This is a genomic window from Estrella lausannensis (assembly GCF_900000175.1).
GTDB lineage: Bacteria > Chlamydiota > Chlamydiia > Chlamydiales > Criblamydiaceae > Estrella > Estrella lausannensis.
Genome location: NZ_CWGJ01000025.1, coordinates 295,082 through 410,424 on the forward strand (window position 1 = coordinate 295,082; position 115,343 = coordinate 410,424).

A 115,343-nucleotide genomic window follows, 5' to 3' on the forward strand; every position below is an offset into this window, starting at 1 on the left:
GCTTGATCTCGTTTAAAAAGTCGTGATCAAAGCGCGGGGAGGAGAAAAAGGCTGCGAGGCCTGTCGCATCGCTGACGGCCGCGGCTGCTTGGGGAAGATAGGAGGCGATCTCTTTGGATGCAAAGGAGGTAAGCGGCGCGCTCTTTTCCTTGAAATCTTCAGGGAGCTCGCTTGAGTCGAGATGGTGTTCGATATAGATTCGGAACGCTTTTTCAGTGGGGAAGCGTCCGCCCGAGGTGTGCTGCTGATGGAGGAGGCCTTCCGATTCTAAGTCTGTAAAATAGTTACGGATCGTAGCCGAGCTCAAGCTTTTGAACCCTGTTTCTTTAAGCGTGTTGGACCCGACGGGTTTTCCCGTTTTGATGTAGTGCTCGATGAGTCCCATCAGGATCGAGCGCTGCCTCTTTTCTTTAAGGGAGAGCTTAGGCTCCCGGCCTATCTTTTTCACTTTGGTCCTTCCTCGCAAACGAAAATATTGAAAGTTAGCAGACGGGCATGCTGAGCGATAAAATAATACCTGATATATTCTTATAATAGCGGAAATGGAGAGTTGGCGTCAAGTGAATTTAGCAGTCTATTTATTGGATTGCTAAATCGCCAACCCTCTTTTATAAAGGCTCTTTTAAGAGCAGGGGCAGGATGTAAACAATCGAAGGCGACCAGTTCAGTCCCTTGTTGTATACGACATTCGACCCGATATGGGCTGCGATGATCGCTTTTTTATGACTGTCCGGGATTTGCCGGACTAGCGCTTCTTGGTGAGAATTCCTAAGCGTGGGAAGGCAATAGCCTAGAAAACATTGCATTAGTGGATCGTCGAGATTGCGAGGCAGTTCGATCTTATCCAGGTAGTCCAGCAGGTCATAGGCAAAGCCGTTGATTTTTTTTGAAATTTCATAAGAGAGGGCGGTCATGGGGATCCCGCTCTCCTGATGCTCTTTTAAGAGCAGGTCGGCCTCTTTGGCGGCCAGCAGCTTGAGTCTTGAGAGAATCTCTTGTACCAGCTTGTCTTTTTCCTGCATAAAAAGCTCATCTCCTAAGGTCAGACCGGAGAGGACTTCAAAGGAAGAGCAAATCACGCCCGTTTTGTTGGCGGAGCTGTCTTTGAAGATGAGGCAGCCGGCTTTTTCAAGGGTGGACCGGGCGCTTTCGGAAATGTAGAGGTTAGCACCTTCGACAATCGCTTTGGCTGTGGGTTTTCCCTTTTCGTCAAAAAAATCATCGATGTTGCTTTCGTTCAATGTGCGCGGTCTTCCTCCTGCCGGGATGAAGATATCGGCTTTCGTTACGTGAATGTGGGTCTTGAGGATGTGGTTCATTTCGCTGCCGGAGAGCCACTCCTCTTCCAGTCCGTCGGCAGTCATCGTCCAGCGCAGCGTCTTGTGGATATAGGAAGCCTCGCTTTTTCGCGCGCTTTTATCGAGCAGAAACCCTCCCGGTCTGAGCTTTTCAGGCGGATAGTAACGGAGGGGTCTTGCCTGGGTGAAGAGGGTGTGCATAATGCCAAGATCGAGACCTTGTGGGTCGTAGATAGCTCCCGATACGTCGATCAGGGCAACCAGCTTGGCTGTCTCAGGGTAGAGCTGGTAGAGATTCTTTATCTGGTTGCCTGCGACATCGCCATCAGGCCCTCCGGAAATTTTTATGGTAAAAAGGTCCCTTGAGGGGTTGATGCCGAGGAAACCCAGCGCTTTTTCCATGTAGACATTCACACCGAGCGACGTGACGCCATATTCTTTATGATTGATGCCCACCCTTGGTTTCCCAGAGATGAATGTGGAACCGGGCTTATAGCCTTGCAGCTTGCTGAAGTTGGCAATCCATTGGATCATGCTGTTGTGCATGTTTTCATCCGGTCCCAGATAGATGTACTCCGGCTTTTTCCAGTAGTCGACGACATACTTGGCCCTCAGCCTGCCATCGGGGTCGCAATTGACGATGGTGACTAAGCTCTCTATGTATGACCTCTGGGCTTGGTAGAGGTTCTCTTCCCTTTGCTCTTTTAAGAACAGGTCGATCCGGTGCTGAATTTGCTCTTCGGTAAATCCCGCGTCCTTGAGCTCCATTTTGAGGACTTGCGCTTCGGACTCAAGTCTTGGTGAGGGCATCAGGAGCAAAATACCCTTGGCGCCCCCTTCAGGAATGTCTTTGTTTTTGAAATGCTGCGTGTAGGCTAAGTTATAGCACTCTGAGAAGACGTGGTTTCTCTCCTGTCTTGCCTCCTCTGGCTGTCTTGGCGTGACAGTGCGCAGGCCTCCCCTTGAAAGGTCTTTGAAGCGGATATGATAGCCGAAGCAGTCCATCCCCTTGATATAGAATATTGCATAGGGAAGTTCGGGAAACCGTTTCCTTCTGTCGTATGGCAACTCTTCGATGAATTTCGGGTCGAGGCGGAAGCTGAAAGCGGTAAAATTGAGTCTGTAAAAATTGGTTTTCAAGGTGTGGTGAATAAAGCTCAAACCCTGTTTTAAAACGATCCGCCTGCGCGTGTCGTTGGCTTCCCGTCCGGTATCCAAGCTCTCGATATCTGCCAGGAGTTTCTCCCGTGTGTTCTCATAAGCCTGAAGATCGAGGTGGTGCGGGTCGAACTTGAGCTTAAAGGCGTGGCAGAGGGTTGATGTTAATTCCGGATGCCTTAGAAAGGACTCTTCGATGTTTTCAGGGGTGTAGAGATTGGGGTCGAGATGAACCAGGTTCTGATGGACAAAGTCAAAGATGGCCCGGAGCAAGTTGCCGTAGGCTCCACCGATGAGGCCGGTTGCCACCAGCTTTTCATCGACCTTATCGAAGCTCTCGAAGTATTTCATGGTGACAAGTTCCCTTAGGAAGTCGGGAATGTCTGCTACATCCCAGGCAGCCTTGCCGTTGATGCCGTGGAGGCCGATCGCCATGATCAGGATATTCTGCCTGCTGTAGGGATCGATGTCTGTCGCCACAACCCTTTTCATGACCAGCTTGTGCCTTTCGACGCAGCGGGCGATTTGATAGAGGAAGTTGTGCTTGGGGCAATTTCTCCAGGCCAAAACGATTTGCATGGAAGGAGCGCCTGTTGTCTCCCAGTCATCGTTATAGCGCACTTCATACTGGCAATTGTCCCGTGTTTTTGCACGGAAGAACATATCGAGGGAGAGAATCAGACGGTTGAAGCTGAGCGACCTTAAAAAGCGGGAATTCATGCTGGAGAACAGGGAATCGAACTCCGTGTCGGAAAGCTCGGGGTTGCGCTCCTTGCAGAAAGCTTTTAGCTTGGCTTTCTGGTCTTCGGGATAAGTTAAGGGAGTCTCTTCAACAGCTTCGGTAAAATGGAGCGTCGCGATACGGATGCTTGATGCCGTGTTCGGAAAGTGGTCTCTCGAGATGAAGGCTTGGTAGTTTTTGATGCCATAGTAGGCGTAGTTTTTTAATATGCGCACATCGGCATCGGGACTGTCGAGCAAAATGACAATGGCAGCGCGCTTTAAATGAATCGCGGAGAAAAAATCCTGAAGATGGATTCCCATTAAGTTATGCACGATCAACATGATGTTATCATGACTGACCTCCTCGAAAAACAGGGGGGGCATAGCCCTTTCAAGCCACTGGTAGTACTCCTCGAAGCGAGCGCCTTCCCTTTTGATCGTTTCGTGCAGTTTCTCTTTGATGGCCAGCTGATTAGTGTCTGGAGGCATTGCATTCTCCTTTAAGGATCGTCCACAGGAATTCCAAATATTTCTATAGCCTCTTTAACGTTAATGGAACAAGAGATAAGAGGAGGAGGGGGCAATATTTGGAAAAACGGGAGTTTTGGCCGGAGGCGGAGTGATGGCGCTAGTAACTCACCTCAAGAGTCTGAGGCCGTTAAGGCCGACGAGGACAGTTCCTCCCTCGTGGATGATGACGGCCAGCCAAAGGGGGAGAACCCCGAGCAGCGCAAGCAGCGAGGCGATCAGCAGCGCTCCCGCAGCAAGAACGAGATTTTGCCTGACAATGGCCCGGGTCGCCCTGGATTTGCCGACCAGCCAGTCGATCATTTCTATGTTGTCGTTGAGAAGGATAACATCGGATGCCTGTGTCGCGGCGTTCGATCCGATCTGGCCGAGGCCGATACCGACGTCCGCCCTTGCAAGAGATGGGGCGTCGTTGATGCCATCCCCCACCATCGCCAGGGAGAATCTTTTACTCAAATCACTGACGATGTTCAATTTGTCTTGAGGCTTGAGATTGGCGAAAAAATCGTCCAGGCCGATCTCTTTAGCGACTCTTTTGGCGCTTTGGAGGTGGTCGCCGGTGATCATGACCAGTTTGAGCCGGTATATTTCCCTTAGCGAACGGATCGTTTCTTTCACACCCGTGCGGATCTGATCTTGAAATGACAGCAGGAAGGGCTTGTTGCCGACTAAAAGTGCAGCGACCATATTCCCCTCTTCCAAGATCTTTAAAAATTGGTTTTCTAAAAGTTCGCCCTCATCCGGGGGGAGGAGCTGCTTGATGAAATCGAGGTTTCCGATATGGATTTTTTCTTCCTTCTCCAAGGTTGCCAAGCCCTCAAGGCCAAAACCTGGAACCGCCCTGAAGTCATGGATTTCCGTGCCATGCATTCCGACGCTTTTGGCATACTCTACAAGCGATTTGGCTATCGGGTGGATGGTGTTTTTTTCCAACGAGTAGGCAATTCGCAGTGCGTCCGGCTCTAGAATTTTATCCTCTTCGTGGAGGGCGTTAATTCCTTTGAAGACAAGTTTACCGGTCGTCAGCGTCCCTGTTTTGTCAAAGGCAACCGCACGGCAGTGGGCCAGGGCGTCGAGCGTGAGGCCGCCTTTTAGAAGGATGCCCTTTCTTGCGCAGGAGGAGATAGCGCTTAAGTAGGCGATGGGGATGGCTAAGATGAGTGCGCAGGGGGAAGCGGCGATCAGGAAGGTAACGGCCCTGTAGAGCGATCCCTCCTCACCGAGGTAGGCGATGTCGTAAACGAGCGGCAGTGCAAATGCCAGTAAGAAGGATAGGGCGATGATGCCCATCGCATAGGAGTTGCTCACTTTATCAAAAAAGCGCTGAAGAACCGGTTTTGCCTCCTGAGCTTCAGTGACCAGTTTGATGATGCGGCTGACAGTGGAATCCATTTCGGTTTTGGTCACTTCTACAACGAGCGATCCTTCATCGTTTTGCGCTCCTGCCGGGATCTCGTCTCCTGGTTTGATCGGAACGGGGATGCTCTCGCCCGTGATATGAGAGAGATTTGCCGAGGAAAATCCCTTTACCACTCTCCCGTCCAAGGGAACGACCTGGCCCGACTGGATGAGGATTGAGGCGCCGACAGAGATGTCTTTAACCGAACGCTCCTGATGGGTTCCATCGGAAAGGATGACCAAAGCTTTGGTTGGTACAAGTTTTCCAAGGGCGCTTAAAGTGGACTTTGCCTTACTCTGAACAGCCTCTTCAATCGATGAGGAAAGGGCGAATAAAACCAGCAGCATTCCACCTTCCATTCCGCTACCGACATAGAAGGAGGAAAACGCCGCCAGGGTCATCAGAACGTCAATATTGATGTCGGCTTTGGCGATATCCTCGATAGATTCGATGAGCGCGGGTATGCCCACCAAAAAGTAGACGATGACCAGAGCGAGCTGGCTTAACGGGATCCACTCTTCAAAGTAGGAGAGAAAAAAGGAGATGCAGAGCATGAAGAGCGCCAGCAGGGATGCTTTGAGGGGAAGGTTGACTCCCCAGTTGCGAGATTCGGGCGTCAGGAATGGGCTTTTCGACTCTTCAAGCCCGAGCTCGAAAAACTCCTCAAAGATGACGGGTTGTCTGAGGTGTCTTTGGGATGATTGCTCTTGGGTGAAAGTGGAGGTCATGGTTCTACCCGGTCGCTGGAATTAATAAGATGGCCAGAAAATAGGCGGTAGCGACGGATACTAGGGCAAGTCCGAGATTCCAGACCACAGCCTGTACAGCGTTGTTTTTCTCGTAGCGGGCAGCGAAGAGGCTGCTGAGAGCTACAACAGTAAAGCAGGCAGCATAAACCCCAGAAGGGAAGGAGATAAACAGCCCTATTCCCATGGCGAGACCGGCGATGAGCGCACCGCCAAAGGCTCCCAGAGCCTGTTTTAACGGATGCTGCTGAGTTTCCAGGGAAAGTCCGAGCTCTTCTTCGACCATTACCTTGAGCAGTCTGTCGCCGTCGGCCATTAAGACGTCGACAACGTCATCGAGCAGCTTTCCTTGAAACCCTTTTGCTGCGTAAAGAGCCTTCAGTTCTTCGCGCTCCTGGGCGCGGTGGTGATCGATTTCCCATTTCTCCTGGGCGATTACGCGATGCAGCCGCTCCAGCCTCGACCAGCCGAGCCATGCGCTCCGGCATGTTTTCCAAACCAGGGTCGCGATGAAAAATAGGAGCAGGAAATAGAATGTTTCCCAGGAGTTCATTCGATGATGGTTTAAAATGATGGCCACAAAACAGAGATAGAGCGAGGTCTCTTTGGCGCTGTCTGTCGCAGCGGAAAGATGGCCGGGAATTTCGCTGCCATGCACTTCCTGTGCCTCCAAGATGCCCGATGCCTGCTTTTCAACGACATGGGCTATCGCTTCTTTCTCATTAAAATGCGTCGATCCCATAATTAACCCGATTGGTCTCTTTGGTTATATACGGCAAGTGTCTCAAAGCCAAAACCCCAAATTTTGGAACACTTTCCGTATAAGGTTTATTTCGGCACAGCTTGCAATCTTGATACCGAAAGTGCCAAAACCCTCGATTTTGAGATACTTTCGGTATACTGCTTCTTTTTTACATAAGAGGGGGCGGCAGTCTCTATGAGCCAAAATCTCAAATTTTTTGAGGCACCTTCGGTGATCACAGGCTCTCAGTGAATTTGAATTTCGACCGCTCTTCGGTAAAAAAATATCCTTTTTAATTAAGTGTTATAAGGATGAGAACGAAACTGAGCTGGTGGGTATTGATAAACCCTTAATTTTTAGTTCATCATAGATCTTACACAGATTAATTCAAATGCGCTAGTGCTCTTTCTCCTGAAAACCGACGCAAAATTTGAGTGTGTCTCGATGTAAAATTAAATTTAATTATGTTATAATAAAAGCATGGGGTTGCTTGTTGCTTTTGATGGATTGCAACCCGCAGATAGGTATTTTAAGTCTTTATCTTAAACCGTTAAATGAACCGTCATCGGTTCTTGCAAAAGTGCCTCGGTATCCGTTTTATACAGCCTCCGCTGGTGGGGCCACACTTAAAGATCCAGAGAGGCAGCTGCGTCAGAAATAAGACTTTTGCAGGGAAAGAGATCCAATCGGTTCGAAGGAAAAAGCTATGCCAGTAAGCAGTACACCGGGTGAAGGAAGCGCCGGCCTGAATATTTTCCAGCTGGGCCATCTCGAAGGGAGCGCTGAAGGATCGGAGTATAACTGGAACGCCCGACTAGATTCGCTCAGCAAAAGTGAGCAGGAAAAGCTGATCTTGAATTTGCTCGCGGACAATCCGATGCTCATCTTCGGCCAGAGCAATCTTTTTTCCGCGAACTTCGCCAATTTGGCGACCCCTGAGGCGTTCGCTGCCGCCCTCATGGCTATCGAATCGCGGCGCAATGAAATTATATCCGGTATGCTCGATGCCTGGGTCGATTCGGTGGCCGAGCAGAAAAAGCTCTCCGAACAGGCTTATAAAAAGCAGGAAATTACCGAGCAGCAAACCGAATCGGATCAGAGAAAGCGGGATGTCATCAACGACTACATCGTCTGGGCAGATAGCCAGCCGAGCGATGCCCGGCCCAATGTGGCGGATGCGGCCGTCTTCTCGGACTACCTCCGCTTTTTAACCCAGCAGCAACGTTACGAAGCCGTCACGAGCACGCTCAATGAGCTGGTCGATAACTATTTCGAGAAAGTGACTCCTCCTGCGGTTGAAGACTCCGATATTGCGAGAGGCGCTCTCTCCGCTTTCATACTAAATGCCATGGTCATCGCTCCAGCATCACAAAATGTCGTGCTGCAGCCGATCAATATGAGAGAGCTCTCGACACAGATCGCTGTCAATCCGGTCAGCGATCAGGTGAATTTTGAAGCCGGTCAGTTCCCGCAGCGCCTGGCAGAGCAGGTTTTACCCGCCATCAACTTTTTTGTTCTGGACATGGTCAAGGATGTGACGATAACCCTTTACCTCAAGCAGCAGGAGACAGGAAAGAATCCGGTCGATAAGGACTTTGCCAACTCTTTTGCCGACAGGGTGCTCTCCGAGGTGTCGAGGCCCGATGTGATCAAAGAGAAGCTCATACGGCAGATCCCCGGTTTTGAGAACGCCACTGCTGAGCAGCTTGCCGATGCGGTGACCTACGCGCAGCTCTTCAGTTTGGCATCCGCTCTCGGCGTATTCGTCAAGGCAGAGGGAGGAGCAAACCTGCAGGAAAATGAGCTGAAAGAGATGTTGCTAGAGGGAAAAGGAATTCCTGAGGGCGATAAGAGGGCTGACATCGTGGCGATGATGAACGCCATCATCTTTGGCAGCGACACCATCCCGGGAATACCTGTAGAGAAAAGAGAACAGTTTGTCGAAGCCCTTTTGAGATATGTTTCCAGTATGCCCGATCCCGATCAACTGACGGACTTCATGACGGCTCTGAACGCCGCTTCCGCAGAAGTTTCTATGGGAGAAAGGGCTGTCCACACACGAAGGGACTAGTAGCCCATTACACTTAAAGGTGCATACCGAAAGTGTCTTGAAATTTTTGCTTTCCCGCTTTAAGAGAATCCAAATTCCGAGATGCTTTCGGTGTGGCTTAAGTATTGCAGATCCTGAGCGTTATTGCCGGATATAAAAGGGTTGCATCGGTGGGCGTTGGCGGGGCGCTTTGCCGTGATATCACCAGAGAGAGGTTCTTTTCTCTCGTCATAAGGGCCGGTGCCAGGTGGTCTTTCCATTTTGCATGGTCGCAAAAAATTCCTTTAAGCGAGATGCAGTGGATGTTGTTGGCTTGAAAAAGCTGGCCTAGGCTCTCTTTAGTCAGCAGCCTGCAAAAATCGAGTGCCAAAGTACTCAATTGGGAGCATGACTGGGCGATCAGATCCACCTCCGAATCGCCGATTTTGTTGCAGTTTGTCAGGTAGAGCTCTTTCAGTTCGGGGAGGCTGGCAGGTATCTTCTGGATCGAATCGCCCGAGAGCTCGCTTTGCCAGGATAAATCCAGCTTTTCAAGATGAGGGTTGCTCAGGATAATGGTTCTTAAAGTGGCATCAGAGAGCTTTCCTCTTCCTGGATTGGCCACTGACAAGAAACGGAGTTTTGTTAAGTTGTCTCCCAAAGCCTGCAGGCCTGTATCCGTAAGACGGGTGCACGATTTCAGGTTCAGTACTTCAATATTGGGGCAGGAGGCAACGATCGCTGCCAAAGTGGCATCGTTGATTTTAGCCAGCTCAAGGTCTAGTTCCCTGATACTGTGTCCGGAGAGTTCCACGATTTTAAGGAGCATCTCATCGCTGAGTACCTTGGCTTTTTTCAGTTTTAACCGGAAGGTAGTGCCTACATTGGCTGTGGCTCCTCTTTCTTGGAGCTTTGTGAAGAAGGGTTCGATCGAGGATGGCGGGGGAGGCGATGTCCAGCCCACGGTCAGTTGGGAAAAGGCGGGGGAGGTATCTTCATCAAGGAGAGTCTCAGGGTTTTCTTCTCCCGCAGGGATAGTGAATGCGAGGCTGAGAATGCTCGGGAAGAGCTCTCTTAGATACTGCATGGACTCAGCGTTAAGGGCGCCAACTTGCGTCAGATCCAACCCATGGATTAAAACAGAGAGAAAGGGGTGGTTGGCCAGCAGATCCTCAATTTTATTTCTGACCTCGTCATCAAAACATTTCAAAACGAGTGTGAGACCGTGGCTTTCTCTTTCCAGTTGGTAGAGAGTGCTTCGCTTGTTGATGGCTTCGATGCAGAGATCGATCAGTTGGGGATCGAAAGCATAGGCGGTTGCCTTATCTAAAAGAGCCAGAAGGTTCTCTTCACTAAGGCTCTTGATGGATCTTTCTTTTCTTCGTATTAGAAGGGCAAGATGCTCGAATGTTTTTTCCGATATCTCTCCTAGAGTAATTTCCTGCTGTTGGGATTCTTGAAATGGGCCGGATAACAACGTGTTAAAAAAACCGCTGACGGCAATTAAGGTGCTGCTGGTAAACGAGGATTTCTTTCCGCCCGGGCTTTTCAAAGCCACAAAAAAGTGCGCTGCTTCTTCTGACGACAGGTACTTTTTGGCAAAACAGGAGATTTTTTCAATGGAATCGGCATAGTCGGGTTTTTTGGCAAGCGGCCCCACCTTGCTGATGATTTGCCGGATTTTTGACAAATGCCGGTCTCTGAAAACCTCCGCAGTGTCCCCGACCTGGCACACTGTGGCCGCCGCTTGTAGCGCTAATTCGGAGGGCAACGTGGCAAACTGATTCTCCAGGCGTTTCAAAAGCTCCGGAGCATATTTTGCTATGGTGACATCGCAAAGAGCCTTGATGCGTATAATCGACGCACGCATTGTTTTGGATGTTTGAGTGTTTTCACTAAGCTGCCTGGTTCTGATCAGTTCGGCTATATTCTCCAAATTTTGGAGAGAGGCGCTCAACTGCCGGGTATCTAATACCTCGGGCGGCGATGCGGATTTGATGTTTTTCAAGACGACTGCAGCAAGCTCTTCCGGAGTATTTTCAAGGGGGGAATGGGCGTTTTCATCGCATTGTTTGTACAAAGCTTGCAAGCGTATTAAATCAAGAGAGTAAGAAGGGATCATAATACTATTTTTTTTGTTATTAAAAATTAAATTGTATTATTAACTTTTGTAAAAGTCAATTGTAAAATTATTTAGTTTGCTGTTTTTTTTGTCGTTTAAAGCGGATAATCTTGAAAGATTGTTTTGTTATAACGAATGCCTATCAAAAATTGGGGTTTTGGTTCTTTTGAGACTGCAAACGGATTTGGCTTCTGTCGATTTTGAACTTCTTGTCAAAGATACACTGAGAAGGCTTTGGCTTCTTTGGTGTCTTATATATAAATTATTTCAAAATGTAGTTTTGGGCGGAGAGGGCAGGCTCGTTTTCATTTTTTATGAAAAGTAGCGGCTCACGAGGTTTACCAAGTGCGCGTGGTCTATCAGCGAGCCAACTTCCCTCGCGCCGTGCATGGAAAGCTGGGGGCATCCCAGGTCGATCAGCTCGAATCCGGATGCGGCGGCCTGAACAGGCCCGATCGTCGAACCGCACGGAATGTCATTGCGGGAGACAAATTCCTGAAACGGAATGCCGGAGGTGAGGCACATCCGCTTGATGTGGGCGGCTAAATTACCCGATGTCGCATAGCGCATCTTGGCGTTGTACTTAATCACCACGCCGCCACCCAGCCTGACGCCATGGCGCATGTCATGCTTCTCCGGGAAATTCGGGTGAGTGGCGTGTGCTTCGTCGATGGAAAGGCCGAAGGTGGAGTGGCGCAGCCTTGAGACCCAGTCGGAGCTGAGAGACAGTGAGAGCCTGATGCGCTCTAAAATTTCCACAAACAGCGTCGAACCAGCCCCTTCCGCAGTTTCGGATCCGATCTCTTCATGGTTCCAGAAAATGGCCATGCCAAGCGATTCGCTCTCAGGAACACCCTTCGTAAATCCTGTCAACAGGCTGAAGGCGCTGCCTAAGTTATCGATGCGCGCCGAGGCGAAGAGATCGTGGTCAAATCCGATAAGCCGAGCCCTCTCCAACGGGTAGATCACAAGGTCGTGGGATAAGATAGGCGGCAAGGAGAAAATTTTGGAAATGCTCTCGAGCAAGTTAAACTGATCACCGAGAGAAGCCGATGCCAGCAGATAGAGGTGGTTTTCCGGGTTTAGCCCAAATCCCTTCTCATTACACTCACGGTCCAAATGGATCGCAAGATGCGGGATGATGAGAGGATAGTCGCTAAGATCAATCAGTTTAGATGTAATGATTCCATCTTGATCATAATAGACCTTGCCCGCCACGCCAAACTCGCGGTTTAAAAAAGAAGAAAGCACAGGAGATCCGTAGATTTCGGCTGCGATCAGGGCGTTCGATCCTTTGGAAAAGGAGGGTTTGGGTTTCAGCTTCAGAGTTGGGCTATCGACGTGGCAGGCGGCGAAAAGCAGTCGGGCGGGTTCTTTTTCCGGCAGCTTAAAGGCGATGACTGTCCCCCCCTTTTCGACGAAGTAACGGCCTCCATACGAGACGGTGAAAGAGTCGGCAAGGTTGAGGGGAATGTAGTTCTCAGCCGTAAGCGCTTTCTTGATTTTATCCGCAACATGCCAGGGGCTTTTTCCTTCATCCAAAAACCTGAAGAGAGCGTCTTTCATGGGAATGCCTTCCTTTAAGAGTCTGTTCCGATTGTAGCTTTTCTCTCAAGAGGGGTCAATCAATTCGAGGCTTGGGCGCCAACCTGCAATCTTTCACTCTTGGGGAGCTCTCTCCTGGATAAAACCAAATTTGGCGACACTTTCGGGGTAAAACGCTTGCGCTTTGGAGATTGCATCTTCAAAATCGGAACTCTCTCCATCCACTTGCAGCATAACGGGGTTTTTTGCCCTTAGGCATTTTGCATAGGATCTGTCGTAGTAATCGAGAAGAAGTAAAACGGCTTCCCTCCATCGATCTTTCATTGCCAGCTCGATAATGGTGCGCGTCTTAAGCCCTCCCAGTTTTTTTTGAATTCTGAGAACGGCCTCTTCAAACTGCTCAGTCGAGATGGGGCTGTAGGCGGCCAGCAGCCTGTCAATTCGCTCTTCTATGTCCCTTTCCAGGGCAAAGAGAGGTGATTTTTGCATCTGGTCATAGAGCGTATCGGGAATTTTGAGCGGTCCGATCATACGGCTCTCGTCCTCGATCCAGATGGGTTTCTCCCTGTCGAAAAGGAATAGGTTTTCGGCAAGGTAATTCTCAAATTGCTCCTGGGTTGGCGATATTCCCATGCGGATATGGCCGAATACGCTACCGCGGTGTGAAGCGATCTCCTCGAGGTCAAGCACCTGCTCGCCCCTCTGCTTGAGCGCCTGCAGGAAATCGGTTTTGCCCGAACCTGTTTTTCCTCCGACGACAATCAGCCGAAAAGGCGTTTCTAAGAGGTTTCTACAAAATCTTCGATAGGCTTTATACCCGCCCTTGAGGGTGAACACTTCGATTCCCAATCTGGCGACGAGGTCGGCAACGCTGCCGCTGCGCATTCCGCCTCGGAAGCAGTAGAGCTTGAGCCCTCCGCCCTTGGTAAGAGCTTCCAGCTCCTGGATCATTCCGCTCAGCTTAGGTCCCACAAATGATAGTCCCAGGTGGAACGCCGCCCTCATCCCTGCCTGCTTGTAGAGGGTTCCGACAGCACTTCGTTCCGCGTCGGAAAACAGGGGAATGTTATGGGCCCCTCTGATGTGACCGGAGAGAAACTCTAGCGGGCTTCTGACATCGGCAAGAGGGGCTTTGACTTTAAGAAAAGAAGCCGGATCGAGCGGGATCACGCATCCGATCCTTGAACCGGTCTGATCACTTCGAGTCCGCCCAGATAGCTTCTCAAAACTTCAGGCACCGTTACGCTTCCATCGCTGTTTTGGTTGTTTTCAAGCAAAGCGACCATCAGGCGGCTTGTCGCAAGCCCCGAACCATTTAGGGTGTGTACGAACTCGGGCTTATCCTTCCCTCGTCTGAATCGGATATTGGATCTTCTGGCCTGGTAGTCGGTGCAGTTTGAGATCGAGGAGACTTCATAGTAGCGGTCTTGTCCCGGCAGCCACACCTCCACGTCGATTGTTTTGGCCGAAGCAAACGACATGTCCCCGGTGACCAAGAGAGTATTGCGGTAATGGAGCTTAAGACCCTGCAATATCTCTTCGGCGCTTTGTACCATCGATTCAAAAAGAGCCGGGCTGTCTTCCGGTTTTGAAAAGCAGAACATTTCCACTTTGTTGAATTGGTGAGTCCTGATCAGGCCTCTCTCCTGCTTTCCAGCGGCTCCTGCCTCTCTTCTGAAGCAAGGAGTGTAGGCGGCGTAGCGCAAGGGGAGCTCTTCTTCTTTGAGAATCTCATCTTGATGCAGTCCGTTCAGAGCCACTTCTGCCGTCGGAATAAGCCACAGAGGGTAGTCCTCGTCGTCGAGTTTGAATTGCTGCTGCTCGAATTTGGGAAGCTGTCCCGAACCGTACAGTGTCTCCCTTCTGACCAACAGGGGCGGCATCCACTGGGTGAAGCCGTTTTTGATGTGAATGGAGAGCATGTAGTTGATCAAAGCCCATTCAAGCTGCGCACCGATGCCTCGGTAGGCAGGCCAGCCCGCTCCCGATGCCTTGGCAGCTCTTTCAAAATCAAACAGTTTCAGCTTCTCGTTCAGTTCTAGGTGGTTTTTGAAAGGAAATTCAAATTCTCGTTTTTTGCCATATTCTTTGATGACGACATTTTCTTTGGGGTCTTGGGATATTTTGATGTCATCCATTGGAATGTTGGGAAGGCGCTCGATTTCGCTGATGAAGGCAGCTTCCAAGCTTTTGAGCTCCTCATCTTTAGTGCGGATCTGGTCGCCGATCGCTGAGACTTCATCCATCAGCGCTTTTGTGTCTTCCCCTTTGCGCTTCATCTCGCCGATTTTGGAGGAAAAGTCGTTCCGTTTGGTCTTTAACGCATCGGTCTCAGTCTTAAGATCGCGCACTTTAGCATCGAGGGAGAGAAGAGATGCCAGACTGATGGAGGGTTCTTTGGTTTGCAATTTTTTTTCGATTGTCCCTGCGTTGGCTCTGATTTCTTTTACATCTAGCATATGCTTTCCCATGGGTATTTAAAGTCACGACTGCCTGGGAGGAGCCTCTCCTCCCTCTTCAATGAAGTCCGGTTCGGTTAGAAGAAAACCGCCCTGTTCTTCGTGGAAGAGTATAGGGATTCATATTCATGGGTTCAACTTAAATCAGAAAGAGGTTCTGGAGTCTGCTATTATTATAAATATCTTAATAAAAATTTTATGTGAGTATAAATATAATTTTGTTTTGGTTTGTTTGAGGTGTATAATTGGGAGTGTAAATTGATTGCTTTATTTATTTGTCGTTCTGGAAACCGATGCGGTTTGGGTGAAAAATAGAGCGTCTATTGAATGATCGTTACCCTGATGTGTACCCCTCTGCTTAGAGACTGTTGACGGATTTGGGTTTCGGCGATTTTAGGACTATTTGGACCTCTTTTCGGGAGCAATAGGCGAGAGCTGATATTGCCCCCCAAAAAGGATCGAAAAGTGTTTAAATAGAGCGTCAAACTCACCAGGAACCGAATCCGTTAACAGTCTCTTAGAGAGCTCGGGTCTGCCAAGGAGGGCACTATGGTTCATCAGTATGGGTCAACACCCCCGCAAAGGGTCACACCCCCGAAGGGGGGCGCGCCTGGCGCCAAATCCCTTTTTAACGCGGGCAAATGCTCCATCCAGCAGTTGAACGCCCTTCTCCAGGGGCTCTCTATTCGGGAGAAGAAACAAATGATCGACTCTCTTTCCGCCGAAGAGCTTGAACTTTTGCACGAGCACATCATGCCGGGAATTTCAGACCGGGAGATCACGCGGTTTGCCTTTGACAGGAAGGTTAAGCTGTTGAAGGATAAAGTTTTGGATAAAAATGAAGACGCTCCGCTTAAGCTTGTCGATAAAACGATCGTCCAGAAAGAGAGAGACAGGCTTGTCGAAAAGATCACTCAGCAGGCGCTGAAGACAGTCGCTGACTCCAGGGTTATCGAAGACAAAACGCATAGTGCCGAAAGTGGAAGTAAAGAAATTGCCTCGCAAAGGACGATCGGCAAGTTCGTGCTGTCTCTGCTTAAGAAAATCGGGCGCATGTTTGCCTCTTTAGTCTCTTCCGTCCACTCATTTTTTGACCGGCACGTCTTTTCATTAATGAGAGCAAAGCCTCCCTGGGCGGAGGCAACGGAAGGGATGATCCTTTCCCAAAATTTTCATGATGTGGACATCTCCGACCTATCGAAAATAGGCGAAGACAAATACAAGGAGTGGTCGCAAAAACCGGTGAAGATGATCCATCACCTCCTGGGGATGACGATCGCCGGCACAGTCGTTAAGCAAGAGCCGCCGCCTACAACCAAAGAGGAGGAAAAAGCGAGAAAAGATAACTCTTTCCATCATGGGGGGCAAGGGCTGGTCACGACCCATATCGAGATCGAAACCATCAAACATCTTTTGGAAGAAGGTAACTTAAACGACCAAGAGCTTAGCAAAGTGGAGAGGTATTTGAGGGCCACGGAGAGGAGCTTAGCTCTAAACCAGGCGATGCGCTCTATCCGCGATGTTGATGTCAAAGAAGGGGTGAATGCCCTCGTCATGAAGGAGAACATCGCCAGGATCTCCGATAAGCTCATGTATGAAATAAAAAATCTGCCGGAAGGCGAGCCGATTTTTATTGATATAGGCCATCTCGGCCACGCGATGCGCCTCTCGTTTGAGAAAAAAGACGGGCATATCTTCAGCACTCTCTATGATTCAAGCGGCGCCGCCGATGCCACGGAAGTGTATAACTCCACGTTCGGTATCTTAAAACTGGCCGCGCTCCAGCTGACTCAGGGACTTAGCAAAACAGGAATGCAGGTCAACTTGCCGGAGGGCGCCTTCTATGCCAGAGGGCCGGAGTATCTCCGCTCTCTGCTTCATGTCTCCTCCGAAATGGGGCGCGCTGAACAGAAGCACACCAATAAGCAGATGGCGGGAAAAGGCGGCCCGATGCTGAAGCTGAGGCAGAATATAAACAAATGGCAGAGGACTCTCAGCGTCTTTTCAAGCCTTGCTCCGGAGAGGTTGAATAAATTGGAGATGCTGCAAGAGAAGCAGGTGACGGGCAATTGCTATGCTAAAAGGCTTGCAACAAACCAGATGCATGAGATGGGTAAAGAGTTGCGGAAAAAGCTGGCTCCTCTCCTTCTGGAAAAAGAGTTTGATCTTCTTCTTAAAGTTGCCGTCGATGACAAAAGGATCACAAAAGAGCAAAGGGATCAGATCAAGGCGATGGATAGGCGCGTTATCGGTGAGAGGGAAATGAAGCAAGCGGCCGAGAGGCTGTCCAAGATTGGAGTAGAACCGAAAACATATCAGGATTGGCTCGATATCGGAACCGTCACGTACCACAAAATCGAGAAGGAGAGGGTAATTAAACTTGAGGGAGGAGAATTTGATCGACTCACCCTCCGAGAGATTCGAAAGAAAAATGTATCGACCGGCGACATGAAGGGAGCTTTGCTGATTAACCGATACAATATCTTCAGGCAGAAAAGTCAAAAAGTGGGAATCCATGTCAGGGGAAAGCTGGTAGAGGTCGATAAGAAAACCTACATCAAGATGCTGGAGGCCAATCCTGAGGCGCTGATCAGCAAAGAGGCGACCCGGATGCTGCAGTATCTCACCTATTCCCGCACAATCGGCAAAGAAACGAAGCAAGCGGTTTTGGATCTGCAGCGCAAGCAGATCGTATTAATGAAAGGGGATGCTTCAAAAACTTTAAACGAAAAAATCGGACTTTTGCACAAGCGAATCAAGCCACTTGAACAAGAAGATGTCCGCCTCCAAAAAATGGAAGAGAGCTTCAAGAATGAGATCAGCGAACTGAAGCTGTTGAAGCTGTCGGGGCGGGACAAGAAAAGAAATGAGGAGAGGATCGCAACGCTTGCCGATTACGTTTCATTGATGCATGCGCACAGGTCCAAGCTTTATAGTGCGAAATCGGCAATCGAAGAGCAGGGAAAAAATCTTGGGGATCTCAAAAAGACTCATGAGGAGCTGCAAAAGTGCAAACACTACAAAGAGGTGTCAAGGCTGTATTATTCCATCAAGGAAGGAGCCGATGCAGTTGAAAAGGCGCTGAGAGAGGTTGAAACACAGATCGATGCCGCACACGCTCTCTCCTCAAAGCAAATGGAGAATAAGATTCAGAGTCATATTAGCCGCTCCATACAATCAGAGATGAAAAAATGGGATGATTACCAACTGGTATTTGATCTCTCTAAAGCGGACATGCGTTCTGCCGAGCAGAAAAAGAGTCCTCCCCAACCCGGTTCTGTCACTGAAAAAATACAAACCGCCTCCTCCACCCTCGGTCACGACTTAATCCAAATGTTTGCCAAGGATGCCTTGAAGAAGGCAGAGACGGAAGCGGCTCATACGGTCTTCTCATCAAAAATAAAGGAGGAGAGGTTTTATCCCGGGATGTGGGACTTCCTTCAGCAGGTGAAGAATAATACCCGCGTTGAAGATCTTGCCCGCACTGTTGAAGGCGAAGTCGACAGCTATTTCAAAGAGGCTTATGTGAACACTCTCTTCGAGATATGGACTCAGCATGAACAGGTCGGGTTTTTTATTTCCATGCAGCAGAAGAGTGAGCCTGAGAGAATGATAGAAATCGAAAAGAGGTTCATCCGCTTCTTGGAAGAGAAAACCGGAAAGAAAGCGATCGAGTTCGAATCCGCCGGGTTTTCCCTCGAAGTTGATCCCGGTATGATTGACTCATATTATCCTGAAGATGAACAAATCGATCTGATGGCTAAGCAGCAGAAAGAGTCGGCTCAAAAGATCGGTGACTTTATGATGAGCAAGCTCAAGAAAAAGTCTGTGAAGCCCCCCGAAAAGGCGCCCGTTCCAGAAAAACCTCTCTCCCTGTCCGATATTCAGCATCCTCTCCCTGTCAAAACCGAGATCTTGACCTTTGCGGGGCCTCCTGGGGTGTTTGAGCCGGGGATGGAAAATGAAGGAGCCAATTTTCCGAATACCTTGTCCTTTGCCGAGAAAAATCCTCCGCCAAAACTGCCTCCTTCTGACTCACAAGAGCATGTGAAGGAGTACATCCAAAATAGCAGGAAATATATCACCCTCTTAAGGGAGACGGAGGGTCTCGAAAACAGGAATGAGAGGATCCGCTCCTTTGCCGAAAGCGTTATTCACTCCCTTCATGAAAATCAAGGTGCAGCCGCCGGGAGAGCCGATATCCTCTATTTCAGCCAGGTATTGACCGACGCCATGACAGACCCCGAGTCTCAATTTGATTTAGCCGTTCTTAAAATGGGTAACTTTGAGAGGAGAGCGCTTATCGTCTCCCTTCTTAAGGGTGTGGATATTCTCATGCGGGATGCGCGCAATCGGGGAGAGCCTCTTTTTGTCGCCAAAGACCTTCTTTCGATCGTCAGGCAATGGGAAAGAATCGCTTATCCCCTTCCCAAAGACTTGAGCCTCTCTCTCTCGGAATGGAAAGCGGGTACAGCCTATGCGGTGACAGGGGATCAGCTCTCAAACTATCTTTTGGAAGTGGGTGAGGCCATCAGACGCTCTCCGATTGGTCTTGAAGGGATTGCGGAGGGAAAGCCCGCCCTGCAGGATGCGATCGTTAAATGGGGTTTAGAGCAGCACATCGGAAAGGTGGAAGAGAGACGGATGGCAGATAAGCTGGATTTAAGGGCCGGCCGCGAACTGCTCACAGAAAACATGCTCGATTATTATGGGACGCAAAGTGAAGAATCTCCGTTTTCCAAGGGAAAGCTGGGATCGGTTGAAGGAAGAGAGTTGTTTGAGAGGGCGGCAAATGAGGCGTTCTCCCTCGGATCTATCGAGGACAGGAAGAGTATCATCGCGCTAATCGATTCACTGATAGAGAACGCTCCGGAGGAAGGTGAGACGGCTGGCATTTCAGTTCCGGTAAAAATATTTCTTTTAGAACTTAAACTGTCGCTGGGAGTCGCATCAACCGATGAGATCGTCCGTCTGGAGGGATATTCGGAGAAACTGACGGCAGAGAGCTCTCTGGATGGAACGGAGAGGCTCTTCGGATTTTGCCATCATATCTTTTTGACAACCAAAAAATTGGAGACGCTAAGCGCCAAAGACCCTTCTGACGGAATCCAAAAAAAGCGCCTCTTGGCTGAGATTGCTGTCGCCCACTTGGCTGCCCGTTTGATTTTGAACCAGGCAAACGAAGAGACGACAAAGAGCCTTTATGAAAATAAAGCTATCCGAAGGGAGATGAAACGGGCGCAAGAGTGCGTTGGAACACTCCATCTTGATCTTACCGATTTTGCGAGAAACATTGAAGAGGGCGAGGCTGGAGGCTACCTGCTTGAGGCTCTCAAAAATTACAAGACAGCGAAAAAACTCGATGGCGACCAGATCGAGCCAATGGAAGCCTCAGCAGTGAACGCCGAGGGTTTCATTTACTTGGGAGGAGGCGTTAGCTGGGATCTGTTGCATGGCGCACTTTTTAAAGGCGGTAATGTGATGCAGATGATGAGCGCCAAAATTAAGGAGGACCCCTATGTCCGCCATCTTAAGTTACAGGCGCTTCCCTTCAAAAGGGTAGGATCATCTTATGTCTACTCAGAAAATGGCGTGGGTAAAATCTTTCTTAAGGAGTCGAGTGACGGGAGTGTGGTCATTCAACGAAAGCTCTCCGTCTTCGATAGAGGCGAGCAGATTCTGCAGTATGTGCCACGGGAGAGTCTTGAGGGCTTGAGAGATGTGGTCGTCAACAGGCTCGGCATCAAGGAATTTTGGAGGGATGCAGAGGGCGGGATTTACGGATTTGATAAAGAGCATCAATCGATTTTCAAGATTGATCTCGAAAGTGGGCAATATGTCCTTAAAGATGCCCAGGATTTGACGGCTTGTTCCCTCGGATCATTGCCATCCACACCCTTGATGGACCAGCTCACAAAGTTTATTCCCCATGGGGAAATTCTGCCTTCGACTCAAGGAGACGGCTGTTTCATCCCCGCTTTGGGGATGTATGTAGAGGTCGATGCTGCCGGGGGTGAGTGGAAATTAACGGGAGAGGGCTGGGAACAGATGCGCCTTGTGCCTTCGGAGAAAGGACTTATTATCGAAAAGATCTTGAACGATGAGCAGTTAAAGAAGATTGATCAGTTGAAGGAGCAGGCAAACGGGTACAAGGAGCGGGTGGATGCGCTGCAAAAAAAAGAGCAACGTTCATTTCTGGATAACAATCAGATAGGGAAGTGGAACAGTAAGCATGCCCGGTTGATGAGAGAGGTGGATCATATTCGAGAGAGGCGTCTGATTTTGATCAACCAAGGAGAGGAGGCACCGATCACCTATCAACAATATGATCTGGACCACACCGACGCTGTAAGGCCTAAGTCAACTCTAGGTGCTCTTAGGATTTTGAATGAGGAGGCTATCACCTACAGCCAGATCCTTTCTTTTAAAGAGAGGCTTTTTTTAGACAGGCCTTTTACCGACGAAGAGGAAGCGGTTCTCAGTCAGCTGGCGGATAGACCGGTTGTTGGTAAGTCGGCAGAGGAGTGCCACATCGTGCTTCTTCTGAATTTTGCCCTAATCCAGCAGGGTGTGCTCAAGAGGGAGATGCACCTGCAGGGCAAGGGATTTCCAGTCGATGAGTCGGCGTTTTTGCTCGCCAAGAATAGGGTCGATAATGCCATTGCCCAACTTGCCTTCCTGGGAGTCAATGGAGCGGATAAGGAGCTGACCCTCCTGTGGAACTTCGTTTCATTGAAAACGGAATTTACCGGAAGGGAAAAGGTCGTGCAATTTTTTGAGAAAGAAGCGCTTGGACAGGTAACTTTGCAAAAAGAGATCAGTCTTGTCGAGGCTAAAAAAGAGCTGCCCATACGCGCTCTGCACTTCGATGGAAGGGTAGGTTATGAACTGAAGAGCTCAGGCCGGGTGACTTTGAGCAAAGAGCAGCAAAAATTGATGCGTTCCCTTGACCGGATCGCAGAGGACAATCCTGGCAAAGCCGCCTTCATCGAACAGCAGAAGAGAGGTTTTTACTTTGAAAATTACGGTCTTCTCTCGAGGGCGGAAATCATGAATCTTTTCAAGGTAGAAGAAGAAAAGAAAGGTTTCTGCCGACTGTCTTCGCAAGATGCCGATGCACTTTGGGAGTGGATGCAGTCGGAAAATAAGGATGAGGGGAAGAGGCCTTGGCTTGTCAAACAAGAGGGGTCTGATCTTTTGCGATTCAACGGCCTTGTGAGCCAATTTTTTTCTCAAAACCAGCTTAGAACATTCCTGGGGGAGCGGGGATATTCATCTCATGAAGCAGGCTTGATTGGCGATCGTCTGCAGCAGTACGCCAGGCAAGCGGCGCTAAATGGAGGGGAATACAGGCTTGATGGCGGCGAGGCAAGTGCCAAGGATCTAGCTGACAAGATCAGCGGGCGCATAAGGGATCTTAAGATGGAGAGGCTAAGCTACGAAAGCCGCATCGAATCCGTTTTGAATAACACCAAAGGAAAGATAGACCGCGCCGATCTGATGACAGCTTTCCTTTTGGACGACTACTCTGAGATTGAGGCAGCTTTGGATATTTCCGATAAAGTCAAGGTCCAGTCGACCCTCTATTCCCTGCGCAACTGCATTGCCAAAACCCTTTATTTAAAGACAGAGGAAGATGTTTTAAATGATTCCAAATCCGCGCTAGCTGCAGGAAATTTAAAGAGGGCTTTGACGCTGCTTCATACAAGAAGGGGCTACGACTTAGAGAAGCTGGAAAAGAGAAAAGGAGATGATCTTTTGCAAGGCGAGGCTTTAAGGCACCGCAAGCAGGAAATGAAGATCCAGAGAGCTTTTCTTCTTTTTGAGAGCCAATTCGGCCATCGGCTCAATTTTCAGCAGGTAAGCGTTTTTAACGGACTTCTTCTCGATGACCGGCTCGATCCCGATAAAATCGATGCAGTGCAGGCCAGGATGGGCTTTGGAAAATCGACGCTGATGCCCCTGATCGCTCTGATCCGCGCCGACGGCGATACATTGGTTAAGCTTGTCGTACCTAAATCCCAATGGGAAACAAACACCGGAGAGCTCTCTTCCTTTTTATCTCAGGCGCTTGCCAAAAGAGCGTATAAGGATGATTTCAAACGGTATCAGATACCGATGGAGACGACATCGAAGGAGGGGATCAATCCCAGGATGGAAACTCTTCTGGAGGCAGGAGCGGATTTGAAGCTGCGGATGGAAAAATATCGCTCCCTGATGCGGCATAAGCATATTGTGGTCCATGCTCCCCACGTCAGAAACAGCATGGAGGCTCAGCTGAAAATATTTTTGCATATGCTGTCAAAAGCAGACGATCCAGAAGAGATAAGCGCATTGACCGACTGCATCCGCACGATGAATGCAATTCGTGCCCTTCCTTCTTTTACAGCCTTTGATGAGCTTGATGCCACTCAAGACTCCGAGAGTACCGATGTCAACTTCACAACGGGGCAGAAACAGTCGATAACCCCTGATGCCGTTTCCGTGATAGAAATGGTTCTGCAGACCATATCCGAAGGAAAGGAGGGGGGGAAAGAGGCCTTGGCAAAAGAGTGTCTTATCAAACTCGGGATTGAGGATCAAGAGGGGAAGATAGCTCGATTCATCACAAGGAAAGATTATGATCGGCCTCCGGAGTTTCCTGACGCGGATCCCGAAAAGTCCAAAGCTCTCTACTTGATGAGAGGCATATTCAGTCAGGATAAAATGTGGGAGATGGCATCTTCCAAAACCCCCGGAACAGATTTTGGTGTCTACTTTGAGAAACGGGTGGATGGATCGATACGCTACGATATGGAATCGACAAATTTTAAAGCCGGCGAAACGAAGAAACCGCCTCTTTTAGTCGCTATGCCCTACAGTGCTGCCAACACCCCGAGGCCTCAGGGATCTCAGTTTGACAATCCGGAATCTAAAGTGATCGCGACTCTGCGTTACTACCTCGATTCGAAGACACAGCTGTTTTGCGATCCCCACCTGACGTTTGTAGTGCATCATATGAGGGAGGGCAATGCCGCCTCATTCTTTAAAGATGCCAAAGGACAGACCGATCCTCTTTATCATCAGATCAAAGCTGTCGCCGATATCGAAGATCCCTTAGTCAGGCAGGGCGCCGAGGAAGCGCTTTTTCAAGAGCTTTCAGGCAACCCCGGATCCTTCAAGGTTATATTGGCGCGGATGATCGCCGTCAAGCAGGTGCAGTTCGATGAAGGGAAGGCCAACAGCAACCGATTCGAGAAGGGCAGTTTCAACGAGCAATCGATAGGCTTTTCCGGAACAAGCGGAGATACTTCGACTGATTTCCGGAAGGTGCAGCGCGATCCGGCATCCGATGGCAACATGACGATTGGTCTTATGGGAAGGGGTGAAAACCAACAAGTGGATGTCGTTCTGGAACGGGAGGGAGATGCCGCCTCGTTCACGGACAGCATCCTTTCTGAATTCGCAGAAAAAATGGGACCCAAGACAAGGGCGCTGATCGATGTCGGAGGCCTTTGCAAGCTAGGCAACCGCGATGTAGCCCTGCTGCTCTTCGATAAAATTGTCATGGGTAACAATACGGTTCAAGGAATCGTGTTTTACGATGACAGCACCAACACCGCCAAGGTAGTCGAGAAGGATTCTTCCGGGCAGCCTCTGATCCGTGATTTTACCGATACAGACCGTAAGCTGTCTGACAGGGAAGGAAAGTATTTTACCTTTTACGACCAGGCGCACTCGCGAGGTGCGGACATTCCGCAGATGAATGGGGCTGAGGCTTTCATCACTTTCGATCGGGGCGTGACAAACAGCGATTTCAAGCAGGGCGCGATGAGGCTGCGTAAACTGATCGACCAGACGCTTAGCCAGTCATTTCGAGTCTTCGCTTCAGAGTTGGCCCTCAAGCAGGTACAAGAAGACATGAAACTGGAAGGAGAGCTTAAAACAGTCGACATTGCCGCCTGGCTTCTTAAGAAAGAGATTGAAAGCGAGATGGAAAAAGGTCCCATTGAAGCATTGCTTGAGGTGCAGTCTGCATTTAAAACGGCACAGCTCCAGGCTCAATCCGAGATTTTGAAAAGTCTGTCAGCAAAAGATCCACCTCCGGGCCCGAAAGAGATGGAGCGTTTCAGGGGCTTTGTGAATGAGTTGGATAATCTCTCCGGATTTATCGACAAGACGGAGACCGACCTCAAGGCTAAGTATGGAACAGTCCAAAAAGAGACTACGCGGAGCGCGTTTTTGCATGGGCTGCACACGCAAGCTGAGGAAAACGAGAAAAAGCTCAAAGAGCTGATCGGCAAAGCAGAAACTGACCTGGGAGTAAAGAGCTCCTATTCGCTGCCTGATCAATATCGCGGGGAAGTCAGCCGCATCCTGAAAGAGAGGGGCAAGAGGCTGCCGGATTCTTTTATCGTTGAAGGCAGGGCCGGTGCTTCCATCTCTTTGGCCCAAGTGCAGTCGCAGTCTCAATCCCAATCGCAGTCTCAATCGCAGTCGCAGTCTCAATCCCACTCCTTTTCGCAGGTGTCCGCCGAGATTTTCGAATCAGCCCCCCTGTCTAAAGTTGAAGACAAAGCCTATCGTAGTGCCACAGTCGCTTTTCTTGGCGGAGAAAACAACCCAAGAGCCGGAAGCTTTGGCGGCCTAAGTCACCTTCTTTCCTTGAACGATCCTGTCTTTTTTGGAGAAGCGTTTCGTGAGAAGTCCAAGGAAGGAAACCTCCTACCGGCCTGCAGGTATTTGATTGTTCGGCAAGAGAGTGGAGATGTGTTCCTCGTCGATGCCGAGGAAGCTTCTTTGTTTAAGAAGGAGCAGGGCAGTTGGCCGGGCTTTTCCCTGGTTGACTTGAGAAGGTGGGATCAAAAGGATTTTGTTCTTTCGGGCTCTTTGCCGGATGTCGAAGGTTTTAAATCGTTGCCTCATGTGAAGAAGCTGGCTCTTTTGTCGTTTACGAAGGGAGTTGAACAGTCAAAGACGATAGATGAAATCGCTGAGGCGCTTAAAGGAGTCGTTCACGACAGTGATCTTAGGCCAACCCTTGAGATTTCCGGCGACACCGGTCAAGCAGACGGTCTACTTCAATTCAACGAATGGGGTTTTGCATCGAAAGAGGCGAAGGAAGTATCCATCGACATCACAAAAAATGCGGGAGTCATCATCGAAATTGCCGGTAAGGGCGCCGTCATCAAAGACAATATTATCCCGCTGATTAAAAAGCAGCTGGACGAAAAGAGCGCCAACGTGCTCGAGGGTGCATCTTTCGAGATCAAGCAGGAACTGGCATCGCTAAAAGGTAGGAAGTCTTCGCTTGAAGCGAAGATCAAAACCCTGAATTTGGAAAAGAAGCTTAAAATGCAGGGGCCCAGGGGAGAGTTGAATCTGCTGAAAGAAGAGCAAAAGGGACTGTCCGAAAAGCTGAAAGACAACCTTCAGCCGCTTTATAAAAAGGAGATGGAAAGCATTCTCTTTAGCGGGCAAAACCCCAAAAAAGCATATGATGATACCCTAACCGGGGCACGAAAGGTTATCGACCATATCCCCCGCCTGCAAAGAGGAGAGTTCAAACAACTAGTCGACGCCTCCCTGCCTCAGGTCGCCAGCCTGTCGGATGTGATGACAAAAAAACTGGAAGCCTCGCAAGGAAAAGGGATCAGCTTTATCGTTAAAGACATCGATAAGCTATTGAAGGAGCGCCTTGGTGCGCACTCTTTAAGCCTGGCGGACATCAAAACGCTGGTCTTAAGCCATACTATTCAGGAAAAATCCACGATCACACATCGCTTCTTTCATGCGGAAGCGTTCATGCAATCACTCATAGAGGCATTACCTCTGCCCCAGCAACAGATGTTGCAAGCGCACACTATTGATCCAGATGTTTTACCCAACCGGTCTGCGGATGATATTCTTCGAGAAGTGCTGATAAGGGAGAATGGAGATGTCTTGAAGGCTAAGGCCGAAGTGCTGCTCAGGCTAGAGGGCAAGGTGCAAAGTCGCGGGAGCTTTGAAAAACAGATCCGAGAGATTCTGCAAGCTTCACACTCCAATCCCATGCTGATGCAAGAAGCCATTATTGCCTCCATTCAAGAAAAGGACAAAGAGGCTATTGAAGTCAATTATGGCAATGGCGACATCTCACAATTTCTCATGGAATATCTATCCAATAACTGGTCGAAAAAAGAGAAGAAAATAGTGGATGTTAACGCAACGGTGCGAGGGATTCTCGATTTCTTCGATCACGAGCGCCGCGAATTTCTGACATCATCTTTTGACGGATCTGCCTTTTCGACCTATGTGGAGTCCAGGTTGGCCATCATGCAGAGTGAAGAGAAAATCCGCGAGTTAAACTCTTTTTTTCACGACCTGGAAACAGGCAAATGGGGTGTAGAGGATTTAACCGATTTCCACTCCCTGCTGCCTTACCAGAATGAGATGCCATACTTTACACCCGAAAAAGCCGAAATGATGAACAAAGTCCGGAAAGAATATCAACGGGCTGAGTGGAACTTAATCCGCAATATCACCGAGGTGGAAGAAGTTACCCACTCAATGAACTCTAAGTGGCTGATCAAAGGATTTGAAGCGCTGGCAAAAAAACAAGGAGAGCTTGAGAGCAAAAAAAGGGTGCAGACCGAAAAAATCAAAGCGATTGCCGGTGAATACCAACTCAAGAGCCAGTCCACCCTGGAGGAGTTGAAAGAGGTCAGAAATCGTTACCATGAAACTCTTCTGCAGGAGTCTGCAGTTTTAAGCCTCGTCAAGCAAGAGCGAGCAATTCTTCAAGAGCTTGTCGATCAAACGATTCGGTTAAATCCTGAGCGGGCAAAGACTCTTCTGCAGTCGCACTTCAACCTCTCTGCCCTTCTGGAGCATCCCCTGAAGGAGAGCATCGGTATCAAGGCGACTTTCAAACCTCCCAGATTTTTAGATATTGCCGATCAAGTTAAACTGCACGAGAAGGACATCCATGGCTTGAGCGGCAAAGAACTAAAAAAACAAGAGGAGATGAACCTAGCGGAAATTACCGTCTTTTCCGAAGCCTCCCTTGTTAAGAAAAGAGCTCCTGTCTCCCCTGGAACACAGATTAGTTAAGTATCTGATATGTAGTTATATATAAAATTCCATCCCCAGCCCAGCATTTTTTCTTCACACCGCTCTCCGGGAATTTGGTATAGTGAATCCCTTTGGCGGGGGAGATCGTAGCGCCTGTACTAAACTCAAATCGTATGATTTTAGTGCGGGGCGGTCTCTTATACCGAAAGTATCTCAAAAGTTGGCTTTCGCAAAGCCAAAAAAACAACTTTTGAGACACTTTCGGTATACAGTTCCCACCCACCTTCTCATAGACTGATTAAGCGGAGAAATCTTTTGCGTCTCAAAAAGTTGAAAATTCACGGATTCAAGTCCTTTGCCGACAAAGTCACCCTGGAGTTTCATGAAGGCATCACCGGCATCGTCGGACCTAACGGTTGCGGCAAATCCAACATCGCCGATGCGTTCAGGTGGGTTCTTGGAGAAACTTCGGCGCGCAGCCTTCGCGGCAAAAAGATGGAAGACGTCATCTTTGCCGGGACGGTGACAAGAAAGCCCGTCAATTTAGCGGAAGCTACCATCACACTGACAGAGATCAACGGACTGTTGCCGACAGAGTATGATGAGCTGGAGATCACGAGACGTTGCCTTAGAAGCGGGGAAACAGAGTATCTGATCAACAGACAACCTGTCCGTATGCGCGATGTGATCAACCTTTTTTTGGATTCCGGTGTCGGCAAACACGCCTTCTCTATTTTCGAGCAGGGAAACATCGATGAAATTATTCAAAAATCCCCTAAAGAGAGACGAACTATCTTTGAAGAGGCCGCCGGCATCTTAAGGTTTTTTGAAAGGAAACGGGAAGCCGAGAAAAAACTTGAGCTTTCTGAAACAAACATCAGCCGCATCAAGGATATCCATCAAGAAATCCACAAGCAGATAGCCCTCTTAAAAGAGCAGGCCAAGGAAGCGGAGACCTTCCAGGGAAAAAAAGAGCAGCTCGAAGATTTGGAATGCCGGCTTCTTTTTGCCAAACAAAAAAACCTGCAGGAAGAAAAACAAAAGTTGAGTGCAGAGGAGACGATCAAGAAGCAGGGAATTGCTGAGATCGAGGCGTCGATTGTTCATTTTACCAAAGAAATTACCGAGCTCAAAGCTGGTCTTGAGGCCAAAGAGCGCGATTTTCAGGAGATGAATGAAAGGCTGTTCAATGCCCGAAGTGAAAAGGAAGCCAAGCTCCGCGAGAGAGAGTCCAACAGCGAGAGAATGAAAGAGTCGCTAACCCGATTGGCTGATTCCGACAAGCACCTGCAGGCGCTTGAAGAGATGCAGAAAAGGCAGAAGGAAGAGACGAAATCTCTCGAGGAGAAGATCAGGCAGGCAAAGGCAAAGGAAAAAGAGCTTAGAGAGAGTTTAGATAGGGAAAGGGCCTACCTTGCTGAGATAGAAGAAAAAGTGCTGGAAAACCAAAAAGCCGAATCGGAGCTCAAAGAGGAAAAGTTTCTCCTGATGCGCTCCGAGAGAGAGATCGAGGGAGAAATCAAAGAGTCCAGGGCGCGCTTTGAAGCGGTCAAGGAAAGAAGAGAGAAGACAGAACGGGAGTCTCTTCTAAGGAAAAGGGCAAAAGAGGATCTTCTCGCCAGGCAGGCTGAGCAGAAAAAAGTAGTCGATACCCTATCGGAAGAGGTCGAGAGCAAGAAAAGGATTCTTCAAAAAATCGATCAGGAGGAGAACGGGCTTAAAGAGCTTGCTTACTCTCTCGAAGAAGAGTTGGAAACTCTCAAACGTGACTACATTCATGCTGAGGCAAGGCTCAAAACTCTGATCAGGCTGAAAGAAGAGATGGAGGGGGCGCAGCCGGCCTTCAAGCGCCTCACGAAAGAGGCTTCCCTTGAGAAGAGTCCTCTTTACGGCCTCATCAAGCCTCTTTTTGAAGTGGTGAAAATCAAAGGAGAGAATAAACCTCTTTTGATGCAGGCCTTAAAGCCCTATTCGGAAACATTTGTTGTCAAAGACCACGAAGCGCTGAAGAAAGTCCTGCTCTTTGCCAAACAGGAGAAGCTGCAAGATTTATCGCTTTTCTTATTGGATTCGTTAGATCCGCAAGGTGGAGAGAGCCTGGAGGAGCGGATCAATAACCACTTCCTGAAGCCCGTCCGCCGGGAGACCGGTTGGAAAGAGGCCTCTAGTCAGATCAAAAGGGGAGGAGCCCTTCTTGTACTGACCGAAGAGGGAGGGGTGATCGACCATAATTTGGTTTACACCCTACGAGGAGAAAGTGAGAAAAATGCTTTTTTCCGCGAATCAGAGATCGAGGATCTTAAAAAAAGAAGTTCTTCGCTCGACCTCAAGAAACAGGAAGTTTTCGAGAAGGCGGAGATCGCCAGAGTAAGGAGAGGAGAGCTATCCCAAAGAAAAGCTGAGGCAGACAGGGATTTAAGGAAAACTGAGATGCGTCAGCTGGAGAGTAACTTCCTCCTGCAGAAGATCGGCTCAGACTTGGAAGCGATTCAGGAAGAAGAGGCGAAGCACTCCGAAGAGGAAAAGATCGCCAGGGAGGCGTTAAGTCGCTTCGAGAAAAGGCTCGAAGAGTTGCAAGAGAAGATGGCCGCTAAAGCCAGGGAGCTGCAGCAGCTAGAGAAGAAGAGTATGAACGCTTTGCAGCGCTATGAAGAAGAGAAGCTAGATTTTGAGAGAAAGAAAGCTGCTTTAGTGAAACTGCAGGCTGAGTTTGATGCAACGTCCATGGCGGTAGTCAGACAAGAGGGCGAGCTCAAAGTTCTCCAATCCAAAGCGGGCGACGCGGAAAAGGAAAGGGCGCGTCTTGAGATGGAGAAAAGCAATCTTGATGAGTGGCAGAAGAAATGCCGTCTTAAAAGTTCCACTTTTGAGGAGGCGTTGCACAGGGCTGATGAAGCTCTTTCTATCGCTTTGAGAGAGAGCAAGGCTTTGGAGAGCAGCATCAAGGACCAAAAACGCAAGATTACTGAATTCGAGGAGTCGTTAAGAAAAGGATATCAGGGACTCGAAGGGGTAAAAGAGCTTCTTTCCAAAGTGAAAATTAAAGAGGCCGAAGTCGATGCGAGCCTCAAGGCTAAGGCGGAAGAGTTCTTACAGAAATTCAAAAGGGCAATCGACTCAACCGACAAAGAAGTCAAACCGCTCGATATGCCTCACCAAGAGGCGGAGCGCAGAATCAGAAACCTGCGCAAGGAAATCGAAGAGGTTGAAGGGCGGATCAACATGACGTCGATTGAAGAGCTTAAAAAGCAGCAGGAGAGGCATGCCTATCTCCAAACCCAAGTCGATGACATGTTTGTCTCGAAAGAGGAAATATTAAAGATCATCGCTACCCTGGATAATGAAAGCCGTCAGCTATTTGAAGAGACGTTCACGAAGGTGCGCGCCAATTTCCAGCGGAATTTTAAGATACTCTTTGGAGAGGGTGGAGAGGCTGATCTTGAATTGATCGATTCCAAGGATATTTTGGAAGCGGGGATTGAGATTGTCGCGAAACCGCCCGGTAAAAAGATGCGCTCCATCAATTTGCTATCGGGTGGAGAGAAGTGCTTAACCAGCATGGCTCTTCTTTTCTCCATTTTTGAGATTAAACCAGCGCCGTTTTGCATTCTGGATGAAATCGACGCTCCTCTCGATGACACCAACGTCGAAAGGTTCCTCAATGTTGTGCGCACATTTGCTGACAGATGTCAGTTTATCATCATCACGCACAACAAAAGGACGATGGCCATTGCGGACAGGCTGTTTGGTGTGTCGATGGAAGAGAGAGGAGTTTCTAAACTCCTCTCTATGGAATTCAACCGGGAGGCTTCTCCAAAAACGGAGCTTGTCGAAGTATAGAAGGCAGGAAGCAGTTATTGAAGAACCCCGAGCAGCTCAGCCCTTAGGGACTCTACTCTCCTTCTGAGCTCCTCGTCCGGCATCTTTGAGGCTCCCAGCACCATTTTCTTAAGCACGAGCAGCTTACCCAGGAGCTCTTCGCTCTCTTGTTTTGTGAAGACAAGGTGCAGGTGGCGATGGGGGACACTCTGACCGGCGGGCCTGCCGATTTTTTCGAAAATGTAAGTGGTAGAAAACCCCTTTTCTCTGTAGTGGCTGATCAGCTTGGACATCATACCCGCTGATTCGAGATACTCTTCTTCGGAGATGTCAGAGAAGCTGTCGCGGTGCTGACGAGTCACTAAGATCAGATGAAGCTTCTCTTCTTCCGTGGCCAGCGGAGCGTAGTCCTGGAGTACGCTGATAGTCCTTCCCTCAAAAACGCATTGCCTCGCAAACGTGCTCTCTTTGCAAAATGCATCATCGTGGGAAGAGAGGCTATCTACCCTGTCGGAGAGGTCGGCGAGCGCTTCCGAAAAAAGATCGCGGACTCCTTCGTACTCGCGGGCGACCGCTTCTCTTTTTTCCATAGAATCTGCAAATGCTCCAAAGGTGATCCCAAACAGTACTTTCAGCTGCCTGAAAATGGAAAATGCGCTTTTCTCATAGGGAACCATCTCGAAGCAAAAGCTCTTCCCTGCCGCTTCTTTTCCGTAAATCAGGTAGTCCGTGATGCCTTTTTGCTTCCAGATGGAGGCAATTTTTTGCATCAAATCGAAGGCCTCCCGATGCATCGTGGGAGTCCATTCAGAAATGGTCAGCCTTTCAGTTATAGACTGAATCTGCAGGGATCCTGACGCTAGAGATTTTTCAGGAACCTCAACTAACAGTTCATTCCCTGCATGCAAGAGGATTTGATTGTTCAGGGGGTGTTCAAGGTTATAGGACGTCCAGGCGTGATTGTAATAAGCGGTGGCTTCGTAAAACATAAGGAACCCTAGGGAGTTGATTTGTGAATTGATGCCGAATGGGTCTCAAAATCTCCAATGTGAGACACTTTCGGTATATTTCGATATAATTTACATGTGTATTGGAAGTTGAATGATTTTTTTGAGGAACAATCTCTGAGAATTATACTTAGTTTATTAATTGACGACAAAAAAATTGAAGCATCTTAGAAAATAGCGGGGGAGGGTTCTCTTTCCGAAAACAAATTGGGAGGGATTTTCGGTATAGGATTGTAGTGGGGGCGCTACGGTAACTTGATGAGGGTGCCTGGCTTCAAGTAGCTTGATTGCAGCCCGTTCATCTCACGAATCTCTTTAGGGTCAACGCCGAATCTTTTACTGACCTTCCAGAGAGTATCTCCTTCCTGGACGATATAGGCCCTTTTCCCTTTCTTTTTGGGGGCGAGAGCTTCAGCTATTTTTTTCTGGGGCACCGGTTTTTTGGGCAGAGAAGTGATCGGTTTTTGAGGGGGAGGCGATTTGGCAGGTTTGGGGGCCGATACTTCTTTTTCAGGGCTTTTTTTCAAAGGCGTCTCTGTTTTTTCAGCGATCGGAACAACTTTCGGTTTTTTTTCTACGATCTCTTTGGGTGCATCTGTGAGAGGTGATGCCTCAGTCTCTTTTTTTTCGGTGAACACAGGTGCGAATCGTGCCAGCGCCGCTTTTCGCGTCAGGGGATCGGGTTCTTTCTCATCTGCAAGTTCATAGAGTTTTTTTGCGGAGATTTCCCAAACAGCATCCCCTCTTGGGCTTAACAGGAGTGCTAAAGCGTATTGCCTGGCATGAGGGGTCTCTTTGGTTAGATTGTTCAGCACCTTGACGGCTTGTCTGTCGTCAATTTTTTTGACCGCGTACTCAAAATCGGATTTAAGAAACAGGGAGGTGGCTGTCTCAGAACCAGAATCAACGTACGCCAAAAGAAATTCACGTCTTGCTTCCTTAGCCTCGTCGGCCTGCAGTGTGAGATCGAGAGTTTTGATGAGGTCAAACGGACCTTCAAGAATCAGTGAGAGCAGCTCATCGGAGGAGATGTGCAACCCCGATTTTGCTAAAGAGAGCTCCACTGTCTTGAAGTCTTTGGTGAACTGAAACGCGTAAGTTAAAGAGGGATCGTAATCGTCTTTAGTATTTAACAGTTTCAGATACATCCCAAAAGGGGAAATAGGCCATTTTTCGGAACGGATCAGGCTGTAGGCTGCTTCAAAATGTTCATCTTTGGCATCGGAATAGATAACAATTTCCCTTTTTTTTCCGGCGGGATCCGCGTAGGTGATCCTTCTTCTCTGCCTGGGTTTGCCCACCGAAGCGAAGGCACGCTCCGTATCAAGATGATGGATGGAAGTTAAGCTTCCCAACGCGAAGTCTCTCACGGAGAATCCGTTTTCAATCAGGGAGTTGTCCTTCAGGTCGGGTGCGATTTCCTGGATCGTTTTCTCGGAGAGCGAATAGAGGATATCGCTCCCTGTTTTTTCTGCAAGATACGGGCGATGAGGAGACGATCTCTTGGTTAGTTTCATCTCGCCGATAGGAGGAGCTGTCGTTTCCTTGACCCACAAGATAAAGCAAAAAATCAAAAAAATGTTCAGCAGTCCACTCAACAGGAGTGTCTTTCTGAGCCGTTTGATTTTCAGTAGAAGATCGTCTTTCAAAGTGTTCTTTATGGTGCTTCTTTAAGCACTGCGTCCTTTTTTGTGTTTTTTTCCTTTAACTTCCTTTCCAGCTCGTTCAGCTCTTCGGAGAGCGTTTTCGGGAATCTGTCGCCAAAGAGTTTGAAATAGTCGCGCAGATGCTCCAGATCTTTGATCCAGGCTTCTTTGTCGACTTTGAGCAGTTGGTCAAGCGCAGTCTTTGTGATATTCAACCCTTCGACATCAAGGGCATTTTTCTTCGGTAGGTAGCCAATCGGCGTTTTGAGCGCGGCGCCCTCTCCTGAGACGCGTTCGAGGATCCATTTGAGTACGCGGCTGTTCTCTCCGAATCCCGGCCACAGGTAGCTGCCGTCTTGTCCCCTTCTGAACCAATTCACAAAAAAGATTTTAGGGAGGAGTGAGGGCGAGCTTTTCTCGCCGATGTTCAGCCAATGCTGGAAATAGTCCCCCATGTTGTATCCGGCAAAGGGGAGCATTGCAAAGGGATCATGCCGCAGTTTACCGACAACGCCTTCTTGCGCAGCGGTCATCTCCGAGGAGACGGAGGCTCCCAGGAAAGTGCCGTGCTTCCAGTTCAATGCTTCGAGTACAAGAGGAACTGTGTCTCTTCTTCTTCCTCCGAAGATGATCGCTGAGATGGGGACGCCGGCTTTGTCTTCCCAGGCAGGATCGATGCTGGGACACTGGGAGGCCGGTGCGGTAAAGCGGGAGTTAGGGTGAGAAGAGCGTTCACCGGAATCGGGCGTCCAGTTGCGTCCCTGCCAGTCAATCAGGTGAGCCGGCGGGGTGTCGGTCATAGCTTCCCACCACACGTCCCCCTCATCGGTCAGGGCTACGTTGGTGAAGATGGTGTTTTGCCTGATGGTCGCCATGGCATTCGGGTTGGATTTGAGAGAAGTTCCCGGGGCCACTCCGAAAAATCCGGCTTCGGGATTGATAGCGTAAAGCCGACCGTCTTTGCCAAATTTCATCCAGGCGATATCGTCGCCAACGGTCTCCACTTTCCATCCGGGGATTGTGGGCGTCATCATGGCAAGGTTTGTTTTCCCGCAGGCGGAGGGGAATGCGGCAGCGATATATTTTTTTTCTCCCTGCGGATTGGTGATGCCTAAAATAAGCATATGCTCGGCGAGCCAGCCGCCGTCCCTGCCCATAACGGAAGCAATACGCAGGCTAAGGCATTTCTTCCCGAGCAAGGCGTTTCCGCCATAGCCGCTGCCATAAGACCAAATCTCTCTCGTTTCGGGGAAATGGACGATGTATTTATTTTCGGCATTGCACGGCCAGGGGATGTCCTTTTGACTCTTGGAAAGAGGCATACCGACAGAGTGGAGGCATGGAACAAAAAAGCCATCTCCCAAGATATCCAGCACCTTCTTGCCAATTCTTGTCATCACTCTCATGCTAACGGCAACGTAGGGGGAGTCGGTGATCTGGACGCCAATCTGGGCAATCGGTGAGCCGATTGGGCCCATGCTGAAAGGGATGACGTACATGGTTCTCCCTCTCATGCACCCTTTGAAGAGCGAATCGAGGATCTTTTTCATCTCTTCAGGTTCTTTCCAATTATTTGTAGGACCGGCATCAATCTTGTTTTTCGAGCAGATGAAAGTTCTGTCTTCCACACGGGCGACATCTCCCGGACTTGACCTGGCAAGATAGCTTCCGGGTCTCAGCTTTTCATTTAGCTTGATCAAGGTTCCGGCTTTGATGAGCTTTTCGATCAAACACTCATACTCTTCTTTTGAGCCATCCATAAACCAGACATTGTCCGGCTCGCAGAGCTCGCGCACCTTTCTGATCCAGTTGATCAGTGAACGGTTAGACGTCCAACTCTCCAGTGAGGGTTGTGCAGGAGTTGTTTTTTTCTTGCTCATCATAATTTACAATGCCTACTTTAAATAAGAGCGCGTCAGAATATACCGAAAGTGTCTCAAAATCCCAAATTTTGAGATACTTTCGGTATACATACTCAAAGTATCTCAATATTTGGGCTTTTGACAATTAGAGTGCCTCTTGATTGAAAGATCGCAATTCACTTGATATTTGGAAATATGGGGTGACTTGCAATCTTTCAATCTTTACGGGCAGTCTCAAAGCTCAAAAACCATATTCGAGACACCTACGGTATAGCTATCAAGCTTAAAAAAATTTCCTCTTTCTAAATTTATCGAGGTAATCTAAAGCTTTGCCGGTGCCAAGGCAGACAGCGAGAAGCGGGTTTGGAGCAACGATAACCGGTAAACCTGTCTCTTTGATCAGAGCCTTGTCGATCCCTTTGATGAGAGCGCCCCCGCCGCAGATGACCATCCCTCTTTCGACCAGGTCCGAGGCAAGTTCCGGTGGGCACTTTTCTAAAGTCAGTTTGATGCTTTCGATGATCTGCTGTATAGGCTCAGCCAAACATTCCCGAATTTCAACCGAGTTGATCCTTTTGGTGATGGGCAGTCCGGCCACTTGGTCGCGTCCCCTAACCTCCATCTCCAGCTCGTTGCTACCCAGGGGGTAGGCTGAACCGATCGTCATCTTGATCTCTTCGGCAGTCCTTGGACCGATCATGAGGTTGTAGGTACGTCGCATGTAGTTCATGATGCAGTCATCAAACTCATCCCCGGCTATCCTGAGCGATCTCGATTCGACGATGCCGCCAAGGGAAATAATGGCGATTTCCGTCGTTCCAATTTCCGTCGTTCCACCGCCGATGTCGATGATGAAGTTCGCGGCAGGCTCATGCACGGGCAGGTCGACACCGATCGCAGCGGCCATCGGCTCTTCGATCAAAATAACCTCTTGGGCTCCCGCGTGGAGGGCGCTGTCTTCGACGGCTCTCTTTTCCACGCCGGTAATTCCCGAGGGAACGGCGATCAGGATTTTTGGTCTGAACAAGCTTCTGGAAGGGGTTACCCGTTTGATCAGAGCCTTAAGCATCCCTTCAGCGATTTCAAAGTCGGCGATAACACCGTCTTTCATCGGGCGCACCGCATGGATTTTTTGCGGCGTTCTGCCGAGCATCGCCTTAGCTTTATGGCCGACGGCGAGAACTTCGTTTGTCGAGGAGTCGACGGCAACCACGGAAGGCTCTGCGAGTACGATTCCTTTTCCCCTGACAAAAACCAATGTGTTGGCGGTGCCGAGGTCGATGCCGATATCATTTGAAAATACGCCGCGGAATTTTGTCAGGCGGCCAAAGGCGGAATTGGCCATGTTGTTGATTTGGGCTCCGATGCTTTCTTGCCCTTGTTTACTCATGTATTCCTCACTCAAGTGGAGAGGGCGAATATGCGAATACACCCTCAATTGAAAATTGTTTAACAGCCTATTATACCGGATGCGCCTTAAAATTTGACATGGGGGCTTTGATAAAGCCTCGGAATCAAAAGATTGCAAGTCATCTCATATTTCTAATATTAGGTGACTTACAATCTTTTAATCTGGGTGGGCTTTTTCTTTGCCAAAAGCCAAATTTTGAGCTCTTTTCGGTATAACCTCTTTCGGAGGTTGTATCTGCCAGGCGGTCCGATGAAACGCGAGCAGCCTGGGTTTTAAGTCTGAAGCAGTTCTAAAACCTCTTCCCAAGTTAGTTTGGAAATCGCTTCCTCGTCGGTCGATACGATCTTTTTCACAAGACCTCTCTTCCTATTTTGCATTTCCAGAATTTTCTCTTCTATCGTATTTAAAGTGATGAGTTTGTAGGAGGACACGGAATTCTTTTGCCCTATCCTGTGTACCCTGTCTGTCGCTTGGTTTTCAACGGCCGGATTCCACCACATATCGTAGTGAACCACCGTGTCGGCGCCCACTAAGTTAAGTCCGACACCACCCGCTTTAAGGGAAACCAAGAAGATAGGAATCTTTTCGTCCTCATTGAATCGGTTGACGATGTCGAGCCTGTTTTTCGTGGAACCATCCAGGTATTCGAACGCAATGCCTTTCTTTTTCAGGTCGCGGCTGATGATATTGAGCATTCTGGTGTATTGGCTGAACACTACCGTCTTGTGGTTGCCCTCGATCAGGTTTTGCAGAAGGTCCTGGAGCAGGTCGTATTTGGCGGAGTCGCCCTCTTCGACTGCTTCCTTGGCGAAAATGGCCGGATGGCAGCAGATCTGCTTCAGTCTTGTCAAGGTAGCCAAAACATGGATCTGCACCTTATCGAATCCTTCTTTCTGAACCAGCTGCGACAGCTCTCTACGGGCCGATTCGGCGTACGACCGATACAGCTCTTTCTGGGCGTCGGTCAGATGGCAGTAGTATACAATCTCTGAAACGTCAGGCAGCTCAGAGAGAACATCTTTTTTCATGCGGCGCAAGATAAAGGGTGAGACCTTCTGCTTGAGCTTGTTGATATTCTTCTCCTTTTCCTCATGGGGCGTCCGGATATATTTTTCCACAAACCGGTCATAGGTGCTTAGAAGGCCGGGCATCAGGAAGTCGAACAAGCTCCAGAGTTCATCGAGCGAGTTTTCAATCGGTGTACCGGTTAAGATGAGCTTGTGCTTGGCCTGAACCTGTTTGACGCTCTTGGCATTTCTTGTTCCCCGGTTCTTGATGTGCTGCGCTTCATCAAGAAGAATGTAGGCGAATGGGGATTGCTGATAGTGGTCGATATCTTTTTGGAGCAGAGAATAGGAGGTGACAAGGATGTCGTAGCTGTCGCGCGCATCGATCAACTTCTTCCTCTGGTTGGGGATGCCGTCAACGATCAGCACCCGGAGGTTGGGATTGAATTTCTGAATCTCTTCCTTCCAGTTGTATACAAGAGAGGTCGGACAAACGATCAGGGACTGCGACTTTGGTTCATCGAGTTTTTGCTGGGTTAGGACAACGATGGCCTGCAGTGTTTTACCAAGACCCATATCATCTGCCAGGATGCCATTTAAATGCATATTACGCAGGCGCTCCAGCCAATTGGCCCCTTCAATTTGGTATGAGCGAAGCTCGGCTTTGATCTCTTTGGGCACTTCCCTGACCATAACTTCTTTTGTGCCGAGTATTTGCTCTTGTATTTCCTTCAGCTTATCGGTCATCGAAAAGGCTAGGGGCAAAGAAGAGAGATGTTCTTCTTTGATGTTCGCCAAATTCCAGAGGGGTCTTTCGCTGATGTGGGATTTCAGCTCCTCGATGCCAATTTCATCAAAAAGCTGAATCAGGGGAGTCAGCTTTTCCAGATCCAAGACGAGGATCTTATGGATCGCCTTTTGATCGGATGAGGGTTTACCTCTTTTTTTTGCCTCAGCTTTTCTTTTCGTCAGCTCAATGTAAGGCTTTTTAGAGGAGACGCATTCCCAGAGGGTACTGACGCTCACCCCTTCCAGATCCCCTTCGATCCCGACGTGAATCTCAAACATATCTACTTTGGACGACTCTTTCAGATGGAGGCTGAAAACAGTCTCGTCATAGATGAATTGATCCAGGAGGTTTTCAGGGCATACGAACTGGATGCGGCTTTGATTTCTTGGAATGACGTCCGTCATGAACTCGACGATCTTCTTTTCCATCTTGGCCGTGTAGGTCCCTTCGGCAGGATCAAAGATGAAGTCCTGAAAGAGGTCCTCGATAATTTTCTGCTCTTCCGTCAGGTTTCTGGCTAAGATGCCGTCCTTCATGATGAAGTGGTTCAAGTGGTTCGTAGACAACTTCGATGATGCCGAAGGGATTTTGTTGCCGCTGTAGATAAATTGCAAGGAGGCCTCAAGCTCGCCATTCAGGTAGCTTAAGTCGCACTCGGCAGACAGCGTTTCAACGTACGGTAGCGTGATCAGGTGATCGATTCTGTCTTTGTTACGCACTTCCGCAAAGCGCAAAATCTCCGGAAGCGAGTTTTCCACGAAGGTACCGAAGAGCGGTTCGGGAATGGTGATGGAGCGGAGTGCTTCCAAATCTTTAAGATGGCGCCTTTTGATTTCCGGCTCAAAGCGGTAGTAGTGATGTTCGTGGATCAATCCCGGTTTGGCGCACTCAAAGAGCATGATCTGCTCGAGAGTCGCCTTTTTGCCGCTCAGGTCGATCGTAGGATTGAGAAGCAGTTTAGGGGCGCCGGTGTCTAAAAATTCAATGTCGATGATGATCTGGGCTGGCGCCAGCGATAGCTTCAGAGGCTCTTCAAGGGTTTTGAAGAAGATATAGGGCACATCGGGCGACATTGGCTGCAGAGGATTGGTGAGCGAATTTTTTCTCTGCTGGAATTGGTCGTGCAAGTTGGATAGGATCTCTCCAAGGTGCTCCAGGGCTATTAGGCCGAACCGAGTTCCCTTTTCGGCTAAGATCTTTTCCGGCTGGATCACATAGCGCGAGAGAAGCTCGATCATGGCAAAGTTTGAAGGCTCAAACGATTGCGAGGTGAAGTAGAACCTTTTGCTGTTGATATAGATCGGTTCGTTGTAGTGGATCGCGTTGAAAAATTCCTTGATATTGGGGATGTTGAGCGGTTTCGACCTAAAGGGAAGCCTCAGGGCGATCTGGAGCTCTGCCTTGGGCATGCCTTCCGTCTGCATCTCCATCAGAATCAGCGCAAGTTCGGCCTTGTCTTCGACGAAGCCTTCTTCCTTAAGGAAAAAGGGCGAACGTCCCAGCACGTCAGCGGCGCCAATATACTCTTGCAAAAGTTCTTTTTGCTGCTGCAATCCCTTTCTTTGCGACTCTTTGACTTTGGCTTTCTTAATTGTTTCCTGGATATGAACTTTTTCTGCAGGCTCTTCGATTTTTTCTTCCAGATTCTCTTCGCTTCCAAATCGGACTAAGATGGCATCGAGGTTTTCTTCGAGAAAAAACAAGACAGCGGAAAGATGCTGGCAGTCGTAGGTGTAGGGGCAATCGCAGTTGGAGTCGATGATCGTAGAGCTCTGCCTGTCGATTTCGATTTCGCACTCGTAGGTGTTTTCAAAGGCGCCTTGCACTCTCGCAGCCAGCCTCAACGTTTGGCCGGACAAGCTGACAATTTTAACGTTGTCAACCAATTTTCCCTGATAACTTGCCTGTCCTTCTTTCACGACCGAAGGGGCGAAATCTTGCTTAAGTCTGCGAAAGTTAAGCATCATTCCTCTTATTTATATAATTACAAACCGCATTCGGCAGCTTAGAAACTCCTCACAAATCGTTCCATTGCAGTTCGTGGAAAATTCCCAAGGGATATTCATACCGAAAGTATCTCAAAATTAGGATTTAAGCTTGGAGAAATTTCTCGCGATTGAACGATCGTAGGCGAGCTTATATTGAGAATATTAGGCCGCTTATGATCTTTCAATCCCGAGGATTCCTTTTTTTTCAAAAACCCCATTTCGTACTCGTGTCAGTATCCATACTGCGTTAGCCGATCCGATGGACGGTATCCTTGCGCCGCGGGAATTGTTTCACTTTTCAATGAAAGATCCCGAAGTCGCGCTTTGGCTGTATTAAAAACCTTAGTGCTAAGTGAGTTAAAAGAGGCGGTATCGGCGAATACAGAGCTCTTTTCCAGATCGCATATCCCTAAGGAAGTCTTCAGTAGGCTATAAACAAATTTTTCCGGATACTCTGGTATAAGATATTTTTCGATACACTTCAATGCGTTTTGGCAACAGCTGTTTTACCTCTTGGGCACTCTCCTTCGAAATTGCCGTAAAGATAGCTTTGCTTGCTTAAAAAATTCCACCTTTTTTAAGAGGAGTGGCCGCATTTCGGTATAAATTGAAATCTTCTGAAAATTCGCTCTGTTTTAAGTCTATTGATCAACTGCGTGAATGCAAACTATATCGAAAATGTCTCAACAATTGACTTTTGGGCTTTGAGACACTTTCGGTATAGCCGAATTCGGCAGGCAAATTATGTGATTTAATTTTCTTAACGGCCCCTCAGCCAACTCCGCCCTTCCTCACGATCAGGCAGGTGACCGTCTTATCATTGCCGCCCATACTGATCATCATGCCGTAAGGGGTTTTCAAAGGAGCCTGATTGGCGGCTTTGCCCGTCAGCTGTTTTTCTAAGTCGACAAGCTGCCGCACCCCCGTCGCTCCCGTCGGATGGCCAAATCCTGATAATCCACCCGACATGTTCGTTGGAATCGTGCCGGTGATGAGATGTCTGCCCTCCTCAATCAGATCCGGCGCTTGCCCTTGTTTGGCAAAACCGGCCGCCTCAAAGGAGAGAAGAGCCGTAATCGTGAAACAGTCATGAATCTCCAAAACAGCGATCTCCCTCCTGTCAAGGCGTGCTTGGTCAAGCGCTTTATCGACGGCAATTTTCGTCGTATGGAGAAACGCCTCGTCTTCAGGAGGTATGGTGATGTCAGCCTCGGCCTCGCCGATTCCTACAATCTCCACTGCATCCTCTTGACGAATGCCCGCCCTATGGAGTCCTCGCTCTGAGAAAAGTCCTATGGATGCCGCGCCATCGGATACTTTTGAGCAGTCATAGAAATTGAGGCAGGGCACGAACCTGGATGGATTGGGCGGGGTCATTCCAAGTGCAAAGGGATCGCCGTCTTGATTGAAGGCTTCCTGGGCTTTGGGGTTTTTTCTTGCGCATAATATAGCGTGCTCATGCCATCTGGCCATGGCTTTTCTGGCCTTTTCCTCGCCCCATTTCTTGTAGTAGGCCCCCGCTTTGCCCGAGAAAATGCCCGGGAAGAAAAATGCGTGCCCTTTTTTTCTCTCTTTGCGGAAATAGGCGGCGCCAGAGAGGTAGTCGGCGCCGTAGAGTGATTTGACAGTGTTTTGCATCTCGAATCCGGAAACGAAGAGTGCGTCGCGGTCCAGGGCGAGCAGGCTTCTGATCGCAAGTCCGATAGCCCTGCCCCCCGTTCCACAGGCCCCTTCTACAGCAAAACAGGGTTTACCGGAGAGGCTAGGTACCATGAACGGCAGAAAGCCGGGGAGGTTTCCTTGCTTGAGGAAACGCTGGGCCATAAATGCGCCAATGACCCCTTCGTCAAACTCCGGGTTACCCATGCTCGCCATCGTCCCTTGAGCTGTCTCCAAGAGGTAGTCTTCAAAGGGCCTTCTCGGCTCTCCCGGACGGAATTCAGGTCTTCCCGATCCCATAAAGACGGTTGTAAAACCTGCTGCGGCATAGATTTTTTTTGAAAACGGGCTCATGGGCAGCATCCTTTGCATGTAATGGCTTCCATACTAGTTAGAAAACGGGCATCCGGTCCGTAAAGATGATAAAATCCTAGTTTCAAAACGAGGGAGACATCTTCGATAGACGAGGCCACCCCCTCCTGCACAAGGACTGCTGAAGCATCTCTCAGAAACCTCAAGTAGCGCAGCATGAGATGAGACCCCAGTGTACCTTGTTTAACCGTGGAGAGGATGAAATCTTCGATCAGGGCATCTCTACCGGCATCCTTGGAGAGGCTCTTCCATGTCAGTGCAGGAGTCGATTTCCCTCCGAGCAGGTTGGCAACCTCTGCTTTCATGCTTGCATCGAGAGGACGATAGACATTCTTTTCAAGATCGAGCACCGCTTCCGCCTCATGCCCCTTGTAACGGAAAAAACCCTCTTTTTGGCCGCTGTCGCCCATGTGGCCGCCAGTCCTTCTTTTCATGACCATGTCTTCCAAAAGAGAGGAGTGCATTGAAGGATCGTCAAGGAACCGGCGCATAGACAGGATGATATTCAATGCTACATCGACACCGACATAATCGATCAGCTGGAAAATACCCATGGGGCGCAGAAGCAAATCCTTTGTCACTGTATTGAGTACCAACAGGGCAAGGTGAATCGGCATCTGCCGCTTCAGCTCTTCTAAAATATTCAAAGTAAGTAAAATTTCCCTGATGAAGATCCCGTTGCCTATGAATCCGGCGATATCTCTCGAAACGACTGCTGTCTTGCCAAGTTCTTTGGCAATCTCTAGACAGCCGGTCAGCAATTTGTCCTCCGATCCCTCGGGCACCACCACTTCCAGAAGCTTTTGCACAATTGGTGGATTATAGAAATGGAATCCTGCGATCCTCCCTTCAACTGCCGCGCTCTTCTCTAAGAATCCAATCGGGATCGAAGAGGTGTTTGTGAGAATGGTTCCCTCTTTTGAGAGGGCACCGATCTTTGTTAACAGAGCGGTTTTCAGATCGATTTTTTCAAAAACAGCTTCAAATATCAGATCCGAGCCGGAAGATTCTTCGATGGCAGTTCCAAAATAGACCCGCTCCATCGCCTTTTCCATATGATGCTGGACAATTTCCGAATTCTCGATCAGCTCTTCCCTATCTTGGTACATTTCTCTTAGCAAGACGATGTTTCTTTCGGATTCTTTTTTCAGATGTTCCTTTAGATAATGCTTAAGACGGCTGAGAGAGGCCTCGCTCATATCGATCAGGTGAAGCGATCCTCTTTCTTCCCCCTGAAATGAGAGCTTTAAAAGCGTAAGCAGTGCAATGCCGGATCCCATTTTACCACCGGCACCGACGATGGAGATCTTTTTGCTAAGAGCCAAACTGTTCATAAATCCTTCTTTGGGGAGGCGGGGGACTCCCTGATATTTCAGTTAACATTCGATAGAATTCGTGGAAATCACATGAGTCAAAAAATTTTCTTTACACCACTTTCTTTTTAATCCTGAATGCTTAAAAACGGAAGCAGGAAGATATACCGAAACAAATTGAAGAATTTGTCTTTGGCTTCGTCGGGTTTACTTAAGAATTTTCGTTCTCACTCGCGCCTTGCCTCTCGGCAATGGTCGCTCGCTCTGGACAAAAATTCTTAAGGCCCTCCTGGCCAAATTTCCAATTCTTCAAGTTGTTTCGGTATAGACTGAAAGTGTCTCAAAATTTGGCATAGGGATTTCAAAGGGCCATGGGGTCTTTTGGCAGGGGGTTGGGGACGGCATCCCTATCCTCCTCAACGAGGGGGATTTGTTCATGAGTGCCGGTCTTAAGTTTAAGAAAGCAGTGAAGGAGAGCTCTCCTCTCTTGATCGTCGGGGCCGCATCGCCGCTGGTGGCGATGCTGATTGAGAGGAAGGGATTTCAGGCTCTTTATCTTTCCGGCGGCGGTTATGCCACTTTTTCATTTGGCTTGCCGGATCTTGGGATGACGACGCCGGTAGAGCTGGCTGAGGAGGCGCGCCGGATCGCTGACAGATCTTCTTTGCCGCTGCTAGTGGATATTGACACCGGTTTTGGCGGCCCGCTCATGATCGAACGGACTGTTCAGTTGATGGAGCAGGCCGGCGTGGCAGCGGTACATATTGAGGATCAGGTTTTTGAGAAAAGGTGCGGCCACAGGCAGGGTAAGGCGCTTGTTGCCAAAGGGCTGATGCAGGAGAGGATAGCGGCTGCAGTGCGAGGGAGAAAAGATCCCGATTTTGTCATCATGGCGAGAACGGATAGCCCTGGCATTGAGAAAGTTGGTGATGTGGTGAAGCGCGCTCAGGCTTACCGCGAGGCGGGAGCGGATATGCTCTTTTTGGAGGGGAGTGTTGACTCTGAACTTTTTAGGGTTGTCAAAGAGGAGTGCGGGCTGCCGCTCTTGGTGAACCTGACCGAATTCGGAAAGTGCAAGATTCTAACTGCGAGTGAGCTAAACGCGGTTGGAGCCGACATGGCTTTGTACCCCCTTACGCTCAATCGGGTGATGCTCGGGGCGTGTTCGGAAGCTCTCGATGAGTTGAGAGCGGGGCAGGGCGGACTTCTTGAAAAGATGCAGACAAGGGTAGAGCTTTATGATTTGATCGGTTATCACGATCTTGAGGCGCGTTCAAAATTCAAAGAGTAGGTAAGTGTATGGCCGAGGTTGCTGAGAAGAAAAAGAGCGGGGGTCTTGCCGGAGTCATTGCCGGCGACAGTTCCATTTGCCTGTGCGGCAGCGAGGAGGAGAGTCTCCTCTACCGGGGATACCCGATCGAGGATTTGGCCCGTTTCGCTTCTTTTGAGGAGACGGCATGGCTGATTCTGAGGGGGTCTTTGCCGACGGAGAAAGAGCTTTCCGATTATAGAGTTGTTTTGAAGGAGAAGAGAGATCTTCCTGTGAATCTGAAGGCAATTTTGGAGCAGATTCCGAAAGATGCCGGCATGATGGACGTGATGAGGACGTCAGTATCGGCGCTCGGCCATTTCGAGCCGGAGATCGAGGAAAAGGGGCGTTTTGATATAGCCGACAAGTTAGTCTCTTGCATCGGGGCTCCCTTGCTCTACTGGCATACGCTGCATACAAAGGGAAAGCGCCTGGATCTCGTGACCCAAGAAAAGAATCACTCCGGCCACCTTTTGCAGCTTATCCTGGGTCATGAGGCGTCCGAGGAGCATCAACGCTTTTTAGACATAGCCCTGATCCTTTATGCCGAGCATGAGTTCAACGCTTCCACATTTACCGTGAGAACCATTGCGAGTACTCTTTCTGATTTTTATTCCGCCATTTGCGGCGGCATCGGTGCCCTCAGCGGTCCTTTACATGGGGGAGCTAATGAAAAGGCAATCGAGCTGATCTTGAAGTTCCAAAGCCAGCAGGAGGCAGAGCAGGGCGTGCTTAGGATGCTCGAGCGTAAAGAGCTGATCATGGGCTTTGGCCACCGCGTCTATACGACGCGCGATCCACGATCTGACATCATCAAGGATATTGCGAGAAAGCTCGCCGAGGACGCCGGGGATCTTGAAACCTTTGAGATCGCCGAACGTATAGAAGAGGTGATGCGGCGGGAGAAGAAGCTTTTTCCTAACTTGGACTTCTACAGCGCCCTGGCATTCCGCTATCTCGGCATTCCGACAGCGATGTTCACACCGATTTTCGTGATGTCGAGGATCGTGGGATGGTCGGCGCATCTTCTGGAACAGAGGCAAAATAACAAATTAATCAGACCACTAAGCAACTACACAGGACCCAAGAGGGAAACATGGAAGCCCATCGGCAAGAGATCTTAGAGCGTAAAGAGCAGCTGACTGACTACGATGAACCGATCCGTAAAATCGTGAGGTACGTCGGCGAACCCTTGCATCCCGGGCATGAGGCGCTCGAGACTGCCTCCTTAAGTCTTTTGGATGCCTATGCCTGTCTTGCGGCGGCTCTTAAAGCTCCCGGGGTCAGCCGTATACTGGGAGGCGTCTTTGAGGGAGAGGATGCCGGGGGAAGTATTTCAATTCCCGGCACCCATTTGCGGGCAGGCCTCCTCTCCGGAGCTTTTCAGATCGGCTCTTTGATCCGATGGCTCGATTACAACGACACATTTCTTGCCAAGGAGTGGGGGCACCCTTCCGATAATCTGGGGGCGATTTTGGCAGTTGCCGACTATTTGTCCGGCAAGGGCCGGGAGCTGACTGTGGCCGACGTGCTGACTTGTCTGATCAAAGCCTATGAAGTGCAGGGAACGCTTGCCCTGGAGAACAGCTTTAACCGTTTTGGGTTTGATCATGTGATCTTGGTGAAGGTCGCATCAGCAGCGGTTGCCGCTTCGATGCTTGGGGGTGATGAACAGGCAATTGCAAGCGCGGTCTCTAACGCATTTGCCGATGCCGGTCCGCTGAGATGCTACCGCCACTTCCCGAATACAGGCTCAAGAAAATCATGGGCGGCAGGGGATGCCTCCAGCAGGGGGCTTTTACTCGCCGGCCTGGCAATCAAAGGGGAGATGGGCTATCCGAAAGTGCTCTCCACCCCCAGATGGGGCCTTGCCGACACGCTGTTTGACGGGGCACCCTTGTCCTTAAGCGGACACTTAGGTACCTATATCATTGAAAACATCCTGTTTAAAGTCTCCTTTCCGGCTGAATTTCACGCGCAGACAGCTGTCGAGTGCGCCATCCGCCTTCACAAAAAAATTAAGGATCGGCTCGAGGAAATCGACAGAATTGAAATCGAGACGCATGAGGCGGCGATCCGCATCATCGACAAGAAGGGGCCTTTGCATAACTACGCAGACAGAGATCACTGCCTGCAGTATATGGTGGCTGTCGCCCTTCTGAACGGGCGGCTCACAGCCGACGATTATGAAGACGAAATGGCAAAAAACCCATGGATCGATCGACTGCGAGGTTTGATGGAAGTGACGGAAAACGAGAGATTTTCTCGGGAGTATCATGAGAGGGACAAGCGGTCGATTGCCAATTCGGTGAAGGTAGTCTTTCGCTGCGGCACATCCATCAAGGAAGAGTTTGATTATCCGCTAGGCCACAGGAAGCGCCGTGAGGAGGCAAAACCGCGTCTCTTAAAAAAGGCGGAGGAGTGCTTTAAGGAAATTTATTCTGAGGATAAAATAGCACGGATTATGCAGCTTTTTCATCATAAAGAGCTCTTTTACAAGCTGTCCATCCGGGAATGGATGGAGCTATTTCACAAGGAAGGTGAGAGCCATGATCGGAGGAGTGCCAAGTCTTGAATACCTGTGTCGCTTAACGATAGCAAGGGAAGTGATCGAAACGAATAGGACAAGGCCGCTTATCATTAGCGGCGAGAAAGAACACATGGATATCTATGAAGTTGCCCTGCAGAGATTCTTTCCTCATAAGAGCTATATCAGGATTTCAGAGGGTACTATTGTGATCTGATCACATACCGAAAGTGTTTCAAAATTTTTTAGCTTTGAGACACTTTCGGTCTGATTTACATCAGCTTTGCCGGATTTTGGATCAGCGTGGCGAAGTAGTGGGAAACAGCTGCCGCCAAATTGCCGTCGATGACGCGGTGGTCGAAGCTCCATGAGATATTGAGTGCATCCCGGACAACGACCTGATCGCCTTTGACCATCGGTGCTTTCTGGATCCGGTTGATGGCAAGTATGGCCACTTCCGGGTAGTTGATGACGGGCGTTGCCCATCGTCCCGAACCTTCCAGGCCGCCAAAGTTGCTGACGGTGATCGTCGATCCCTTCATCTCTTCTGCCCGCAAATTTTTTTCCCGCGCTCTTGTCACTAAGCTGTCATAGGAGCGGATAATAGTTTCCAACGCCATATTCTGCACGTCGTGAAGCACAGGCACGATCAGTCCAAGGGGCGTTGAGATGGCAATGCCGATGTTGTGGTGTTTATGGATGTAGAGCACGCCCTGGTCCATGTCATACGTGCTGTTAGCTTTGGGAAAGTTTTGGAGAGCGAGCGAGACTGCTTTGATGATGAAGGGCATGAAGGTGATGCGGATATTTTCTTTTTCTGCCGCTTTCTTAAAACTCTCTTTCAGCTGAATCAATCGGGTGGCGTCGATTTGCTCGAAATAGGAAAAATGGGGGGCTACCCGCTTGGAGGTGGCCATTTTTTCTGCCATCAGTCGGGGGATGCCGACCACTTTTTCGACTGTATCGTCCTGAAAGGAAGGAAGAGGCTCTTTTTTCAAAGTTTGAGGAGAGCTTTTAAGCGTACGAGAGAGGTCTTCCATCGTGATCCGCCCCTCTTTCCCGGTGCCTTCAATCTCATCCAAGTCAATGTGGAGATCTTTTGCGATCTTGCGCACCTGAGGGATGGCCGGCTTTCCTGATTGTCTCGCCTTTTCTTGCTTCTCGATTGTTCGGGGAGGTTCCTTTGGAGATTTTTCTTTGGGGACTGAAGCCGTCTCTTCCTTTATAGCTTCTTTTGTCGCGATGGAGTAGAGGGGTTTTCCGACTTTGGCAATATCGCCCTCTTTACAGAATAGAGTGTCTAAAGAGCCCGCCACAGGTGAGGGTAGCTCGACTGTCGCTTTATCAGTCATGACGATGACCACCGGCTCGTCTTTGCCGACCGTGTCCCCTTTTTTTTTCAGCCATTGGACAACTTCCCCTTCGACAACGCCTTCACCGATGTCCGGCAGATTGAATGTGTAGATCGATTCCATGGCAAAAGACCTCTGTCAGGGTAAAAACTAGTAGTTGACTGTCTCGATTGCAGCGTTTTTCACTCGTTCGGCATCGGGAAGGTAATCGTGCTCGAGTGTATTGGGAAAGGGAGTATCCCAGCCGCAGCAGCGTTTGACGGGAGCGAGAAGGTGAAGAAAACACTTTTCCTGAACTTGTGCGGCAAGCTCAGCGCCAAAACCGCCCGTCAGGGGAGCTTCATGCGCGATCACGAGGCGTCCTGTCTTCGCGACGGATATGACAATGGAGTCCATATCGAGAGGATTCAACGTTCTCAAGTTGATGACTTCGATGTCGATGCCTTTTTCTTTGTGGAGGCTCTCTGCCGCTAGCATGTTCTGGTGGTGTTGAGCGCCCCATCCGATCAGTGTGAGGTCTTTTCCTTGCCGTGCAATTTCGGCTTGGCCGAAGGGGATCACATAGCGCTCCAGAGGAACTTCGCTTTTGACAGCGCGGTATATTCTCTTCGGCTCGAAAAATATGACCGGGTCGTTGGACTCGATGGCAGCGGTGAGAAGCCCTTTGGCATCATAGGGAGTTGAAGCGACGCAGACAACCAATCCCGGTGTGTGTAAAAACTGCGCTTCGGGAGATTGGGAGTGGTAGTGTCCTCCATGGATTCCTCCGCCGTAAGGAGTCCTGATGACGACCGGGCTAGAGTACTGGTTGGCTGTCCGATAGCGCATTTTAGCCATTTCGTTGACGATCTGGTCGTAGGCAGGAAAGATATAGTCGGCAAACTGGATCTCCGCGATCGGCTTCATCCCTTGCTGGGCCATGCCGATGGCAAAACCGACTATTCCCTGCTCAGAAAGGGGAGTGCTAAAGCAGCGCTCTTCGCCGAACATCTCCTGCATGCCTTCCGTCACTCTGAAGACGCCGCCAAAATAGCCGGCATCCTCTCCAAAGATAACGAGGCGCCCGTCGCGTTTGAACTCCTCTTTCAGAGTGTGATTGAGAGCTTGGATCATGTTCATCTCAGGCATCGGCTGACTCGCTTTTTTGATTCAGGCACTCTTGCAGCTGCTCTTTTAGGTGGCGCGGCATGGAAAAATAGACATGCTCAAAGAGGGATTCTATCGGCGGGGGAGGGGTTTTTTTTGCCTCCTCGATTCCTTCGTTGATCTCTTGTAAAATTCTCTGTTTGAGAGCCTCGTTTTTCTCTTCGTCAAAGAGCTCTCTTGCCTTTAAATAGAGGAACAGACGTTTGATCGGGCATTTTTCCTTGGCCTTTTTTACCTCTTCTTCACTGCGGTAGCGTGTGGGGTCGTCCGATGTGGAATGGGCGCCGAGACGATATGTCATCGCTTCGATTAGGACCGGACCTTTGCCGGCAAGGCACATCTCTTTGGCTTGTTTGACGGCATGGAAAACCGCGAAAAGATCGTTGCCATCGATCTTCATCGCTTCAATACCGTAGCCGATGCCTTTCGGAGCAATGCCATCGGATGCGAATTGTTCTTTTACAGGTGTTGAGATGGCATAACCGTTGTTGCGGCAAAAAAAGATCGCCGGCGCTTTGCGGACGGCGGCGAAGTTGAGGCCGGCATGGAAGTCTCCTTCGGATGTGGCTCCCTCGCCGAAGTAGCATATGGCGATATTTTTTTCTTTTTTCAGTTTCATCGCGTAGGCGGAGCCGGCCGCATGAGGGATCTTGGTGCCGATGGGGGAGGACACAGTGACGATATTGAGTTCTTTTGATCCAAAGTGATTGGGCATCTGCCTTCCCAAAATGGAATCTTTGGCATCGCCAAACATGTGATGAATGTAGTCTTTAATGGAGTAGCCGCGATAGAAAAGACAGCCAAGCTCGCGGTACTGGGGATACATCCAGTCGTCCACAGTCAAAGCCGCGGCGGAGCCGACGGCAGCGGCTTCCTCCCCGAAAGATGTCAGCGCGAACGAGATAAGACCCTGCCTTTGCAGGGTAACCATCCTTTCATCGACAAGACGGGTTTTGACCATCGTTTCATAGCAATGGATCAATGTATCCGCAGGTAAGGCTAGATCGCTGCTTGTCAGCGATCCGTCGGACTTCAGGTAGCCGATGACTGTTGGCGGCGGCATGGTTCCTCACTCTTCTTTACCCTTCCATTTATAGCGGCTGTGAGGATTTTGCTATACCGAAATGAATTTAAAATTTGACAGCTCGGCGGTTTCTGAGAGCTCTGGGTTCACAAGACAAAATTTCCACCGGTATAAAAGCATTTATGGGGGAGACATCGGGTCGCCTCCGGCATGGACAATATGCTCCCAGCGGATTTTATTTTTTCGGGAGAGGAATTCGACTAGGGGGTGGTAGTTGAGTGATGTGGAGTGGAAAGTTTCCGTGTCGACGAAGGCGATTTTGCCATCTTTGCACCAAGGGACATTCGTGATGCGGGCACAGTCCCTCAGACCATAGGTTTTGATCATCTTATGCAGGGCGATCAGAGTCGCCTCCGTTGTTTTTTTTCTCCACAGCTTCTGATTTTCTTCAAAGGGGACGAGGCGCATGTCTTCGGCGATCAGGATGAAGGATGGATAGGTCCTTCCCTCGATCACTTGAAGGCATGGAGTTTTGAAGAGCCATTTTCTAGGAACTTTAAACAGCTTCTCATAGCCGAATTGACGGATCCCTTCCTTGATGAGCTTGGCTCCTTCAACGCGCTGGATCCAGTAGCGCCAGTCAATGCCGGGGAAGACGTTGTATTGAAAGAATTTGAACACGTAGCCATGCATTCCGGGGTGTTTTGCGACCAGCACGTGAAGACCCATCTGATTTAAAAATGTGAATCCCAGCGACTGGATGTATTCGGGTGTGAGGGTGGCGCTTGAGTCATTGAAGAGCCTCTCGAGTGTGAACTTCATTACCGGGTCATCAAGGAGGTAGCCGGCAGTCTCCGTTTCGGGGAAAAGCTCTCCTTTAGGGTTCGATATTTCTTCCTCGGCAGGGCGGGAGATGGGCGTTTTCGCCAAATATTTCGGGCTCTTCTCCTCCGCCTGAAGGGAAAATGCTTTGAGGGTGAAGGGTAAGAGAATCATTAAGATAAACGCATTTAAGGACATAGGGCCTCTTTTAGGATTAGGGTATCAAAAACGGAATTGTAGCGGGGCAACCTGTCAAAATGCATCATAATTTGGCAAAGCTCTTTCGTCCAGGGGGGCACTTCATCTCAACGAAAGAGGCGCGATCAAGACTTGATTTTCAAGCCATTGGCGTATACCTTCCAAGTTGAGCCAATGCGGAAAGCAAACGGATCCGGGCTGACCGACCCAGCCTGAAGCAGTGTCAACCGGGATGGAGATGAAGCATGAAGTTCGTTGGATACAATCAGGTGCGGATGCACGACACCGACATGGCAGGCATTCTCTATTTTGCGCGGCAATTTCGCTTTGTCCATGACGCGATCGAAGACCTTTTCGCCGCCGAAGGGCTTCCTTTTGACCATCTCTTCCACAAAGAGTCCTTCGTTTCTGTCATCGTCCACTGTGAAGCGGATTATCTTGCTACTCTGAGGGTGGGTGATCGCCTCGAAACCCATCTTTGGGTCGAAAAGATCGGGAAGACCTCCTTTCACATCCACTACGAGATATTCAGGGATAAAACACTGATTGGCAGGGCAAAGACTGTCCACGTCACTTTAACGAGGGTTAGCAGGAAAAAAATGCCGATTCCCAAAAAGCTTTTGGCTATTTTAGAGCGCTATTTGCTGGATTGAAGGCATCACGGTCTCTTTCCATCAATTGCTGGCCCACGAAGGCTTTCTCTTCTCGACAAATGCCTGTATACCCTCGGCGGCATCCTTTGAGCGCCTTGCCTGTCGATGAACTTTGGCCGCCTCCGAAAAACACTCTTTGATCCGATAATTTTTAAGAAGCAGTTGCTTTGTTTCCGAGATCGCTTCAGGGGAGGCAGAGAGCGTGGTTGAAGCTAAGTGGATGGCTGCCTGCAAAAGATCTCCTTTCTTTACCAGAGCATAGGCAAGCTGAAGTTTTAACGATTCGTCGGCTGTCAGCTCATGGGAGAAAAGCAGCAATTTACTGATGATGCTGCCCGGCAGTTTCGCGGCTAATATTGCCGATACAAGGGCAGGAGAGAGCCCTCGTTTAACTTCAGGAAAGGCAAGAGAGCTTCCCTCTTCCATCAGCATAAAGTCGCAGGCGAGCGCGAGCCCCGCTCCTCCGGCATATGCCTTTCCCTGAATACAGGAAATGGTGACCTTGCCGCATGTCAGAAGCGCAAGGAACGCCTTTTCGATCAGATGTGAGGATTTATCGATCAGGCTCTCGTCGGCCGCTTCAGTCAGATCCATGCCGGTGCAGAAATCGTTTCCACTCGTCATCAGAAAGATTGTCCGCACGTCCGGGTCGCTGCCGACCGATTCCATCGCCTGAAGAAATGAGGTGAGCAGGGAAATGTTCAATGCGTTTTTCTTTAAAGGTCTGTTCAGCAAGATAGCGCAGGAGCTGTTTGCGGTAGGAACAATTTTCACCAAAGGCTCCTCCATCATGCCCCGTCCCCCCTGATAAGCACCTCTTCCGGAATCATCAGTTCCATATTGAGCAGGGCCTCCCCGAATGTTTTTCCCTGGGAGTCAACTCTCAGGCAAGCGGCTGCCCCCCCCTTCAGAACATCTTTCAACACGAAATTGATCCCCATCAAGTTGGGCAGGAGGTAGCGCAAAACGCTAGACGGCGTCAATTCAGAAAACAGGGAGGAGACCTTATCTTCGGTCAGCTCGAGAAGGAGAAATTCGTAGGCTTGCCTGTTGCTCGCGATCACGCCGATGTTGGCATGAGACCCCTTATCTCCCGAGCGGGCTGTTGCGATTAAACGGATTGGCGCCCTGATGTGGCTCATAGACCCTCGCTGCTAATGAAATAAATGGTAGTCTGCACCTTCTCTTTGCTAATCAGAGTAGGATAGTGCTGAAAAACGGGCCTGATCTTCGGTCGTCCCGAAGCATATCCCGCAACACCTTGCGGACCGGATGTGACTAAGGGGGCAATCTCCTTTGCAAAACATTGGAGAGCATCTTCCGATCCCCTGACAGCGATTCTTAACACAATTTCCGGCACGCTGAAGTCCTTCCTGCCGGGAGCCGCCTCGCCGCTTCCCAGGCATTCGATGACAGCATCGTCAAACTCAAACCCTTGCTCCCGCACCCTTTCGAGAAGCACTTGTCCGAGCTTTCTTCCCTTCCTGAAGGCTTGATCACCGAAGATGACCAGCATAGCCTCCGCCCTGAAACCGGCTTGATAGGTGGCGACTACTTTATAACTATCTGTCGGTTGGCGGCCTTTGGCACCTCTGACCTCTACGCAGTTTTTTGCCGTCTCTTCCGCTTCGATGCAAGTGAAGGAGACGGTAAGGTCCGGGCTGATATACAGATCGGGATCGCCGATTTCATAAAGCAGCTGCTCTTTGACGATCTCTACGGAGACCAATCCTCCCGTTCCTTCGGGTTTGGTAATGGAGAAAAGTCCATCCTCATGAATCACGGCGATGGGAAATCCCATATGGGTCGGATCTTCGATATCGAGCCATTTGGTCGATATTCCTCCCGTCACTTGCGTTCCGCATTCGATGAGGTGTCCGGCTACTGTGGCCTGCGCGATTTTGTCCAGATCGGTGTTGCTCCACTGAAAAGCATGAAGGCAGGGGCCGACAGTCAGACTGGGGTCGGCGACGCGTCCCGCTACAACGATATCGGCCCCTGCATCAAGGGCTTCTTTGATCGCGTCGCTGCCGATGTAGGCGTTGGCAGAAACAAGGCGCTCCCGGTAGGGAGCGATCGTCTCGTCCCTATCAAGAGAGGGAAACTCTTCGTCTGAAGCTGTTTGAAGAAGCTCAAGTACATCATCTCCGAGGATATAGGCTATATTCAACGGCCTTGCCGATGCCTCCTGCAGCGCCTCTCTCACAGCCTCGGCGCAGCCTTTAGGATCGAGCCCTCCGGCGTTGGCAACCACTTTGAAGTTCAGTCCCTGATTCCAGAACGGGACGAGTGATTGGATGATCGAGGGAAAATCTTTGGCGTAAGCAGGCCGCCCTTTTTTCTTTTCAAGGGCCATGATGGACATTGAAAGCTCGGCCAGGAAATCGAAAGTGATAAAATCGATGTCTTGTGCTCGCGTAAGCAGGTCTTTGGCAGCAGTTTGCCGATCCCCCAAAAATCCATGGGCATTGGCGATTTTGATTTTTTTCATCGAGATTGATAACTACATGTTAAGGGGTTCATACCTGGAAAACTCCTGTGTGGAATGTTTTAGCGACAGGAGGCGCCCTCTTGGCAAGCAGCAGGGCCTTCGAGAGTGTTTCGCGCGTCAGATGCGGGGAGATGATTTTATCGATCCATCCTCTGGCCGCTCCGTAACGGATGTCCATCTCTTCCGCGTAGCGCCTGATGATCTCCCGTTGCTTTTCTTCGGCCACCGCTTTATCGAGAGGTTTTCCTTCCCTTTCGGCGGCTTTCTGCTGGATTTCAAACAGGGTGTCTGCGGCCTGTTCGGCACCCATTACGGCGTATTTGGCATTCGGCCAGGCAAAGATGAAATGGGGATCGTACGCCTTTCCGCAGAGGGCATAGTTCCCGGCTCCAAAGGAGTTGCCAACGATGACGGTGATCTTGGGAACAATCGAGTTACTGATGGCATTGACGAGTTTTGCCCCGCTGCGGATGATTCCGGATTGCTCGGCTTCTTTGCCTACCATAAATCCGACGACATCCTGTAGGAAAACCATCGGGATTTTGGACTGGTTGCAGTCCATGACGAAGCGGGCCGCCTTATCGGCGCTCTCGGCATACACCACTCCTCCGATTTCTATCTCTCCCTTGCCTGTGACAGTGCTTTTTCGCTGGTTGGCCAAAATTCCGACAGATATTCCGTTGATTTTGGCAAAAGCTGTGACAAGCGTGGGGCCATAGTCTTTCTTAAACTCTTGCAGCGAGCCCCGGTCGATGATGCAGGAGAGTAGATCTCTTGTGTCATACATTTTGTTGCTGTCGCCGCTGACGATGTCGTAGATCGTGTAGGGGTAGTGTTCCACTTCGAAGGAGGCCTGCCCTTTCTGATATTTCAGATCCTCGGGCAAAATATCAATCAGGGAGCGGATGCGCATCAGGCAGGATCTGTCATCTTTTTCTAAAAAGTCGACAGTTCCGCTGATTTCAGAATGCATGCGTGCTCCCCCAAGCTCCTCGGGATCGACAAGCTGGCCGATCGCAGCTTTCACAAGGGCCGGGCCTGCCAGATAGAGCCCGGAGCCTTCAGTCATCAGAAGCTTATCGCAAAGAACCGGGAGATAGCCGCCGCCGGCGATGCAGTTGCCCATGATCGCAGCGATTTGGTAGATGCCGTTGGCAGACAGGATGGCGTTGTTTCTGAAAATGCGGCCGAAGTCGTCTTCGTCGGGAAAGATCTCCGCTTGCAGGGGAAGAAAGACTCCGGAGGAGTCGACCAGATAGACGATGGGGAGGCGGCACTCGAATGCGATGCGCTGCGCCCGGAGCATCTTTTTCACCGACTGGGGAAACATGGCGCCTGCTTTGACTGTCGCGTCGTTTGCAATCACCATGAATTCCCGTCCACAGATTGTGCCGATACCTGTGACGACTCCCGCTGCGGGCAGGTCGGGCGCTTCTTGATACATCTTGTACCCGGCCCAGATGTTCAGCTCAAAAAATGCATCGGGGTTATCCAGGAGAATATCGAGCCTCTCCCTCACGGTCATGCGTCCCAGCCGCGTTTGCCTCTCTTTACCCCTTTTGCCTCCGCCTTCTTTCAAGATAGCTTCTTGGATGGCAATCTCTTCTGCCAGTGCCAAAAGCGAGGGCGGCTGCACAAAGGACTCTTTCACTTTCGCTTTCATCATCTATTTTCCTGTCAGAGTTGCGGAGAGGTCATTCACTAAGCAGTCTTCGCCGTTATCGATGTTTTCCAGATTGAGGCGCATGGTGTCTATTGCCCATCTGAGGTAGAAGCGGGCCACTTTTTCCGGGTTTCTGTAGAGAGGATCCTGCACCCCGTCTTGGATTCTTGAAATAACTGCCATTGATGTGTAGAGGGCAATGGCGACATTGGTCAGTCGATTCAGCAGGAGTTGCTTCTCGATCACGCCTTCTTTGTATTTCATCAGAGATTTAATGCAAACCTTGGAGAAAAGGGGGATAAAGCGGGAGATCTCGGCGCACTCCTTTTCGATCAGGGCGATTTTATTGGGGATCGATGGCCTTTTGCTAAGCCCCATAAGGTTTTTAAGTGCATTTGCCAGGATAACACCGGAGGAAAACGGTGATGAGGTCAGACTGCTAAGAGCCTCTTTAAGCGGGGCACCGGCCTCCCGTAGGCCGACCGCGGAAATAAAGGCGCGCAGCACCTCGTTGGATCCTTCTCCGATCATATTGAGCCTGGCATCGCGCATCATCCTCTCAAATGGCTGATCGGTAAAAAAAGAACGTCCGCCAAAAATCTGCATCGTATCATAAAGAGTACTCCAGAGGGATTCGCTGGCAAAAACTTTCAGCATGGCCGACTCGAGCATCACATCCTCCTGACCTTGATCGATCAGTCCCGCTGTCATGTAGGTGGTGGCATCGAGGGCAAAGGTGAGAGCAGCCATCTCCGCCAGTTTTTTTTGCACCAGCGAGAACGAGGCCAAGGGACGTCTAAACTGGATCCTTTCGACGCTCCATGACAAGGCCCTTTCAAGGCAGTATTTGGAGGCGCCGAGGCACATCGCACCAAATGTTGTTCGCCCGAAATCAAGCGCCGTCAGGCACACTTTAAGACCTCCTCCGAGGGGTCCTAGAATGTTTTCCTCCGGGACTTCAAGGTCTGTCAATTCCAGGTTTGTCGTTCTTGTCCCTTTGATGCCCACCTTTTCAAGACCGGGATGCAAGATTTTAAACCCTTTCATATCGGGCGTGATGATGAAGGCGGTGACTTTATCCTCCTTGCCTTTTGGCCCCGTCACCTCCGTCTTTGCCATCAAGGTCAATACCGAGGCGATGCTGCCGTTGCTTGTCCACTGCTTCCTGCCACTGATGCGGTAGACTTTCCGCTCCGGGTCGAAGACAGCGCGTGTTTCAATCCCGGAAGCGTCGGATCCGGCATTGGGTTCTGTCAGGGAAAAGGCGGCGATCTGCTCTCCCTTGGCGAGCGGGGGAAGGTAGCGCTTTTTTTGGGCGTCATTGCCGAACAGAAGGATCCCTTTAAGGCCGATGCTCTGGTGGGCGTTAATCAAGATGGCGGTGCTGCCGCAGCGGGAAGCGACTTCCTCAATCGCTTTGCAGTAACTGTACTGGCTCATGCCGAGCCCGCCGTGTTCTTTGGGAACGGAGATTCCAAAGAGTCCGATCTCAGCCAGTTTCTTGATTGTCTCTGCAGGGATTATCGCCTCTTTGTCGATCTTGACCGGATCGAGGTGTTTATCGAGATGAGTTTTAAGGCTCGCGATATAGCGTTCGGAGTTCTTTTTTTCTTCGGGAGAGGGATCGGGAAAGGGAAAGTAGGCACGGCTGTCAAACACTCCTTTATAGAGAAGCTTTGCCGCGCTCGGCTTGTTCTCTTCCGAGAAGAATAGTTCTTCGGCCATTTTGATTTGATCTTTGTCCATGGGTCTCCCGAGGTTCTCTACAAGCAGTGGATTTTTTGAGGGCGTATTGCCTGCTCTTGCACGAAAGTATCAAAATTCAATTTTTGATACACCTTCGGTATTGAATCTTTTCCATTCGCGGTCTTTAGTGCACTGTTTGCTAAGTTTCAGCCCATCGGGTTTAAAACTTACCAGGCAGAGTGTTAGTTGTTATATACCGCTATACTGATTGATTAATTGATTTATGGTTTAGTGAATTTTAACAGATTCGCCTCCCGCTGATTGGGGGGAGCAATAGCGGCTCTCGCCCTGTTGCCGCCATCAAAGGATCGCATAGAGGTCAGATAATGCCTGGAACTGACGAAATTCGACGCCGGTGAAAGTCTTATTTAGGCATTCTCCTTTGTCGAAAGGAGTCGGGTGACTGATCGGTAGTCCAAGTCTCTTGATACTTTAGATTAACCCTCCAGGCGGTGGATATGCTGTTTATCGTCCGTTTTGAGAGCATCAATCCAGAGAAAATTAAGAATTGCTGCTCAGAAAGGTTGGAGAGCGGTTTTCTCTACTCCCTTCCGGATGCGTATCAGCAAGCTGTAGGCCACCGCGGATTGTTCAAAAGATGGGCTTGTGGAAAGCGCAAGTTTTGACACACTTTTGCTATAATTAAAAATAGTTTATCTTTGTTTATTCTTGATGTTTTTTGTTTTACCATGTAAATTTAATGTAAGATTGATTTTAAAGTTTTGGTTTATATGTATTTCCCGCCTTCAAGCTTTGCGTCTACTCACCGACTCTCGTCCACGCCAGAGGTTTTTGCAAGAGATGCGGCCAAAGAACCAGATCGACAAGAATGGGAAGATGCTCCGGACGAAGCTGCCGATGTGGCAGAAGTAGGAGGAGTGGTTAATGCGGGCGAGTATGCTGAAGTGTACAACCCATCGTCCCAAGCCGACTCTTTCCCTTCCGCGCTGGTTCAGCAATCTTCATTATTTACCTCAGTATCCCATGTAGCAAGACAAGGCATTGAAAATCAGTCTTTTCCGAAAATTGCGGACGATTCTTTAAGTCCGCGTGGCACTGAAACACGAGGCAGGAAATTTTCTGCAACCTCATCTTCAAAGTCGATCCTACCGGAAGGATCAAAACTCCGACCTCAAATCATTTCACCAATCACTTCTGCGAAAAGAGTGGAGGGCCCCTCTTCGGTAACTCCCGTGCACATCCCATCAGTCAAATTCTACGCACACGATTTAGATGGCGCTGTTGTAAAGACTTCGAATGATCCTGGAAGCGCTGTCCAGCCCCAGGGGGTGCCCCAGAAAAAGGATGTGACGTTCATCGGGCCAAACGGGCTTACCAGAGAAGTTTATGAAGCGTTCTTGGCCGCAGTTGCCAACTTTTCAGAGGATGATGTTGATCTCTACACTCAATGCACTTTTAAAGAATTGATGCAGGCAAGAAAAGAAAGCGGCCTGCCCTATTTTATCGCTGTGGTGTACGCCGATTCCTCGAAGGGAGGTTTACCTTCGATTGTGGATGGTATCAGCTTTTTACGGGACTATTTCCGCTGGGGTCGGGTCTGTCACCCGACGACAAGAAGACCGATTACCTCCTTCCTGATTTTTAAAAGCAGCCGTGGAAATCCATTCAAGTTGTTTTGCTCGGGTAACAACATCAGAGAATGCAGAGATCATTTTGCCAAATGGATTAATGCGTGCGATCCGGATTTAAAGCCCATTCTGAGGGGGCGCGAGCGATTTTACATGGCTTGCTACTACCAAGACTTGGCAGAGCGAGCTCTCAGAGATATAGATGCTCTTGCGAAGAGGCGACCGTTGACAAATCTAGAGATCTTTAAACAGATGGAGAAAAGAGAGCATTTTCTGGACAAGCATCAATACTGGCTTGAGAAGTCCGCGGACGACGAGTATTTAATCGCTTACGTTAATTTGGCCTACCATTATCTTACTTGCTTCGAAGATAATTCCGATGCCGTCAAGATGGCGCTCATGTATTTACGGAAAGCTGTCGCCAAAGTGGATTACATTTCCCCGAAAACCGAAAAGATACTGTTGGCTTGTTTAGAGGTTTTTCTTGATTACCCTGAACTTTGCTCCGAAGATATTGACCGGGTTAAGATTCTTTTAGATATTAATACAAGATCATCTGCTGCAGAGAGGACGGAGCAGCCCTCTTCTGGGTGTTTTTCAGACCATCAATAAAAGCCCTCCCCCCCTTCGATCAGGAGGGCTTATGAGAATCCATCTCTAGGACGAGACGGGAATCGCTTCCGCAAAAATGGCGGAGATGGCGCCCGGTTGTGAGCGACTCGAGAGCGCTGTCCTCAAGGACTCTTCCACTTGGTAGAGGCCGATCAGTTTTATCAGCATTTTTGACGATTTGTCTTTTTCCACACTCCAACTTCTGTGAAGCAGGGCGACTTTCTTTTGCGTTACGGCAAAGTAGGGCACTAACGCATTGATCACGTCGGCATGGGTGCAAGCTGATTTTGTTTGCACCAGGCTTTTCAAAGCGCTGGCCAGAGACTTTTTATATGTCAGATCCGAATCGGGTTCCCGCCACTCTGAGATGCCATCCAGATCAATGTTGATAAAGTCGGGCAGCAGCTCCGTTTCCGAAAATAGCCTCAGGTAGAAGCGCCTCACTGTCTCCAGCGACATATAAATGAATTCACTCGCTTCATCGTACTGCTCCGTATAGCTTTCGAACTCCTTGCGGAAATGCTCTTCTATTTCCTTGTGATCAACCTTTTCGGTGGCGATCTTTTTAAAGACGGAGTGGTTGAATAAAACCTGTTTTGACTTAGGAGCCTTGGTGAAACTTTCCCCTGTGTTTGTAATAAACTCCCGCTCTTTCTCTTCTTTCCAGGCAAAACATGAGGGGAATGGCAGTGTGTGTGCCCTTTCAAACTTTTTCACCTCATCTTGATCGTTGAATAAGGCCAAGAATAGATTAAGAGTCTGGGATGCTATTTCCTTGTCGTGATCCTTCAAAGGCTCTTTTTCCCATCCCATGATATCTCTTTCCCGATGAACCTGGGGAAAGATGGTGATCAATTTCTTAATTTCCTCAGTGCTTAGGGCAGTGGTCGGGGCAGCCGTTGACGAGGCGAGAGCGTTTCTTGCTCTCGGATTTTCATCCAATTCAAGAAAACTGTAATCTAAAATTTGCGACACAACATCGGCTACAACTGTTTTGGAGCCTGGCTTAATCTTCTCAGCGGCCTCTCCCATCAGGTGAATCGTGTTGACAAAAGCTGTGTAGTAATTCACCAGATTATAGAAGCGCGCCAGCGAGTGTTGCCTTTGCTCTTTCATGATGTTGCTGAGGATGACGATTTTTGAGCCTCCTCCTGCGTGCGCTAACGAAGAGGGCCTGCGTAGTGACTCTTTTATGATAAGCTGCGTCGAAGCCTCTTCGATGAGGAGATTTAAAGGGTCTTTGAGGCACTCTTCCCTGAGAGAGATTAAAGCCGCTTCGGCGATATCTTGACGTTTCTTTTTCAGATCCTCTATTTCGGTGATGATGATTGCGATTATGGAATTTAAAATTTTTATATCACCGGATCCGGATCTGCATTGATTTTTCAGGGCAGCGTAGACTCCTCCTGTTTTTAAAGGAACTGCCTGTGAGAGCATGTGCTTGAAGTACTTTCTAAGGGTCAATTCCTCGCAGGAGTCTTTGCCTAGTGTAAATTGCAGTTTTTTCTCATTCCAGCATTGATTAAAGACCTCGACGAGATCCGTTCGGTCATCCCAGGCTGCCTTGTTGATTTTGCCTTCGTACTTGGGCTCGTTATAACCTGCTTTCGTAAGAGCCAGGGAGTGATCCATTGCTCCTAAATCGACGAGTTGATCCAGTCTGGCGGGAAGTACAAGCGGCTGGCAGGCATCGACTGCCTTCTGATACGCACTTTTCAATAGAGGCACAGCGGTGTGTGTCGGTGGCAGGTAATGTTCGACCATGAGAAAGTGTTGGCCTCGCTTTGCTAAGCAGACAATCATATCCGTGAAGCTGAAGGGCATGCGTTTTATTGTCCACTCATCCAGTTCCTGCTGCAGCTTCTTTCTTTCCTCTCTCAGCGCTTTAACGGGGGGCTCCTCTTTAGCCTCTTTTGTCAGATCTTTGAATTTTCGGGGGCGGAACGTGTTTTTTTCTTTGCCAATCAGGGGCGAGAGTCCGTCGAAAAAGTAGTCAGAAGACTGGACAGCCTCGTCCTCATTGGAAACGCAAAATTCAACGGCGGGAAGGGTGGCGACCAACTCCTTCTCTTCCTTGATAATTTTAAGCAACGAGCCGTATTTGGAAGGGGAGCTCGGGGGAGATATCCTTCCTTTGTAAGGAACTATAGCGGAATCTAATCCTCTGCGGTGCAAGGGGGGGCTGGTGATGATGGGATCAGGGGATGTTGGCGGTGAATACATAGAATACCTATTAAAACAGAGGAATTTTTTAGTATTTTAGTTAATTGGTTAATAAAAGTAAATAATTTTTGTTTGATTTAAAAATCCCATATTGCAATTTAAAATATATTTAACGTGCTTCTCTGCGTGGAGATCGGTGATGCGTTCCGAGTTCTCGATGTTTTTCTCTGAAGGGGATAAATATGTCGAAAACATCTGAAAATCGCATCATTAGAAACACTTTTGCCAGAGCTTTTACAAGATTGTTCACCGATATGGATTTCGTCGCTTTGGGGGATTATTTTGACCCTGAAAACCACAGAAATCGAATCTGTTAACGGTCTCTAAGGGTTCGACAAAGGGCTGAATTTTGTTAAATCAGACAGAGTTTGTATCGGTAATAAAAAATTCAAACTCTTCCTTGGACAATTAACAAATCGTGGGTTATCTGCGGGGGGTATATACAGAAAGTGTCTCAAAATTTGGGTTTTGGCTTCGAGACACTTTCGGCATAGCCTCTAAGATAGGGGATAGAGAGGCAGAGGTTTTTCTCCCTCCTCTTTCAGTAGTGCATTTTCTTTGTCAAATAGTTCTTTACCGGCGAAGGCGACAAAAGGCGCCTCTTCAAGCTTGGGTGCGATGACATTTTTTAGGACATCAACTACCTCTTCCTTCGTTGCCTTGAGAAGCCTTTCCCTCCATTCCTGACGGAGGGTGGGTGTTCTTCCTTCTTTATGGAAACTGTAGGAGATATCGGCCCGGCTGCCAGGAGATACCGGGGAGTCTTGTGATTGAATAGCCTCCAGCTTGGCTTCAGTGAGGTCCTGTTTGGTGAAACCTCCCGCGGCCAGCTTGGCGACAGCGTCTTTGAAAGCTTTCTTTGTGGCCGCGATGTGGGGGTCGCGGAAAGAAAAGAAGACGAATTGGCCGGCCAGCGGGTAGCAGGTGGCCCCGCCTCCATAGGCTCCGCCCTCTTCACGAATCTTCTGATGGAGAAAGCGATTTTCGAGCAGGCTTGACGCCAAAGAGAACAGCGGGGATCGAGGATCGGCATAGGGCACTAAAGAGAGAGCCATAGCTGCGGAGGACACAGGGGCTGAAATCACACGGCCCTGGGAGGCGATTTTCTCTTTGCGAGGCGCCCTTTTGATCGGCTTAGGCTCTTTTGACGGCTTTGAGAAATTGGAAAAATCTTCGCTATGGAGGAGCTCAATCGTGCTTTCATCCCCTGAGATGATGAGCTCCGGACTTGCTTTTTTGAAGATCTCCTGCTGCAGGTAGAGCAGCCTTTCGACTAAGGAATCGATTGTCTGATCGAGATTCTGTGTCAGTGCTTTCATCTTTTGCCAATAGGTCAAGCCAAACCAGGCGTCGTTGATGCGTGCTGGCTCGCTAAGCCCTTTAGTAGAGAGACTGATTGCATAGCGCAGCGCACTTTGAGTGAGCCTTGAATCAAGCGATGTCCAGTGTTTCAATAGCACTTCTTTGATACGTTTCTTATTTGTGAAATCACACTCTTTGGCAAGACCCTTCATCAGGTGCATCATCTCTTGGGTATTTCTTTTCAGACACTTGCCTGAGAGTTGCAGAGAGGGGGTGAAGAGGTTTGGATCCCGGGCGTTTAATTGCAACGAGACCGACGCACCGATTCCACCGGTGCTTGCCTGCACTTCGTTTAAGAACTTCTCGTATGCCATGCTTTTTAAACCAATTTGCGGAAGAAGGAGGGCAAAAAGCCTGAGCAGGTAGAGATCTTCTTCAGGAAGCAGGGGCAGGGGGAAAATCAGGTCGGTGTAGGTAATGTGGTTTGTAAAGCAGGTGTGATAGTATCCCTTGAGGGGACCGAACTTCTCCTCTTTGAGTGGGTAATCCCTGATTTTGCCCGGCACGTCTTTTAGGGTTAGTTTAGGAAGTATGTTGATGTCTTGCTTCTCTTCCTCTTTCTGGGCCTTTTCTAGTTTCAAGGCCTCTTTTACGATCGCCTTTTTCTGGGAAGCCGAAAGCGCTTTCTCTATCTTTTGAATTCTCTGTTTCTCTTCCTTAAGCTCTTTTTTGGCAAGGGAGGGATCGGGTTCCATCAGCACTTTGACAAAGTGGCGATTGTCGAGCATCGTTTTTTTAAGCAGCTCTTCGAAGTAGCGCTTATTTTTCTTCAGCGTTTTTTTCAGCTTTTCGATCTGTGTGTGGATGAGAAGGCCCTCTTCGGGTTCGACCCCGTGCTGTTTTAAGAGGCCGCTTCTGAAAAAGAGAATGAGGCCATAGGGGTAGTGGTCGCCGGTGATTTCGCTACGGTGAAATTCGAACTGATGGATGGCGCTCTCGATCAGCTTTTTACTAAACCCTTTGGCAACAAGATCTTCTAGTGTCGAGAAGACTGTTTTCTCCAGGGTTTTAGCGTCCTTTGCCTCGATGCCGCTCAATGTGAGTACTAAGGGCGCTTCGGAGATTTCGCTGTCTAAGGACAGCGATGCCTGGGAAGCAAGGCCCGATTTCAAGATGGCCATTTTAAGTGGGGAGGCATCGGTGTCCATGAGCATGACCTGGAGAATGGAGAGGGCGAGGAGCTCTTGCTGGTCTTGGATGGGGGTGGTTAGCCAGCCGAGGGACATGTAAGCTTTTTTCTCTCCCATCTCCTCTTGCGAAAGAGGGTATTTGGATTTGACGGATTTCGGTTTGGTGAAGCGCTTCTCCAGGGGCAAAAGGGGAAGTTTGGAAGCCGGCTTTGCTTTGGAGAGCACCTTTTTGCGGATGAAGTCCAGATGGCCCTCTAGGGGCAAGTCACCATAGAAAAAGAAGAGGCAGCGGGCTGGGTCGTAGTGCTCTTTGTGAAAATTCACGAGCTCTTCGTAGGTTAAGTCAGGGATTACTTTGGGGTCGCCGCCGGAATTGATGCCATAGGTGATGGTTGGAAATAGCTGGGCGTTTATCTCTTCGCTTAAGCGCGAGCCGGCAGAGGAAAGAGCTCCTTTCATCTCATTGTAAACAATTCCTTTGATTTCAAGAGGCGTTTTGGGATCTTTTCCGGTTTGATATTCCAGGCGGTGTCCTTCTTGGAGGAAACTCTCTTTTTTGAGTGTCGGAAAAAAAACAGCGTCCAGATAGACATCCAGTAAATTATAAAAATCCTTTTTCACCAAGGTGGCGGCCGGATAGCAGGTAAAGTCAGAGCCGGTCAAGGCATTCATGAAGGTGTTTAAGCTCCTTCTCAGCATGGAGAAGAAGGGGTCTTTGACCGGATAGTTTTTAGAGCCGCAAAGCACCATGTGTTCTAAGATGTGCGCCACCCCGTTGGAGGTTTTGGGGATGGTTTTGAAGGAGAGGCAAAAAACGTTTTCGGGATCTTTTGCTTTCAGGTGGAGCACCTCGGCTCCTGTTTTCTCATCGCGAAGTTCTGTCAGATGCAGGTCAAGTTCGGGGATGGGAATGGATTTTGTGACTTCGAATCCTTTGATCAGAGTTTTTTTTGCCATGGGGACCGCTCCTTCCTTTTGGCTGCCTATTGTAGTGAAGAAGCGGGATTATTTAAACAGAGTCTTCGAATCGGGGGATGTGGAGGTAGTCCATACACTGAAAGCGTATGATTTATTTGCTGAATCGGGGGCTCAGGCCGGTCCTCATATCCCAAGGAATTCTACACGGAACGTCCTTCAAAAATTTGGCATGGGGGCTTTGAGAAAGCCTCGGGATTGAAAGCTTGCAAGTTACCTCATGTTTCTAATATTAGGTGACTTGTAATCTTTTAATCTTGGAGAGCTTTCTCTTTGCCAAACCTGAATTTTGAGATGCTTTCGCTATATTTCTACTAATAGACATCTTGCGCTCGATGAGCCACGCGAGCTTTCACGCTAAAAATCTATGGGCAAATATTAGTCTAAATTGATGTTTCGCTCGACGATGCCGACCTGGCGTCTTAAAAGCTCGTCTTCGGCGATCTTTTTTTCAATGGTCTTTCTGGCATGCAGCAGAGTGGAGTGGGTCTTTCCAAAGGCTGCACCGATCATCTGGAGGGAATCATTGATGAGTTTACAGGCAAGATACATGGCTACCTGTCTGGGGAGGGCGACCTCTTTTGTGCGGATAGCTCCTCTAAGATCGCTGATTTTAACTTCAAAAACCATCGCGACGGCTTTCAAGATCTGTTCGACCGAGACTTTCCTTTGCGGGTTGAGCTGGAACATCTCTTTCAAGGCGTGCTCTACCATCTCTTCCGTGATGGCAAGGTTCATCAGCCTGCTTTGCGCGCTCAAGCGGTTGATCGCTCCTTCGAGCTGTCGGACGTTGTTGTAGATGTGCTCGGCGATATAGAAGGCGATTTTGCTGGGGATGCAGAGACCTTTTTTTTCGGCCTTGGACTGCAAGATGGCGACGCGGGTTTCCAACTCGGGAACTCCCATATGGGCCACAAGACCCCACTCCATCCTGGCAACCATTCGCTCTGAGAGTTTTAGCTGTGCCGGCGGTTTATCGCTTGTGATGACAATCTGCTTTTTTTGGTTGATGAGCGCCTCGAAGGTGTTGCAAAACTCCTCTTCGAAGTTCAGCCTGTTTTGCAGAAACTGGATATCGTCGACCAAGAGAACATCGACGTCTTGGCGGTAGAAGCGTTTCATTTTGTCTACCGATTTATTGCGGAGGCTGTCTACCAGGTCATTGATGAATTGCTCAGTGGTGATGCATTGCACTTTCAGCTTTTTGGAGCCCTCTTTGATGTGGTGGCCGATGCTGTGGAGGATGTGCGTTTTACCAAGGCCGACGCCGCCGTGGATGAATAAAGGGTTGTAGGATTGTCCCGGGCGCATGGCAACGCCCATCGCCGCCGATTTGACAAATTGATTGGCAGCTCCTTCGATAAAACTCTCAAACCGGTATTGTGGATTTAAATCCACTTCAAAGGGTGATGGCGCTTTGACGGTGTAGGCTATGGGCGCGGGAGTCGGTGCTTTTTCTTCCGTTTTTACAGTCTTGGCGATGACAAAGCGGATTGCCGGTTCGCCGTTTTCCCTGACTGGCAGAAAGGAGATGAGTTCCTCTTTGTAGTTGGAGAGAAGGTACTCCTGGACAAAGATGTTGGGAACTTCAAGCTGCACTTCCTCTTCAGAGCCATCCACAAAGACGATAGGTGCAAGCCAGTTGCCGAAAGCAGCTGGTGTCGTTTTTTTCTTCACAAACTCGAGAAAATCGGTCCAAGCTTGTTTCGTGTCTAAAGCGAGCATCGTCATAAGTCCTTCAATCTTGTTACTAGGGTCTTGTGTCTTTAAATATTCGTATTGGCCGGCAATTTTCGTGCCGGGATGTGAAATCCATGGCCCTTCTAGCTGTCTTCCATTGGATGCAGGGCAGCCACATGAAACGGCATGTTTTTTAACGGGATTCAGGTCCTTAAAAAAGGAAAATCAAGAATTATAAACAATCTTTCCACAAACGATCCTGAAGCGTTTAACGTTGAGAAAATCTAATCGAGGTTCGATATACCCGCAAGACCTTTGCTCTCTTTTGTTCATGAATTGTCGATAACTCACTGATAATCAGAAGATGGGAAAGGGTCGAAGTCGCCCTTTCGCCCGGGAGTGGTTTGGTTTGAGTGTAATACGTTGTATCTAAATAATATATGCATTTACAGGGAGCCCTAATCTGCTATTGAAGAGGGGTTTGTGGCCTCCCCTCTTTGGTTCGGAAATTCATGGGAAATGTGGAAAGTGTTGATAAGAAAAATAAGGGAAAAATCGATGTTATGCACAACGGCCATCTGTCTCTTTTTTTTATATGGAAAGCGATTTAAAAATTTGTTTTTTGGCCTTCTTGAGGCCAAAAAACAAATTTTAATTCTTATGAAATGGGGATTGAGAGGGCGAAGCTTAAATGTAGCTTGAGGGAGAGAGATATTGCAAGTTACCGAGAGGATCGCTTGCCTGAACGATCTTGGCAAGGTGCGGGGCAATCCACTCTTTGGTAATGCTACATTGGATCAGCATCTTTTCCAAGTCAATATTCAGCCCGGGGTCGGCGGGCAGGACCGTGGTTTCGGAACTCTCGGTCGAGATGTCCTCTCGGATTTTTTTGACAATTTCCAAGCGGGCTCCGGCAACGGTTTTGTTGAACTCGGTCAGGAGGGCGAGTGTCGGGGGGGCCTCTTGAAGAAGCGACAAGGTTCCGTAGTAACCTAAGCAATCATCCAGATAGCGCTCCTTTTTGAGATCTGACGGCTGGGTTGTGCCAAATCCGGAGAGTAGGAGGTCCACAGAGCCGATATGGTGTCCGAGGAGAGGTGTCCAGTGTGTAGAGCTGACATAGGCGATGGTGCGGGTTAGGTTATTGTCTTGCAGCTCAAGTTTCAGCCCTAAATTGAGGGATTCGACGGGGCTGAAGGGGTTGAATGTCTGCGCGGTCAGGAAGTAACCGAGGGTGATGCCCTCTTGCAGCTCGATGCGCTCCACATCGGGTGTATCGAGGTAAAGTTCAAGACAGTGCAGGCTGCTTTTCTCTTGCCGGTACCTGGGCTTTAAGATTTGGATCATCTCTTGGTAGGTCGCGCGATTGAAGTAGTAGTGAATGACGTGAGGTTTGCCAAGCAAACGGTTAAGCTGGGAGGTTAAATCGTAAATATGGGCAATGTCCTGAAGCGCTTCCCGCTTTGAGTGGGTGACGATCACGTAGTTAATGTCTAGCAGGGAAAAGCTTCTGCTATGTAGCTCTGCAAGAAAGTGCCTGCCGGGGTTGATGGCGATCCCTTTCCCTTTGAAGCGTAGGAAAATGCCGTCGCTGATACTTTTTCTTGGATCGAGATGACCGGGAATCGGAAGGTCTTTGATGTCTTTGCTCCACGTGTTGAAGGCAAAGAGGCAGTTATCCTGGCATTTTTCCCTGGAGGAAACCTCTTCGAGATAATCTTCGAGCAGTTTCTGGTAGCGTCTGGAGTATTCTTCGAGTTTTAAGATCATGCCGGATTCTAAAGATCTGCCTGTCAGGCCGTCAGAGTATTTTGGGTGTTGCAGTTTAGAGCTGGTGGCGTGCTCTTCCAGCATGGCGGTGATTCTGGACAGTTCCAGCGATTCTGGCGGAGGCGGGCGGTGTTTTAGGGTCGATTCCGTCAGAAATTCTTTTAACATGTCCTTTGCGATCGGGGAGTCTAAACTTTTGAAAGTTAGCTCTCCATCTTCCAGAGTTCGATTTTTATGCTCTTTGTCCTTAGATGGAGCGCCTAGGGCAAACAGCTCTTCGGTCTCTTTTTCCGGTGCGGACATCAGTTCCTTGAGGTTTTGTTCGGCGAGGCTTCTGATATCGGAAAACAGAAGGGGGAGGCTTTCGAGATCTTTGCAGGAGCGGATTTTGTCGTGGAGATCTCGGACTTGCTGTGCTTTTTCTTCATCGAAATTTTTGAGCAACTCTTCCAGTATCTTGAGAGTGCAGGGATCTTCGGGATGGAGTTTGAGTGCTTTGTTTGCAAAGACGAGCGCCTTCGTCTTTTGTCCGAGCTCGCTTGAAAGCATCGCCGATGCCCTGTGGCAGAAAAAAGGAGCGTCGGTAATGTCTTTGACCTGGAGATAATATTTCAGGGCGCTTTTATAGTCGTTTGTATAGAAAGCCAAATCGCCTTGCAAAAGCAATTCGAAGAACGGATCCTGAGGCAGATCGAGTTGGTTTTGAATATACCCGACGACGAACTCGGGATTGCTGTTCAAACCAAGCTGCTGCGTTTTCTTTAAGTAGTCCGTGAAGATGGTTGCTGTCTCTTTCATCAATTCCTCGCCAAAACACTGGGTTGAAGGCCTGGCCATCATTAAATCAGCCGGTACAAAAAAATAAAAGACAATTCAAGGAGTCGATTAAGAGAGTGTCCACAGAATGAAATCGTATGATTTGTTTGTCCAATTTGGTTATAAGCTTTGAAAATTTTTAGTATGTTAGAGACTGTCAACGGATTCGGATTTCGTCGAATTTGGGGATTGTTTTGACCATCTTTCGATTCTTTTTGAAGGGCAATACGCGAGAGCTTTCTCTTTGCCAAAGACCAGATTTTGAGCTGCTTTCGAAGTAAAGTTGGGGGAGTCATCGAAAAGTTTCATGGGTTGACGCGCATTCTTTCTCGCACTGAAAATTTAGAAGATTTATTTATGTAGGGCTAGGCATAATGACGCCATTAGTAAAGATTAAACGAGTTTGACACTCCCTATCGAAAAAGTTATGAGCCAGTTAAAATACCCTTACGCAAAACAGTCCATCAATGATCTTGATGAGAAAGCTGTTTTGGAAGCCTTGAAAAGCCCGGCCCTAACTCGCGGCGATTTTGCCTCTTCCTTTGAACGGGAGGTAGCGGACTTTTGCGGGGCGCGCTTCGCTGTCTCTTTTAATAGTGGTTCGACAGCCCTTTCCGCGGCATTTTTTGCCGCAGAGGCAAGTCCGTACGATAGGGTGCTTACAACTCCCAACACATTCGTCGCTACCCTTTCAGGGGCATGTCAAAAAGGGGCAGCACCGGTTTTTATCGACATCGACCGCAAAAGCGGGAATATCGATGTGGAGAAGTTAAGCTACAACCTGCAAACTCTCTCCACGCGGGGCAAAAACATTATCGTGCCGGTTCACTTTGCGGGCATCCCGGTCGACATGCAACTGCTCGAATCTCACATCAAGGATTTGAATACCGTTGTGATTGAGGACGCGGCTCATGCCATTGGCTCTAAGTACAAGGACGGCACGCGGGTTGGATCTTGCGATTATAGCCACATTACCTGCTTCAGCTTTCATCCGGCGAAAACGATCACGACAGCCGAAGGAGGAATGTGCACTACCAACGATGAATCCCTCTATCAAAAACTTCTCTATTACCGCAATAATGGGATTGAAAGGGAGCCCGCCCTTTTCAAAGAGGAGGAGAGAGGGCCTTGGGTTTACGAAGTCAATTACCTCACCGGAAACTATTTCATGAATGAGCTGCAGGCAGCTCTGGGACGCAGCCAGTTTTCACGCATTGAGGGTTTCATCTCCAAGCGTAAGGAGCTCGTGAAAAGATACCGTGAGAATTTGTCCGGGGTGGAGCACCTGACCTTTTTCGAACCCGAAGAAGGGGTCGATGTGGCGTGGCACCTCTTCGTTTGCCAGATCGATTTTGCGGCTCTGCAAAAAGAGCGGGCGCAGGTGATGGAAGAGTTGCGGGAGTTGGGGATCGGAACGCAGGTTCACTATATTCCTCTTTACAGGCATCCCTTTTTCCGCAAAGGGGCCAGGGATATCAGGGAGTATTTCCCGGAAACGGAAATGTATTACCGTCAAGCACTTACACTTCCGCTTTATTATGATCTCACGGTGGGGGAAGTCGATGAGATTTCGAGCGCCTTGCTCAACGTGATCAGGTCGGGGAAGCCAACCTAAACCGGTGGGTCTTCAGCCCCTTCCGAAACTGCCTCTCGAATCCAGAATCCTAAGTTTTACGACACTATCGTAGATTCAAATTCAGCAAACAAAACATGTCAATTGAGTTTTAGTACGGGCTCTTAGAGCCAGTGCTAAAGCTGAAATCGTATGATTTGTTTGCTAAATCGACCTATAATCTCCGAAAAAAATTTCAGAATATAGGATTGATATGCTGAAAATTTTTTCGGAGATTATAGGTGGATTGAGCAGCAAAGCATACCAATTGAGTTTTAGTACAGGCTCTTAGATCTGGTAGGCCAAGATCAGCGCTTTAGCCGCGTTGGCGATCTGTAATTCTCTTTCATTCTTTAAAATATTGGCTAGTTTGAGACCCTCTTCTCTCCTTCCAAGCATGAAGAGCGCTTTGGTGAGATTAAGCAGGGTGGGGGCGTGATCGGCTTCTAGCTTGAGCGCTGTATCGAGTGCTTTGATCGCTTCAACAGCTTTACCCATCTGGAGGTAGATAGCTCCCAGAGTTTGAGGGTTGTAGGGATTGTCCGGTTCTAAAATGACTAGCGCTTCAAAGAGGGGGAGGGCGATGTCGTACTTACCTTGTCTGATGTAGGCGTAGCCGGCCATGCGGATATCATCCACCTGGTCCTCTCCCCAGCCTAATTTTGCCCGCCAGTCGATTTTTGCCATTCTTTATCCTTGGAGAAACTGACCCACTCTGCCGATGATGAATCCTAACCAAGAATTAAGCTTTTTAATTTCTTTTAAGCAAGCAAGAATCTTCTCTTTTTTACGGCTGTCCTCCGGAGAGTCCACTTCAGTCTCTCTGATTTCCTCTTCGAGGCTCTCTTGATCATCTAAGGTGCCAAGAGTTGGAGCGATGCGATAGAAGGCAAATGGGGAGCGCCTTAAATCCATGAATTTTTTGGGTGGGTAAAAATAGGCCCAAGGGGTGCCTAGAGGAATAATACCCAGCAGGAGGTCAAGTTCGGTGAGTTTGGGGTAGATGTCAAAGACTTGCGTCTGTGGTGGAATGCTGGCAGCTTGATCGAGCCTGAGCTGTTGATTGATCTGCTCGATCATCTTAGTACGCATCGCGTACATCTGGTAGATATTGAGGTCTAGATTGTCAATTGTTGCCATTGCAGCCTCAAACAAAATAAATGTGGTGAACCTTATAAAAGTATTTTAACAAACTTCCGGTTTTTTAAGCAAAGGTTAGCTGGCGAGGCTGTCGGCTACAGGGATTGGGGTTGATATAGTTTTGCACTGTGTTTTGACATCAATGTTTATAATTTATTAATATTGTGGTTAATCAATTTTATTTACGGTTTGAAAATTAAATTATTTATACGTTATCTTAGAACTAAGAGTTTGCTCCTGATCATCGGGAAGCCGTTCTCAAGGAGGTCCTTGTATGGATTATGTCTGCCTTGGAAACAACGTACTGAGCTATCAGACCGAACTGCCGGCGTCCGGAGGTCTTAAAGAGCAGAAATCCTTGGAGAAAAAGCTGCGGACTCAAAAAGACGAGATTCTGAAGCTGCTCGCGAGCAACATATCCGATCTCAGCGACATCGAATCGTTGAGTATCCGAAAATTCAAAGTCGGCAAAGCCTCCTATTACAAGATCCAGGTTGAGACAGTGGATCACGCGATCAGGGGTTATAATATCACCAAGGGGCGGGATCAGAAGCTGATCGATCATATCCTCGAGACCAGCGGAAATTCAGACACCTTGATTCTGACCCATGACCGCATCTCGGAACAGGTCAGGGCGTTAGTCAACTCCTTTGGCAAAGGGGAGAACAAAGACACACTCTATCTTTGGTCCTCCGGAGGGGGAGGCCATAAATCGGCCAAGGAAGCCCAGACAGAAAAGGAGATGGTCAAGCTCAGGAATCAGATTATCGGACATGCCTCAGAAGAAGTTAAGGCTGACTTTTCCAGTCGCTTCACCAACATTGGAGTCTTTACAGATTGGTGTAAGCAGATGGGGTATCTGCATGAGGCGGATGTCTTGACCGATTATGTCGGTTCTGTTGGAGTGGCCAGTGCCGAGTCGTGGGATAGGGCCCAGCAGGAGGGTAATGTCAAGAAACAGGAAAGTCTCGCTTCGCTGCAGTGGCTTTCTGACCGCGTGTTTGGTCCTGTTATCTTTATTCAGACGCTGAGAGATCTGATCAACCATCATCCGAGGAAGGTGGTGTCCACTCAGGCAATGGCAACGCCCTCTATCTTGTTTGCCCTCTGCATTTATAACGCTTTTTTCAAGCCTGCCATGGATCCAGAGGTGAAGCTTCATCTTTACATGACAGATATGCCGACGGGCCTGTCGGGACATTTTTTCAAATCGCTGAAAAGAATTTGGGAGATCGCCGGGAAAAAGCACCTTATCCTCCACGCGCCGAAACCAACCGACAAAGACACCTGGATAATCCGTTGCAATCTTCCGGACGATCAGGTTGTCGAGCTGAAGACGCGAGATTTTCCTGTGCGCGCCTCTTTCCTTAAGGCAGTGGAAAGCTATACACCTGAAGCGCCGGTCGGATTTAAGGTGACGGGCGAAGAGGAGTCCAAATTATTGAAAGAGGTTCTCAAGCACCAGAAGGCGACCGGAGAGCTGGTCGGTGCTGACGGGTTCAACTTCGAATATCAGGTGGATGACAAAGATAACGCCTACTTTTTGATGCTGGGCAGTCAGCCGACCAAGCAGGCAATTGTGGACTATGTGGATAAATTTCTTTTAGAGGCCAAGCAAAATCCGAAAGAGAGCTATAAGCTCTTCGCTTTTGCGGGGAAATTCATTCCCGGCAAGGAGTGTTTTTATAAAGAGCTTTGCGATTACATCAAGACCCAAAAAAATTGGCCCTCCAATTTACGCGTCATCCCGCTCTCCTTCCAAAATCCTGAGCATTTGGTCAACCTGGAGCTGAAATGCAACACCATTACCCGTTCCGGGGGGGGTACTGTTATGGAGCTATTAGTGTTGCATGAACTGGTAGAGGGGAAGAAAAGCAAATTGAAACCGAAGATGCGCTTTATCCACGCACAGAAGGTAAAGGGAAGGGATTTGGAATCTAGTATTCCTCTTTGGGAGCGCGGAAATTACCTGCACTTGAGAGGAGCTGTAGGCAGCAAACACTGCAAAGTGGTAGATCCCCATGAGATGTTCAGGGATTCGCGTATACAGAGGGCCAAGAGATCTTTTGAGAAAAAACAATTACAAAAAAAACAGGGAGCGGCGCGCCTTGCTGGGACACCGGCGGCGTGACCTCTCGTGATCTCCAGCTCTGAGAGTCTTTACTAAAACTGAAATCGCATGGCTTGCCTGCCGAATTGTCCTCTACGTCCTGAAAAACATTCGGAATAGTGGATTGATAGACCGAAAGTGTCTAAAAATTTGTCTTTAGCTCAGAGAAAGCTCTCAAGATTAAAAGCTTGCAAGTCATCTAGCATTAGGGGTGTGAGACAGTTGGTGGCCTTCCAGTCTTTTGCCGGGTTCATCAAAAGTGGTCAAACAGAGCGTTAGTTTTCAAAAAATCCCCAATTCTGAGATGTTTTCGGTCTATTCTGGCCTGTTTAAGGCGCGCATATTTTGATTATTCTTGAAATTTGCGGAAGGGGGAGAGTTGAAATGAACCGAAAAGTCGGTAGAAACTTTTTACCGGGATAGGTTCTTGGAAAATCGAGCTTAGGCTATTCTTGCTACAAACTAAAGAAATAGGTTTCGGGCACTGATAACGGATCGATCTCCTTTGCCGATGCCGATTTCTTAGATTTCCCCATTATCCACCATTACCAGGCAAGCCAAGGCTCATATTTTATGGATTATCCCCACATTTCTGTCCTGAAAGAGGAAGTTCTCGAATCTTTCAAACCCATGCAGATTCATCGATTCATTGACGGAACGTTAGGTGCTGGAGGCCATGCGGAGGCCATTCTTAAAAGCCATCCTGAAATTGAACAACTTGTAGGAATAGACCGGGATCAAAGCGCTTTGAAGATAGCATCTGCAAGACTTATGCCCTTCAGCGGGAAGACGCGGTTTCTGCATGCGCAGTTCTCCAACGCCTTGGGAGCGCTTCTGAAAGAAGGAGAGGGTGTCTACGATGGAATCTTGCTGGATCTCGGAGTATCCTCCATGCAACTTGACGAAGAGGAGAGGGGTTTTAGTTTCCGCGAGGAGGGTCCTCTTGATATGCGGATGGATAAATCCAATCCGCTGACAGCCGGTATCATCGTCAACACATATCCAGAAGAGGAATTGGGGTGGATATTCCGTGAATGGGGAGAGGAGAAGATGTGGAGAAAAGCAGCTCAGGCAATAGTAAAGGCCAGGTTGCAATCTCCTCTCAACACTACAAAGGAGCTTGCAGATCTTATGCAGGAATCTATCCGTTCGAGAAAGCCGCAAATCCACGCTGCCACTTTAGTTTTCCAGGCACTCAGGATTGCTGTCAATGACGAGCTGAAGGCAATTGATGAGGCGCTGCCTATCGCTTTAAAACTCTTGAAAAAGGGCGGAAGGCTTGCGGTGATCTCCTTCCATTCCCTGGAAGATCGGATCGTGAAGAGATTTTTCCAAAAGGAGAGCCTCGATAAAGAGAGCACATCCGGTATTGGCGGACTGTTTATCGACAGGGAGCCGTCATTGAAAACCCTGACAAGAAAACCTCTGGAGGCGACCGACAGGGAAGTGGCGGACAACCCACGCAGCAGGAGCGCCAAGCTGAGGGTGGCTGAAAAACTATGAACGAAAGTCTGTTCTCTAGTAAATTTCTCTTTGTCGCCAAGTGCTTTGTCTCTCTTGTCATCATCTCCTTTTTTGCCTACAAATACATCGATCGGCAGAACACGGTAACGGCCAAGCGAAGAGAGATCCCTGAACTCCAGAAGAAACTGAAGACCCTGGAGGAGGAGAACACAAGGCTGCAATATGAGATAGATAAATTGGAAAACCCCGTGAATCTGATGCGTTATTCCCGCATGAAACAGTTCCAGCATCTTCACTATCCGAGGGAGAGCGAAGTGATCACTCTGCAAGAAGGCGGAGGCCGCGGAAGGTGAGTAAGAAAAGTAAAGAGCCGGTAACGTTTTTGGAGCGAAGGCGCCTTGCGCTTCTCGCGATGGCTTTGGTCGGACTCTTTGCGCTTTTGCTCACGCAATTTTATCGTTTGCAGATCATTCAGGGTGACTATTGGGAGAAACGGGGGGAGCGCCAGCATTTTTTTATCGTCACCGAGCCCTTCTTGAGGGGGCGTTTTTTTTCCAATCCTACGGTCAAAAGAGGCCATCCTGAATCGCCTAAGGCCTTTGTTGCCGATATCCGGATGTTCCATCTGTTTGCCGATCCCCTTTCCATCGAGGAGAAAAATCACGTCAAAATAGTTGAGGCGTTAAATGAGATCCTCTCTTTAAATGGACCCGAGATGGAGAAATTGGCCGACCAGCTGCTTGCGAAAAGCAGAAGCCGCACTCTGGCGATGTGGCTTCCCAAGGAGAAAAAAGACGAGATCGAGAAGTGGTGGCGGCCGTTTGCGAAAAAAAACAAGATTCCCTCCAACGCTCTTTTCTTTGTGACCGACTATAAACGCTCCTATCCTTTCGGAAAAATGTTGGGTCAGGTTCTGCACACCATTCAGGAGAGAAAGGACGAAACGACCAAGCAGGCAGTCCCGACAGGGGGGCTTGAACTTTGTTTAAACTCTTACCTGAAGGGGTGTCAGGGCAAGAGAATTATGATGCGCTCACCCAGGCACTCCTTTGAGATGGGCGAAGTGGTTAAACCTCCGATCCACGGCGCCGATGTCTTTTTGACCATCAACCACTGCCTCCAGGCCATCTGTGAAGAGGAGATCGAAGCCGGGGTTAAGGCGTGCGGAGCTAAATATGGCTGGGCGGCGATGATGGAGCCGCGTACCGGAGAGGTGCTGGCTATCGCTCAATATCCTTTTTTCTATCCTGACGACTACTCCCGTTTTTTTAAGGATTCCTCGATCGCAGAGACTACCAAAGTGAAACCTCTCACGGATGCCCAAGAACCTGGTTCTGTGATGAAGCCGGTCACCTGCGCGATTGCCCTCATGGCCAATGAGGAGATGAAAAAAAGAGGGGAGCCGCCTCTTTTCACACCTGAGGAGATGATCGCGACTGCCAGTGGAGCCTTCCCCGGAAGAAGCAAGCCGATTAAAGATACCAAGTCCCATAAACTGATGAATATGGATATGGCTTTGCAAAAGTCCTCTAACATCTATATGGGAAGAATTATTCACCGGGTGATTCTTAAGCTCGGAGACCAGTGGTATAGAAAAGCTCTCGCTGATTCATTTGGCTTTGGCAGAAGGACTTTCCTGGAGCTTCCTGCCGAAAGTCCGGGAGTTTTGCCCACCCCCGGTAAAATGCACCCGAACGGCAAGCTTGAGTGGTCTGTACCCACGCCCTTTTCTTTGGCAATCGGACATAACTTGCAGGTCAACAGCTTTCAACTTCTGCGGGCGATCTCGGTCTTTGCCAATCGTGGATTCTTAGTCGAACCTACCTTGATCAGAAAAATTGTCAGGACAAATCCCGATGGAAGTGAAGAGTTGATCTTGGATAATACCGATCCTGAGAGGATATCGAAATTTAAACGTGTTATTTCCAAGGAGATAGCTGAAAGAGTGGTCCGCGGGATGAAATTTGTCACTAAGCCCGGAGGAGGCGGATTTCGCGGGGAAGTCTATGGGTACACCGAAGCCGGTAAGACCGGAACAGCCAACAAAATTGTAGGCGGACAGTATTCGAAGAAGAATTATATCTCCACTTTCATTGGGTTCACTCCCGTTGTCAAGCCTGCTTTTGTCTTATTGGTCACAATGGACGAGCCTGATATTACTTATAAACCGGGAGTGGGCCACACCTATTATTCGGGTATCTGCACAGCTCCGGTGTTCAGCAAAATAGCCACACGGGCGCTTGAGTATATGGGTGTGGAGCCAGATGACCCTTACGGCTATCCTCCGAAAGACCCAAGGTATGATGAGAAGAAAGCCGATTGGATAGGCGAAACCAAAAAGTTGCAAGAAATCAGCCAAAAGTGGAATAACTGATACAAAGAAACAATTTTAAAATTTGATTTCATAATCATCCGTCGTTAATTTTAATGATATACCGAAAAATATCTAAAAATTTCGGTATATTAGAGTGAATAGAGCCAATAGAGTGATATGAAGCTGAAAAAACTTCTCAAAGATATTAAAGGGATCGAGATCCGGGGCCCTAAAGAAATCGAGATTTCTGGCGTTTGCGCCAACTCCAAATATGTTGCGCCGGGCAACCTCTTCATCGCAAGGAGAGGCAAAGACCATGACGGCGGAGACTTTATTCCCGAAGCGATCGCCTCCGGTGCCAAAGCGGTACTGACCGATCTTTATGATCCTGCCTATAAAGAGATAGCGCAGATTGTGTGTCACGATGTGAAGAAGGTAGAGGCAGAGCTGGCAGCGGCGTATTATGAGCTACCCTCCGATAAGCTCTATATGGTCGGCATCACGGGCACTTCGGGGAAAACAACCGTTTCTTATCTAGTCAAACATCTCCTGGAGAAACTCGACGGCCCCGCGGGATTGATGGGAACTATCGAATATCAGATCGGGGAGATGCGCTATCCGGCGACGCACACAACGCCTGACGTGACACGAGTGCACAAGCTTCTAAAAGAGATGGTCGATCTCAAAATGCGCTCCTGTGTGATGGAAGTGACGTCGCACGCACTCGACCAAGGCCGCGTCGAGGGGGTTAATTTTGATACGGCGGTCTTCACTAACTTAAGCCCCGAGCACCTCGACTACCATCCCGACATGGAAGCTTATGCCAAGGCAAAAGAGCGGCTGTTTCATATGCTCTCTCAAAAGCAGTCTAAAGAAAAGGCGTCGTTCGGCAAGAGTGCCATCATCAATGCCGACAGTCCCTGGTCATCGCATATGCTAGAGCGTTACCGCGGGCAAGTGCTAACGTATGGAGTTGAAAACCATGCCGATGTGCGTGCAGCAGGAATCAATTATTTCCCCGGGAAGACAGAGTTCAAGGCTGTTTTCCGGGGAATTTCCTGCCCTGTCTTCCTTCCCTTCAGTGGTAAGTTCAACGTCTATAATTTCCTGGCGGCCCTCTCTGTAGGACTCTCAAGAGGGTTTTCCCTTGAAAGCAGCGTCAGGGTCTTGGAGAACCCTCCAAAAATTCCCGGCAGGCTGGAGTATATCGATAACAAGCTGGGTATCGTGTGCCTTGTCGACTACGCTCACAAGCCCGATGCCCTGGAAAACGTCCTTAAAACCTTAAGCGACATCAAGACGGGTAAGGTGATCACAGTCTTTGGCTGCGGCGGGGGGGGGGGGGGGCACAAGCGGCCGCTCATGGCCCGAGCTGCCGAGATGTATAGTGACAAAGTGGTCGTCACCACCGACAACCCGCGCTCTGAGGATCCATTGGCAATTATTGAAGCGATCAAAAGAGGATTTTCCGGCAAGAGGCCTGTTGCCGTCGAGCCTGACAGAAAAAAAGCCATCGCTCACGCGATTGAAGAAGCAAAAGAAGGGGATATTGTTTTGATAGCCGGCAAAGGACATGAAGCTTCTCAGATATTCCACAATAAAACAGTCCCTTTCGATGACCGCAAGGAAGCCAAAGAGTGCCTCGATCTCAAAGAGAGCGTGAGATGCCGTTAATCAACTGGGGAAGGCGCCTTCCCTTTCAACAGTGTTCTCATCGCCTTCTTTTCGTGGTGCTGATCCTTTTCTTAGCTTCATCGTGCGGGAAAACGCCCCAATACCGTTACTATGAGGAAGAACCCACCCCCCCTCACAAAAAGCAGATCGCCGCGGTCCCCCCGAAAAAGGAGATTGCGCTGGCCGCTCCCGCGCCGATTGCAGTCCTTCCCAAAAAAATTGAGGCGACAGGCCCTCTGATCGTGATTGACCCGGGACACGGGGGAAAAGATAACGGCACCCAGTCACTTAAAACGCCGAAATATTACGAGAAAAACCTGACGCTCTCCACCTCGATCGCTTTGAATGAGTATTTAAAGCTGCTCGGATTTAAAACGGTGATGACCCGGGACAAAGACGAGTTTATCGAGCTTAAAGACCGCGCCTCCTTTGCCAATGAAAAAAGCCCGCTTCTGTTTGTTAGCGTTCATTTTAACTCCGCACCGAGCAAGGCAGCCGAAGGGGTTGAGGTATACTATTACAAATCCGATACGGAAAAACTGAGAACCGATAAATCGAAGGTGCTCGCTTCTAAGGTTTTAGATGGGGTTCTTGCCTATACCAAGGCCAAGTCGCGCGGTGTCAAGCATGGCAACTACTTAGTGATCCGCGAGACGAATGTGCCCGCCATCATTGTGGAAGGGGGCTTTATGACTAATGACGATGAGATGCAGAAGATCCGGGACGGCTCCTACCTGAAGAAGTTGGCATGGGGCATCGCGCAAGGGATCAAGAAGTTTGCCGCCCAGTAAGAGAGTGTCTTTTAAGGAATTGTCCTCGGCGCGACTTGAACGCGCGACCTGTTGCTTAGGAGGCAACCGCTCTATCCACTGAGCTACGAGAACGTGAAGAGATGATTCTAAGACAGCGCAAGTTTCTTCTCAACACCTTTCATTGGATAGAGCGGGCGAGCGATCAGCTGAGTTTATCGATGTCGCTCTGCATCTTGGCGATCTCACTTTGAAGCGCGTCAATCTTGCTGTCTTGCTGTTTGATTTTCTGCTCGTAATCGGTGATTTTTTGGGAGGCGAACCTTTTTCCTTCCTCACTGCCTACGTCGTACAATTTTTTCTGGTTATTCCACTCCGCTTGCAGCACGGCTTTTTCTTTATTTAACTTAGTCATTTGGCCGGTTTTTGTTTTTACCTGTGCAGTTAGACTTTCCCGTTGATCCTTTCTATTACGAGCGGCGACAAAAGCTCCCATTTCGGGAGTAGAACTGAGTTTGTCGATATCGCTTTGCATCACCTTGATCTCATTTTGGAGCGCATTGATCTTGGAGTTTTGGTCGTTGATTTTTTGCTGGTAATCCGCCATTTTCTGAGAGGCGAACATTTTTCCGTCTTTACTGCCCGCATCGTACAATTTTTTCTGGTTATTCCACTCCGCTTGCAGCACAGCCTTTTCTTTATCTAACTTATCCAGTTGACCGGTTTTGGTTTTAACCTGCGCTTTCAAACTTTCCCATTTGTCTTCGCTCTTGCGTAATGCAACATCGGCCTCAAGCTGAGGACCTGAGCTGCCCAGGGGGACGAAGTGCTCCAGCACTGTTTGAGTAGCCGGATCATTGAACACATAATCTAAAGCTTTAAAGGTGAGCGCAAGGTCATCAGGCTCAAAATCGGTGAGATGAATCTCCCTCATCTCCCCCTCTTTCCAGCTTCCATCTTTAAATGCTGCTGTAAGTGATTTGAACTCAGGAGACTGAGTTACGTCGTGGTTGATTTTCCCTCCTGTTGTCAGATCTTTAAACAGATCTCTATCGATCATCTCTTTGGTGACATTACTGTTTTGCAGCCTCTTTAGAACCTCTTTCTTGAGATCACCCTGATTTTTGATGGTGGCGTTGGGGAGTTCATTTAAGATCTCGTCCAGTACACGAGCAGATTTACTTGCTCCGTTTTTGGCGATGGATCCAAAAATGCGAACCTTCGTGTCAGAGATTTCTAAAAATTTATTGTTAAATGCGTTTGCCATCTGTTCATAATTGACATGGTTTTCATTTGTTAGTTTATCCATAGTCACCGCAGAACTAATCTTGGATGCATCCGGAACGGGTGAGCCCTGCGCTTCATAGTGTTTTTTGACATGCTTTCTGACCGTCATCTCCCCCTCGGCTCTTTCCGAGTAGCCTTTTCCCTTGATTTGCTTGGCCGTATCAGTTCGGTCGCTGAAGTTTGTGGGCACGGAGAATGACTCGGCTTTGCCGGTATTGACGTTAACAACGCGGATTTCGGCCTCTTCTTTAAATTGAATGGAGGTTAAGGATTTCATCTGTTGGACCAAACCTGCATTATCTTGCGTGAATTTGCTTTTTGCGGCTTTTAACTCGCTGGAGTCTTCCTCTTTGATGGAGCACTCTTTCAGGGCTTCCCGGATCTGATTTCTTGAGCCCTTAGATCTAAGCTGCAGCTCTCTTTTTCCGATGTCTGCCTCGGTGTCTTGGATTGCATCCTTAAGATCTGACGCTTTTTTTGAACTCGGGTCAAGAGAGGATAGTTCCTCTTTCATCTCGTTGAGAGAAACCTTCATGTAGATCAGCGCACCAAGCTGACCTTTCAGGCCTCCGGCGCTGAGTTTTTGCTCAAAAGCATCTGCGACCCCTTTGACCATTTCGGCGTTGCCCGTGAGTGCTTTCATGGCCTTTAAGGTTGCCTCGTGCTCACTGCTGAAGCTTCTCTTGGCTGTCTTTTCAGGAAATGAGTCACCATTTTTGACAGTGGCCATGTCGATTATTGAGTGCATGGCGGCCTGGTGATCCTCTCCTTGCAGCTGTCCCTCAAGCTGAGCGATTTCCTGTCCGATTTGAGGCACATCTTTTTCTAGTTTCAAATACTCGGGATTGATCAGTACCTCGTTAAGCTGTCTTCTCAAATCCGACAATTTGGTGGGAGAGTCCTGCTTGGACATGCTATTTTTTATCTTAGATATCTGATCTTCAAACGCATCAAGTTTTTGCTTCATCTCGGAATGATTTGCTTTGAGTTCGCTAAGCTTACTTAATTGTTCACCAAGCCCGCCTTCAGCCATTTTCTCTTGAAAGGCGTTGTTTAACCGATTATTGGGAATTTCCAAGCTACGGTCATGTGCTTCTGCGGATGTCGCTTTGACCAGGGTGCTGTCGGTTTTTCCTAAATTTTTAACGAAGCTCGTGACGTTGGAAGCGTATTTCTGGATTTTGCTTGCCGTTCGCCCTGGGCGGTCTGGCGAGCTAGTATCGGCACGGACGACTACCTTTCCCCCCTTTAATGATGCGTGGCGCAGCATGTTGACCTGGTCTTGCCCGAGGGTACTGCCATGTTCCTTCATGAATTTTTGCACTTGCTTAGGGGTACTGGCTAAATGTCGATTGGTCGTAAATTCCAAAGAACCGGATTCCCGGTTGACTGAAACGTAAAGGCGCCCCTCGTGATTTGCCTGTTGCGTCGGTTGTCCTGCGGACGTTTCATGAAAGTTCTGTCCTTGAATCGGGCCTCCCTGCCCGGTAGGTACATGCATAAAAACCTCCCCTTTAGTAATCCTTTCTACTTCGTTTCTTAAATTATAACTTATAAATTAAATAAATGTATTTACAAAATCACAACGATTTTAAATAATTAATTTACAAAATATTTAAATATCTGTTCTTTTTGTGATATACCGAAACAACCTGAAGAATTGGTCTTTGGCTTCGTCGGGTTTACTTAAGAATTTTCGTTCTCACTCGCGCCTTGCCTCTCGGCAATGGTCGCTCGCTCCGGACAAAAATTCTTAAGGCCCTCCTGGCCAAATTTCCAATTCTTCAAGTTGTTTCGGTATAGGCGATCGCCTCTTACAAATTTTAAGGCACTGGTATATGGTAGATTTTGACATGGTTCGCGGGCGACGAACCTGGAGAAGTGCAACAGTATTTTGAATAAGGGGATTTGGGATGGAAAAAGCGGATATCGGATTGATCGGGTTGGCGGTGATGGGACAGAATCTGGTCTTGAATATGAACGATCACGGCTTTACGGTGGCTGTCTTTAACCGCACAGTCTCTAAAGTGGACGACTTTCTGCAAGGGCCGGCCAAAGGCACCCGCGTCATCGGCACCCATTCCATCGAAGAGTTTATTGCCACCTTAAAAAGACCGCGCCGGGTCATGTTGATGGTCAAAGCGGGGGATGCCGTCGATGAGTTTATTGAAGCGATCATTCCGCACTTAGAGCCGGGCGACATCATCATCGATGGCGGCAACAGCCTTTATACAGACACCTCAAGGCGTTGCGAGTATCTGAAAACGAAAAAGCTACTGTTTGTCGGCGCCGGCATATCGGGAGGAGAGGTGGGTGCCCGCCACGGACCATCCATCATGCCGGGAGGTCATAAGGAGGCGTGGCCGCACGTTAAACCGATCTTCACCGCGATCGCCGCTAAAGTCGAAAACAACGAAGCCTGTTGCGACTGGGTGGGAGATGCCGGCGCGGGCCACTACGTCAAGATGGTACACAACGGCATTGAATACGGTGACATGCAGCTCATCTCGGAAGCCTACAGCCTCTTGAAAGAGGGTCTTGGTGTCTCCAATGAGGAGCTCGCCTCCATCTTCACTAACTGGAATAAAGAGGAGTTGGAGAGTTACCTGATCGAAATTACGAGCCACATCTTCCAGGTCAAAGATCCTGAAGGGGGTTTTTTAGTCGATAAGGTACTTGATGTTGCCGGCCAGAAGGGGACAGGCAAGTGGACTGTCATCAATGCTCTCGATCTCGGGCAGCCGCTCACCTTGATCGGCGAGGCGGTGTTCGCGAGGTGCTTGTCTGCTCTCAAAGACGAGAGGGTGCAAGCGTCCAAAGCTTATCCGATGGAGAAAAAAAAGGTGTCCGGAGATTTTCGCTCGTTTGCCGAATCTGTCAAACATGCTCTTTATGCCTCGAAAATCATCAGCTACGCTCAAGGGTTTATGCTGATGCGTGAGGCATCCAAAGCTTACGGCTGGCAGATCAATTTTGGCGCCATCGCCTTGATGTGGCGTGGAGGCTGCATCATCCGAAGCCGCTTTTTAGGAAAGATCAAAGAGGCGTTTGATAAAGATGCCAAGCTGTCCAATATTTTGCTCGATCCCTATTTCCAGGGAGAGGTCAAAAAGGCGGAGGCAGGTTGGCGCAAGACGGTGTCCGAGGCGGCCCTTTCGGGTATTGCAGCTCCTTGTTTCAGTTCCGCGCTGGCATTCTTCGACGGATTTAAATGCCAAAGGCTGCCGGCCAACTTGCTGCAAGCGCAGCGGGACTACTTCGGGGCGCACACTTATGAAAGAATAGACAGAAAAAGAGGCGAGTTTTTCCACACCGACTGGGCAGGAACGGGCGGCAAGGCCAGTTCATCGACCTATAACGCGTGAGAAATTTTCGAAGGTAACTGAGGTTACTCTTTGGTTTCTAAGCTAATTTCGCTGTAGCCAAAGGGATTCAGCAGCATTTTTCCAATCGTGGTGGCCATGAACTTTTCCTTGAGACTCTCAAGCGGCGAGGCCGCTTGGGGTTTTCCTTGGAAAAGTTGCGCTGTGGCGATCACGGTGATCTTCTTTTCGCTCGGTTCCACGATTTTGGCGCACGAGGCGATAGCAGCCGGAAAAATAGACTGTAAAAAATGGGCGCTGCTTTTTTCTTGGAACTGTAAATTATCCACAAAAACTCATTTTATTTGGTTTTTATAAAGATATTTTACAAATCGAGTTAATAAAAGTCAATAATGTTCTGTGTTAATTAACATTACTATTTTTTAGGGCGCGAACCTCGTTCTCAATGGAATCGGTAAAAAGCCGGTATTGCTCGTGCTTTTTTTCCGCTTTAAAATCGTGCAGGTCAATCGGGGCGCCAAAGGAGATGGCTGTTTTACCAAAGAATCGGGGAAGCCAGCGAGTGGGCGGCCAGATGGCGAATGTGCCGTGGATGTAGGCGGGAACGACGGGAAGATCAAGCGACTTGGCGAGAAGGGCAACGCCCGGGCTGAAGGGTTCGATGTTGCCATCCAAAGTGCGCGTTCCTTCCGGAAAAATCACGACAGTCAGTCCCCCCTGATTCTGCGAGCAAAGGCGTTTGAACGCCTGGTGATCGACGCGTTTTGTCAGAGGAATGGCGTTTAGCGAGGTGATGAGCCAGTTGAAAAAGCGGCTGTGGAAAAGCGCATCTTTGGCCAGGAAATGGATCGGATAGGGTAGGGAGATGCCAACAAGCGGCGGATCGAGAAAGGAGGTGTGGTTGGCCGCAATAATGCATCCTTTTTTGCAGCCAAGGACATGTTCAATCCCTCTCACCTGGTGGTTGTAGGCGAGGCGGAAATAGAGTCGTAGGAGTTTGTGCAAGATCCGATAGAGCATGGGTAAAGCATCCAACCGAAGTTATGGGTCTGGCAAATCTTAAAAGACTGATCCTTAAAAGAAAAAGAAAAAGAAGGCCTAGGGGCCTTCTTTTTTGGTGACAGCTTGAAAATAATTCGCAGGCAGCTCCGGATTGCCCGGCCAACTTCTTTAAGTTGCCTCTTTCAGCCGCGTTCTGCGGGTATCTTTAAATTCCTGGATTTTTTGAATAATCTCTTCGACGGTCAGGTCAGAGGTGTCGATCACGAGGGCATCGGGTGCCTGCCGTAGAGGAGCGATTTCGCGGGTGGAGTCTTCTGTGTCCCGGCGGTTTAAATCCTCCAGCATTTTTTCCATCGTCATTTCTTTGAAATCTTCAGGGTATTTCGCCTTCAGTTCATCATAACGCCTCTTAGCACGGACTTCCGGCCTGCCGGTCAGGAAAATCTTCACCTCGGCGTCAGGGAAGACGACGGTGCCCATGTCCCGGCCTTCAAAGACGGCGTTGACTCCGATGGAAAACTCCCGCTGCAGTGCCATTAACTTCTCACGCACCTCTTTCATGGCGGAGATCTTTGAGACGGCGGAGGTCACTTTTTCTCCCCTGATGGCGTCTGTGATATTTTCGCCCTCGACATAGTAGTAGCGATCGCCTTGCCGTATCTTGATATCGAAATCAAACTTTTCAAGGTATGCCTTCACGGCTTCAACATCATCGGGATTGATGTTGTGCTTCAGGAGACCCCATGTCATGCTTCTGTACATAGCCCCGGTGTCGAAGTAGATAAAGCCGATAGCTCTGGCAAGCTTTTTGGCAATCGAGCTTTTTCCTGTGGCGATTGGGCCGTCAATCGTGATGATCATGCAAACACTCCATTAGATAAACCGTATTTGATCCATATATATAAAAGAGGGGAGGTAAAAACAAGCGAGTCGACGATGTCGAGAACGCCTCCAAGTCCTGGAAGGGAGCTGGAGTCTTTGAGTTGGGCGTCTCTCTTGAGCAGCGATTCGGAGAGATCTCCGATCTGGGCTCCGATGCTGAGGAGGGCGCCAAGAAGAGCGCTTCCCGCCAGGGAAAGGTTGAAACCATAGTGGCTTCCGACTAGGGAAAACATAAGACTGAAGACAATAGCGGCAGCGAAGCCAAACAGCGCCCCTTCCCAGGTTTTTTTAGGGCTGATGTAGGGAGCGAGCTGTCTTCTGCCGAGCAGCTTGCCGAAGAAAAATGCGGCTGTATCAGTGGATTTGGAGACAACCAGAAGGTAAAGAAGCCACATCCTGCCGTTTTTTTCTGCTTCCTCCATGCCGGGAATGAGCGCGATGAGGGCAAGAGGAGCGGTCACGTACAAAAATCCAAAGAAGGTGGCGCCTAAGTTAGTGACCGGTTCCGATCCAGACCTGAAGAAGATTAAGAAGCTGAAGAGAAAATAGATCAGAACGATTAGCCAAGAGAGCGCCGGTATGTGAGGCAGGCAGATGGCTGAGAAAAGAAGGGTGGCTGTGAACAGTTGTGTCGGGAGGGTCAAAGCCTTGGCCCCCTTGACGGAGGTGATCGCGAAAAACTCTTTAAGCGCGAAAAAAGCGATGAGCGACAGGAGGGCGGCGAAAGATACTCTATAGAGCGGCTCGGTGCTGAAATAGATTGCTGCCAAGACGAGCGGGATGCCAACGGAGGAGGCGAGCAGGCGCTGCTGTAAATTATTCATCTAGTTTCCAAGCCTTCGTTGACGTTTTTGATAGGCGGCAACCGCTTCCAAGAGATGGAGATGGCTAAATTCAGGCCAAAGCGCATCGGCCACATAGAGTTCGGTGTACGAAAGCTGCCATATCAGGAAATTGCTGATGCGCATCTCGCCGCTGGTACGAATGAGCAGTTCCGGATCCCCCCAAGGAGTGGTGTCGAGGCGGGATGCGATTGTCGACTCATCTATCTCTTCGGGTTTCATCGTTCCGTCTTGAAGCGAGCGGGCGATTTTTTTGAAAGCGCGGAGCAGCTCGTCTCTTCCGCCGTAATTGATAGCCAGTACCATGTCGATGTGAGGGCAGTCTTTTGTGGCTTCGATGGATTGTAGTATGGTGTCATGGGCAGGATTGGGGATTTTACCGAGGTCGCCGATAATCCCCAAGCGGATTCCCTCGTCCAGCATCGTTTGCCTGTTGCTTAGGAGGTAGCTGTGGAAAAGCCACATCAGGGCATCCACTTCGCCGGGGGGGCGGCTCCAGTTCTCCGTGGAAAAGGTATAGAATGTGACAACTTTGACGCCAAGTTCTTTGGCAGCCTTGACGGTGTCGATCAGGATGTCGGCTCCGGACTTGTGCCCAAAGGAGCTGGTTCTGTGCTGCTTTTCCGCCCAGCGCCTGTTTCCATCAGGGATAAAGGCAATATGACGGGGCACCTCTTTCAGATCGATTTTTTGCAGGTCCATGGGAGTGTAGATGGAAAGGGGCTCTTCAGCAGTCAACGGTAAAGAGGTCTCCAGGTATTCGGCCGCTTGCATTTGCCTACTCCTTATCCTTGGCAGCTTTGGAAAGGTCGATCACTTGCAGCGGCACTTCCGGGTTGATAACACAGCCCGCCCCGATACAGCAGCGTGTTTCCGGATGGAGAATTCCGGTGGGTATGAGGTGGAGTTTGTATTCTTTTTGACCGACGACGATGGCGTGTCCGGCACTGTTGCCTCTTTGCGAGTGCACGACATGCCTGGCTTTTCCGGCAAGGATGTCGACGATTTTGCCCTTTCCTTCGTCACCCCACTGCGTCCCTACTACAACTACCGACGGCATAGCTCCTCGTAAAATAATCTTCTGAATTGTTTTTGCAGATTATACCGGAAGTGTCTCAAAATTTCGCTTTTAATTTGACGAAAAAGCAGAAGCGGAATTTTGCGTTCATCTGGGTATATCATTTCAAAAGACAAAAATCTACTCTTCGGTCTTCAAAACTTCCATAAAAGCGTTTTGCGGGATGCTGACCTTTCCGATCTCTTTCATCTTCTTCTTACCCTTCTTCTGCTTCTCCCACAGTTTTCTCTTACGGGAGATATCACCGCCATAGCATTTTGCGGTGACGTTTTTAGCAAGCGCCGATATCGTCTCGCGTGCAACGATCTTTCCTCCGATCGCCGCCTGGATAGGGATTTTAAAGAGCTGGCGGGGAATCACATCCTTCAGCTTGGCGCAAAGGGCTCGTCCTTTGCTTTCGGCTTTGGATCGATGCACAAGGCAGGAAAAGGCATCGACAGGTTCGTCGTTGACGCGGATCTCAAGCTTAATGATGTCGCTTTCTTTGTATTTGTCGAATTCGTAGTCGAAAGAGCCGTAGCCCTTTGTGATCGACTTCAGCTTGTCATTGAAATCGGTGATGATCTCGTTGAGCGGCATCTTGTAAGTCAGGTGGAGCCTGGTGCTGCTTAACGTCTCGGTTTTTTCCAGGTTGCTGCGCTTTTCGTTGCAGAGGTTCATGACGCTTCCTAAGAAGTCGCTTGGAACCATGATATGGCAAGTAACCCAGGGTTCTTCGATGATCTCGATATGCGACGGATCCGGGTAGTGGGCCGGGCTGTCGATATCCATGATCTTTCCATCTTTCATCAGGCACTTGTAGATGACCGAAGGGGCTGTGGAGATAATGTCGAGGTCAAATTCCCTTTGCAGACGCTCGAAGACGATTTCAAGGTGCAAAAGTCCTAAAAATCCGCAGCGGAAGCCAAAGCCGAGGGCCATGCTGCTCTCTTGCTCGATATGTAGGGCCGAGTCGTTGAGCTGCAGTTTGGTCAGCGCGTCTCTCAGCGCCTCAAAGTCGCTGGAGTCGACCGGGTAGATGCCGGCAAAGACGACAGGCGTGATGTTTTTAAAGCCCGGCAACGGCTTGGGGGCCGGCTTTTTCAGCTCGGTCACGGTGTCGCCGATTTTGACGTCGCCTGTATTTTTGATGTTGGCGATCAGGTAGCCGACCTCTCCCGGTCTTAGCGACGTTTTGACCTTCTCATGCGGGGTGAAGATGCCCACTTCCTGCACTTCGAAGGTTTTATCCGTTGCAATCATCTTGATGACCGAGCCTTTTTTGATTTCGCCGCTGAAGACGCGGATGTAGACCATGACTCCCCGGTAGGTGTCGTAGTGGGAGTCAAAAACGAGGGCTCGCAGGAGGTCATCTTCCGGTTCTTTGGGGTGTGGCATGTTGTGGACGATCCTGTCCAGGATCTCGGGTATGCCGATTCCTGTTTTTGCCGATACGCTGACGGCATTGCCTGTCTCAAGGCCGATCACTTCTTCAATTTGCCTGAGTACTTCGGGTGGATCAGCGGCAGGGAGGTCGATTTTGTTGAGTATGGGGATAATTTCGAGGTTCCTGTCGAGGGCTAAGTGGACGTTGGCCAGCGTTTGCGCTTGAACTCCCTGAGAGGCATCGACGACGAGAAGCGCTCCTTCACAGGCAGAGAGTGATCTAGAAACTTCGTATGAGAAATCGACGTGGCCCGGTGTGTCAATGAAGTTGATCTGATACACCTGCCCGTCTTTATCGTGGTAGTTCATCGTCACCGGGTGGGCTTTGATCGTGATGCCCCTCTCGCGTTCCAGATCCATGGCGTCGAGCAGCTGCTCTTGCATATCCCGCTGTGCTACCGTATGGGTGATCTCGAGCAGACGGTCGGCTAAGGTGGACTTGCCATGGTCGATGTGAGCGATGATTGAAAAATTGCGGATGTTGCGGATGTTGTACTCTTCCATGGTTCCTTTGCAATCACTTTAGCTTAAAAGATGGGGTCGCCTGCTAAGATTTTTAAGAATGGCAGGCCCCATTGATCTTAGTTGATTGCGGGATAGATTTCAAATCATGATCTTAGAGACTGCCTACAAAATGAAATCGTATGATTTATTTGCTCCATAGGGATATAAGCCTCGAAAAACTTTCAGTATATGACTCCAAATTGGCGAAGGATTTTTTGAGCTTGAAGACAGAGATGCCGTAAGTGTCTTTAATATTAGACTTCTTTCGAAATTCGCTTTGAGGGATAAAATGAGCTATTTTTGAGCAGATTTGTTGGAAAATTTTGAGAGCATGTGAGAACACATAGTCGAAAAATTTTACAACAAAGATGCCAAAAAGAGCCATTTTTGCCCTCGAATGGAATTTCGAAAGAAGTCTATTGGCTTTGTTTTGCCAAAACCGCCGGTTTTGAAAGAGTTTTGCTGTATTACGAATTCGGTCGTTTGCTTTGTCTCGGATAAGGTAAATTGAACTCAGCAAGGCACGAGGCGTCCGTTACTATCATGGATATTGCAATTAAATTGAATGCTGCTTGTTATTATGATTTTTTTAATTTCTTGTTTATTTAATAAATTAATTATGATAAAGTGTCGTGTTTTGTGTTAAATGTTGAGGGAATTCAATGTCAATCAGTCCGATCATCACCCAGTCCTACGACACGATCAGCTCTATTGCGTTTCAGGCAAATTTTGTCACCAAGAAGGAGAGCCGCGATATTGAGGGGCTTTTGGGGTATATTCCGCGAGAGGGTTTTCTTGGGAGTATCAGAGATCTTGTTCATCGTATCTGGAACGCCATCAAGGCAATTTTCTGGCAATCGGACTGGGAGCTGGCGGTGAGTTCTTTAGCTTCAGTTCAAGCTAAACTCAAAGACCGTTTGTTGCTGCCTGTCTCAACCAGGGAGTTACCCTCTGAAGAGCTGGCAATGAATATTTTGGAGAATTTGACTTCGCTCAATCGAGCGATAAAGCAACATGATACGATTCTTCTGGGAATATTCAAGGCTTGTATTCAGTGTGTTAACAAAGAAAGAATCGGTGCCGATCTGGCCAGCGGGAGTGGTATCTTCGATCAAGGTGGTTGGATAGCGTGGCAAGAGACCCATCCGGGTGACGAGGAGCTTTCCCATAGGATATTTACTCTCCTTGCAGAGAGGGAATACATAACTTCCGAAGGCGTTGAAATGATTAGATGGGCGAGCAGATTAGCTCAATAGGGGCTTATATCGAAAGTGTCTCAAAACTCTGCAAGTGGCTGGACATTGTAGCAGGAGCCGGGGACGAGATTTCAAGAGCTGACCGAGATTTTAAGGGCCGCCATGACCAATTGTAGAATAGTCCTTTGAGTGTTTTTCTTTACTCATTCTTAATATTTATTTACTTTATCTTAATATAAATACCTGTTACTGTTTTGCTTGTTATTTTAATTTCTCAATCACCAAACGGAGAGCTTTATGGCAATTAGCCCTATTATTGAAAGATCCTATGACTTCGCTGGCAGCATCGCTGTAGGCGCCAAGATGGCAACCGATCAAGAAATCGCTGATATTAAAGGAATCTTTGGATATGTCGATCGCGAAGGTTTCTTAGGATCGATCGCCACCCTTTTGCACCGCGTCTGGAATGCCGTCAAGGCTCTTTTTGGCCAGTCCGACTGGCAGCGTGCCGAGCGTGCGCTTCAAGAAGTTAGCGCTAGATGCATTGATAAATTTGCTCCTCCAGAAGTTGCCTTTTTGGCCAAAGCGACAATCAGCGGCGGAATTCCCTCGGAAGCGGCAGACCAAATTATTGAAGCGCTGAACAAGGTTAATGAGATTGCAAAGAGGATGGAAACTGCCGCCTTGCCCTTGTTCAATCAGTTGTTGTCGCTGGTTGATGGCGAGAAAATAGGCGCCGATCTTGCCAGGGGCATCGTTCCAGAGGATTTAATCGAATCTTTCCAAAGCCAGATGTCAAACGAGGAGAAATACGCCCGAACAGTGCAATATGCTCTTGAGAGAGGGTATATCAAGCCGGAAGGTCAGGGGTTCTTCGCTTCTCTGCCAGGCATTCTTCAGCAGATCGGTCGGGCGCAGTTTGCAGAAATAGTCTAGGCCACGTAAGTTTTTTCAAGCGCGGGTGGCTATATCCACACGCGTTTTGGACTCAAAGGTCAAACCGGCATTACGCCGGTTTTTTTTTGCCCGCAGATTAGTGTGCTGAAAGCCTGTCAAAGAACTTGGAAGCACTTTCGATATAGGCTAGCTTTTGGCAGTAAGTATAAAAAAAAGAGAGGGATTTAATTTGATTTAGGGAGTGAGAGAGGTAAGAAGAAGTGATGCGGGCAAGATGACTCGAACATCCACAGGGTTTCCCCCACTAGAACCTGAATCTAGCGCGTCTGCCAATTCCGCCATGCCCGCATCAGTAAAGTGAAAGAAAATAGTAGTCTAAACGCGGATTAATGCACAGAAAAAAATCGGAGTGCTTGCAAATGAGGGCGGAGGGAGCTGTGGAGTCTCTTTTCAATGGATGGGCGAAAGGGTGGTTTTCAAGTTGTTTCAGGATAATTAGGGTTTATCTATGATATGTCTTTAACATTTCGATCAACCGGCCGGGTGCATGGACGAGACAGCTCTTTTCTTTAAAGCCTTCCTCTTCTCTCTGAGTCTAATCTTCCCTATTGGCGTCCAGAACCTCTATGTACTAAGACAGGGGGTTTTAGGGAAACATGTCTTGCTGACGGCAACAGTGTTTTCTCTAGGAGATGCTTTTCTGATAGTAGTGGGGGGAGTGGGTGCCGGAATGATGATCGAAGAGGCGCCTGAGGTTAAAAGGTGGCTTGTTGCAGGCGGAGCTCTCTTTCTTTTGTATTACGGGCTGCGCTGCTATCGCCGGGCATTCCGAGGCGGACTTATCCCTGAAGGGGTGGCGCCTCCTCCCGCCAGCTGGCAAAGAACGCTCCTGACGGCACTGGGATTCAGCCTGTTAAATCCGCAGGGCGTTTTCGAGACCACGGTTTTGATCGGCGGGGTGGCTGCCGGCCTTGAGAGCGGCAGTGAAAGAGCGATCTTCCTCTCCGGTGCCTGCCTGGCTTCCGTAGCCTGGTTTTTCTCCCTGGCCTATGGCGCCCGCTATCTAAAGCCCCTTTTGCAAAAACGGAGGTGGCAAATCGGTATCGACCTCTTCATCGGTACCGCCATGTTATTTATCGCCTGGAAGCTCTTCCAGCATGAAGTGCCTTCATATATGAGGTAAGCAAATGACATCAGCAAAAGACAAACCCTCTGCACTGGTGCGATGGCAAGAAATTCAGGATAAGCTTCAAGGAAAGCGGCCGTTGTTTTTTTTAGATTACGACGGCACACTCTCTCCGATTACAGCCCACCCCAAAGACGCCAGACTCCCTCCAAAGATGAAGGAAGTTTTAGAAGATCTTAGCCGCCGCTATTTCACGGCAGTGATCAGTGGCAGGGCATTGGCAGACATCAAGGAGCTTCTCGGAGATATGCCCCTTTATATCTCAGGAAGTCATGGTTTCGTTATCGAGACGGATGCCGGCGTGGTGTTTCGCCTGCCGGAGGCGGCGAGGTATCGGAAAGATCTTGAGGAGGCCTACCTTTTGCTCAAAGAAAAAATCTCTTCTCTTCCGGGCGTTGTTTTGGAAAACAAGGATTTTTCCATCGCCATCCACGACAGGATGGTGGAGGAGGGCTTCAAGCCCATTATTCGCACGACCGTGGCAGAAACGTCCACTCTGTTTCCCCGCCTCAAAATGAATGCCGGGAAATGCCTCTTCGAGCTGAAACCGGCTCTTGATTGGGATAAGGGCAAGGCGGTCCAATGGATTCTGGACAGCATCTCGTTTGATCCCAAAAGGGAGTGTCCCATCGTGATAGGGGACGATGTTACCGATGAAGATGCTTTTAGGGCAGTGAAAGGAAATGGCGTTTCCATTTTTGTGATGGGAGAGAAAACAGAGACCCATGCTGATTACATCTTACAAAACACCGAAGAGGTTGCTCTCTTTCTCCAGTTATTCTCAACGATGCAATGAAGCCGTCCTCAATTTTTGAGATCTTTTCGGTATATACCGAAAGTGTCTCAAAATTTGGCTTTTGGCAAAGAGAACGCTCTCGCGATTGAAAGATACAAAGTCATCTAATATTAGAAATATGAGGTGACTTGCGATCATTCAATCGCGAGAGTTTTCTCAAAGCCCACATCCCAATTTTTGAGATCTTTTCGGTATACATCCACTCCCTAAAATCAATTTTATAGAGCGAGTCTAATTCGTTTTGTATGATACGATAATTTTCTTAAAAAATTTCATCTAATTAATTGTTTTATAAAAAATAATTTACTGGAGAGTAAGAAATGGAGCCTACCCAAAGAGCGCAAGGCACAGGAACACATTCGGGAAGTGGGCAGCAGCTAAACGGCGCGACGGCGCCTTCGCTTCCAACCCCTGTAGCGATCAGCCTGTCAGAGGGGGGAAGCTTCATGGATTTCCGGGCGGTTGAAATTAACGGAAATGAGGATATCGAAGAGGTTGTCCGAAGGGCTTTTGAGCGGGAGCAAGACGAGCAAGACGAGGTCATGTTTTTTTGCTCTGATCCCTTCCAGATCATGCAGATGCAGATGCGCATTCAAAGGGAATTCGAGAACAGGCAAGAACAGGAGGCGCATGACATTATATTCAAAGATATGCAATTCACTGTAAAGAAGCAGCAGAAACCGTGGAAAAATCATCAGGCCAAAGGGCTTCGATGCTTTGAATCGACATTGCCGCTTCCTCTTTCCAAAATCCCACAGGCACTTGTGCGGTCGACTAAAGGCTTGGCCTCTGATGAGGTCACTCTTTTAAGGGCATGCCTTACGCAGGTCGTGTTTGATTGTCTCGATCTCAAAGAACTTAGCAGAAAGGGGGCGATCAGTATCCATTTTCCTCTCGACACCTTTATAACAGCTGTTTCCGTGGTCTATAGCGCACCGAAACTGCTCTGGGATCATCAGAATGTGATCAGGAAAAAGCGGCAGAATGGTGTGCAAATTACCGACACAGCCCCAATTCCGGTGAGTGCCAAGTCTACCGTACTCCTCATGAGAATGCTTCTAGATACAATGCAGCGCTATTTAAAAGATGCCTTGCCGGGATCCTGTGGCAAAAGCAAAAACATCTTCTTGAATATGTTGGAGGGACTGTCAACGGTAGAGGGTATTTTGGTGAAAGAGGATCCTTTTTCCTTTGCCAATTTAAGGTCGACTCTCGGTTCGATCTGCCATGATACAAAAGACCCATTGTTTCACCAAGCTCCGCTCGATTACCTCAGGACAGCCAAAGATATGCTTTTCAAGGTGAAAAAATTCACGTGTCATACGCTGGATGCCTGGAAGTGTATCGGAGGGGTGATCGACCCCGTAGTGGAAAAGCGTGTTGAGTTTGCGCTGCGTAGAATCGAACAGGCCATTAAATTACAAATGACGAGTCCTCAGCAACTCTTGAACCTATATAAAAGCGTTATAAATGATCTGATGCCACTCAAAATATACCAAGGCCAACTCCTGCGCTTATTACCCCAACTGGCACATCATCTCGCTCCTTTTTGGGGCATCAGTGCTGAAGATTTAAGAAAATTCATGGAAAGAGGGGAAGCGGGGGGCGACATTGAGGTTGCGGCAGATGAGGTGAGTGCCATGGAAACAATGTATTCACACGGACTTGTCAAGCTTGCTATGGAATCAATCGATATGCCCTCTTATGGCATTTTAAGGGCATTTGAGAGGTCGCTTGTGGAGCGCGGGATTGCAGTCTCGGATCAAAAAATTGATTCTTTCAAACAGTGTGCCGAGAATATATTGACCGTTTTTGAAGAGCTTTGCTCCAAGCACCCGGAACTACAGGAAAAAGTGTTCAAGATCTTCAATGAGAATTGTTCTCTTCTCGATCTGATAGAACATCAACGGGATGAACTGGCGATTATCAGCGAGGTGCGGCTCGGCGCTTTTGCCTCGGCCGAAAAGGTGTATTACTTTGGCAGTGTCTTGATCGAAAGGTTTGAAGAAATTTTTGTTCCCTTTTTGAAATACAAAACAAAAGCATTGGTCGAGAAGCTGCCCAAATTCTCCCAGGGAGAGGGGGGTGGCGCACTGGATCAAGGAGAGCTGGATGCGTTTGGAAAGCTGCTTTCAACAGTCGAAGAGTTTCTTCACGTTATAGAGACACAATTACCTGTTCTAGAAGATAAATTAGGGGAGATGTTTGATCTCTCTCCCAAGGTAGTGAAAACCCATTCCACAAAAGGGGGCAAGAAGCCAGTAAAAAGCAAAAGAGGGGTGAACCCGAAAGGTGCGAAAAAGACGCCCCCCCTGCCGAAGAGCGCCCGTGTTATCACGGATACTTCGGGTAATGAGGGGACGCTTCGCGTAGAAAATACTGGCCCTCAGCCTATCGTAACTCCCTCAAACACGATATCCTCAGTTCAGAATTTCTCTTCCAATCCATCCCTTATGCCGGAGTCTTCCGAACAGCTTCCGGAGAAGAGAGCTGAAGTTGTCATTGAAGAGTTTACCCACTGCAGGCAGCAATTTTTACGATCGGCAAAAAATCTTGACGCACATATCACAGAAGCGGAAAAACAAGAAATTGACAACCCTTCCGCAGATTCAGGGCAGAACTCCCTGAGGAATGTGTACTGGAAGCAGCTTGCCAAGGAGTTGACTGTGGCCGGCTGGGCGTTAGTCAAAGCTGGAGGCGGGCACCTGCAGTATAAGCATCCGGCACATACTGAATTGGGAAGGGCGACTATTCCTTCAGGATCGAAAGATGCTCTTTCGCTAGGGGTGGTGAAAAATGTCCGCCAGCAAATTTCACAATCGCTGGTGCATAAGCAGGAAAAAAAATAAATAGGCGGAGTGGAACATGGAAATTTGGATTGATAGCCTGGATGAAGGGATCATTTCTGCATTCAAAGATCTAGGGCTGTTGCATGGCGTTACGACCAACCCTTCGATCCTTTCGAAATCGACCATGGATCCGAGGGGAGTTATCTCAAAATTACTGGAAATTCAAGACGGGCCCGTCGCGGTGCAAGTCATGGGGGAAACCAAAGAGGTTATCATTCAAGAGGCATCGATTCTGAAGGAAATCTCTGACCGCGTGCTGCCGAAAATTCCTGTCGTGCCAGAAGGTGTCGCGGCGATGCAAGTGCTGCGAGATAACGCCACGTCGGCTCTTGGAACGGCTGTACTTTCTTTCAGACAGTCGTTTTTAGCGATCAGTGGAGGCTTTACCTACATCGCACCGTATATTGGCCGGTTTGTCGACGAGGGCAAAGATCCTGCTTCGCTGCTTAATTTTTTAGTGAAATTGAAGGGAAGTTTTCGGTCGGATGCCAAGATCATGGCCGCAGGAATCCGCTCTTTAGACCATCTCTTTCTCTCGGCAGAGCTGGGTGTGGATGCGGCGACTCTTCCGGAAAGCGTCGCCAGGCAGCTGCTGACCATTCCTGAAGGGGCGCTGAAAGCGCTATACCAGTTCCAGGATGATTTCGGCAGCAAACGGGATCAACTCTTCAATCACTCCGACTTATATCGAAAGTGTCTCGAAATTTGATTTGTTGGCTTTGAGAAAGCCCCTTAATGGAGATGTTGCAAGCCGCTTCATAGTTCTAATATTAGGCGCCTTGCAATGCCTCAATCTCAAGGGCTTTCTCTCTGCCCAAAACCCAATTTTGAGCACTCGTCAGCCGGCCGTGCCCTTCAAGATTAAATGGGCAAAGGCTTCAATTTTTGAATACTGGAGGAGAGAGATTTCCATCGCCTCCACTCAGCGCGCAGTTCCTTCCTCAAATGCTTGAACTGACGTTTGAGATCCCGGGCGAGCGTTCTCTGGTCATCTTGACTCTTTGCTTCAAGGTAGCGCTTTTTCAGATCCTGCATGGCGTTGATCTTGGCGATTATTCCGTCTGAAACCTCTTGGATCTCCTGTTCGATCTCCTCTTTCTTCACATACCAAAGCTCTTGCAGGCGGGTTAGCAGATGGCATTTTCCTTCGGTGATCATCTTCTTCTGAATGGCGAAGGGATCCATCTTTTTCAAGTCTTTGGCAAGTCCCATTTTATTAAGAACGAAGATAAGCCATTTGGTGGGGTCGAAGTGGTACCAGCGTATGCCGTTGCGGTAGTCGTTGGCAAAGGTGTGGTGGAAATTGTGGTAGCCTTCGCCGAAAGTAACGAGAGAAATCAGCCAGTTGTTGACAGCTGTCATCTCTTGGGAAAAGGGCTTTGACCCGAAAGTGTGGGCAAGAGAGTTGATGAACCAAGTGAAGTGGTGGCAGACAAAGAGCCTGAACCAGACAGCCATTACGAAGGCTCCAAGGTAGTCGGAAAAAAAGTATCCGACTGCGAGGAAACAAAGCACGTTCGTGAGAATCATGAGCCGGACTGACCACTGGTGCTGAAGGCGGACAAGAGGGTTTGAGAGCAGGTCGGAAACGACCTTGTCTTCGATCTTGCGCGGCTTTTCCAATATCCAGAGGCAGTGCGCGTAGAGAAATCCTTTGTTGATGCTGTAGGGGTCATTATCAGTGTCGACAAAGGCATGATGTATGCGGTGATCGTAAGACCAGCGAAGGGCGCTGCCTTGCATGGCCATCGAGGAGAAAAACAAAATGACACTTTCCAAAAAGCGATTGGCCTTATAGGCCCTGTGAGAGTAGAGGCGATGGTATCCTGCGGTGATGCTGAGCTCGGTCATCGAGATCAGCAGAACGGTCATCAGGATGAGTCCTAAGCTTGGAGGCGTGTAATAGAAATAGAAGGGCAGAGCGAGGAGGAGTATGGATTGGTAGAGGGTAATGAATGTCGCCGGCACCCAATTGACGCCTCTTGAAAAATCGAGATTGGAAAAACTAGACATGCTAACCCCTTAGTTTGTTGTGATCGGCCAGAAATTTTTACTATATAGTCAAAGAATTATATATAAGGCTACAGAATGCCTGTTTTTTCAAGGAAAATCAACCAATTTTTTTGAAGGGTGTAGTCTACTTAAGATCAAAATTATCAATAAGATATAGTTGTTTAAGAGTGGTCTCTTAGGCGAGACGTAGTCAGGGCGCGCGTGTTTTGTATGAATTAAAAATTGGATTGGGCATATCTTTTGCCAAATAGATTTTTTTAAACTATAAGGAATTGAAGAACATTTTGATCGCCAGAGTTTATCCGGAAAGCTTCCCATGAAGAGACAATTTAAAATTTCACTCTCTCTTTTGGTGCTTGCTGTAGGCTTGTCCTCATGCGCGGTGCATCATCGTCTGCGATCAATTCCCCTGGAGGTGGAGGAGGATGCGGCCTTTCAAAACTACGAGGAAGGCCAGAACTTCGATTATCTATGGTGGAGGGAGTTTAACCAGCCGGAGCTAAATGCCGCTATTGAATCCGCTCTTCAGGGAAATTTCACGATCAGGCAGGCCTACTCCCGCCTATATCAGGCCAGAGCCGAGGCGAAGAAGGCGTACGCGGAAAAAATGCCTGAAATCGACCTCAATGAAAAATTTTATCTGGCTGCGGGACTTTCCACCCCTTTCCACTCTGATGGAGGGGGGGCAGGGCTTCTTTTCAATCCCACCCTCTCGTATGACATCGATATTTTTCGTAAACTCGATTCCGGTTATTTCTCGGCGGTGATGAAAGCTTTTGGCAAAGAAGAGGATCTGGAAGCTGCCCGCCAGCTCATCGCAGAGATGGCTGCCGACGCCTGGCTGACCCTTGCCGAAAAGACGACTTTGAAAAAAATTATAGAGCGGCAGATCGAAGCGAGCGGCAAGCTCCTTAAGATGCTGGAGCGGCGCTATGTTTATGGCGAATCTTCTGCTTTCGACGTCTGCCAGCAGAGGCTGCAGCTGGAGAGCACCAAGTCCGCCTTGATTCCCGTACAGGAGTCGATTCGTATCAGCGGCTATCAACTCGACATCTTGAGGGGCAGGCTGCCGCAAGCGCATGGTGAACTGGATATCGATATCGCCTCGATTGAGCTGCCGCCCTTTCCTGACATGGGCGCTCCTCTTGACCTGATCAAGAGACGGCCAGATCTTAGGGCTTTAGCACGCGAGGTGAAGTCCCTGGATTTTGATGTGGAAGAGGCGATCGCGGATCTCTACCCTGACCTTAGCTTTTCAGCAGGTTATTGGTATAAGTCTGAAAATGTGCTCTGCTTTTTGAGAAACGGTCTTATGGATGCGGCCCTTTCGATGGCGACCCCCCTTTTCGATGGGGGAAAAAGACGTGCCGAAGTCGCTGTAAGATATCAGCTTCTACAAGAGGGCATCGAAGAGTTTTCCGGGGTATTTCTGAGGGCTGTCTTTGAAGTGGAGAGTGCCGCCGTGCGAGAGAAAGCATCTCTTCAGCGCATTGAAGAGACTGATGAGCAGCTCAAACTGGCCATGATGAATCTTGCCATGGCCAAAGAGCGCTATATTCGTGGGCTGGAGGATTATCTGACAGTCATCGCACAGGAGTCATTTGTGCAGCAACTGGAGCGGGTGGCAGCCGAAGAGCGCAAACAGCTCCTTTCCAACCGGGCGATTTTATATCGCGCGCTCGGACGAAGTGAGTGTCAGAGGGAAAAGGCGGACTTATAAGGCAAGCGGTTATGAAAATTTTTCAAAAAGCACTGGCGCTAATGACGGCGCTCTTCATCTCATTGGTTCTCTTTTCCGGGTATCTGGGAACCTTGTCGAAAAAGAAATTGGACGAACAGGCAGTCCCTGCCGAAGTTGTCGACGTGATCGAAGTGAAGCTGAGACCTGAAAAACTGAGAATCCGATCTTCGGGTGTTGTCGAAGCAGTCAAGAAAGTGCCGATCCTTCCGTTCTCTGCCGGAACTTTGGTTTTCCTTTCGCCCTCGCTTGAGATAGGCCGCAGCATACGCAAGGGAGAGCTGCTTGCCAAGATCGACCCGACAGACTATATCGCGATGGTGGAAGGGGAAAGGGCAAATCTGAAAAGGGCGGAATACGAATATAAAGTCGAGCTGGGCAAGAAAAGAGTTGCCGAAGATGAGTGGAAGCTTTTGGGAGGGGGTCTTCTTGTCGATCCGGTTGGCCAAGAACTGGTTTTGAGAGGGCCGCAGCTGGAGGATAAGAAAGCGCAGCTTGTGGCCGCGGAAAAAAAACTTGAAAAGGCTGAGCGCGATCTTGAGCAGACTGAAATCCGGGCCCCTTTTGACGGCATCGTCTTAAAGGATGCTAAAGATGTAGGATCCATTGTTTCAGCAGGCACTGAGATTGCCGAGATTGCGGGGACGGATGTCTTCAGGGTTATTGTCAGCATCCCCTATGAAAGGGTGTGTAAAATTGCCTGCCTTAAAAGGAACGGGTTGGAGAACAGAAAAGCGTATGTGATCCAGGATCTCGGCAACGGCACTGCCGTAGTGACCGAGGGCGTTGCCGTGCGGGTGCTTGGCGATCTGGATGACGCAGGAACTATGGCCAGGGTAGTGGTGCTGGTAGAAGATCCTCTCGGGATTAAGAGTAAAAAGAATGCTGTACCGCTTTTCTTGAGCAGCCAAGTTCACGTTGAGATTGAGGGCCCCGATCTTGGCGAGGTAGCTCTCCTTCCCTTAAGTGCATTAAGCGATGACGGTGAAGTGACGCTCCTTGGTCCGGATGGGCTGATGGAGACTAAGAAGGTGGATGTCAAGATCGTGGATGGAAAAATCGCCTACATTGCCGGAGGGTTGAAAGAGGGCGACAAAGTGGTGGTCAAAAGAGAGCGTTAGCTTGCGGCAAAAGGACTTGATGCCCATTTTGCCGAAAAAATGTCTCGAATTTTGAGACACTCCCGGGAATTGAAGAGTACTCGATGGGAAAATAGGCCCCGGTGCTCTCGCTGTAGGATTTAGCGGAATACGACGGTCTTATGGCCGTTGATAAACACCCTGTCTTCGATGTGGTATTTGATTGCGCGGACCAAAGAGAGGCTTTCGACATCGCGGCCGCATTGAACGAGCTTCTCCGGAGTGTAGTTGTGGTCGACGCGCACGACTTCCTGCTCGATAATCGGTCCCTCATCTAGATCATCCGACACGTAGTGCGCTGTCGCCCCGATCAGCTTGACTCCCTTTTCATATGCCTGGTGGTAGGGTTTAGCCCCTTTAAAGCTAGGCAGAAAGGAGTGATGTATGTTGATTGCTTTGCCGTAGAGCTTATTTGTGAGGCCCGGCGATAGGATCTGCATGTAGCGGGCCAGTACGACAAGGTCTGGCTGGTAGCGTTCGATGATCGCGTATAGCTTTTCTTCCTGTGCCGCCTTCCCTTCCTTATCCATCGGCAGGTGATAGAAGGGAATGTGGTAGAAATTGCAGAGGGCTCTTAAGTCATCGTGGTTGGATATCACAGCAGGTACTTCGATCCTGAGGTCTCCAACGGAGTATAGGTTGAGGATTTGGTTGAGGCAGTGCGGCGCCTTGGAAGCCAGTATGACCACTTTCGCTTTGGCTTCGCTTGAGCGGAACTTGAAATCCATTGCGAACTCTTGAGCGATGGAGGAAAAGGCGTTTTCCCACTCTTCCACCCCTCTTTTATTTTCATTGGTCTCGTTGAAGAGGGTACGCATAAAGAAACGCCCGGTGTCAGGATCTCCAAATTGAGCGGATTCTATGATAAACCCTCCATTGGCACTTAGGAAAGTTGCGACCTTGGCGACAATGCCGATCTGGTCTTTGCAGGAGAGGGAAAGGGTAATGCGCGCCATATGAAAGTGTCCTTAAAAATCGACGAAATTCGAATCCGTAAATAGTATCTTAGATCAAAAGCGTTTCAGAATTTGGTCTTTGGCAAAGAGAAGGCAATCTTTCTATTCCTAGGTGATCTCAACGCCCCATGCCAAATTTTGATAGGCTTTCGGTGCACTCCGTTTCTTACTTTTAAAAACGGTAACGAGTAGAATAGCCTATGAACTTATACAGAGACAAGTCGAATATTAGTTTCTGCATCAGGTGCGGGAGAATAGGGTGGGAATTAAACAGAAGATTTTAGTTTACAAAGACGCGGGAGTCGGTGGCAAATCATTCCGCGCGCTCATGCATTCTCTGGAATCTATGGAAAGACAATTGCCTTGCATAGAGCTGTTGGATCGCCATTCAGCAAGAGAAAAGAGCGCATTTTTAGGTGCCCGCCTCCTCATCATGCCGGGAGGGCGAGATCTACCCTATGTTGAGCACCTCAGCGGGGAGGCTGTCGGTAACATCCGAGAGTGGGTTGAAGAGGGAGGGGCTTACTTCGGAATATGCGCCGGGGCATATTTTGGCTCTTCTTTTGTTCGTTTTGAAGAAGGAACATCTCTGGAGATTCAGGGAGAGAGAGAGCTGAAGCTGTTTCCCGGAGAGGCTGTGGGCCCTGCGTTTGGATCGGGGGTTTTCCGCTACAACACCGAAGCCGGGGTGCGGGCGGCGGCGGTTTCAGTTTCATTGGGCTCTTTGGAAAGAGAGTCGTTGCGCTGTTATTTTAACGGCGGATGCACGTTCCGGGGCGATTTTTCATCCCCATTTTGCAAAGTGGTTGCGACCTATCCGGAGATTGCGGGAAATCCGCCGGCGATCATCCGGTGCGCGGTGGGCCGGGGGCAAGCTATCTTGTCAGGCGTCCACCCCGAATTTTCAATCACGTCGTTGAACAAAAAAGACCCTTACCTGCAGGCTGTTTATCCCTTACTTGAGGAAAAGGAGAAAGAGAGAAAAGCTCTTTTTGAGTCGCTGATTGCGGCGTTGCTTTGTACCGAAGGTTTTTGAAATTAGGTTTTAATACGGAGAGAGCCACCGAGATAGAAAGATTGTAAGTCATCTAATAGCAAGAGTATGAGGTGACTTAAAATCATTCTATCCCGAGGCTATCTCCAAGATAGAGCCGTCTTCCTTGCGATAGTTCCGTAGAACTCGCCGCCTGAAAGCTATTTAGCCCCTTTGATCATCTCTGAAGCCCAGTTAGCAGCTACTTGACCCCACTCGATCGCTGCGCTATACACTTTGCCCGCCCACTCCACGAGAGTGCTGAAAGCATCCGGAAAGAATGTGTAGATCAGAAAATAGAGAATTCCAAAGAGAAAGAAGTTCAATAAAAACCTAATCATCGCCTACCTCATAATGATGGGTTCGTTAGCAGATTCCGTTGCAGACATCCATATAACCTAATTATATGAAAATAAATATTTTAATAAAATAAGATTGACATATTGTATTTGTGTCTGATTTTAAATGACTTGTGGTTGTCTTAGCAAGATTTGAAGAAGCTTTGGAGTAGACTTTCCTGCCTCCTTTCAACACGATCGGGAGCTTAAGAGACCGCCCATAAACAAAAATCGTATGATTTTTTCGAAGCTAATAACCCTATGCGGCAGCAAAGCATTCAGATTTGAGTTTGTAGGCAGTCTCATAAATTTCGATAACCCTTCCCATAAATTTTCGTTTTCCGGGTATACTCCGGGGTGACCTGCACTCTTCTGAAGGCAGAAAGCGAAAGAAGATAATCAAACTCAAGGGGCCTATCCCATGCAAGAAAAAAGCAGCCAACACGAAACACACCTCAGAGACTGGAAGCGTTCGCCCTTCGTCATACCCGATATCCATCTCAAATTCGAGTTGGATGAAAAAGAGACCTTGGTAACCTCCAGGATGCAAGTCAAAGCCGCCCCGGACAGAAAACCGGAAGAAGTATTGACACTAATCGGGGAGGAGATTGAGCTCATATCACTCTCTATCAATGATAAACAGCTGGATAAATCGGCCTTCTCAGAAAAGGATGGCGAGTTGACGATCGCTCCGCCTTCCTCGGAATTTACACTCGAGATCAAGACGAAAGTCTGTCCCGAAAAAAATTTGAAGCTCTCGGGCCTTTATAAGTCAGGAAACATTCTCTGCACACAGAACGAAGCCGAAGGATTCAGGCGTATCACCTACTTCATTGACAGACCGGACATTATGTCCCGGTATAATGTAGAGATCTCTGCCGACAAAGCCAAATACCCCTATCTGCTCTCGAATGGAAATCTGATCGAATCAGGAAATTTGGAGGGGGGGCGTCATTATACCAAATGGCAAGACCCCTTCCCGAAGCCTTGCTATCTCTTTGCGTTAGTGGCGGGCGACTTCGGCTTGATCGAAGATCACTACATCACCCATTCGGGAAGAAAAATCGATCTTAAGATCTATTGCGATAGGGGCAACGAGTCGAAGTGCCTGCACGCGATGAGTTCACTGAAGCGGGCGATGAAATGGGATGAAGAGGTCTTTGGCCTTGAATATGATCTGGATCTGTTCATGATCGTTGCGGTCCTCTCCTTTAATTTCGGCGCGATGGAAAACAAAGGACTCAATATTTTCAATGCCAATGCTATCTTGGTCGATGAAAAGACGGCCACCGACGAGAATTTTATGCGGGTGGAGAGAGTCGTCGCCCACGAGTACTTCCACAACTGGACGGGAAACCGCGTTACCCTAAGGGATTGGTTTCAGTTAACCCTGAAAGAGGGGTTGACTGTCTTCCGCGATCAGGATTTCACTCAAGATATGCACAACAAGGGTGTTCAAAGAATCGAGGATGTTCAGTACGTGCGGCGCTACCAGTTCCCCGAGGACAGCGGTCCGACCTCGCACCCGATCAAGCCCACGTCTTACATCAAGATCGATAACTTCTACACGACGACGATTTACTACAAGGGCGCTGAAGTCATCCGCATGATCAAAACGCTTCTTGGCGACGCCCTTTTCAGAAAAGGGATGGATACCTACTTTGAGCTCTACGATGGCAAGGCCGTGACTACCGAAGATTTTCTGCATGCGATGGAGTTGGCCTACGGGCAGTCTCTGAAGCAGTTTTCCAGGTGGTATGCAAGAAGCGGCACTCCCGTTGTAAAGGCTCAAGTGACTTTTGAAGACGGTGCTGCCATTTTGGAAGTCGAGCAGAAAAGCTGCGAGGAAAAAGGGCTCGAACCCCTCTGTTTCCCCCTCGCTGTCGGATTTATTGACAAGGAGGGAAAACCTCTCTCCGTCATCTGTGAAAGTGCTTCCAGGGTCAGCGACAAGACAGCGGTCCTTAAGGTGTCAAAGGCTAAAGAGAAATTCGTATTCAAGAACATTCCTGTCGGAGCGCATGCCTCCGTTAACCGCCATTTCTCCGCTCCCATCATTTTAGAGAGAGAACTCAGAAAAGAGGAACGCCTATTCCTCATGCAGCACGACATCGATTCGTTTAACAGGTGGGATGCCGCCTATGAGCTTTACGCAGGCTGCCTCCTGGAGATGGTGGAGGATTTGAAGAAAAACAAGCCTCTGATTGTGGACAAGCACCTCCTTGAGGGGATTCAAAAAGCGCTGGATGATCACCAGCTTGATCCTGCCTTCTTAGCTCTCATGCTCTCTTTGCCCGGCGAAGGGGAGATTGGTGAGCGGCAGAGGGTCATCGATATCGAAGAGATTCATGCCGCCCGCGAATTTTTAAAGCGGGAGATCGGAGAGGTGTTCTACACGCGCTTCAAGGAGAAGTGGCAGGAGTTGACGGAGAGTGGCTCTTCCGGGACGGACACCAAAGCGATCGGGCAGAGGAAGCTTAAGAATATTTGCCTGGCCTATATGGTCGCCACCCAGCGGGAAGAGGCGTTTGAGATCGCTCACCGGCAGTTTAAGGAAGCGAAAAACATGACCGATCAGCTTTCGGCTCTCGATCTGCTCACGAACTATGCCAATCCCTTCAGGGAAGAGGCGCTGGCGGCATTTTACAGGGAGTGGAAGAAAGAACCCCTTGTGATTACCAAGTGGTTTGCCGTGCAGGCCGGATCCCAGATTGCTTCTCTGCAAGAGAAGGTAGGCGAGCTTTTGAAAGATCCGGTTTATGATGAGAAAGTGCCGAATAATGTCAGAGCGCTGCTCGGCACTTTCTTGCAAAACCAGTATCACTTTCACGATGCTTCCGGAAAAGGATATCAGCTGATATCCAGGGAGATCATCCGCCTTGATCAGATCAATCCCCATGTGGCGGCCAGCATTGCCCTTGGATTCAAAAAATATGCCAGGGTGGATGATAAACGGCAGGCGTTGATGAGAGGAAGTTTGGAGGCAATATTAAAAGCTCCCAACCTCTCTCCGAACGTTTTTGAGATAGCGTCGAAGTGCTTGTCGAATAAGTGATGCCAAACCAGTAGAGGGCGCCTTTTTTTATCAGGCGCCTTCTTCATTGAGTTTTGTTCTCAGCCTGTCAAACCACTCCACCCTCTTTTTCATCTCCCTTTCAAAGCCGATCTCTTTGGGGCTGTAATAGGACTCTCTCTCCATCTCCTTGGGGAAATAGCGCTGCCCGGAAAAAGCGTATTCGAGGTCATGGTCGTAGAGATAGCCTTTTCCATATCCCAGCTCCTTCATCAGCTTAGTGGGTGCGTTTTGGATATGAAGGGGCGGGGGCAGGTGGGCTGTTTTGGAGGCGGATTCGCGGGCTTTGTTATAGGCGGTATAGAGGGCGTTGCTCTTGGGCGCCAAGCTTAAATAGACGATCGCTTCGGCGAGAGCCAGCTCTCCTTCGGGCGATCCGAGCGCCTCATAGGTGGCTTTGGCACTCAGGCATACAGCCAGCGCCTGGGGATCGGCAAGCCCGATATCTTCCGTTGCCATCCGAATGATCCTCCGCGAGAGGAAAAGGGGGTCCTCCCCGCCTTCGAGCATCCTTGCCAGCCAGTAGAGCGCGGCATCGGGGTCTGACCCCCTGACAGACTTGTGCAGAGCCGATATCAGTCCGTAGTGTCCCTCGCCGGCTTTATCGTAGAGAGGCGCTCTTTTTTGTAGAAATAGGGAAAGCTCCTCTTTGGATAGGGGCTTATCTTTCCCAAGCGCTTGAACACCGTCGACTAAGTTGAAGAGGTAGCGTCCATCTCCTTGCGCCATGGCGACAATGGACTCTCGGGCCTCCTGATCGAGATGGAGGGGACCATAGCGTTCCTCATAAGATCCGACAAGGGATGAGAGGTGCTCATGGCCGAGGGGATTGAGCGTGAACACACGGACTCTTGATAAAAGAGCGCTATTGACTGTGAGAGAGGGGTTTTCTGTTGTGGCACCGATGAGGAAGAAGTCCCCTCTTTCGATAAATGGCAGGAGGAAGTCTTGCTGGCTTTTGTTCCATCTGTGGATTTCATCAATAAAAAGAAAGCGGCTCTTTCCAAAGAGGGGGGTGGCGGTAAATTCCTGGATGTTTTTCTTAAGATCCTGAAGTCCGGAAGTCACGGCGCTCAGCTGGATTAAGGGTAAGTCGAAGGATTTGGCATACAGTCTTGCGAGGGTGGTCTTTCCTGAGCCCGGGGGACCCCATAAGATCATCGAGAAGGGGTGATTTTTTTTGATCGAAAGAGAGAGTGAACCTTCCGGTCCGGTCAGGTGATCCTGGCCGATGACCCCTGCCAGCTCTTTAGGACGCATCCGTTCCGCTAAGGGAGTGTGGTTTTTTAAATCCATGGCTCTTTTCTTTGATTTTATAAACCATTATACTACAGGGATGAATATATTAAATGAACTGACAGGAAAGTTCCCCCAGGAAGACTATCCTAAAGAGTCCCGGATCCATCCGATAGCCGGCACTCATCCGGTCAAGGGCACCTGGTATATCAAACGGGAAGATGAGCTGGGCTTTTTTACCGCAGGGGGTAAAATCCGCAAGTGGCGGACGCTTGTGCCATCCCTTGTCTCAAAAGGAGTGGATACGGCTCTTCTGATCGGCAGCTCCCAATCCAATAATGTGCTGGGCTTGAGCTTGCTGCTCATCGAAAAGGGCATACGCCCTCTTCCCATTTTATTGAATAGCAAAGATCCCCTTCCCAGGGGAAACCGCCTCTTTCTCGAACTGACTGTGGGAAGTCGGCAGCTCCTATTCGTGGAACGGGAGGAGTGGCATCGGGTTGAAGAGATCGCTCTGTCGTTGCAACGCAAGCTCTCGGCGGAAGGCTGCAAGGCGGAAGTGATCCCCGAAGGGTCTTATCTGACCGAAGCTTTCTTTGGAGCCCTCACCCTGGCAGCGGATATTTTACGCAATGAAGTGGAGAGAGGCTGCTCTTTTAACCATATATTCATCGAAGCAGGGACGGGGCTGCAGGCGATCGCTTTGATCTTGGGCCTTGCTGCGGCTTCGCATCCGGGTTCGGTCTCAGTGCTCCTCTTGGCAGACAAGGAAGAGATCTTCTTGGAAAAGCTGGAGAAGTGGCGTCTTGTGCTGGAGGAGGTGAGCGGTATTCGGCTTTGTAGCTCTTCAATGCACTTTTCCCTCTTCCGGCCTCGTACGCAGAAAGCCTTCAAACCCATTTCAGGGAAGGGGTGGGAGGGCCTTGTCTCTTTTGCTCAAAGCAGCGGTGTGTGGACCGATCCTGTCTATTCCAGCAGGCTCTTTGCCGAAGCTTTTAGCGAGGGGAAGACGAAGGAAATGGAGGGAGATATCTTAGTGATTCACTCCGGCGGCCTCTCCTCCCTCTTTGGATTTGAAAAAGAGCTCAGGGCTTGTCTTCCTTCTTGCGATTGAGACCGCTTTCTATTCATCGGTTCCAAAGTAGCGGTCGCCAAAGTCGCCGATTCCCGGCAGTATGAATTTTTTGGCATTCAATCCCCTGTCAAGAGTGCCAATAACCAGCTTGACTTTAGGGTGGTTGCGGGCGATCAGGGCGGCGCCTTCGGGTGCAGCGATGATGGAGACAAGCATCAGCCGCTCTTCATGGATGCCCTTCTCTTTCAGTGTCGCTATGGCGTGGTCTGCGGTACCGCCGGTGGCAAGCAGCCCCCGCCGGTGGCAAGCATCGGGTCTAACAGCATCACTTCGGTTTCTTTGGAGATGCGAGGCAGTCTGTCATAGTAGAGGCGGGGGATGAACGTCTCTTCATCGCGCTGAAAGCCCAAGAAGCCGATTTTGGAATCCGGAAAGGCCGCTTCAAATTGAGGCAGCATCGCCAGCCCGCTTCTCAAGATGGGGATAAGTGCCGTGGGCCTTGAGGGGGCGACTCCGGGTGTTGTTTCCAAGGGAGTGTCGATCTCTATTTTCTTCCAGTCAAGATGCTGCATCGCCTCGAATACCAGGATTTCAGTAATCCGAATGGCTGCCCGCCGAAAAGTCGCCCTGTCAGAGTGTTTATCCCTCAAGAGAGTTAAAAAGCGTTCTTTAGCTGTCAGCATCGTAGTACCTTAGTGTTCCGGCATTTTTTAGGAGACTGCTCCCAAACCCAAATCAAACGACTTGAGTTTGTGGACAGTCTCTAAGCAAAAGAGTGTTATTTGTCAAATCGGGATGGATTGTTGGTGCCCGCTTTATTTCGTCAAAACTCTCTTTCTGCTATGAGGTGTGTCAGGGATCTTTCATCGACCGGCCGATTGGGATCTGTTTTCAATAATGCATTGATATTTAACGGGATATTTCATTGGATCTTACGCAAGGGTTAGTCTACAAACATCTGACTAGGCTTGCGCTTCCGTCCGCCGTTGCCCTTTTTTTTGCCACCATGTTTTTCATGGTGGACACCTATTTTGCCGGAATGATTTCGACCGAAGCGCAAGCGGCCCTGACGGTCAGCTTTCCGGTTTTTTTTATCATTGTGTCGATGATGAACGGCATGGCGATCGGCGCGCAGACCTTGATTGCGAACTTCTTGGGCGAGGGCAGGCATGAAAGGGCTAAAGAGCTGAGTGTGCAGTCGCTCTACTTTGGCGCGGTCTTCTCTTTGATCATGGCAGCGTTTGGATTTTTCTTTGCCCCGAGCCTTCTTCAATTTCTCGGTGCCAAGGGGGCTGTCGCTGAGTACGCGGAACGCTATATCCGGATCACTTTTTTGTACTGCGTCTTCCCTGTGACCACCCATGTGGTGAATGGGATATTGATGTCCTATGGACTGGCCAAACCTTTCAGAAACTGGCTAATCATCGGTTTTTTTCTACATCTGACACTGGATCCGTGGCTCATTTTCGGAGGAATGGGATTGCCGGCCTTCGGTTTTGACGGCATTGTCTATTCGACCGCCCTTACCATGTTCTTGGGAAGTTGCTTTATGTTTTATTGCCTGAACGAGAGAGGGATCATCAGCAAGATAGCGGTAGGAAGGCTTAAGCCCGAGTGGATAGCCTTTCAAGAGATCGCAAGGCAAAGCCTACCGGCAACGCTGAACTTGCTGTCGGTGGCAATCGGACTTTTTATTACCACCGGTTTTGTGTTCCAGTTTGGTAAAAATGCAGCGGCGGCTTTTGGAATAGGAATGCGGCTGCAGCAGCTGTTTTTAATCGCTACGGTCGGCCTTTCCTCCGCCGCGCTCGCGATCATCAGCCAGAACCATGGAGCAAAAAAATTTGCACGCGTCGAGGAGTGCATCCGATTCTCACTTTATAGCGGTGGTGTGATTATGCTGGCCAGTTTTTTGGTGCTGAATGCTGCACCGCGGCAGCTGATGAGTATATTTTCACATGACAGAGATGTCATAGAGACAGGAGTATCTTTCCTGCGCATCTATTCGTTCACAGGATTTTTCCTGATGGGACTTAACATCCTAACCGCCGCGATGCAGGGGATGAAAAACCCGATAACGGCCCTAATGATCGGGTTTGGAAGACAAGTGGTTGTTCCGTTGATTGCCCTGCCGATACTCATCGGTTGGTTTGAGGCTCCCCTGGAATCTGTCTGGTACATGACTTTGGCTGTCAGTGTACTATTCACCGCGCTTGCCTTTGTTCAAACCAAAAGAATTCTCACCGAGAAATCAAAACCGTTTAACGAAAAACCTTAGGATTGATTTCTCCAGGGCTGACGAGAAGAGACTGTAGGTAGTGACGGCGCGCCGGCCCGTCAAGCGTGGGTACCGGAAGTTTGTCTTAGGAACAACGCTTCGGTCAGTCGCCCATGGAACAATCGGGTCGATCGGGCAGTGATGAGTCCGTTTGGAGATGACTACGCTCTCTTGGTGGGAGACTACCAGGGAAAGAAGCAGCGTATGCGGGGGTCATGCAGTCTTTATCCACGATGTGCAGGTTCGGATGGCTTTAGCGTTCATTTGATTGATGTGCAAAATCTCTTCTTGGGTAAGTCGGATGCTAATCGCTTGGATGTTTTCCTTTAGATGCTCTTCCTTTTCCGATTTGACGATGCAGGGAATTCCCTTTGTAAGCAGCCAGGCGATG

The 115,343-nt window shown here is 49.1% G+C and carries 74 protein-coding genes, 2 tRNA genes and 1 pseudogene (2 of these 77 running past the window's edge); 30 read left to right on the forward strand and 47 right to left on the reverse strand.

Annotation, left to right across the window (positions count from 1 at the left end):
* The 4 genes from hrcA to ELAC_RS08820 all read right to left on the reverse strand — a co-directional run.
* Positions 1-448: the beginning of a heat-inducible transcriptional repressor HrcA gene (gene hrcA / locus ELAC_RS08805; RefSeq protein ID WP_098038909.1), read on the reverse strand. It extends 728 nt beyond the left edge of the window; 448 of the gene's 1,176 nt are visible here — the first part of the coding sequence; the start codon lies at positions 446-448; the stop codon falls past the left edge of the window.
* A 160-nt stretch (positions 449-608) separates the two neighbouring features.
* Positions 609-3,668 carry an NAD-glutamate dehydrogenase domain-containing protein gene (locus tag ELAC_RS08810; RefSeq protein ID WP_098038910.1) on the reverse strand — a complete coding sequence of 1,020 codons (3,060 nt, stop codon included), beginning with the start codon at positions 3,666-3,668 and terminating at the stop codon, positions 609-611.
* A gap of 147 nt (positions 3,669-3,815) precedes the next feature.
* Positions 3,816-5,834, reverse strand: coding sequence for a heavy metal translocating P-type ATPase (locus ELAC_RS08815; protein WP_098038911.1), 2,019 nt, complete (start codon positions 5,832-5,834; stop codon positions 3,816-3,818).
* Between the two features lie 4 nt (positions 5,835-5,838).
* Positions 5,839-6,594, reverse strand: coding sequence for a VIT1/CCC1 transporter family protein (locus ELAC_RS08820; RefSeq protein WP_098038912.1), 756 nt, complete (start codon positions 6,592-6,594; stop codon positions 5,839-5,841).
* Between the two features lie 706 nt (positions 6,595-7,300).
* On the opposite strand from ELAC_RS08820, the gene ELAC_RS08825 reads away from it, so the two are divergent.
* Positions 7,301-8,665 (forward strand): hypothetical protein, encoded by a 1,365-nt coding sequence (locus ELAC_RS08825; protein WP_098038913.1) that lies wholly within the window; start codon positions 7,301-7,303, stop codon positions 8,663-8,665.
* A gap of 97 nt (positions 8,666-8,762) precedes the next feature.
* On the opposite strand, the gene ELAC_RS08830 is transcribed toward ELAC_RS08825, so the two are convergent.
* The 4 genes from ELAC_RS08830 to serS form a co-directional block, all read right to left on the reverse strand.
* A complete protein-coding gene (locus tag ELAC_RS08830; protein ID WP_098038914.1) occupies positions 8,763-10,745 on the reverse strand; it encodes a BTB/POZ domain-containing protein in 1,983 nt (660 codons plus the stop codon).
* A 312-nt stretch (positions 10,746-11,057) separates the two neighbouring features.
* The gene (locus ELAC_RS08840) at positions 11,058-12,311 is read right to left on the reverse strand and encodes a M18 family aminopeptidase (protein WP_098038916.1); all 1,254 of its coding nucleotides are present in this window, start codon (positions 12,309-12,311) and stop codon (positions 11,058-11,060) included.
* 93 nt (positions 12,312-12,404) lie between these two features.
* Positions 12,405-13,460 carry a tRNA 2-selenouridine(34) synthase MnmH gene (gene mnmH, locus ELAC_RS08845; RefSeq protein WP_158227855.1) on the reverse strand — a complete coding sequence of 352 codons (1,056 nt, stop codon included), beginning with the start codon at positions 13,458-13,460 and terminating at the stop codon, positions 12,405-12,407.
* Positions 13,457-14,749 (reverse strand): serine--tRNA ligase, encoded by a 1,293-nt coding sequence (gene serS, locus ELAC_RS08850; protein ID WP_098038999.1) that lies wholly within the window; start codon positions 14,747-14,749, stop codon positions 13,457-13,459. Before serS ends, mnmH begins: the two co-directional genes overlap by 4 nt.
* Positions 14,750-15,298: 549 nt before the next feature.
* Here serS and ELAC_RS08855 point away from each other — a divergent pair.
* Both ELAC_RS08855 and smc read left to right on the forward strand, forming a co-directional pair.
* Positions 15,299-27,820, forward strand: coding sequence for a DUF3638 domain-containing protein (locus ELAC_RS08855; protein WP_098038918.1), 12,522 nt, complete (start codon positions 15,299-15,301; stop codon positions 27,818-27,820).
* 276 nt (positions 27,821-28,096) lie between these two features.
* The gene (gene smc / locus ELAC_RS08860) at positions 28,097-31,621 is read left to right on the forward strand and encodes a chromosome segregation protein SMC (RefSeq protein WP_158227856.1); all 3,525 of its coding nucleotides are present in this window, start codon (positions 28,097-28,099) and stop codon (positions 31,619-31,621) included.
* Between the two features lie 14 nt (positions 31,622-31,635).
* Here smc and ELAC_RS08865 read toward each other — a convergent pair whose 3' ends face one another.
* From ELAC_RS08865 to ELAC_RS08895, 7 genes are all read right to left on the reverse strand, one after another.
* A complete protein-coding gene (locus ELAC_RS08865; protein WP_098038920.1) occupies positions 31,636-32,589 on the reverse strand; it encodes an HIT family protein in 954 nt (317 codons plus the stop codon).
* A 263-nt stretch (positions 32,590-32,852) separates the two neighbouring features.
* Positions 32,853-34,256: a LysM peptidoglycan-binding domain-containing protein gene (locus ELAC_RS08870; RefSeq protein WP_098038921.1), complete on the reverse strand. Its 1,404-nt coding sequence runs from the start codon at positions 34,254-34,256 to the stop codon at positions 32,853-32,855.
* An 8-nt stretch (positions 34,257-34,264) separates the two neighbouring features.
* Positions 34,265-36,133, reverse strand: a complete 1,869-nt coding sequence (locus ELAC_RS08875; RefSeq protein ID WP_098039000.1) for a phosphoenolpyruvate carboxykinase (GTP) — start codon at positions 36,131-36,133, stop codon at positions 34,265-34,267.
* Positions 36,134-36,398: 265 nt separating this feature from the next.
* Positions 36,399-37,460 carry a rod shape-determining protein gene (locus ELAC_RS08880; protein WP_098039001.1) on the reverse strand — a complete coding sequence of 354 codons (1,062 nt, stop codon included), beginning with the start codon at positions 37,458-37,460 and terminating at the stop codon, positions 36,399-36,401.
* Between the two features lie 338 nt (positions 37,461-37,798).
* Positions 37,799-41,287 carry a DEAD/DEAH box helicase gene (locus tag ELAC_RS08885; protein ID WP_098038922.1) on the reverse strand — a complete coding sequence of 1,163 codons (3,489 nt, stop codon included), beginning with the start codon at positions 41,285-41,287 and terminating at the stop codon, positions 37,799-37,801.
* Positions 41,288-42,082: 795 nt separating this feature from the next.
* The gene (locus tag ELAC_RS08890) at positions 42,083-43,324 is read right to left on the reverse strand and encodes a thiolase C-terminal domain-containing protein (protein ID WP_098038923.1); all 1,242 of its coding nucleotides are present in this window, start codon (positions 43,322-43,324) and stop codon (positions 42,083-42,085) included.
* Positions 43,321-44,676 (reverse strand): 3-hydroxyacyl-CoA dehydrogenase family protein, encoded by a 1,356-nt coding sequence (locus ELAC_RS08895; protein WP_098038924.1) that lies wholly within the window; start codon positions 44,674-44,676, stop codon positions 43,321-43,323. The genes ELAC_RS08890 and ELAC_RS08895 overlap by 4 nt, the downstream gene beginning before the upstream one ends.
* 415 nt (positions 44,677-45,091) lie before the next feature.
* Here ELAC_RS08895 and ELAC_RS08900 point away from each other — a divergent pair, with 415 nt between their 5' ends.
* From ELAC_RS08900 to ELAC_RS08915, 4 genes are read left to right on the forward strand one after another with little or no spacing between them, the layout of a single operon-like run.
* Positions 45,092-45,946, forward strand: coding sequence for an isocitrate lyase/phosphoenolpyruvate mutase family protein (locus tag ELAC_RS08900; RefSeq protein ID WP_098038925.1), 855 nt, complete (start codon positions 45,092-45,094; stop codon positions 45,944-45,946).
* Positions 45,947-45,954: 8 nt separating this feature from the next.
* Positions 45,955-47,088: a citrate/2-methylcitrate synthase gene (locus tag ELAC_RS08905; RefSeq protein ID WP_098038926.1), complete on the forward strand. Its 1,134-nt coding sequence runs from the start codon at positions 45,955-45,957 to the stop codon at positions 47,086-47,088.
* Complete coding sequence (locus ELAC_RS08910; RefSeq protein WP_098038927.1) at positions 47,061-48,539, forward strand: bifunctional 2-methylcitrate dehydratase/aconitate hydratase; 1,479 nt, start codon at positions 47,061-47,063, stop codon at positions 48,537-48,539. Before ELAC_RS08905 ends, ELAC_RS08910 begins: the two co-directional genes overlap by 28 nt.
* Positions 48,514-48,708, forward strand: coding sequence for a hypothetical protein (locus ELAC_RS08915; RefSeq protein ID WP_098038928.1), 195 nt, complete (start codon positions 48,514-48,516; stop codon positions 48,706-48,708). The genes ELAC_RS08910 and ELAC_RS08915 overlap by 26 nt, the downstream gene beginning before the upstream one ends.
* Before the next feature lie 55 nt (positions 48,709-48,763).
* On the opposite strand, the gene ELAC_RS08920 is transcribed toward ELAC_RS08915, so the two are convergent.
* The 4 genes from ELAC_RS08920 to ELAC_RS08935 all read right to left on the reverse strand — a co-directional run bounded on the left by ELAC_RS08920 (position 48,764) and on the right by ELAC_RS08935 (position 53,033).
* Positions 48,764-49,966, reverse strand: coding sequence for a dihydrolipoamide acetyltransferase family protein (locus ELAC_RS08920; protein WP_098038929.1), 1,203 nt, complete (start codon positions 49,964-49,966; stop codon positions 48,764-48,766).
* A gap of 27 nt (positions 49,967-49,993) precedes the next feature.
* Positions 49,994-50,971, reverse strand: a complete 978-nt coding sequence (locus ELAC_RS08925; RefSeq protein ID WP_098038930.1) for an alpha-ketoacid dehydrogenase subunit beta — start codon at positions 50,969-50,971, stop codon at positions 49,994-49,996.
* Positions 50,964-52,052 (reverse strand): thiamine pyrophosphate-dependent dehydrogenase E1 component subunit alpha, encoded by a 1,089-nt coding sequence (locus ELAC_RS08930; RefSeq protein ID WP_098038931.1) that lies wholly within the window; start codon positions 52,050-52,052, stop codon positions 50,964-50,966. The genes ELAC_RS08925 and ELAC_RS08930 overlap by 8 nt, the downstream gene beginning before the upstream one ends.
* A 141-nt stretch (positions 52,053-52,193) precedes the next feature.
* Complete coding sequence (locus ELAC_RS08935) at positions 52,194-53,033, reverse strand: hypothetical protein (protein ID WP_098038932.1); 840 nt, start codon at positions 53,031-53,033, stop codon at positions 52,194-52,196.
* Between the two features lie 245 nt (positions 53,034-53,278).
* Between ELAC_RS08935 and ELAC_RS08940 the strand changes: the two genes are divergently transcribed.
* Positions 53,279-53,686 carry an acyl-CoA thioesterase gene (locus ELAC_RS08940; RefSeq protein ID WP_239414467.1) on the forward strand — a complete coding sequence of 136 codons (408 nt, stop codon included), beginning with the start codon at positions 53,279-53,281 and terminating at the stop codon, positions 53,684-53,686.
* Between the two features lie 21 nt (positions 53,687-53,707).
* Here the strand turns inward: ELAC_RS08940 and ELAC_RS08945 are convergent, their stop codons facing one another.
* From ELAC_RS08945 to ELAC_RS08965, 5 genes are read right to left on the reverse strand one after another with little or no spacing between them, the layout of a single operon-like run.
* Positions 53,708-54,478, reverse strand: a complete 771-nt coding sequence (locus ELAC_RS08945; RefSeq protein WP_098038933.1) for an enoyl-CoA hydratase/isomerase family protein — start codon at positions 54,476-54,478, stop codon at positions 53,708-53,710.
* Entirely contained in the window at positions 54,475-54,828 is a 354-nt protein-coding gene (locus tag ELAC_RS08950; protein WP_098038934.1) for an AtuA-related protein, read from the reverse strand. Before ELAC_RS08950 ends, ELAC_RS08945 begins: the two co-directional genes overlap by 4 nt.
* Positions 54,825-56,177 (reverse strand): acyclic terpene utilization AtuA family protein, encoded by a 1,353-nt coding sequence (locus tag ELAC_RS08955; RefSeq protein WP_098038935.1) that lies wholly within the window; start codon positions 56,175-56,177, stop codon positions 54,825-54,827. Before ELAC_RS08955 ends, ELAC_RS08950 begins: the two co-directional genes overlap by 4 nt.
* 28 nt (positions 56,178-56,205) lie before the next feature.
* On the reverse strand, positions 56,206-57,843 hold the full coding sequence (locus ELAC_RS08960; RefSeq protein ID WP_098038936.1) for an acyl-CoA carboxylase subunit beta: 1,638 nt from the start codon (positions 57,841-57,843) through the stop codon (positions 56,206-56,208).
* A complete protein-coding gene (locus ELAC_RS08965) occupies positions 57,844-59,586 on the reverse strand; it encodes an acyl-CoA dehydrogenase family protein (RefSeq protein ID WP_098038937.1) in 1,743 nt (580 codons plus the stop codon).
* Between the two features lie 458 nt (positions 59,587-60,044).
* On the opposite strand from ELAC_RS08965, the gene ELAC_RS11780 reads away from it, so the two are divergent.
* Both ELAC_RS11780 and ELAC_RS08970 read left to right on the forward strand, forming a co-directional pair.
* Complete coding sequence (locus tag ELAC_RS11780) at positions 60,045-60,212, forward strand: hypothetical protein (protein ID WP_158227858.1); 168 nt, start codon at positions 60,045-60,047, stop codon at positions 60,210-60,212.
* A 105-nt stretch (positions 60,213-60,317) separates the two neighbouring features.
* Entirely contained in the window at positions 60,318-61,787 is a 1,470-nt protein-coding gene (locus ELAC_RS08970; RefSeq protein ID WP_098038938.1) for a hypothetical protein, read from the forward strand.
* A 45-nt stretch (positions 61,788-61,832) separates the two neighbouring features.
* Here the strand turns inward: ELAC_RS08970 and ELAC_RS08975 are convergent, their stop codons facing one another.
* From ELAC_RS08975 to ELAC_RS08995, 4 genes are all read right to left on the reverse strand, one after another.
* A complete protein-coding gene (locus tag ELAC_RS08975; protein ID WP_098038939.1) occupies positions 61,833-64,010 on the reverse strand; it encodes a hypothetical protein in 2,178 nt (725 codons plus the stop codon).
* 497 nt (positions 64,011-64,507) lie between these two features.
* The gene (locus ELAC_RS08980) at positions 64,508-67,459 is read right to left on the reverse strand and encodes an insulinase family protein (protein ID WP_098038940.1); all 2,952 of its coding nucleotides are present in this window, start codon (positions 67,457-67,459) and stop codon (positions 64,508-64,510) included.
* 396 nt (positions 67,460-67,855) lie between these two features.
* The gene (dnaA, locus tag ELAC_RS08990; protein ID WP_098039003.1) at positions 67,856-69,202 is read right to left on the reverse strand and encodes a chromosomal replication initiator protein DnaA; all 1,347 of its coding nucleotides are present in this window, start codon (positions 69,200-69,202) and stop codon (positions 67,856-67,858) included.
* A gap of 642 nt (positions 69,203-69,844) precedes the next feature.
* A complete protein-coding gene (locus ELAC_RS08995) occupies positions 69,845-71,725 on the reverse strand; it encodes a tetratricopeptide repeat protein (RefSeq protein ID WP_098038942.1) in 1,881 nt (626 codons plus the stop codon).
* Positions 71,726-72,170: 445 nt separating this feature from the next.
* Here ELAC_RS08995 and ELAC_RS09000 point away from each other — a divergent pair, with 445 nt between their 5' ends.
* Positions 72,171-73,358, forward strand: coding sequence for a DegT/DnrJ/EryC1/StrS family aminotransferase (locus ELAC_RS09000; protein ID WP_098038943.1), 1,188 nt, complete (start codon positions 72,171-72,173; stop codon positions 73,356-73,358).
* 285 nt (positions 73,359-73,643) lie between these two features.
* Here ELAC_RS09000 and ELAC_RS09005 read toward each other — a convergent pair whose 3' ends face one another.
* Together ELAC_RS09005 and ELAC_RS09010 are read right to left on the reverse strand one after the other, a co-directional pair.
* Positions 73,644-74,042 carry a tetratricopeptide repeat protein gene (locus ELAC_RS09005; RefSeq protein ID WP_098038944.1) on the reverse strand — a complete coding sequence of 133 codons (399 nt, stop codon included), beginning with the start codon at positions 74,040-74,042 and terminating at the stop codon, positions 73,644-73,646.
* 3 nt (positions 74,043-74,045) lie between these two features.
* Positions 74,046-74,495 carry a DUF5399 family protein gene (locus tag ELAC_RS09010; protein ID WP_098038945.1) on the reverse strand — a complete coding sequence of 150 codons (450 nt, stop codon included), beginning with the start codon at positions 74,493-74,495 and terminating at the stop codon, positions 74,046-74,048.
* Between the two features lie 274 nt (positions 74,496-74,769).
* Here ELAC_RS09010 and ELAC_RS09015 point away from each other — a divergent pair, with 274 nt between their 5' ends.
* From ELAC_RS09015 to ELAC_RS09040, 6 genes are all read left to right on the forward strand, one after another.
* Positions 74,770-76,626 carry a hypothetical protein gene (locus tag ELAC_RS09015; protein WP_098038946.1) on the forward strand — a complete coding sequence of 619 codons (1,857 nt, stop codon included), beginning with the start codon at positions 74,770-74,772 and terminating at the stop codon, positions 76,624-76,626.
* Positions 76,627-77,178: 552 nt separating this feature from the next.
* A complete protein-coding gene (rsmH, locus tag ELAC_RS09020) occupies positions 77,179-78,108 on the forward strand; it encodes a 16S rRNA (cytosine(1402)-N(4))-methyltransferase RsmH (protein WP_098038947.1) in 930 nt (309 codons plus the stop codon).
* Positions 78,105-78,422: a hypothetical protein gene (locus ELAC_RS09025; protein WP_098038948.1), complete on the forward strand. Its 318-nt coding sequence runs from the start codon at positions 78,105-78,107 to the stop codon at positions 78,420-78,422. Before rsmH ends, ELAC_RS09025 begins: the two co-directional genes overlap by 4 nt.
* Entirely contained in the window at positions 78,419-80,443 is a 2,025-nt protein-coding gene (locus ELAC_RS09030; RefSeq protein ID WP_239414469.1) for a peptidoglycan D,D-transpeptidase FtsI family protein, read from the forward strand. The genes ELAC_RS09025 and ELAC_RS09030 overlap by 4 nt, the downstream gene beginning before the upstream one ends.
* 117 nt (positions 80,444-80,560) lie before the next feature.
* Entirely contained in the window at positions 80,561-82,057 is a 1,497-nt protein-coding gene (locus ELAC_RS09035; protein WP_098038949.1) for a UDP-N-acetylmuramoyl-L-alanyl-D-glutamate--2,6-diaminopimelate ligase, read from the forward strand.
* Positions 82,048-82,848, forward strand: coding sequence for an N-acetylmuramoyl-L-alanine amidase family protein (locus ELAC_RS09040; protein ID WP_098038950.1), 801 nt, complete (start codon positions 82,048-82,050; stop codon positions 82,846-82,848). The genes ELAC_RS09035 and ELAC_RS09040 overlap by 10 nt, the downstream gene beginning before the upstream one ends.
* 20 nt (positions 82,849-82,868) lie before the next feature.
* On the opposite strand, the gene ELAC_RS09045 is transcribed toward ELAC_RS09040, so the two are convergent.
* Together ELAC_RS09045 and ELAC_RS09050 are read right to left on the reverse strand one after the other, a co-directional pair.
* Positions 82,869-82,941, reverse strand: a tRNA-Arg gene (locus ELAC_RS09045).
* A gap of 70 nt (positions 82,942-83,011) precedes the next feature.
* On the reverse strand, positions 83,012-85,594 hold the full coding sequence (locus ELAC_RS09050) for a coiled-coil domain-containing protein (protein ID WP_098038951.1): 2,583 nt from the start codon (positions 85,592-85,594) through the stop codon (positions 83,012-83,014).
* A gap of 412 nt (positions 85,595-86,006) precedes the next feature.
* Here ELAC_RS09050 and gnd point away from each other — a divergent pair, with 412 nt between their 5' ends.
* The gene (gene gnd / locus ELAC_RS09055; RefSeq protein WP_098038952.1) at positions 86,007-87,458 is read left to right on the forward strand and encodes a decarboxylating NADP(+)-dependent phosphogluconate dehydrogenase; all 1,452 of its coding nucleotides are present in this window, start codon (positions 86,007-86,009) and stop codon (positions 87,456-87,458) included.
* Between the two features lie 23 nt (positions 87,459-87,481).
* Here gnd and ELAC_RS09060 read toward each other — a convergent pair whose 3' ends face one another.
* The 7 genes and pseudogenes from ELAC_RS09060 to lepA all read right to left on the reverse strand — a co-directional run bounded on the left by ELAC_RS09060 (position 87,482) and on the right by lepA (position 93,149).
* A complete protein-coding gene (locus tag ELAC_RS09060) occupies positions 87,482-87,745 on the reverse strand; it encodes a hypothetical protein (RefSeq protein ID WP_098038953.1) in 264 nt (87 codons plus the stop codon).
* A gap of 73 nt (positions 87,746-87,818) precedes the next feature.
* A complete protein-coding gene (locus ELAC_RS09065; RefSeq protein ID WP_098038954.1) occupies positions 87,819-88,436 on the reverse strand; it encodes a lysophospholipid acyltransferase family protein in 618 nt (205 codons plus the stop codon).
* A 150-nt stretch (positions 88,437-88,586) separates the two neighbouring features.
* Positions 88,587-89,279, reverse strand: a complete 693-nt coding sequence (cmk, locus tag ELAC_RS09070; protein ID WP_098038955.1) for a (d)CMP kinase — start codon at positions 89,277-89,279, stop codon at positions 88,587-88,589.
* Positions 89,276-90,124, reverse strand: a complete 849-nt coding sequence (locus tag ELAC_RS09075; RefSeq protein WP_098038956.1) for a phosphatidate cytidylyltransferase — start codon at positions 90,122-90,124, stop codon at positions 89,276-89,278. Before ELAC_RS09075 ends, cmk begins: the two co-directional genes overlap by 4 nt.
* Positions 90,125-90,916 (reverse strand): polyprenyl diphosphate synthase, encoded by a 792-nt coding sequence (gene uppS / locus ELAC_RS09080; RefSeq protein ID WP_098038957.1) that lies wholly within the window; start codon positions 90,914-90,916, stop codon positions 90,125-90,127. It lies immediately after the preceding gene.
* A gap of 34 nt (positions 90,917-90,950) precedes the next feature.
* Positions 90,951-91,202: pseudogene (locus ELAC_RS09085) on the reverse strand (adenylosuccinate synthetase); the annotation flags it as partial.
* A gap of 138 nt (positions 91,203-91,340) precedes the next feature.
* Positions 91,341-93,149, reverse strand: a complete 1,809-nt coding sequence (gene lepA / locus ELAC_RS09090; protein WP_098038959.1) for a translation elongation factor 4 — start codon at positions 93,147-93,149, stop codon at positions 91,341-91,343.
* A 662-nt stretch (positions 93,150-93,811) separates the two neighbouring features.
* Between lepA and ELAC_RS09100 the strand changes: the two genes are divergently transcribed.
* Together ELAC_RS09100 and ELAC_RS09105 are read left to right on the forward strand one after the other, a co-directional pair.
* Positions 93,812-94,405: a hypothetical protein gene (locus ELAC_RS09100; protein WP_098038961.1), complete on the forward strand. Its 594-nt coding sequence runs from the start codon at positions 93,812-93,814 to the stop codon at positions 94,403-94,405.
* Positions 94,406-94,642: 237 nt separating this feature from the next.
* Entirely contained in the window at positions 94,643-95,281 is a 639-nt protein-coding gene (locus tag ELAC_RS09105) for a hypothetical protein (RefSeq protein ID WP_098038962.1), read from the forward strand.
* Between the two features lie 225 nt (positions 95,282-95,506).
* On the opposite strand, the gene ELAC_RS09110 is transcribed toward ELAC_RS09105, so the two are convergent.
* Positions 95,507-95,590, reverse strand: a tRNA-Leu gene (locus ELAC_RS09110).
* A 199-nt stretch (positions 95,591-95,789) separates the two neighbouring features.
* Between ELAC_RS09110 and ELAC_RS09115 the strand changes: the two genes are divergently transcribed.
* The 4 genes from ELAC_RS09115 (at position 95,790) to ELAC_RS09130 (ending at position 100,782) form a co-directional block, all read left to right on the forward strand.
* A complete protein-coding gene (locus tag ELAC_RS09115) occupies positions 95,790-96,425 on the forward strand; it encodes a LysE/ArgO family amino acid transporter (protein ID WP_098038963.1) in 636 nt (211 codons plus the stop codon).
* Positions 96,426-96,429: 4 nt separating this feature from the next.
* Positions 96,430-97,224 carry a trehalose-phosphatase gene (otsB, locus tag ELAC_RS09120; RefSeq protein WP_098038964.1) on the forward strand — a complete coding sequence of 265 codons (795 nt, stop codon included), beginning with the start codon at positions 96,430-96,432 and terminating at the stop codon, positions 97,222-97,224.
* Positions 97,225-97,544: 320 nt separating this feature from the next.
* Positions 97,545-100,073 (forward strand): type II toxin-antitoxin system HicA family toxin, encoded by a 2,529-nt coding sequence (locus ELAC_RS11850; protein ID WP_098038965.1) that lies wholly within the window; start codon positions 97,545-97,547, stop codon positions 100,071-100,073.
* A gap of 16 nt (positions 100,074-100,089) precedes the next feature.
* Positions 100,090-100,782: a transaldolase family protein gene (locus ELAC_RS09130; RefSeq protein ID WP_098038966.1), complete on the forward strand. Its 693-nt coding sequence runs from the start codon at positions 100,090-100,092 to the stop codon at positions 100,780-100,782.
* Between the two features lie 152 nt (positions 100,783-100,934).
* Here ELAC_RS09130 and ELAC_RS09135 read toward each other — a convergent pair whose 3' ends face one another.
* Complete coding sequence (locus ELAC_RS09135) at positions 100,935-102,086, reverse strand: acyl-CoA desaturase (RefSeq protein ID WP_098038967.1); 1,152 nt, start codon at positions 102,084-102,086, stop codon at positions 100,935-100,937.
* A gap of 316 nt (positions 102,087-102,402) precedes the next feature.
* Between ELAC_RS09135 and ELAC_RS09140 the strand changes: the two genes are divergently transcribed.
* Both ELAC_RS09140 and ELAC_RS09145 read left to right on the forward strand, forming a co-directional pair.
* On the forward strand, positions 102,403-103,806 hold the full coding sequence (locus ELAC_RS09140; RefSeq protein ID WP_098038968.1) for a TolC family protein: 1,404 nt from the start codon (positions 102,403-102,405) through the stop codon (positions 103,804-103,806).
* 11 nt (positions 103,807-103,817) lie between these two features.
* A complete protein-coding gene (locus tag ELAC_RS09145; RefSeq protein ID WP_098038969.1) occupies positions 103,818-104,945 on the forward strand; it encodes an efflux RND transporter periplasmic adaptor subunit in 1,128 nt (375 codons plus the stop codon).
* Between the two features lie 119 nt (positions 104,946-105,064).
* Here ELAC_RS09145 and purU read toward each other — a convergent pair whose 3' ends face one another.
* Positions 105,065-105,919 (reverse strand): formyltetrahydrofolate deformylase, encoded by an 855-nt coding sequence (purU, locus tag ELAC_RS09150; protein ID WP_098038970.1) that lies wholly within the window; start codon positions 105,917-105,919, stop codon positions 105,065-105,067.
* Positions 105,920-106,178: 259 nt separating this feature from the next.
* Here purU and ELAC_RS09155 point away from each other — a divergent pair, with 259 nt between their 5' ends.
* Entirely contained in the window at positions 106,179-106,955 is a 777-nt protein-coding gene (locus ELAC_RS09155) for a BPL-N domain-containing protein (RefSeq protein ID WP_158227859.1), read from the forward strand.
* 158 nt (positions 106,956-107,113) lie between these two features.
* On the opposite strand, the gene ELAC_RS09160 is transcribed toward ELAC_RS09155, so the two are convergent.
* Entirely contained in the window at positions 107,114-107,293 is a 180-nt protein-coding gene (locus tag ELAC_RS09160; protein WP_098038972.1) for a hypothetical protein, read from the reverse strand.
* Positions 107,294-107,711: 418 nt separating this feature from the next.
* Between ELAC_RS09160 and pepN the strand changes: the two genes are divergently transcribed.
* Positions 107,712-110,345 carry an aminopeptidase N gene (gene pepN, locus ELAC_RS09165; RefSeq protein WP_098038973.1) on the forward strand — a complete coding sequence of 878 codons (2,634 nt, stop codon included), beginning with the start codon at positions 107,712-107,714 and terminating at the stop codon, positions 110,343-110,345.
* 30 nt (positions 110,346-110,375) lie between these two features.
* Here the strand turns inward: pepN and ELAC_RS09170 are convergent, their stop codons facing one another.
* Positions 110,376-111,659: a replication-associated recombination protein A gene (locus tag ELAC_RS09170; protein ID WP_098038974.1), complete on the reverse strand. Its 1,284-nt coding sequence runs from the start codon at positions 111,657-111,659 to the stop codon at positions 110,376-110,378.
* Between ELAC_RS09170 and ELAC_RS09175 the strand changes: the two genes are divergently transcribed.
* On the forward strand, positions 111,595-112,713 hold the full coding sequence (locus ELAC_RS09175) for a pyridoxal-phosphate dependent enzyme (RefSeq protein ID WP_143406487.1): 1,119 nt from the start codon (positions 111,595-111,597) through the stop codon (positions 112,711-112,713). The genes ELAC_RS09170 and ELAC_RS09175 overlap by 65 nt on opposite strands.
* Positions 112,714-112,722: 9 nt before the next feature.
* Here ELAC_RS09175 and ELAC_RS09180 read toward each other — a convergent pair whose 3' ends face one another.
* Positions 112,723-112,890 carry a uracil phosphoribosyltransferase gene (locus ELAC_RS09180; protein ID WP_420810331.1) on the reverse strand — a complete coding sequence of 56 codons (168 nt, stop codon included), beginning with the start codon at positions 112,888-112,890 and terminating at the stop codon, positions 112,723-112,725.
* 38 nt (positions 112,891-112,928) lie between these two features.
* Positions 112,929-113,357 (reverse strand): uracil phosphoribosyltransferase, encoded by a 429-nt coding sequence (gene upp, locus ELAC_RS09185; protein WP_098038977.1) that lies wholly within the window; start codon positions 113,355-113,357, stop codon positions 112,929-112,931.
* A gap of 242 nt (positions 113,358-113,599) precedes the next feature.
* Here upp and ELAC_RS09190 point away from each other — a divergent pair, with 242 nt between their 5' ends.
* Positions 113,600-114,952, forward strand: coding sequence for an MATE family efflux transporter (locus ELAC_RS09190; protein ID WP_098038978.1), 1,353 nt, complete (start codon positions 113,600-113,602; stop codon positions 114,950-114,952).
* A 213-nt stretch (positions 114,953-115,165) separates the two neighbouring features.
* Here ELAC_RS09190 and ELAC_RS09195 read toward each other — a convergent pair whose 3' ends face one another.
* Positions 115,166-115,343 carry the final stretch of an aldo/keto reductase family protein gene (locus ELAC_RS09195; RefSeq protein ID WP_143406488.1) on the reverse strand. The gene runs 596 nt beyond the window's last position, so 178 of the gene's 774 nt are visible here — the last part of the coding sequence; the start codon falls outside the window, past its right edge; the stop codon is at positions 115,166-115,168.

What these genes read in the sequence shown, in the direction of transcription:
- ELAC_RS09000 (WP_098038943.1), top strand. Translation starts at nt 72,171, where the DNA reads ATGAGCCAGTTAAAATACCCTTACGCAAAACAGTCCATCAATGATCTT.
- ELAC_RS08995 (WP_098038942.1), bottom strand. Translation starts at nt 71,725, where the DNA reads ATGAAAGAGACAGCAACCATCTTCACGGACTACTTAAAGAAAACGCAG.
- ELAC_RS08885 (WP_098038922.1), bottom strand. Translation starts at nt 41,287, where the DNA reads ATGCTTAACTTTCGCAGACTTAAGCAAGATTTCGCCCCTTCGGTCGTG.
- ELAC_RS08890 (WP_098038923.1), bottom strand. Translation starts at nt 43,324, where the DNA reads ATGAGCCCGTTTTCAAAAAAAATCTATGCCGCAGCAGGTTTTACAACC.
- ELAC_RS08960 (WP_098038936.1), bottom strand. Translation starts at nt 57,843, where the DNA reads ATGATGAAAGCGAAAGTGAAAGAGTCCTTTGTGCAGCCGCCCTCGCTT.
- dnaA (WP_098039003.1), bottom strand. Translation starts at nt 69,202, where the DNA reads ATGCTCGCTTTAGACACGAAACAAGCTTGGACCGATTTTCTCGAGTTT.
- ELAC_RS08840 (WP_098038916.1), bottom strand. Translation starts at nt 12,311, where the DNA reads ATGAAAGACGCTCTCTTCAGGTTTTTGGATGAAGGAAAAAGCCCCTGG.
- ELAC_RS09175 (WP_143406487.1), top strand. Translation starts at nt 111,595, where the DNA reads ATGACCCCTGCCAGCTCTTTAGGACGCATCCGTTCCGCTAAGGGAGTG.
- serS (WP_098038999.1), bottom strand. Translation starts at nt 14,749, where the DNA reads ATGCTAGATGTAAAAGAAATCAGAGCCAACGCAGGGACAATCGAAAAA.
- ELAC_RS08855 (WP_098038918.1), top strand. Translation starts at nt 15,299, where the DNA reads ATGGTTCATCAGTATGGGTCAACACCCCCGCAAAGGGTCACACCCCCG.
- ELAC_RS08955 (WP_098038935.1), bottom strand. Translation starts at nt 56,177, where the DNA reads ATGAAAAAAATCAAAATCGCCAATGCCCATGGATTTTTGGGGGATCGG.
- ELAC_RS08880 (WP_098039001.1), bottom strand. Translation starts at nt 37,460, where the DNA reads ATGGCCAATTCCGCCTTTGGCCGCCTGACAAAATTCCGCGGCGTATTT.
- ELAC_RS09065 (WP_098038954.1), bottom strand. Translation starts at nt 88,436, where the DNA reads ATGCTCTATCGGATCTTGCACAAACTCCTACGACTCTATTTCCGCCTC.
- ELAC_RS08920 (WP_098038929.1), bottom strand. Translation starts at nt 49,966, where the DNA reads ATGGAATCGATCTACACATTCAATCTGCCGGACATCGGTGAAGGCGTT.
- ELAC_RS08895 (WP_098038924.1), bottom strand. Translation starts at nt 44,676, where the DNA reads ATGAACAGTTTGGCTCTTAGCAAAAAGATCTCCATCGTCGGTGCCGGT.
- ELAC_RS09135 (WP_098038967.1), bottom strand. Translation starts at nt 102,086, where the DNA reads ATGTCTAGTTTTTCCAATCTCGATTTTTCAAGAGGCGTCAATTGGGTG.
- ELAC_RS11850 (WP_098038965.1), top strand. Translation starts at nt 97,545, where the DNA reads ATGGAGCCTACCCAAAGAGCGCAAGGCACAGGAACACATTCGGGAAGT.
- ELAC_RS09025 (WP_098038948.1), top strand. Translation starts at nt 78,105, where the DNA reads ATGAACGAAAGTCTGTTCTCTAGTAAATTTCTCTTTGTCGCCAAGTGC.
- ELAC_RS09010 (WP_098038945.1), bottom strand. Translation starts at nt 74,495, where the DNA reads ATGGCAACAATTGACAATCTAGACCTCAATATCTACCAGATGTACGCG.
- purU (WP_098038970.1), bottom strand. Translation starts at nt 105,919, where the DNA reads ATGGCGCGCATTACCCTTTCCCTCTCCTGCAAAGACCAGATCGGCATT.
- ELAC_RS08830 (WP_098038914.1), bottom strand. Translation starts at nt 10,745, where the DNA reads ATGATCCCTTCTTACTCTCTTGATTTAATACGCTTGCAAGCTTTGTAC.
- ELAC_RS08930 (WP_098038931.1), bottom strand. Translation starts at nt 52,052, where the DNA reads ATGCCGCCGCCAACAGTCATCGGCTACCTGAAGTCCGACGGATCGCTG.
- ELAC_RS08825 (WP_098038913.1), top strand. Translation starts at nt 7,301, where the DNA reads ATGCCAGTAAGCAGTACACCGGGTGAAGGAAGCGCCGGCCTGAATATT.
- ELAC_RS08935 (WP_098038932.1), bottom strand. Translation starts at nt 53,033, where the DNA reads ATGTCCTTAAATGCGTTTATCTTAATGATTCTCTTACCCTTCACCCTC.
- rsmH (WP_098038947.1), top strand. Translation starts at nt 77,179, where the DNA reads ATGGATTATCCCCACATTTCTGTCCTGAAAGAGGAAGTTCTCGAATCT.
- ELAC_RS09015 (WP_098038946.1), top strand. Translation starts at nt 74,770, where the DNA reads ATGGATTATGTCTGCCTTGGAAACAACGTACTGAGCTATCAGACCGAA.
- ELAC_RS08950 (WP_098038934.1), bottom strand. Translation starts at nt 54,828, where the DNA reads ATGAGCCACATCAGGGCGCCAATCCGTTTAATCGCAACAGCCCGCTCG.
- uppS (WP_098038957.1), bottom strand. Translation starts at nt 90,916, where the DNA reads ATGCAAGCGGCCGAATACCTGGAGACCTCTTTACCGTTGACTGCTGAA.
- otsB (WP_098038964.1), top strand. Translation starts at nt 96,430, where the DNA reads ATGACATCAGCAAAAGACAAACCCTCTGCACTGGTGCGATGGCAAGAA.
- ELAC_RS08965 (WP_098038937.1), bottom strand. Translation starts at nt 59,586, where the DNA reads ATGGACAAAGATCAAATCAAAATGGCCGAAGAACTATTCTTCTCGGAA.
- ELAC_RS08865 (WP_098038920.1), bottom strand. Translation starts at nt 32,589, where the DNA reads ATGTTTTACGAAGCCACCGCTTATTACAATCACGCCTGGACGTCCTAT.
- ELAC_RS09075 (WP_098038956.1), bottom strand. Translation starts at nt 90,124, where the DNA reads ATGAATAATTTACAGCAGCGCCTGCTCGCCTCCTCCGTTGGCATCCCG.
- ELAC_RS09035 (WP_098038949.1), top strand. Translation starts at nt 80,561, where the DNA reads ATGAAGCTGAAAAAACTTCTCAAAGATATTAAAGGGATCGAGATCCGG.
- ELAC_RS09180 (WP_420810331.1), bottom strand. Translation starts at nt 112,890, where the DNA reads ATGCTTGTCTCCATCATCGCTGCACCCGAAGGCGCCGCCCTGATCGCC.
- ELAC_RS08915 (WP_098038928.1), top strand. Translation starts at nt 48,514, where the DNA reads ATGATCGGAGGAGTGCCAAGTCTTGAATACCTGTGTCGCTTAACGATA.
- ELAC_RS08970 (WP_098038938.1), top strand. Translation starts at nt 60,318, where the DNA reads ATGTATTTCCCGCCTTCAAGCTTTGCGTCTACTCACCGACTCTCGTCC.
- upp (WP_098038977.1), bottom strand. Translation starts at nt 113,357, where the DNA reads ATGCTGACAGCTAAAGAACGCTTTTTAACTCTCTTGAGGGATAAACAC.
- ELAC_RS11780 (WP_158227858.1), top strand. Translation starts at nt 60,045, where the DNA reads ATGCTGTTTATCGTCCGTTTTGAGAGCATCAATCCAGAGAAAATTAAG.
- ELAC_RS08945 (WP_098038933.1), bottom strand. Translation starts at nt 54,478, where the DNA reads ATGATGGAGGAGCCTTTGGTGAAAATTGTTCCTACCGCAAACAGCTCC.
- ELAC_RS08875 (WP_098039000.1), bottom strand. Translation starts at nt 36,133, where the DNA reads ATGAGCAAGAAAAAAACAACTCCTGCACAACCCTCACTGGAGAGTTGG.
- ELAC_RS09160 (WP_098038972.1), bottom strand. Translation starts at nt 107,293, where the DNA reads ATGATTAGGTTTTTATTGAACTTCTTTCTCTTTGGAATTCTCTATTTT.
- ELAC_RS09005 (WP_098038944.1), bottom strand. Translation starts at nt 74,042, where the DNA reads ATGGCAAAAATCGACTGGCGGGCAAAATTAGGCTGGGGAGAGGACCAG.
- ELAC_RS09130 (WP_098038966.1), top strand. Translation starts at nt 100,090, where the DNA reads ATGGAAATTTGGATTGATAGCCTGGATGAAGGGATCATTTCTGCATTC.
- ELAC_RS08900 (WP_098038925.1), top strand. Translation starts at nt 45,092, where the DNA reads ATGAGTGCCGGTCTTAAGTTTAAGAAAGCAGTGAAGGAGAGCTCTCCT.
- ELAC_RS08905 (WP_098038926.1), top strand. Translation starts at nt 45,955, where the DNA reads ATGGCCGAGGTTGCTGAGAAGAAAAAGAGCGGGGGTCTTGCCGGAGTC.
- ELAC_RS09140 (WP_098038968.1), top strand. Translation starts at nt 102,403, where the DNA reads ATGAAGAGACAATTTAAAATTTCACTCTCTCTTTTGGTGCTTGCTGTA.
- ELAC_RS08980 (WP_098038940.1), bottom strand. Translation starts at nt 67,459, where the DNA reads ATGGCAAAAAAAACTCTGATCAAAGGATTCGAAGTCACAAAATCCATT.
- ELAC_RS09115 (WP_098038963.1), top strand. Translation starts at nt 95,790, where the DNA reads ATGGACGAGACAGCTCTTTTCTTTAAAGCCTTCCTCTTCTCTCTGAGT.
- ELAC_RS08925 (WP_098038930.1), bottom strand. Translation starts at nt 50,971, where the DNA reads ATGCCTGAGATGAACATGATCCAAGCTCTCAATCACACTCTGAAAGAG.
- ELAC_RS09170 (WP_098038974.1), bottom strand. Translation starts at nt 111,659, where the DNA reads ATGGATTTAAAAAACCACACTCCCTTAGCGGAACGGATGCGTCCTAAA.
- ELAC_RS08975 (WP_098038939.1), bottom strand. Translation starts at nt 64,010, where the DNA reads ATGTATTCACCGCCAACATCCCCTGATCCCATCATCACCAGCCCCCCC.
- ELAC_RS09105 (WP_098038962.1), top strand. Translation starts at nt 94,643, where the DNA reads ATGGCAATTAGCCCTATTATTGAAAGATCCTATGACTTCGCTGGCAGC.
- ELAC_RS08815 (WP_098038911.1), bottom strand. Translation starts at nt 5,834, where the DNA reads ATGACCTCCACTTTCACCCAAGAGCAATCATCCCAAAGACACCTCAGA.
- ELAC_RS08820 (WP_098038912.1), bottom strand. Translation starts at nt 6,594, where the DNA reads ATGGGATCGACGCATTTTAATGAGAAAGAAGCGATAGCCCATGTCGTT.
- pepN (WP_098038973.1), top strand. Translation starts at nt 107,712, where the DNA reads ATGCAAGAAAAAAGCAGCCAACACGAAACACACCTCAGAGACTGGAAG.
- ELAC_RS08940 (WP_239414467.1), top strand. Translation starts at nt 53,279, where the DNA reads ATGAAGTTCGTTGGATACAATCAGGTGCGGATGCACGACACCGACATG.
- ELAC_RS09050 (WP_098038951.1), bottom strand. Translation starts at nt 85,594, where the DNA reads ATGCATGTACCTACCGGGCAGGGAGGCCCGATTCAAGGACAGAACTTT.
- ELAC_RS08910 (WP_098038927.1), top strand. Translation starts at nt 47,061, where the DNA reads ATGGAAGCCCATCGGCAAGAGATCTTAGAGCGTAAAGAGCAGCTGACT.
- cmk (WP_098038955.1), bottom strand. Translation starts at nt 89,279, where the DNA reads ATGATCATCACGATTGACGGCCCAATCGCCACAGGAAAAAGCTCGATT.
- lepA (WP_098038959.1), bottom strand. Translation starts at nt 93,149, where the DNA reads ATGGAAGAGTACAACATCCGCAACATCCGCAATTTTTCAATCATCGCT.
- ELAC_RS09040 (WP_098038950.1), top strand. Translation starts at nt 82,048, where the DNA reads ATGCCGTTAATCAACTGGGGAAGGCGCCTTCCCTTTCAACAGTGTTCT.
- ELAC_RS09145 (WP_098038969.1), top strand. Translation starts at nt 103,818, where the DNA reads ATGAAAATTTTTCAAAAAGCACTGGCGCTAATGACGGCGCTCTTCATC.
- ELAC_RS09100 (WP_098038961.1), top strand. Translation starts at nt 93,812, where the DNA reads ATGTCAATCAGTCCGATCATCACCCAGTCCTACGACACGATCAGCTCT.
- ELAC_RS08810 (WP_098038910.1), bottom strand. Translation starts at nt 3,668, where the DNA reads ATGCCTCCAGACACTAATCAGCTGGCCATCAAAGAGAAACTGCACGAA.
- gnd (WP_098038952.1), top strand. Translation starts at nt 86,007, where the DNA reads ATGGAAAAAGCGGATATCGGATTGATCGGGTTGGCGGTGATGGGACAG.